Annotated in this window: 108 protein-coding genes and 2 tRNA genes (2 of these 110 running past the window's edge); 65 read left to right on the plus strand and 45 right to left on the minus strand. The window is 57.5% G+C overall.

Annotated elements, in window-relative coordinates; all coding sequences use genetic code 11:
- From KI792_10595 to KI792_10605, 3 genes are all read right to left on the minus strand, one after another.
- Positions 1-380 carry the 5' end (the start) of a glycosyltransferase family 4 protein gene (locus tag KI792_10595; GenBank protein MBV6633463.1) on the minus strand. The gene continues 931 nt to the left of window position 1, outside the view, so only the first 380 of its 1,311 coding nucleotides appear in the window; its start codon is at positions 378-380; the stop codon falls past the left edge of the window.
- A gap of 29 nt (positions 381-409) precedes the next feature.
- Positions 410-1,612 (minus strand): hypothetical protein, encoded by a 1,203-nt coding sequence (locus tag KI792_10600; protein ID MBV6633464.1) that lies wholly within the window; start codon positions 1,610-1,612, stop codon positions 410-412.
- A 197-nt stretch (positions 1,613-1,809) separates the two neighbouring features.
- Positions 1,810-2,316, minus strand: coding sequence for a hypothetical protein (locus tag KI792_10605; protein MBV6633465.1), 507 nt, complete (start codon positions 2,314-2,316; stop codon positions 1,810-1,812).
- Between the two features lie 143 nt (positions 2,317-2,459).
- Between KI792_10605 and KI792_10610 the strand changes: the two genes are divergently transcribed.
- The 3 genes from KI792_10610 (at position 2,460) to KI792_10620 (ending at position 5,350) form a co-directional block, all read left to right on the plus strand.
- Positions 2,460-3,350, plus strand: coding sequence for a hypothetical protein (locus tag KI792_10610; GenBank protein ID MBV6633466.1), 891 nt, complete (start codon positions 2,460-2,462; stop codon positions 3,348-3,350).
- A gap of 164 nt (positions 3,351-3,514) precedes the next feature.
- A complete protein-coding gene (locus KI792_10615) occupies positions 3,515-4,303 on the plus strand; it encodes a 3-hydroxybutyrate dehydrogenase (protein MBV6633467.1) in 789 nt (262 codons plus the stop codon).
- 12 nt (positions 4,304-4,315) lie between these two features.
- Positions 4,316-5,350 carry a patatin-like phospholipase family protein gene (locus KI792_10620; GenBank protein ID MBV6633468.1) on the plus strand — a complete coding sequence of 345 codons (1,035 nt, stop codon included), beginning with the start codon at positions 4,316-4,318 and terminating at the stop codon, positions 5,348-5,350.
- A gap of 12 nt (positions 5,351-5,362) precedes the next feature.
- Here the strand turns inward: KI792_10620 and KI792_10625 are convergent, their stop codons facing one another.
- A complete protein-coding gene (locus KI792_10625; GenBank protein MBV6633469.1) occupies positions 5,363-6,070 on the minus strand; it encodes an epoxyqueuosine reductase QueH in 708 nt (235 codons plus the stop codon).
- A gap of 106 nt (positions 6,071-6,176) precedes the next feature.
- Between KI792_10625 and KI792_10630 the strand changes: the two genes are divergently transcribed.
- Both KI792_10630 and KI792_10635 read left to right on the plus strand, forming a co-directional pair.
- Complete coding sequence (locus KI792_10630) at positions 6,177-7,019, plus strand: hypothetical protein (protein MBV6633470.1); 843 nt, start codon at positions 6,177-6,179, stop codon at positions 7,017-7,019.
- Positions 7,016-7,801, plus strand: coding sequence for a hypothetical protein (locus KI792_10635; protein MBV6633471.1), 786 nt, complete (start codon positions 7,016-7,018; stop codon positions 7,799-7,801). Before KI792_10630 ends, KI792_10635 begins: the two co-directional genes overlap by 4 nt.
- Here KI792_10635 and KI792_10640 read toward each other — a convergent pair.
- The 3 genes from KI792_10640 to KI792_10650 form a co-directional block, all read right to left on the minus strand.
- Positions 7,779-8,906 carry a bifunctional 2-methylcitrate synthase/citrate synthase gene (locus KI792_10640; protein MBV6633472.1) on the minus strand — a complete coding sequence of 376 codons (1,128 nt, stop codon included), beginning with the start codon at positions 8,904-8,906 and terminating at the stop codon, positions 7,779-7,781. The genes KI792_10635 and KI792_10640 overlap by 23 nt on opposite strands.
- Before the next feature lie 36 nt (positions 8,907-8,942).
- Positions 8,943-9,866 (minus strand): methylisocitrate lyase, encoded by a 924-nt coding sequence (gene prpB / locus KI792_10645; GenBank protein ID MBV6633473.1) that lies wholly within the window; start codon positions 9,864-9,866, stop codon positions 8,943-8,945.
- A gap of 31 nt (positions 9,867-9,897) precedes the next feature.
- Positions 9,898-11,409 carry an MmgE/PrpD family protein gene (locus tag KI792_10650; protein MBV6633474.1) on the minus strand — a complete coding sequence of 504 codons (1,512 nt, stop codon included), beginning with the start codon at positions 11,407-11,409 and terminating at the stop codon, positions 9,898-9,900.
- A gap of 340 nt (positions 11,410-11,749) precedes the next feature.
- Between KI792_10650 and KI792_10655 the strand changes: the two genes are divergently transcribed.
- The 7 genes from KI792_10655 (at position 11,750) to KI792_10685 (ending at position 16,526) form a co-directional block, all read left to right on the plus strand.
- Complete coding sequence (locus KI792_10655) at positions 11,750-11,950, plus strand: hypothetical protein (protein ID MBV6633475.1); 201 nt, start codon at positions 11,750-11,752, stop codon at positions 11,948-11,950.
- A complete protein-coding gene (locus KI792_10660; protein MBV6633476.1) occupies positions 11,947-12,342 on the plus strand; it encodes a type II toxin-antitoxin system RelE/ParE family toxin in 396 nt (131 codons plus the stop codon). Before KI792_10655 ends, KI792_10660 begins: the two co-directional genes overlap by 4 nt.
- A gap of 84 nt (positions 12,343-12,426) precedes the next feature.
- Positions 12,427-12,879: a hypothetical protein gene (locus KI792_10665; protein ID MBV6633477.1), complete on the plus strand. Its 453-nt coding sequence runs from the start codon at positions 12,427-12,429 to the stop codon at positions 12,877-12,879.
- Between the two features lie 358 nt (positions 12,880-13,237).
- Positions 13,238-14,254, plus strand: a complete 1,017-nt coding sequence (locus KI792_10670; protein MBV6633478.1) for an aliphatic sulfonate ABC transporter substrate-binding protein — start codon at positions 13,238-13,240, stop codon at positions 14,252-14,254.
- A 104-nt stretch (positions 14,255-14,358) separates the two neighbouring features.
- Entirely contained in the window at positions 14,359-15,207 is an 849-nt protein-coding gene (locus KI792_10675; GenBank protein ID MBV6633479.1) for an ABC transporter permease, read from the plus strand.
- Positions 15,208-15,229: 22 nt separating this feature from the next.
- A complete protein-coding gene (locus KI792_10680; GenBank protein ID MBV6633480.1) occupies positions 15,230-16,036 on the plus strand; it encodes an ABC transporter ATP-binding protein in 807 nt (268 codons plus the stop codon).
- Positions 16,008-16,526, plus strand: a complete 519-nt coding sequence (locus KI792_10685) for an OsmC family protein (protein MBV6633481.1) — start codon at positions 16,008-16,010, stop codon at positions 16,524-16,526. Before KI792_10680 ends, KI792_10685 begins: the two co-directional genes overlap by 29 nt.
- On the opposite strand, the gene KI792_10690 is transcribed toward KI792_10685, so the two are convergent.
- Positions 16,523-17,467: a branched-chain amino acid aminotransferase gene (locus KI792_10690; protein MBV6633482.1), complete on the minus strand. Its 945-nt coding sequence runs from the start codon at positions 17,465-17,467 to the stop codon at positions 16,523-16,525. The two genes, KI792_10685 and KI792_10690, sit on opposite strands and share 4 nt — an antisense overlap.
- Positions 17,468-17,543: 76 nt before the next feature.
- Here KI792_10690 and KI792_10695 point away from each other — a divergent pair, with 76 nt between their 5' ends.
- The 4 genes from KI792_10695 to KI792_10710 all read left to right on the plus strand — a co-directional run bounded on the left by KI792_10695 (position 17,544) and on the right by KI792_10710 (position 21,630).
- Positions 17,544-18,089, plus strand: coding sequence for a MarR family transcriptional regulator (locus tag KI792_10695; protein MBV6633483.1), 546 nt, complete (start codon positions 17,544-17,546; stop codon positions 18,087-18,089).
- Complete coding sequence (locus tag KI792_10700) at positions 18,082-18,846, plus strand: response regulator transcription factor (protein ID MBV6633484.1); 765 nt, start codon at positions 18,082-18,084, stop codon at positions 18,844-18,846. The genes KI792_10695 and KI792_10700 overlap by 8 nt, the downstream gene beginning before the upstream one ends.
- Positions 18,824-20,257, plus strand: a complete 1,434-nt coding sequence (locus KI792_10705) for a HAMP domain-containing protein (GenBank protein MBV6633485.1) — start codon at positions 18,824-18,826, stop codon at positions 20,255-20,257. Before KI792_10700 ends, KI792_10705 begins: the two co-directional genes overlap by 23 nt.
- 83 nt (positions 20,258-20,340) lie before the next feature.
- A complete protein-coding gene (locus tag KI792_10710; GenBank protein ID MBV6633486.1) occupies positions 20,341-21,630 on the plus strand; it encodes a site-2 protease family protein in 1,290 nt (429 codons plus the stop codon).
- Positions 21,631-21,637: 7 nt separating this feature from the next.
- Here KI792_10710 and KI792_10715 read toward each other — a convergent pair whose 3' ends face one another.
- From KI792_10715 to KI792_10730, 4 genes are all read right to left on the minus strand, one after another.
- Positions 21,638-22,327, minus strand: coding sequence for an orotate phosphoribosyltransferase (locus KI792_10715; GenBank protein MBV6633487.1), 690 nt, complete (start codon positions 22,325-22,327; stop codon positions 21,638-21,640).
- Between the two features lie 137 nt (positions 22,328-22,464).
- Positions 22,465-23,853, minus strand: coding sequence for a TRAP transporter large permease subunit (locus KI792_10720; protein ID MBV6633488.1), 1,389 nt, complete (start codon positions 23,851-23,853; stop codon positions 22,465-22,467).
- A 96-nt stretch (positions 23,854-23,949) separates the two neighbouring features.
- Positions 23,950-24,537 (minus strand): TRAP transporter small permease subunit, encoded by a 588-nt coding sequence (locus KI792_10725; GenBank protein MBV6633489.1) that lies wholly within the window; start codon positions 24,535-24,537, stop codon positions 23,950-23,952.
- Positions 24,538-24,689: 152 nt separating this feature from the next.
- Positions 24,690-25,724 (minus strand): TRAP transporter substrate-binding protein, encoded by a 1,035-nt coding sequence (locus tag KI792_10730; protein ID MBV6633490.1) that lies wholly within the window; start codon positions 25,722-25,724, stop codon positions 24,690-24,692.
- A 524-nt stretch (positions 25,725-26,248) separates the two neighbouring features.
- On the opposite strand from KI792_10730, the gene KI792_10735 reads away from it, so the two are divergent.
- A complete protein-coding gene (locus KI792_10735; GenBank protein ID MBV6633491.1) occupies positions 26,249-27,745 on the plus strand; it encodes a CoA-acylating methylmalonate-semialdehyde dehydrogenase in 1,497 nt (498 codons plus the stop codon).
- Between the two features lie 24 nt (positions 27,746-27,769).
- Here KI792_10735 and KI792_10740 read toward each other — a convergent pair whose 3' ends face one another.
- Positions 27,770-28,438, minus strand: coding sequence for a DUF1028 domain-containing protein (locus KI792_10740; GenBank protein MBV6633492.1), 669 nt, complete (start codon positions 28,436-28,438; stop codon positions 27,770-27,772).
- A 172-nt stretch (positions 28,439-28,610) separates the two neighbouring features.
- Between KI792_10740 and KI792_10745 the strand changes: the two genes are divergently transcribed.
- The 3 genes from KI792_10745 to KI792_10755 all read left to right on the plus strand — a co-directional run bounded on the left by KI792_10745 (position 28,611) and on the right by KI792_10755 (position 32,044).
- Complete coding sequence (locus KI792_10745) at positions 28,611-29,786, plus strand: iron-containing alcohol dehydrogenase (GenBank protein ID MBV6633493.1); 1,176 nt, start codon at positions 28,611-28,613, stop codon at positions 29,784-29,786.
- Complete coding sequence (locus KI792_10750) at positions 29,783-31,171, plus strand: hypothetical protein (GenBank protein MBV6633494.1); 1,389 nt, start codon at positions 29,783-29,785, stop codon at positions 31,169-31,171. The genes KI792_10745 and KI792_10750 overlap by 4 nt, the downstream gene beginning before the upstream one ends.
- A gap of 321 nt (positions 31,172-31,492) precedes the next feature.
- Complete coding sequence (locus tag KI792_10755; GenBank protein MBV6633495.1) at positions 31,493-32,044, plus strand: 2-oxo-4-hydroxy-4-carboxy-5-ureidoimidazoline decarboxylase; 552 nt, start codon at positions 31,493-31,495, stop codon at positions 32,042-32,044.
- Between the two features lie 11 nt (positions 32,045-32,055).
- Here KI792_10755 and KI792_10760 read toward each other — a convergent pair whose 3' ends face one another.
- Positions 32,056-33,405, minus strand: a complete 1,350-nt coding sequence (locus tag KI792_10760; GenBank protein MBV6633496.1) for a hypothetical protein — start codon at positions 33,403-33,405, stop codon at positions 32,056-32,058.
- Positions 33,406-33,490: 85 nt separating this feature from the next.
- Between KI792_10760 and KI792_10765 the strand changes: the two genes are divergently transcribed.
- The 3 genes from KI792_10765 to KI792_10775 all read left to right on the plus strand — a co-directional run bounded on the left by KI792_10765 (position 33,491) and on the right by KI792_10775 (position 37,026).
- Positions 33,491-35,140 (plus strand): hypothetical protein, encoded by a 1,650-nt coding sequence (locus KI792_10765; protein MBV6633497.1) that lies wholly within the window; start codon positions 33,491-33,493, stop codon positions 35,138-35,140.
- A gap of 87 nt (positions 35,141-35,227) precedes the next feature.
- A complete protein-coding gene (locus tag KI792_10770) occupies positions 35,228-36,253 on the plus strand; it encodes a hypothetical protein (protein MBV6633498.1) in 1,026 nt (341 codons plus the stop codon).
- 41 nt (positions 36,254-36,294) lie between these two features.
- A complete protein-coding gene (locus tag KI792_10775; protein MBV6633499.1) occupies positions 36,295-37,026 on the plus strand; it encodes an HAD family hydrolase in 732 nt (243 codons plus the stop codon).
- Between the two features lie 4 nt (positions 37,027-37,030).
- Here the strand turns inward: KI792_10775 and KI792_10780 are convergent, their stop codons facing one another.
- From KI792_10780 to KI792_10800, 5 genes are all read right to left on the minus strand, one after another.
- On the minus strand, positions 37,031-38,308 hold the full coding sequence (locus KI792_10780; protein ID MBV6633500.1) for a hypothetical protein: 1,278 nt from the start codon (positions 38,306-38,308) through the stop codon (positions 37,031-37,033).
- Between the two features lie 84 nt (positions 38,309-38,392).
- Entirely contained in the window at positions 38,393-39,421 is a 1,029-nt protein-coding gene (gene lepB, locus KI792_10785) for a signal peptidase I (protein MBV6633501.1), read from the minus strand.
- Between the two features lie 52 nt (positions 39,422-39,473).
- Positions 39,474-41,207 carry a hypothetical protein gene (locus KI792_10790; GenBank protein MBV6633502.1) on the minus strand — a complete coding sequence of 578 codons (1,734 nt, stop codon included), beginning with the start codon at positions 41,205-41,207 and terminating at the stop codon, positions 39,474-39,476.
- Between the two features lie 18 nt (positions 41,208-41,225).
- Positions 41,226-42,779, minus strand: coding sequence for a trypsin-like serine protease (locus KI792_10795; GenBank protein ID MBV6633503.1), 1,554 nt, complete (start codon positions 42,777-42,779; stop codon positions 41,226-41,228).
- 168 nt (positions 42,780-42,947) lie between these two features.
- Positions 42,948-44,588, minus strand: a complete 1,641-nt coding sequence (locus KI792_10800; GenBank protein ID MBV6633504.1) for an acyl-CoA synthetase — start codon at positions 44,586-44,588, stop codon at positions 42,948-42,950.
- A gap of 276 nt (positions 44,589-44,864) precedes the next feature.
- Here KI792_10800 and KI792_10805 point away from each other — a divergent pair, with 276 nt between their 5' ends.
- Complete coding sequence (locus KI792_10805; GenBank protein ID MBV6633505.1) at positions 44,865-45,533, plus strand: SH3 domain-containing protein; 669 nt, start codon at positions 44,865-44,867, stop codon at positions 45,531-45,533.
- A 16-nt stretch (positions 45,534-45,549) separates the two neighbouring features.
- Here the strand turns inward: KI792_10805 and KI792_10810 are convergent, their stop codons facing one another.
- From KI792_10810 to KI792_10820, 3 genes are all read right to left on the minus strand, one after another.
- The gene (locus KI792_10810; protein MBV6633506.1) at positions 45,550-48,759 is read right to left on the minus strand and encodes an efflux RND transporter permease subunit; all 3,210 of its coding nucleotides are present in this window, start codon (positions 48,757-48,759) and stop codon (positions 45,550-45,552) included.
- Positions 48,756-49,925 carry an efflux RND transporter periplasmic adaptor subunit gene (locus KI792_10815; GenBank protein ID MBV6633507.1) on the minus strand — a complete coding sequence of 390 codons (1,170 nt, stop codon included), beginning with the start codon at positions 49,923-49,925 and terminating at the stop codon, positions 48,756-48,758. Before KI792_10815 ends, KI792_10810 begins: the two co-directional genes overlap by 4 nt.
- Positions 49,926-50,163: 238 nt before the next feature.
- A tRNA-Leu gene (locus tag KI792_10820) sits at positions 50,164-50,248 on the minus strand.
- A 169-nt stretch (positions 50,249-50,417) separates the two neighbouring features.
- Between KI792_10820 and KI792_10825 the strand changes: the two genes are divergently transcribed.
- A complete protein-coding gene (locus tag KI792_10825; GenBank protein MBV6633508.1) occupies positions 50,418-51,239 on the plus strand; it encodes a tetratricopeptide repeat protein in 822 nt (273 codons plus the stop codon).
- Position 51,240: 1 nt separating this feature from the next.
- Here the strand turns inward: KI792_10825 and KI792_10830 are convergent, their stop codons facing one another.
- Both KI792_10830 and KI792_10835 read right to left on the minus strand, forming a co-directional pair.
- Complete coding sequence (locus tag KI792_10830; protein MBV6633509.1) at positions 51,241-52,095, minus strand: FkbM family methyltransferase; 855 nt, start codon at positions 52,093-52,095, stop codon at positions 51,241-51,243.
- A 47-nt stretch (positions 52,096-52,142) separates the two neighbouring features.
- The gene (locus KI792_10835; GenBank protein MBV6633510.1) at positions 52,143-53,948 is read right to left on the minus strand and encodes a hypothetical protein; all 1,806 of its coding nucleotides are present in this window, start codon (positions 53,946-53,948) and stop codon (positions 52,143-52,145) included.
- 196 nt (positions 53,949-54,144) lie between these two features.
- On the opposite strand from KI792_10835, the gene KI792_10840 reads away from it, so the two are divergent.
- Together KI792_10840 and KI792_10845 are read left to right on the plus strand one after the other, a co-directional pair.
- Positions 54,145-54,747: a DedA family protein gene (locus tag KI792_10840; protein ID MBV6633511.1), complete on the plus strand. Its 603-nt coding sequence runs from the start codon at positions 54,145-54,147 to the stop codon at positions 54,745-54,747.
- Positions 54,748-54,876: 129 nt separating this feature from the next.
- The gene (locus tag KI792_10845) at positions 54,877-55,434 is read left to right on the plus strand and encodes a disulfide bond formation protein B (GenBank protein ID MBV6633512.1); all 558 of its coding nucleotides are present in this window, start codon (positions 54,877-54,879) and stop codon (positions 55,432-55,434) included.
- Between the two features lie 21 nt (positions 55,435-55,455).
- Here the strand turns inward: KI792_10845 and KI792_10850 are convergent, their stop codons facing one another.
- The 4 genes from KI792_10850 to KI792_10865 form a co-directional block, all read right to left on the minus strand.
- Positions 55,456-57,072, minus strand: a complete 1,617-nt coding sequence (locus KI792_10850; GenBank protein ID MBV6633513.1) for an alpha/beta hydrolase — start codon at positions 57,070-57,072, stop codon at positions 55,456-55,458.
- Positions 57,073-57,224: 152 nt separating this feature from the next.
- On the minus strand, positions 57,225-57,788 hold the full coding sequence (locus KI792_10855) for an HNH endonuclease (GenBank protein MBV6633514.1): 564 nt from the start codon (positions 57,786-57,788) through the stop codon (positions 57,225-57,227).
- A 275-nt stretch (positions 57,789-58,063) separates the two neighbouring features.
- A complete protein-coding gene (locus tag KI792_10860; protein ID MBV6633515.1) occupies positions 58,064-58,630 on the minus strand; it encodes a pentapeptide repeat-containing protein in 567 nt (188 codons plus the stop codon).
- Positions 58,631-58,643: 13 nt separating this feature from the next.
- The gene (locus KI792_10865; protein MBV6633516.1) at positions 58,644-59,120 is read right to left on the minus strand and encodes a thioesterase family protein; all 477 of its coding nucleotides are present in this window, start codon (positions 59,118-59,120) and stop codon (positions 58,644-58,646) included.
- 485 nt (positions 59,121-59,605) lie between these two features.
- On the opposite strand from KI792_10865, the gene KI792_10870 reads away from it, so the two are divergent.
- The 3 genes from KI792_10870 to KI792_10880 all read left to right on the plus strand — a co-directional run bounded on the left by KI792_10870 (position 59,606) and on the right by KI792_10880 (position 61,599).
- The gene (locus KI792_10870) at positions 59,606-60,460 is read left to right on the plus strand and encodes a VacJ family lipoprotein (GenBank protein MBV6633517.1); all 855 of its coding nucleotides are present in this window, start codon (positions 59,606-59,608) and stop codon (positions 60,458-60,460) included.
- 173 nt (positions 60,461-60,633) lie between these two features.
- Positions 60,634-61,248, plus strand: coding sequence for an ABC transporter substrate-binding protein (locus tag KI792_10875; GenBank protein MBV6633518.1), 615 nt, complete (start codon positions 60,634-60,636; stop codon positions 61,246-61,248).
- Positions 61,249-61,251: 3 nt separating this feature from the next.
- Complete coding sequence (locus tag KI792_10880) at positions 61,252-61,599, plus strand: antibiotic biosynthesis monooxygenase (protein MBV6633519.1); 348 nt, start codon at positions 61,252-61,254, stop codon at positions 61,597-61,599.
- Positions 61,600-61,614: 15 nt separating this feature from the next.
- On the opposite strand, the gene ettA is transcribed toward KI792_10880, so the two are convergent.
- A complete protein-coding gene (ettA, locus tag KI792_10885; protein MBV6633520.1) occupies positions 61,615-63,294 on the minus strand; it encodes an energy-dependent translational throttle protein EttA in 1,680 nt (559 codons plus the stop codon).
- A 101-nt stretch (positions 63,295-63,395) separates the two neighbouring features.
- Between ettA and KI792_10890 the strand changes: the two genes are divergently transcribed.
- A complete protein-coding gene (locus KI792_10890) occupies positions 63,396-63,851 on the plus strand; it encodes a hypothetical protein (protein MBV6633521.1) in 456 nt (151 codons plus the stop codon).
- On the opposite strand, the gene KI792_10895 is transcribed toward KI792_10890, so the two are convergent.
- Positions 63,848-65,179: a 3'-5' exonuclease gene (locus KI792_10895; GenBank protein MBV6633522.1), complete on the minus strand. Its 1,332-nt coding sequence runs from the start codon at positions 65,177-65,179 to the stop codon at positions 63,848-63,850. The two genes, KI792_10890 and KI792_10895, sit on opposite strands and share 4 nt — an antisense overlap.
- Before the next feature lie 471 nt (positions 65,180-65,650).
- Between KI792_10895 and KI792_10900 the strand changes: the two genes are divergently transcribed.
- The gene (locus KI792_10900; GenBank protein ID MBV6633523.1) at positions 65,651-65,935 is read left to right on the plus strand and encodes a hypothetical protein; all 285 of its coding nucleotides are present in this window, start codon (positions 65,651-65,653) and stop codon (positions 65,933-65,935) included.
- Positions 65,936-66,003: 68 nt separating this feature from the next.
- Positions 66,004-66,936: a hypothetical protein gene (locus tag KI792_10905; protein MBV6633524.1), complete on the plus strand. Its 933-nt coding sequence runs from the start codon at positions 66,004-66,006 to the stop codon at positions 66,934-66,936.
- 6 nt (positions 66,937-66,942) lie between these two features.
- Here KI792_10905 and KI792_10910 read toward each other — a convergent pair whose 3' ends face one another.
- Both KI792_10910 and KI792_10915 read right to left on the minus strand, forming a co-directional pair.
- Positions 66,943-68,145: a hypothetical protein gene (locus tag KI792_10910; GenBank protein ID MBV6633525.1), complete on the minus strand. Its 1,203-nt coding sequence runs from the start codon at positions 68,143-68,145 to the stop codon at positions 66,943-66,945.
- Positions 68,142-69,356, minus strand: coding sequence for a hypothetical protein (locus KI792_10915; protein MBV6633526.1), 1,215 nt, complete (start codon positions 69,354-69,356; stop codon positions 68,142-68,144). Before KI792_10915 ends, KI792_10910 begins: the two co-directional genes overlap by 4 nt.
- Before the next feature lie 189 nt (positions 69,357-69,545).
- Here KI792_10915 and KI792_10920 point away from each other — a divergent pair, with 189 nt between their 5' ends.
- A complete protein-coding gene (locus tag KI792_10920; GenBank protein ID MBV6633527.1) occupies positions 69,546-70,292 on the plus strand; it encodes a class I SAM-dependent methyltransferase in 747 nt (248 codons plus the stop codon).
- Here KI792_10920 and KI792_10925 read toward each other — a convergent pair.
- On the minus strand, positions 70,289-71,653 hold the full coding sequence (locus KI792_10925) for a tryptophan 7-halogenase (protein ID MBV6633528.1): 1,365 nt from the start codon (positions 71,651-71,653) through the stop codon (positions 70,289-70,291). The two genes, KI792_10920 and KI792_10925, sit on opposite strands and share 4 nt — an antisense overlap.
- 385 nt (positions 71,654-72,038) lie before the next feature.
- On the opposite strand from KI792_10925, the gene KI792_10930 reads away from it, so the two are divergent.
- From KI792_10930 to fdhD, 12 genes are all read left to right on the plus strand, one after another.
- A complete protein-coding gene (locus KI792_10930) occupies positions 72,039-73,280 on the plus strand; it encodes a hypothetical protein (protein ID MBV6633529.1) in 1,242 nt (413 codons plus the stop codon).
- 3 nt (positions 73,281-73,283) lie between these two features.
- Entirely contained in the window at positions 73,284-74,153 is an 870-nt protein-coding gene (locus tag KI792_10935; protein MBV6633530.1) for a hypothetical protein, read from the plus strand.
- The gene (locus tag KI792_10940; protein MBV6633531.1) at positions 74,150-75,139 is read left to right on the plus strand and encodes a hypothetical protein; all 990 of its coding nucleotides are present in this window, start codon (positions 74,150-74,152) and stop codon (positions 75,137-75,139) included. The genes KI792_10935 and KI792_10940 overlap by 4 nt, the downstream gene beginning before the upstream one ends.
- A 3-nt stretch (positions 75,140-75,142) precedes the next feature.
- On the plus strand, positions 75,143-75,991 hold the full coding sequence (locus tag KI792_10945) for a hypothetical protein (GenBank protein ID MBV6633532.1): 849 nt from the start codon (positions 75,143-75,145) through the stop codon (positions 75,989-75,991).
- A gap of 92 nt (positions 75,992-76,083) precedes the next feature.
- Positions 76,084-77,004 carry a LysR family transcriptional regulator gene (locus KI792_10950; protein ID MBV6633533.1) on the plus strand — a complete coding sequence of 307 codons (921 nt, stop codon included), beginning with the start codon at positions 76,084-76,086 and terminating at the stop codon, positions 77,002-77,004.
- A gap of 91 nt (positions 77,005-77,095) precedes the next feature.
- Entirely contained in the window at positions 77,096-77,917 is an 822-nt protein-coding gene (locus KI792_10955) for a siderophore-interacting protein (protein ID MBV6633534.1), read from the plus strand.
- A gap of 123 nt (positions 77,918-78,040) precedes the next feature.
- Entirely contained in the window at positions 78,041-78,538 is a 498-nt protein-coding gene (locus KI792_10960; protein ID MBV6633535.1) for a PepSY domain-containing protein, read from the plus strand.
- The gene (locus KI792_10965; GenBank protein MBV6633536.1) at positions 78,535-79,194 is read left to right on the plus strand and encodes a response regulator transcription factor; all 660 of its coding nucleotides are present in this window, start codon (positions 78,535-78,537) and stop codon (positions 79,192-79,194) included. The genes KI792_10960 and KI792_10965 overlap by 4 nt, the downstream gene beginning before the upstream one ends.
- On the plus strand, positions 79,191-80,516 hold the full coding sequence (locus KI792_10970; protein MBV6633537.1) for a sensor histidine kinase: 1,326 nt from the start codon (positions 79,191-79,193) through the stop codon (positions 80,514-80,516). The genes KI792_10965 and KI792_10970 overlap by 4 nt, the downstream gene beginning before the upstream one ends.
- A 150-nt stretch (positions 80,517-80,666) precedes the next feature.
- On the plus strand, positions 80,667-81,656 hold the full coding sequence (locus KI792_10975) for a hypothetical protein (GenBank protein MBV6633538.1): 990 nt from the start codon (positions 80,667-80,669) through the stop codon (positions 81,654-81,656).
- A gap of 148 nt (positions 81,657-81,804) precedes the next feature.
- Complete coding sequence (locus KI792_10980) at positions 81,805-84,111, plus strand: FdhF/YdeP family oxidoreductase (protein MBV6633539.1); 2,307 nt, start codon at positions 81,805-81,807, stop codon at positions 84,109-84,111.
- A 315-nt stretch (positions 84,112-84,426) separates the two neighbouring features.
- Positions 84,427-85,209 carry a formate dehydrogenase accessory sulfurtransferase FdhD gene (fdhD, locus tag KI792_10985; protein ID MBV6633540.1) on the plus strand — a complete coding sequence of 261 codons (783 nt, stop codon included), beginning with the start codon at positions 84,427-84,429 and terminating at the stop codon, positions 85,207-85,209.
- Positions 85,210-85,288: 79 nt separating this feature from the next.
- Here fdhD and nqrF read toward each other — a convergent pair whose 3' ends face one another.
- Genes nqrF through KI792_11015 form a run of 6 tightly spaced genes read right to left on the minus strand, consistent with a single transcriptional unit; the run spans position 85,289 to position 91,173 of the window.
- Complete coding sequence (gene nqrF, locus KI792_10990) at positions 85,289-86,509, minus strand: NADH:ubiquinone reductase (Na(+)-transporting) subunit F (protein MBV6633541.1); 1,221 nt, start codon at positions 86,507-86,509, stop codon at positions 85,289-85,291.
- Between the two features lie 14 nt (positions 86,510-86,523).
- Entirely contained in the window at positions 86,524-87,132 is a 609-nt protein-coding gene (gene nqrE / locus KI792_10995) for an NADH:ubiquinone reductase (Na(+)-transporting) subunit E (GenBank protein ID MBV6633542.1), read from the minus strand.
- On the minus strand, positions 87,132-87,785 hold the full coding sequence (locus tag KI792_11000; protein MBV6633543.1) for an NADH:ubiquinone reductase (Na(+)-transporting) subunit D: 654 nt from the start codon (positions 87,783-87,785) through the stop codon (positions 87,132-87,134). The genes nqrE and KI792_11000 overlap by 1 nt, the downstream gene beginning before the upstream one ends.
- Positions 87,786-88,616, minus strand: a complete 831-nt coding sequence (locus KI792_11005; GenBank protein ID MBV6633544.1) for a Na(+)-translocating NADH-quinone reductase subunit C — start codon at positions 88,614-88,616, stop codon at positions 87,786-87,788.
- The gene (locus KI792_11010; protein MBV6633545.1) at positions 88,609-89,823 is read right to left on the minus strand and encodes an NADH:ubiquinone reductase (Na(+)-transporting) subunit B; all 1,215 of its coding nucleotides are present in this window, start codon (positions 89,821-89,823) and stop codon (positions 88,609-88,611) included. Before KI792_11010 ends, KI792_11005 begins: the two co-directional genes overlap by 8 nt.
- A 6-nt stretch (positions 89,824-89,829) precedes the next feature.
- Positions 89,830-91,173, minus strand: coding sequence for a Na(+)-translocating NADH-quinone reductase subunit A (locus tag KI792_11015; GenBank protein ID MBV6633546.1), 1,344 nt, complete (start codon positions 91,171-91,173; stop codon positions 89,830-89,832).
- A gap of 218 nt (positions 91,174-91,391) precedes the next feature.
- On the opposite strand from KI792_11015, the gene KI792_11020 reads away from it, so the two are divergent.
- Both KI792_11020 and nqrM read left to right on the plus strand, forming a co-directional pair.
- Positions 91,392-92,447, plus strand: coding sequence for an FAD:protein FMN transferase (locus KI792_11020; protein ID MBV6633547.1), 1,056 nt, complete (start codon positions 91,392-91,394; stop codon positions 92,445-92,447).
- 89 nt (positions 92,448-92,536) lie between these two features.
- On the plus strand, positions 92,537-92,758 hold the full coding sequence (gene nqrM, locus KI792_11025) for a (Na+)-NQR maturation NqrM (GenBank protein ID MBV6633548.1): 222 nt from the start codon (positions 92,537-92,539) through the stop codon (positions 92,756-92,758).
- A gap of 10 nt (positions 92,759-92,768) precedes the next feature.
- Here the strand turns inward: nqrM and KI792_11030 are convergent, their stop codons facing one another.
- The gene (locus KI792_11030) at positions 92,769-92,969 is read right to left on the minus strand and encodes a hypothetical protein (GenBank protein MBV6633549.1); all 201 of its coding nucleotides are present in this window, start codon (positions 92,967-92,969) and stop codon (positions 92,769-92,771) included.
- Between the two features lie 115 nt (positions 92,970-93,084).
- On the opposite strand from KI792_11030, the gene KI792_11035 reads away from it, so the two are divergent.
- Together KI792_11035 and KI792_11040 are read left to right on the plus strand one after the other, a co-directional pair.
- The gene (locus tag KI792_11035; GenBank protein ID MBV6633550.1) at positions 93,085-93,606 is read left to right on the plus strand and encodes a CBS domain-containing protein; all 522 of its coding nucleotides are present in this window, start codon (positions 93,085-93,087) and stop codon (positions 93,604-93,606) included.
- A gap of 133 nt (positions 93,607-93,739) precedes the next feature.
- Entirely contained in the window at positions 93,740-93,979 is a 240-nt protein-coding gene (locus KI792_11040) for an AMP nucleosidase (GenBank protein MBV6633551.1), read from the plus strand.
- Positions 93,980-93,985: 6 nt separating this feature from the next.
- Here the strand turns inward: KI792_11040 and KI792_11045 are convergent, their stop codons facing one another.
- Positions 93,986-94,366 carry a hypothetical protein gene (locus tag KI792_11045; protein MBV6633552.1) on the minus strand — a complete coding sequence of 127 codons (381 nt, stop codon included), beginning with the start codon at positions 94,364-94,366 and terminating at the stop codon, positions 93,986-93,988.
- Between the two features lie 333 nt (positions 94,367-94,699).
- Between KI792_11045 and KI792_11050 the strand changes: the two genes are divergently transcribed.
- Entirely contained in the window at positions 94,700-95,449 is a 750-nt protein-coding gene (locus tag KI792_11050; protein ID MBV6633553.1) for a 1-acyl-sn-glycerol-3-phosphate acyltransferase, read from the plus strand.
- Between the two features lie 6 nt (positions 95,450-95,455).
- Here KI792_11050 and KI792_11055 read toward each other — a convergent pair whose 3' ends face one another.
- Positions 95,456-98,248 (minus strand): bifunctional aconitate hydratase 2/2-methylisocitrate dehydratase, encoded by a 2,793-nt coding sequence (locus tag KI792_11055; GenBank protein ID MBV6633554.1) that lies wholly within the window; start codon positions 98,246-98,248, stop codon positions 95,456-95,458.
- 196 nt (positions 98,249-98,444) lie between these two features.
- Between KI792_11055 and KI792_11060 the strand changes: the two genes are divergently transcribed.
- From KI792_11060 to KI792_11075, 4 genes are all read left to right on the plus strand, one after another.
- Positions 98,445-99,041, plus strand: a complete 597-nt coding sequence (locus tag KI792_11060) for a response regulator (GenBank protein MBV6633555.1) — start codon at positions 98,445-98,447, stop codon at positions 99,039-99,041.
- Between the two features lie 8 nt (positions 99,042-99,049).
- On the plus strand, positions 99,050-99,538 hold the full coding sequence (locus KI792_11065; GenBank protein ID MBV6633556.1) for a chemotaxis protein CheX: 489 nt from the start codon (positions 99,050-99,052) through the stop codon (positions 99,536-99,538).
- Positions 99,539-99,604: 66 nt separating this feature from the next.
- A complete protein-coding gene (locus tag KI792_11070) occupies positions 99,605-100,765 on the plus strand; it encodes an FIST C-terminal domain-containing protein (protein MBV6633557.1) in 1,161 nt (386 codons plus the stop codon).
- The gene (locus KI792_11075; protein MBV6633558.1) at positions 100,740-102,458 is read left to right on the plus strand and encodes an Hpt domain-containing protein; all 1,719 of its coding nucleotides are present in this window, start codon (positions 100,740-100,742) and stop codon (positions 102,456-102,458) included. Before KI792_11070 ends, KI792_11075 begins: the two co-directional genes overlap by 26 nt.
- Positions 102,459-102,479: 21 nt before the next feature.
- Here the strand turns inward: KI792_11075 and KI792_11080 are convergent, their stop codons facing one another.
- On the minus strand, positions 102,480-104,456 hold the full coding sequence (locus KI792_11080) for a response regulator (GenBank protein MBV6633559.1): 1,977 nt from the start codon (positions 104,454-104,456) through the stop codon (positions 102,480-102,482).
- Positions 104,457-105,070: 614 nt separating this feature from the next.
- On the opposite strand from KI792_11080, the gene KI792_11085 reads away from it, so the two are divergent.
- Positions 105,071-105,949, plus strand: coding sequence for a bile acid:sodium symporter family protein (locus KI792_11085; protein ID MBV6633560.1), 879 nt, complete (start codon positions 105,071-105,073; stop codon positions 105,947-105,949).
- Here the strand turns inward: KI792_11085 and KI792_11090 are convergent.
- Both KI792_11090 and KI792_11095 read right to left on the minus strand, forming a co-directional pair.
- Positions 105,946-106,824, minus strand: coding sequence for a sulfotransferase (locus KI792_11090; GenBank protein MBV6633561.1), 879 nt, complete (start codon positions 106,822-106,824; stop codon positions 105,946-105,948). The genes KI792_11085 and KI792_11090 overlap by 4 nt on opposite strands.
- Positions 106,825-106,879: 55 nt before the next feature.
- A tRNA-Ser gene (locus KI792_11095) sits at positions 106,880-106,969 on the minus strand.
- Between the two features lie 161 nt (positions 106,970-107,130).
- On the opposite strand from KI792_11095, the gene KI792_11100 reads away from it, so the two are divergent.
- The 9 genes from KI792_11100 to pepN form a co-directional block, all read left to right on the plus strand.
- The gene (locus KI792_11100) at positions 107,131-107,682 is read left to right on the plus strand and encodes a hypothetical protein (GenBank protein MBV6633562.1); all 552 of its coding nucleotides are present in this window, start codon (positions 107,131-107,133) and stop codon (positions 107,680-107,682) included.
- Between the two features lie 315 nt (positions 107,683-107,997).
- Positions 107,998-108,309, plus strand: a complete 312-nt coding sequence (rplU, locus tag KI792_11105) for a 50S ribosomal protein L21 (GenBank protein MBV6633563.1) — start codon at positions 107,998-108,000, stop codon at positions 108,307-108,309.
- 40 nt (positions 108,310-108,349) lie between these two features.
- Positions 108,350-108,625 carry a 50S ribosomal protein L27 gene (rpmA, locus tag KI792_11110; GenBank protein ID MBV6633564.1) on the plus strand — a complete coding sequence of 92 codons (276 nt, stop codon included), beginning with the start codon at positions 108,350-108,352 and terminating at the stop codon, positions 108,623-108,625.
- Positions 108,626-108,732: 107 nt separating this feature from the next.
- Entirely contained in the window at positions 108,733-108,927 is a 195-nt protein-coding gene (locus KI792_11115; GenBank protein ID MBV6633565.1) for a DUF1737 domain-containing protein, read from the plus strand.
- Positions 108,928-108,962: 35 nt separating this feature from the next.
- Positions 108,963-110,069 carry a GTPase ObgE gene (obgE, locus tag KI792_11120; protein ID MBV6633566.1) on the plus strand — a complete coding sequence of 369 codons (1,107 nt, stop codon included), beginning with the start codon at positions 108,963-108,965 and terminating at the stop codon, positions 110,067-110,069.
- Between the two features lie 107 nt (positions 110,070-110,176).
- Positions 110,177-111,868: a hypothetical protein gene (locus KI792_11125; protein MBV6633567.1), complete on the plus strand. Its 1,692-nt coding sequence runs from the start codon at positions 110,177-110,179 to the stop codon at positions 111,866-111,868.
- A 63-nt stretch (positions 111,869-111,931) separates the two neighbouring features.
- On the plus strand, positions 111,932-113,065 hold the full coding sequence (locus KI792_11130) for a glutamate 5-kinase (protein MBV6633568.1): 1,134 nt from the start codon (positions 111,932-111,934) through the stop codon (positions 113,063-113,065).
- 8 nt (positions 113,066-113,073) lie between these two features.
- Positions 113,074-113,850 carry an HAD family phosphatase gene (locus KI792_11135; GenBank protein ID MBV6633569.1) on the plus strand — a complete coding sequence of 259 codons (777 nt, stop codon included), beginning with the start codon at positions 113,074-113,076 and terminating at the stop codon, positions 113,848-113,850.
- A 97-nt stretch (positions 113,851-113,947) separates the two neighbouring features.
- Positions 113,948-115,343, plus strand: the 5' portion of a protein-coding gene (gene pepN / locus KI792_11140) for an aminopeptidase N (protein ID MBV6633570.1). The gene runs 1,283 nt beyond the window's last position; 1,396 of the gene's 2,679 nt are visible here — the first part of the coding sequence; it begins with the start codon at positions 113,948-113,950; its stop codon lies beyond the right edge, outside the window.

Here is a 115,343-nt window from a genome sequence, read left to right on the forward strand (position 1 = left end):
TCTGCCGCCATAACCAGGGCTTGTCCAAACCGGCGAACGCGATTGGCCGTGCGATCCCGGTCGAGGTCACGCCGCCAAAGCGAGATAGCCCGTCGATAACCAGGCATACGCCGGGCCTTCAACCAGCCACGTAACACCCTGACCGGCTCCTGGTAGAGATACTCAGGTAGGTAGGTGATGGCGGCCTTGATCCGTTCGTGCACCGGGTGACGATAAGGATCAGTTGGGTGACGAAGGGAGATCAGATGTAGCGTTGCACCCGCCTTCTCCAACCCCTCAAGCTCTTGGGCAATAAAGGTTTCGGAAAGCCGCGGATAGCCTTTCAGCACGACGGCCAAGCGTAAGCCGTCTAACGGCTTAGAAGATGAGATTGGGGGCATCGGTTGGCGTAGCCGAATTCGGACCAGACTTACCGGCCAACGGCGCGGATTGGGGACATGAGTTTCTGGCCCTTATCATCATCGCCGTCAAACCAACTATCGAGGATATCGCCCATGCGGCCCAGACCGTCGAGCATACCAGGCACCGCTTGTGATGATGGGGCTGGTTGATCAGCCAGACCACGGATTGCATCCACCATGATCTGGGCATCACGCTTATTGCCATTGCCCGGCAATACGCGGGCCAGGCCAAGCTCTGCCGCGCGGTTTGCTCGGATCGTTTGCTCAAGCCTTGGCACATCGCGAGGGACAATCACCGCTGGCTTATCCAAGGACAGCACCTCACAGAAGGTGTTGTAACCACCCATGCAAACAACGCCGACGGATTGCGCCATCAGCTGCTCCATATGGGCATCAAAGCGGGCAATCGTAACCTTAGGAAGCCTAGCCACCCGACGGAGGAAGCTGTTCCAAACCCGGGTCTTAATAAACGGGCCGGTCACAATATGGGCGCGGCACGGCAGGTCACCATCATGCTCATAGGCCTTGAGGACCCAATCGATTAGCACATCGCCATCGCCGCCACCGCCGGCCGTGACCAGCACAAACGGGTCATCCATTGAGTTACGGCGCTGACGGGTGACACCGCTCGGCACCCGCCGACGCAGATAGCCAAGATAGTCAGTACGCTCGCGCAGCCGCTCACTGAGCTGGATACCCTGCATTGGGTTGTAAATCTGCTCTAGGCCATAAACCCAGAGGTCGTCGTAGTAGCGCTCAAGCGCGGCGACGGCGCCCTTGCGCAACCATTCGGCGCGCACCCGTAGGGGCTCGTCCAGAATATCGCGAACGCCTAAGACAAGGCGGGTGTCGCCGTCTTTGAGCATATTCAGGGTTGGCTCAATCTCACCCCGAAGGCCCAGCGGTTCTTTATCCACGATAAAGACATCAGGTTGGAAGAACTCAGCCGTGTGCTGAATGATCGAGGCCCGCATGGCCACCGTCTCATCAATGTTCAAATGCTCATTGAGGGAGACATACTCACCATTGCGCAGCTTGATCACACCGGGCACCCGAACGAAGTCGACACGGGTTCGGAAATCAAAGCTGCCGATAATCGGTGAGCCGGAGATGATCAGCACCGACACATCTTTGCGTCGCTCAACCAGCGCATGCGCGATCGCCCGGGTTCGGCGGAGATGGCCGAGCCCGAAGGTATCGTGGCTATACATTAAGACGCGTTTACGCGGCTTCTGGGGCGACAAGTTCTAATCACCAAAGTTGCAGGACGGCCAAAACAGAGGCTTGGCCGAAACACAGAATGTGTTGCGCCGCGCCATAGCACGTCAAGCAACTAATGGTAAGCAGATCTTGAATTCAGCAGAAACGCTGGATTTACGGCTAATTTCGTGTCGGATGGGGCGCGGTTCTAGGCCGCATCCTTGGCATTCGCTGCCTGTTCTAAGGCATCCATACCCGCCTGAAGGCGCAGCAAGCTGTCCGAAAAATCACCCAAATCAACGCCATCATCTTCACGCTGACGCTGTAATTCGATAGCAAGTGTCTCTATCTGCGCCGCTAGGAGATCTAGACCAGCGGCAACATTCGGCGTCTGGTTATCTAGATCAACGCGCACTGGCAGTGCCCCACCGCCAACATCGAGATCCGTTGCATCAAAAATCTGATCGCAGAGCTGCGCCAAAGATTGCTGACGGGTTTCTAACGCCTCAATCACGGCGTCGGCCCGGCGGACCGTGGCTACCAGGCGGCTTCCTGCTTTAGTCGCATGAGCCAGCATACGGCGCTCAAACCGGTCTAGCTTGGCGATGTAGGACACCATCTCACGAGCTGAGGCCTCCATCTGCCGCACAACCATATCGATATGCGCTGCTGTAATCGGATCCTGTCCCGTTGCTCCCGTCTGCTCTTCAGCCATGGCCCACCGCCCTTTCATCGCTATCTTGATGACAGGGCCAAACATCGGGGTCCCACCATCGTCCAAGGCAAGAATGGCGATGACTGCCTAACTTTGGCTTAATGGCTTCAGATAACCCGACATGACCGTGAATTGAGGCTGACTTGCTCAACGCACCAATCCCAGACCCGGCTTCAGCAGATAGCCCTGCATCCAGCAGGCAGGCAGACGCTGCCGATCCCCTCGAGCTTGCGGCCAACCTTTACCGGGTCACCATTAACCGGCTGGCAATTGAAGCGAGGACGGTCAACAACCCGGAATATGATGACGACGTCGGGGTCCGGTTAACAAAGAATGATTGGGACCAGGCGGCAGACAGTATCGCTGCCCATATCGACGCAGTGCTCAACAATGGTGATCAAGCCGCGATCGAGGGTGCTGGGCATCTGCTTAAGGTTGCGGATCCATACAATCGACCAGATCTCAGTGATGATAGCCGTGATCGATGGCGCCAGCTGGAATTCGCGGTTGAAGAGGCACGGTCCGGCACAGGCAAAACTAAGCCACCAGCCACGCTGCTACCATTGCTGGAGTTTTACGCTGGCCTGGTCCGAATTGATCGGACGGTCGCGCACTACTACGACGCAACGCGATACGAGAAGGCAATCAATTGGTCGATTGGTATTGGTGCGGTCCTTCTTGTCATGGCTGTGGCCACCGCTGCAGCAAACGGGTTCAAAGATTTCAACTGGGGAAAGGTGCCAAAAGAGGGGTCACTGGGCGTGCTCTGCGGCTTCGCCTTAGGGATCCTCCTAGATATTCGACGGCGTCATAAGACACGACAATTAGTTCAGGAATGGGGCGAACGGTTTGGTTGTGATCTTCGTGATCTTCGCTGGCGGCGCCTGCCGTGTTTTGTCGACCGGGTAAGGCAGGAACTAAGACGCCTCGGCGGTGATGAGTATGCGGAAATGGATGCCGATACGTTGGAAGCGGCGGTCGATAAGCTGCTGATAGAACGCGGCTACCACAGGACGCTCGCGACAAAACCCTAAGCCGTGATCACAAATTCGGCCTTTAGGCGCCATTTCAGGCAAGACAACGCAACCCGCTATTGATCCGGCCCGTCAACGCGCTTAGCTGTTGCGGTGCAACACTTCTTCCCGCGGCGCCTATCGACCATCCTCAGCTGCGCCGCCTGCCTTCCTAGGAGACACCCATGACCGATCTTTCCGGCAAGAATGCCGTCATCACCGGCTCGACCAGTGGCATCGGCCTCGGCATCGCGACCGAGCTTGCCAAGGCAGGCGCCAATGTCATGCTGAACGGCCTTGGCGATGCCGCCGAGATTGAAGCAACCCGCGCTAAGCTTGAGGCTGATACCGGGGTTAAGGTGCTGTTCGATGGCGCCAATATGCTGAAGCCCGACGAAATCGCGGGCATGGTGAAAACGGCCCAGGACCAGCTCGGCTCGGTTGATATCCTGGTGAATAATGCCGGTATTCAGCACGTCTCCCCGGTTGAGGATTTCCCAAATGAGAAGTGGGAAGCGATCATCGGCATCAACATGTCCTCCAACTTCTACGCCATTAAGGCCGCCGTACCAGGCATGAAGGAGAAGGGTTGGGGCCGCGTTATCAATTTGTCCTCCGCCCACGGCCTGACCGCCTCCCCGTTCAAGGCAGCCTATGTCGCAGCAAAGCACGGGGTTATTGGCCTGACCAAAACCATCGCGGTTGAGCTGGCACAGCATGGCATTACCGCCAATGCGATCTGCCCCGGCTATGTGCTGACCCCACTGGTTGAGGCGCAAATCCCAGACACCGCCAAGGCACGCGGGATTACCGAGGAAGAGGTCAAGCGCGACGTCCTGTTGGCGGCCCAGCCGACCAAGGAATTCACCACGGTTGAGCAGATCGGTGCGACCACCGTTTTTCTCTGCTCCAAGACTGCCTGCAACATCACCGGCCATGCCCTGACCATGGATGGCGGCTGGACCCAGTACTAGGAAACCCGGCTGATGCCAAAACGCGGCCGCAACGCCAAAACCGTCAACCTCGCCCTACAAGGTGGCGGTGCCCATGGCGCCTTCACCTGGGGTGTCTTGGACACCCTGTTGGCCGATGATCGCCTGTCTATTGAGGGGATTAGCGGTACCAGTGCGGGTGCCATGAATGCAGTTGTGATGGCCGATGGCTATCAGCGGGCCGGCGCCGATGGTGCCCGTGAGGCGCTTGAGGCGTTCTGGACCGAGGTTAGCCGACAAGCCGCCTTCAGCCCGTTACAGCGCAACCCGCTTGAGCAGCTGTTTGGCACTAGCTGGAACCTCGATAGCTCCCCTGGCTTTGTTGCCTTTGATCTATTGAGCCGGGTGGCCTCGCCCTATGATTTGAACCCGGCCAACATCAACCCGCTGCGCGACCTGCTGCGGGAGAATATCGATTTCGACCGGGTTCGTTGCTGCTCTGATTTCAACCTCTATATCACAGCCACCAATGTTCATACGGGCCGAGCCAAGGTGTTCCGCAAGCATGAATTGGGCGTCGAACAGGTGCTCGCCTCCACCTGCCTGCCACAGATGTTCCAGGCGGTAGAGATCGATGGCGTGCCCTATTGGGATGGCGGGTTTATGGGTAACCCGGCGCTCTGGCCCTTCTTCTCAGAATGTCAGAGCAACGACATCCTGATCGTTCAAATCAACCCGATTGAGCGGAAGGAAACACCGAAGACGGCGCATGACATCAATAACCGAATGAATGAGATCACCTTCAACTCCAGCCTACAGCGGGAGTTGCGCGCGATCGATTTCGTCGGACGGTTGATCGAAGATGGCCGCCTAACCGACAACCGGAAATACGAGAAAATTCTGATCCACCGGATCTATGACGAGGATGCCTTCGCCGAGCTCAATGCATCCAGCAAGCTCAACGCCGAATACGATTTCCTGAGGCACCTGTTTGAGATCGGCAAGCACAAGGCCGAGACATGGCTGGACGCCCATTACGACGATATTGGCCAGACATCGACCGTCGATATTAGAGCGATGTTTGAGTAACCTAAGGAGGGCTTAGCTAGCCTCTTCCTCATCACCGTAGAACTTCACGCCAAGCTTAATTTTCTCGCGGCCTTGGGCCATGCGGTGCTTGTTCGTATCGCGGAGGGAGTAGACACAGCCGCAATACTCTTGCTGATAGAAGTTCTCTTCCTTGGAGAGCTCAATCATCCGGTTGGCACCGCCGCCCTTGCGCCAGTTGAAAGTCCAATAGCTTAGGCCGTCATATTTGGCCGCCGCCCGTTCACCGCAATCATTGATCTGCTTCATATTCTTCCAACGGGAGATACCAAGGGAAGAGGTGAAGACATCAAAGCCATTCTCCACCGCCCAAAGGGCTGAACGCTCAAACCGCATATCAAAGCAGGCGGTGCAGCGGATGCCGCGCTCGGGCTCCCATTCCATGCCCTTAACCCGCTCAAACCAGTTGTCGGTGTCGTAATCCAGATCGACAAAGGGCACGCCGAGCTTATCGGCGAAGCGCTTATTCTCATCCTTGCGGAGCTCATACTCCTTCTTCGGATGAATGTTCGGGTTGTAGAACAGCACGGTGTAATCGATGCCGGATCGAGTGATCTCACTCATCACATCAACGGCACAAGGCGCGCAGCATGAGTGCAGCAGGATGTTTTTGGACCCACCTGGTGCTTCCAGGATTGGGCGTTCATCCGCATCGGTGCCATCCGTCTTTGGCACTTGATTGCTGTTATCGGTCTGGTCCATTACCCGGCCTCTTTCCCCATCGGGGCAAGCTCGTCGCACGTGCCTATCACCATACCGGGATAGGTGGTACGCTTGTCTCAATCAGATCAAACACTTGGCTTAGCCAATGCTCGATATCTTCGCCGATTTTGCAGCACAATTCTACGAAGCAGCCACATTATCCGGCGTGTTCGCGTGTCTTCTACTCTGTTTCAAAGTGAGATTGAACCGGATTGATGCTGTCGCCCTTGCGCTACTCGGCATTGCGGGCAATGGCCTCTATCACTTTGTCCTGCTGGATCAGTTGCCGCCTGAGGTGAACCTAAACGTGCCACGGGTGATCATGATGATCGGCGGTATGGCGGCCCTGGCACTCGTTCTCTTGGTCAGACGACCGCGCAGCTTTGATCGCATTATGATCTTAACCTCCAGTGCGGCTCTCTTCCTGGTGACCCTGGTTAATCACCTGATCCTGGTCGAGGTGATTATGGAGCAGCGCTTCACCCATCATATCGACGACCATGTTGCCGCCTTCACCGCCGAGCGAGAGTATGGCCCAGCGCTCCAGCAATACTGCGAGAAGGGCGGATTTGAGTGCATCATCCTACCCCGACGGGCCGATAACTCCCTCGCACCGCATGATCATCAAATTCCTATCGTGACGCCGGTTGAGACCAACTCACCGCACCACGTCCTTGCCGGCCGGGTGGTTGACCCGGTGAGCAACGCGCAGATCGCCTTGGTAGTTAACTACCCTGGCACCACACTGCTTGTGCGCGATGACAGCGTGGCAGCACAGCTTTTCTACGATGCCGAGTTCTGGTTCCGGATGGCTCTTCTGACCTTCATGTGCCTCTGGAGTGCGGGCATGGTCATCCTAACCCGCCATCACCGCGCGGTTAGACAAGGCGATGTAAATGCCGAAGAGCCCATCACGACCGGCCAAACCGGTGGGTTGGTCAGCCCATGATCGATCCGGCACCACTGGCCAAGTTTGCTAGCGTGCTTGAGGTGACCTTCTGCCTGTTGGTGCACCTGCTGCTATTCAGCTATGTGGTGCAGTTCTTAACCGCGCGCGGTTGGAAACTGGCGCGCCATTGGCAGGTTGCTGGGGTCTTAGTAGCCGCTATCGGCATCAGCACCGCACACCAGTTCGGCTTTGGCTTGGCCTATGGCATGTTCCCATTTTCCAATGCCCATATATTGCTGCCCTGCCTGTTGGCTCTCATCATTGTGGTGGTGGATATTGCGCGACCACAAAACATGAGTTTTGAGCGTGTGCTGTCGATTGCCGCGGTCATTGTGATCTCAATCAGCGCTGGCTTCGGCCAGTTCATGCTGAAGCAGATGCTCTATGAGAGCGAGATCAATGATCTTAGTGCCGCCCATGGCAGGGTGATGGCGGGCTTTATTGGAAAGCCAGGCGCCTTCGAAACCTACTGCGACCGCGCTGGCGTCACTTGCAGCATCAATGTCTGTGATGCTAGCGCATCGGAGCTGACAACCAGCGCTGTAAGGAACGACAGCCTGATGCTCTCAACATGCCAGGACGGCCGGTCCTATGAACTTGAGGATCAACGCTCAGTTACCGAGATTACAGCGAGATACCAAGCGCTGTTCCATGGCTGGATGACACTGATCTTATTGTGCTGGGTCAGCCTATTTGGTGTTGCCTGGCTCTTGCATCTGCGCTTTGCCTTTGCCGATCGACGGCTCACCACCTCCCCGGTTAGCGCTGATCAATCGGCGTAACCGGACGCTGCGCCACGCCATTATAGGCCGAGAGTGGGCGCACCAAGCGGTTGGCCGCCAGCTGCTCCATCACATGCGCCGCCCAACCGGTAATCCGGCTCATCACAAAGATCGGCGTGAACATGTCGATGTCGAAACCCATCAGGTAATAGGACGGGCCGGCCGGGTAATCGAGATTGGGGTGAATGCCCTTCTCCTCGATCATAATCTTGGACAGGACAGCCTCGATATCGACCCATTTGGTCTCGCCCTTATGCTCGGCCATATCGACGAAGGCTTGGTGCATGGTGGGCACCCGGCTGTCCCCGTTCTTGTAGACCCGGTGGCCAAAGCCCATGACCTTCTTCTTGGTCGCCAGCGCATCGCGCATCCAGGCCTCTGCCTTATCCGCCTCCTCAATCTCGAGCAGCATATGCATCACCGCTTCATTGGCACCGCCATGGAGCGGGCCTTTCAATGAGCCAATGGCACCGGTCACCGACGCATAAATCTCAGACAAGGAGGAGGCGATGGTGCGCGCGGTAAAGGTTGAGGCGTTAAAGCTGTGCTCAGCGTAGAGGATCATCGAGATGTCGAAGCATTTCAGCGTCGCGGCATCCGGTACCTCACCAAAGCACATATGGAAGAAGTTATCGGCAAAGGGCAGATCAGCGCGCGGTGCAATCCGGTCTAGGCCCTTACGGAACCGATAGTCGGTTGCGATAATCGTCGGGATGCGGGCCAGCAGGCGGATCGATTTCTCAAGCAGCGCATCCGGCTCATTGTTCCAGCAATCGGCATCTTCCATGCCCAGGAAACTGACACCGGTCCGCACCGTATCCATCGGGTGCGCATCCTTTGGAAACTTAGAGATGACCGTGACGAGATCATCAGAGATCTCACGCTCCGACCGTTCTTGCTTGGTGAACGCTTCCAGCTCCGCCGCGTTGGGCAGCTCACCTTTCAGCAGCAGGTAGGCCGTCTCTTCAAAGTTGGAATGCTCGCACAGATCCTGCACCGCATAGCCGCGATAGGTCAGCGAGTTCGTCTCGGCCATCACTTTGGAGATCGCGGTCTCGTCAGCCACAACACCGTCAAGGCCACGGCGGATTTCGGTATCGGTCATTAAGTGTCTCCTTAAGGCGCTTTTCGCCCCTATCTCTTATTCGGCTGCTTTGCCGCCCTGGTTATTGGCCAGGTCAAAATTGAAAATGCCGGTGTCGAACTCGTTGTAATCCTCATAATGGATCACCTCGTATAGGCGGGAGCGCGGCTGCATCATCGGCACCACATTCTCTTGCGTGCCCTCTTCCAGAATTTGGGTGAGCCCATCCTCAATCGCCTTCATAGCGAGGCGAAGGGTGGTCACTGGATAGATCACCATGTTGTAGCCGAGATTGGTCAGCTCCTCGGTCGTGTATAGGCGCGATTTGCCGAACTCGGTCATGTTGGCGAGCAGCGGCACATCAACGGCATTACGNACGGCCTCAAAGTCTCGCTCATCCCGCATGGCCTCTGGGAAGATCATATCGGCGCCCGCATCGACATAGGCTTTAATTCGGTCGATGGTCTTATCCATCCCCTCCACCGCGCGGGCATCAGTCCGGGCGATCAGCACAAAGTTCGGATCAGGCTTCGCATCCACACCGGCCTTGATCTTGCGGACCATATCGGCGGTCGGGACGACTTCCTTATTATCCAGGTGCCCGCAGCGCTTGGGCATGATCTGGTCTTCCATATGACAGCCAGCGAGGCCCAGCTGCGTCAGCTCGACTACTGTGCGCGCGACCGACATCGGCTCACCAAAGCCAGTATCGATATCGATGATCGTGGGCAGGTTGGTTGACCGCGCGATGCCGTAACCCTTCTGGGTTACTTCTGTCATTGTGGTGATGCCGAGATCAGGGAAGCCAAGTTCATTGGCCATAACCCCACCGGATATATAGACGCCGTCGAAACCGATCTGTTCGATCTGCATCGCGACCACAGGCATGATCGCACCCGGGAAGCGCAACAGCTTGCCGCTGTTCAGACCATCCCGGAATGCCTTGCGCCGCTGTTCTGGCGTTGTTTTGATGTGCAGCATTTCTAGCCTCCCTCGTTTCTTATTATTGGGCTTAGAAGATGCCCTTTTCATTCTCGGCTGGGTCTTGAACCGTGCCGGTTGGCATAACCGGGTTCAATTCCATCACCTCTTCAGGTGACAGGTTGGGTAGGCGCTGGACCAGATCAAGGAAACGTTCACTTTCCTCAGCCGTGATCAACCCATCGGTTAGGGTCTTAAACTTGCCGATATATTCAGGCCGGGTGAAGGGCCGGGCACCCAGAGGGTGAGCGTTCGCCACACCAAGCTCGTCAATGATCTTTGAGCCGTCTTCCATGGTGATCTCAACCCGGGCACCGAAGGCTTTCTCATTCGGGTCATGGCTGTGATATCGACGGGTCCACTCAGGATCTTCCGTGGTCCGGATCTTGTGCCACAGCTCAACCGTGTCGGGGCGTTGCGCCCGCTCTGGCGCATAGCTGTCGACATGGTGCCATTTGCCATCCTGCAGGGCGACGGCGAAGATATACATGATCGAGTGATCGAGGGTCTCCCGGCTGGCCTGCGGGTCCATCTTCTGCGGATCATTGGCGCCGGTGCCAATCACATAGTGAGTATGGTGCGAGGTGTGCAGCAACACATCTTTGACTTTAGAGAAGTCATCAATCTTCTCACCCATGCGGAAGGCGAGGTCGATCAGCGCCTGGCTCTGATACTCGGCTGAGTGTTCCTTGGTATAGGTGTCGAGGATCTGACGCTTGGCCTGGCCCTTACCAGGCAGCGGGATTTGGTAATGTGCATCTGGGCCATCAAGCACCCAGGCGATAACGCTGTCCTCACCCTCATAGATTGGCGATGGCGCCCCCTCACCCCGCATCACCCGATCGACAGCCTCAACGGCCAGCTTGGTGGCATGGGCCGGTGCGAAGGCCTTCCAGGTCGAAATCTCGCCCTTGCGTGACTGGCGGGTGGTGACCGTCACATGCAGCCCCTGCTGGATCGCCTGGTAGATCGTCTCGGTCGGTAGATCGAGCAGCGTGCCGATACCACCAGCACAGGCCGGACCGATATGGGCGATGTGATCGATCTTATGCTTGTGCAGGCAAATGCCCTTCACCAGCGCCACATGCAGCTCATAAGCCGTTGCGATACCACGGCACAGGGCCTCACCATCCTTGCCAACCTGCTGCGCCACCGCGAGTACACCCGGGATGTTATCGCCGGGGTGGGAGTAGTCGGCCGCCAAGAAGGTATCGTGGAAGTCCAGCTCACGGACCGCCGTACCATTGGCCCATGACGCCCATTCAGCATGAACCTTCACATCCGATGGCAGACCAAACAGGGTGGCACCACGGCCATTTCGGCTATGGGCAATCGCCTGGGCGCGGGCGGAGATGATTGGGTGGCGGTTCACTGACGCGATACCAACCGAGGCGTTATCGATGATCCTGTTGATGATCATGTCGAGCACATCATCATCCAGCGCCACTGGATCGGCAGAGACCTCAGCCATCTTCCAAGCCAGTTGATCCTCACGCGCCAGCTTCGCCTTCGACGGGAAAACGCGGACGTCATGCATGGTCAGATTGGTGCTCATTTGGTGTCTCCTAAGCCGCCCGAATGGGCTTTATCGCGGCGCCCATTTCCCAGGCGCTCATGGTGTTTGTTTCGCGTCGGGCAGGTGCGTGCCAATCGCCCTACCAACGCGACGTCAGCAATCTAAGCCAGCGCCTGCTTTTCCACAACGCACGCATCCGATCGCTTAAAGCGCCAGCATTTCTCGGCTTTTTCTTCAGCCCGGCTGGGGACAACTACCCCGGATGCGACAGGACGCCTCAGGATAATTCGGCCAGCGTGCCCTTTGGCAAAAATGCAACATAGCGTAAAATCGTAAGCAGGTTTCGTTGTCTGGGGGGGGCATAGCGATGACCGATGACATGCTGAGGCGGCTGCGCGAACAGCGGCAGCGCCTGGAGCGCGAGCGCGAAGAAATCCGCCACCGGCTCCACAACTCACTTGATGAAATTGATGCTGGCAGACTTGCCACCGGAACCGGTGTGCAGGCCATCAGGCGTGCGTTTGAACGTGGTATCAAGCAAAGCGATGGTGGACAGCCGCTTCAATGAAGCCGTTCAGCCTGTCGCGCAGCGCTGAACAGCGGTTGGGTCAGATTGCCGGCTGGACCGCTTCTAACTACGGTTACGACAAAGCGCTCGAATACCAAGATCAATTGATCGATACGTTAACCGCCCTGGATGGCGGTGAGCTTCCGGATGGGAAATCCTGCGCGCCCCTACTCGGCGCAAAGCATGCCAACCGGGATGTTCGATATCTGATGTCAGGCCAACATCACATCGTCTATGAGCGGCAACCGGATCAGATTGTGGTGCTTGACTTCATTCACCGCGCGATGGATCTAAACCGCCATCTGAGCCTGGTAGGCGAGGAACTGTCCAAGGTCGATGCCGCGCAAGAACGTGGCTCAAACCCTGACAGACGGCGCTCAAACGGATTGTAAGCAGGCGAACATTTATTTCGTCTGCGCTTTCCAGCACTGCCGGTAGTTTCTCGCGTATCGTATTCTTGATAGGGAGAGCCCGCCATGTGGGGCCAGTTTATTGGGCAGCGCCTAAGCCGGCAGCAAAAAGCCGACAACGCCGCCATCGAAGTTCTCGGTTTTATCTCAGCGCCGCAAACCAGCAGCGACGGCATCACGTCGATCGTGCATGACGACCAGCAAAAGGGTCTGGCTCGCAAATATGCTGGCCTGGCGGCCCAAGGTCTGCGATCAACGGCAATCCAGAACGATAAATCCGCGACCCGGCTACTCGGTGACCTCCGTGAGAGCCTGGACTATGTCGCAAAGGCTCGGCCACAGTTGGCCGATGAGGTGATGACCGCCACGCGCCGTCGCTTTGAAGAAGAGGCGGCAGAGGTTGTTCAACGTGTCTTCGGCGGCGACCACGCGGAGAAGATGACCCCCGATGCGGTTGCCCGTGTTACCGAAATCCACGAACGCCGGTTCGACCCATCACCGCTAGCTGCCCACGCATAACAGATTTGCCGGCAGAGTGTGATCTGGCTATCCACCTGATTTAAAAAGACTTCGCAGCGCGCTGAGAAAAAACTTTGGGCGCTGCGAAAAAATACTGTTGACGGGATGATGCGTTTTGCGTCACCGTTTCTTCAGCGCCGATTTGAGCTACAGCTTGCTGGGCGCTTAACAAATGCAGCTAAAGCGTGGGTGTGGATGTCCCGCCCCCAGGTTTTAAGCTGTGGCGGGTTTTTTTATGCCCCCACAGCTGCCCAGATAGACAACGGCAGAGATGAAGCCGAGGTGTAGATGGACAGCTAGAAGAGCGTGATTAGGCCCGCCGTCTCATGATGAAACGGATAGAGACGGAGCCACATCCATGTCCATTATTGCGAAGGCAACCAACCTTACCCGCCGTACAGCCCTAGGCCTACTCGGCGCCGCCACCCTGATCCCGGCAATCGCTGGCACCCCAGCCGCCGCATCAGACCTCAAACAAATCACCATCGACTGGGCCTACTACAATCCAGTCAGCTTGATCCTCAAAGATCAGAAGCTGTTGGAAGATGAGTTCAAGGCTGACGGTATCCGCATCCGCTGGGTACAGAGCCATGGCTCAAACAAGGCGATTGAGTTCCTGAACTCACGCAGTGCTGATTTCGCCTCAACCGCTGGGGCCGCTGCCCTGCTCGCCAAGATCAATGGCAGCCCGATCAACGCCATCTATGTCTACTCAAAGCCTGAGTGGACCGCGCTGGTCACCAATCAGGACAGCGACATTCAAACCGTTGAAGACCTGCGCGGTAAGCGCGTTGCAGTGACCCGCGGTACTGATCCCTACATCTTCCTGCTGCGCGCACTCGCCGATCATGGCCTGACTGAAGACGACATCAAGCCGGTCCTGCTGCAGCATGCCGATGGTGGTAATGCACTGAAGCGTGGCCAGGTTGATGCCTGGGCTGGGCTGGACCCAATGATGGCTGGCCAAGAGCTGAAGGACGGCGCCCGCCTGTTCTTCCGCGATCCTGACCTCAACACCTATGGCTTCCTGAACACCCGGACGGCGTTTGCGGAAGAGCACCCGGAGATCGTGAACCGCGTCTTGAGCGTCTATGAGAAGGCCCGCGCCTACGCCATCGACAACCCGGATGTGCTGCGTGACACCCTCGCCAAGGCTGCCCGCCTTGAGCCAGCGGTCGCTGAAAAGCAGCTGGAGCGGACCGATCTTAGCAACCCGTTCATTGGTGCCGTTCACGCTGAACATATCACCGCCGCCGGCATCGCCCTGCAATCCAGCGGCATCATCGCCGATGATGTGGATGTGGCCGGTAACACCAACGCGCTGATCGATACCCAATTCGTTCAGCCATTCGTTGAGAAACAAGCGTCGAACTAAGCACCCTTAGTTCAAGACGTACTACCCGGCCGCAGCGTCCTCCCTTCCCCTGCGGCCGGGTCTTTAACCCCGACACGAGAGCAAATGCTTTGAGGAACCGTGAGATGAGCTCGATCACAGCAGATACAGCGCTAAACAGCGCCAAGCCGAGTGCACGCCGGTTCCGCCCATTTCAGTTTCTGAAAGGCCGCCTGACCTGGATTGAGCCGCTGATCCTTCCACTGTTGATCGCGGGTATCTGGGAGGGGGCCGCAAAGTGGGGTTGGATTGACGCCCTACTGCTGCCGCCACCAAGCGCCGTCGCCGAAGAGATTGCCTATCTCTGGCATAACCAAGACCTCGATTTACACATTCAAGCGACCGTTTGGCGGGTCGCTGTTGGCTTTGCCGCTGGTGCCATTGTCGCGACCATTCTGGGCGCCATCACTGGCTATGCTGAGCGCGCGTTCCGGGCCATCGACCCGACCATTCAAGCGCTGCGCTCCATCCCATCCATTGCGTGGGTGCCACTGTTCATCCTGTGGTTTGGCATCTTTGAAGCACCAAAGGTTCTGTTGATCGCCGTCGGCGCCTTCTTCCCGATCTATCTCGGCCTCTCCACCGCTATTCATGGCGCTGATCGTAAGCTGGTTGAAGTTGGCCGTGTCTACCGCCTGTCAGCCGCGGCGATGATCACCCGCATCCTGCTGCCAAGCTCACTGCCCGCCTACCTAACCGGCCTTCGTAATGGCCTGGCCCTAGGCTGGATGTTTGTCGTTGCCGCCGAATTTATGGGCGCCAGCGAGGGGCTCGGGTTTCTGCTAATCGACGGTCAGATGACCGGCCGGGCCCAAACAATCATCGCCTCAATCTTCCTTTTCGCCTGCCTTGGAAAAGCCTCAGATTGGCTACTTGCCGGCCTCTCAAAGCCCCTTTTGAGCTGGCAGGATGACTTCCAATCAACGCGCGCATAACCGCTCATAAGGAACAAGAACCATGAGCCTCGTTATCTCCTCTGTGAACCGACATTTCGATCTGGATAAGGGCCGCCAGGTCCAGGCCCTCAAAGGCATCGACCTTGCTGTTGGCCAGGGTGACTTCGTTTGCCTGCTCGGCGGTAGTGGCTGCGGTAAGAGTACACTGCTGCGCCTCATCGCCGGGTTGGACCAGCCGAACAGTGGCAGCCTTACCCTGAATGGCACCCCCATCGACCAACCACGTGACGAGGTTGGCATCGTCTTCCAAGAGCCACGCCTGCTACCATGGCAACGGGTCTCCGCCAATGTGGGCTTTGGCCTTAAGGGTGTTGAGAAGGGGGCCAAGAAGGAACGCATTCAAGGGATCCTGGATGAAGTTGGCCTTGGCGATAAGGGTAAGTCGTGGCCACGCCAACTCTCCGGCGGTCAGGCACAGCGTGCCGCCATCGCGCGCGCGTTGGTTCAGGCCCCAGAACTTCTATTGCTGGATGAGCCGTTCTCCGCGGTTGATGCCCTCACCCGCGCCGATCTGCACGAGCTACTGCTCGGCCTATGGCGGGAGCATGGCTTCACCACCATCATGGTGACCCACGACATTGATGAAGCCTTGGCCCTTGCCGACCGTATCGTTGTGATGGGTGCCAATCCTGGCCGCCTGGTCGGTGAAGTGCTGGTAAGTCAGCGCCGCCCACGCAATCCAAGTGCCCCGGGGCAGCAGCAGCTGCGCCGAACCATTCTAGACATGCTGGCCCAAGGCAAAGCCCGCCAGCCCGACCCCTCAACGAGAGAGAACCAAGATGACGAACAAATCCGACGCGTTGCGTGAGCTTCAGGCACCCTTAAAAGCGCAATACCGTGAAGATCCGGATAGCGCGGTTATCACCCTGAAAGCTGATGGAGAGCTAGAGAGTGACAAGATCGTCTGTAAGGTCGATACGGGTAAAGCGCTGGTCGAAGCTGGCCTCCACCCCGCAACCGGTGGTGACGGGCTCTCCGCTTGCTCCGGTGACATGCTGTTGGAAGCCCTCGTCGCCTGCGCCGGCGTTACCCTTAAAGCGGTTGCCACGGCACTCGATATCCAGGTCCGTTCCGGCCAGGTGAAGGCCGAGGGCGACCTCGATTTCCGTGGCACCCTCGGTGTCGATCGGGAAGCTGCAGTCGGCTTCCGCGATATTCGCCTAACCTTTGAGTTGGACACAGACGCCGATGATGAGCAGGTGGCAACCCTGCTCAAACTCACCGAGCGCTATTGCGTGGTGCTTCAGACCCTGCAAGCGGGCCTGACCATCGACAGCAAGATCAAGGTCGCTGCTTAAGCGAGCTCGGCCTGCTTTGCCTGCTCGGATGATGTGTTGGCCAACACCGACACATCACCGGTCGGCGACTTGTTCACCAGTGCGGTGTAGTCGTCGATCAACAGCTGACAAACCGATCCTGGCGTGAAGGTCATCTCATCGATCTGACCAACCGGCGTGACTTCAGCGGCGGTGCCACAGATGAACACCTCTTTCGCCTGGCTAATCTCGTTCGGCATGATCGCCCGCTCAACGATGTCGATCCCACGATGCTTCGCAATATCGATCACGGTTTGGCGGGTGATGCCATCGAGGAAGCAGTCGGGCGTCGGCGTGTGCAGCTTTCCATCAGGCATCAGGAAAAAGATGTTAGCGCCGGTCGCCTCAGCCACCTGCCCACGATAGTCGAGCATTAGGGCGTCGTGAAAACCTTCACTCTCAGCGGCGTGCTTGGAGAGGGTACAAATCATATAGAGGCCCGCAGCCTTCGCATGGACTGGCGCACATTCCGGGGCCGGACGACGCCAATCGGCGGTCTTCAGCTTAATGCCTTTCATGCGGGCGGCTGGATCAAAATAGCTGGGCCATTCCCAGGCCGCGATGGCGAGGTTGATTTTGGTCTGCTGGGCCGAGATGGCCATCATCTCCGTGCCGCGCCAAGCGACAGGACGGACATAACCATCAACAATGCCGGCCTCTTCAATCACGGCCTTACAAGCGGCATCGATTTCATCGGCCGTATAAGGGATCTTCATGTCCAAGGTGGAGGCGGAATAGATCAGGCGCTCGGTATGCTCACGCAGTTTAAAGATCTCACCGCCGTAAACCCGTTCGCCTTCGAAGACGGAACTGCCATAATGGAGGGCGTGTGAGAGCACATGCAGCTTGGTATCACGCCAAGGCACCACGGTGCCGTTGATCCAGATATGACCATCACGGTCATCGAACGGAATTATTGACATGGTTTGGTGTCCATTTTGTTATTTTGTGACTCTCTATTGATTGTTTCGCGTAACATTCGCCTATAGAAATGTCAACATGACTGACATATCTCCATCTGCTGATCCGCTGTTCCTACGGGAGGAAAACCTCCGTCGTGGGATCGAAATGATGTTCTTCGCTTATCGGGACTTCACCGGCAAACCCGATGAAATCCTTAGCGAAATTGGGCTGGGCCGGGCGCATCACCGCGCGCTGTACTTCATTGGCCGCCATCCGGGCATCAATGTGTCAGAGCTGCTATCGATTCTGCGCATAACGAAACAATCCCTGTCCCGGGTGCTTAGCCAGCTGATTGACCAAGAGTTCGTTGAGCAACAGACCGGGGTGCAAGACCGCCGCCTGCGCCTGCTGCACCTGACCGATAAAGGTAAGGATTTGGAGCAGCGCCTGACCGATGTGCAAAAGCAGCGTTTCGCCGCCGCCTTCAGCGATGCCGGGGCGGAAGCGGTTGAAGGTTTCCGCAATGTCCTGCTTGGCATGATTGCCGATGAGGATCGCGCCCGTTTCGATGAGGATGATCCAGGTACACCTGAAGACCCAGCAACACCGCTGGGTTGGAACCCAAGAAGTGCCAATGGCTGACACCGCCACACCACCGCCAGTAGAACCGGATGAGGCAACCGCAGAGGCGCCGCACATCCTTGTGGTGGATGACGATAAACGCCTGCGCCGGTTGTTAAGCCGGTATCTCGGAGAGAATGGGTTCCGGGTGACCGTGGCAGAGAATGCCGAGCAAGCCCGTCGTCAGTTCGGCGGCCTACAATTCGACCTAGCCGTACTAGATGTGATGATGCCGGGCGAAGATGGCACGGACCTGACGGCCGCCATCCGGCGCGGCGACGGTATGTCTGCCGACCACCAGCACTTGCCCATTCTATTGCTCACCGCCCGGGCGGAAGCAGAGGATCGGATTAAAGGGCTAGAGGCGGGTGCCGATGATTACCTGCCCAAGCCATTTGAGCCGAAGGAACTTCTGCTTCGCATCAACTCGATCCTACGTCGTTCAGCGCCACCACCGGCGCCAGCTGAAACGGTAAGCGAGGGTCCAGTCCGGCTTGGTCGCTGGGTCTTCAACCCGGATCGTGAAGAACTGATCGGTGAGGATGAAACCGTCCGCCTAACCCAGACCGAGACCAAGCTGTTGCGCGCGTTGGCCAAGCGACCAGGCGAAATTGTCTCGCGGGAAGAACTTGGCGATGGGGCTGATATGGGCAGTAATACCCGCACTATCGATGTCCAGATCACCCGCCTACGCCGGAAGGTTGAGGTTGATCCCAAAAACCCGCGCTTCCTGATGACCGTTCGAGGGGAAGGCTATGTCCTCCGCCCTGGCGAATAGCGATAAGCCCAATAACCCTACAAAGCCTGGCGACCCAACGCCTGGGGAGTTTGGCTATTACGAGCATGCGCTAACGGTTCGGCGGCGCCCCCGATCCTGGCTGAAGAAGATCCTGCCGCGCACGCTGTTTGGGCGTGCCCTAATGATCATCGTGACACCGGTCGTCCTGGTGCAGATGATCGCAACTATCGTCTTCTATGACCGGCACTGGGACACCATCTCTGAGCGTCTCTCAAAAGCCGTTGCGGGTGAGATCGCCCTGGTCGTTGGCGAGCTTGAGCGTGATCCCTCACCGGCAAACCAACAGCGCCTGTTTGACCTGGCGGCTGATAGCACGGCCCTGCTCTTCTCCTACACCCCCAATGCCACCATTGACCCAACATCACCGCGCGAATGGTGGGACCCCTATCTCCGCCGATGGCTGAACCAATCAATTGCCGAGAAGATCCCATACAGCTTCCGGGTCGATCCTTGGTTTGCCCAGGACTGGGTTGAGATCAGCATCCAGCTTGATGATGGCGTCTTGCGGGTCATCGCACCGCTGCGCCGGTTCTTCAGTTCCACCATCTATGTCTTCATCCTTTGGATGGTTGGATCATCGGTGCTGCTGTTCTCAATCGCCATCATCTTCATGCGCAACCAGATCAGACCGATTAGGCGGCTTGCCCATGCGGCAGAGGCCTTCGGTAAAGGCCGCGAACTGCCGGAGACGTTTAAGCCTGAGGGGGCGGATGAAGTTCGCCAGGCTGGTATCGCCTTTATGGTCATGCGCGACCGGCTGATCCGCCAGATCGAACAGCGCACAACGATGCTCGCCGGTGTCTCCCATGACCTTAGGACCCCGCTAACCCGGATGAAGTTGCAGCTTGAGATGATGGGTGATGAGGAAGAGGTCGATGATCTGCGCAGTGACCTCACAGAGATGGCCACAATGCTTGAGGGGTACCTCGCCTTTGCCCGTGGTGAGGGTGGTGAGGACACCAGCAACACCGATCTCTCAACCATGGTTCAAGAGATCGCCAATGATGCCAGGCGCCAGGGCGTGGAGATGCATGAACGCGTTGACCCGGGCATCCGGCTTCCCGTCCGGCCAATGGCATTGAAGCGCGCATTAACCAATCTGGTAACCAATGCGGGCCGCTATGGCACCGCGTGCTGGCTGTCCCTGACCAGAGAACCAAAGCGGGTCATCATTGCGATTGATGACAATGGCCCCGGCATCCCCGCCGATCAGCGTGAGGATGTCTTCAAGCCGTTTATGCGCCTCGACCCATCGCGCAATGTGGAAACCGGCGGCATTGGCCTCGGGCTCACCATCGCTAGGGACATCATCCGCCGCCATGGTGGTGATATCTTGCTGGATGAGAGCGCGCGCGGCGGCCTGTCCATTACCGTGATCTTGCCCGTCTAAACGAAGCATTACCGCGGCGTTAGCCTGACAGCCTCTGCCGCTATTCACGGAACCTTCATCACCAGGTGAGCAAGCTTGGTCAGATGGAGCTTTCCGATTCCCCATATGCACGCCATACTCATGTCGCGGTGCACCAAAAGGGTGCCCAAGGCACCCGCACCCATACCGGTCATGATTGGCTGGCGGTTCTGCTGGATCGGGGGAATGCCGAGAATATGCTGGGCTATCGGATAACGATTTTCCGCCTCTACGGCTTCGACGTTCATGTCGATATTAGCTGGTTTATTCTCTCTGCCCTAATCATGTGGACCCTGGCGGTGAATTACTTCCCGTCCGCCTATGCTGGCCTGCCGCCAGAAACCTATTGGCATATGGGTATCGCCGGGCTGATCGGCCTCTGCTTCTCCATCGTCATGCATGAAATTGGGCACGCCCTCGTTGCCCATTACTTCAAAATGCGGATCGGCGATATCACGCTTTGGATCTTTGGCGGCGTCGCCGATATGGATGAAGAGCGCCAGGTTCCGAAGCATGAGTTGCTCATGGCCTTAGCTGGTCCCGCCATGTCGGTCGCCTTGGCCGGCGTCTTCTATTTCGGGTTCCATGTTGCTGGTGGATATCGTGAGCAGACGGTGATCAGTACCCTCGCCGCCTATCTCATCGTGGTTAATCTGGCCCTAGCGATCTTCAATATGATCCCGGCCTTTCCGCTCGATGGCGGTCGGGTGTTACGGGCCGCCCTTTGGCATTGGCGTAAGGACCGCTTATGGGCGACCCGAATGGCTGGCCATGCCGGGTCAGCGCTGGCATTCCTGCTGGCCGTCTGGGGGACCGCACAGGTGATGGATGGCAATCTGTTGGGCGGCCTTTGGGGCTTCCTGCTCGCCATCTTCATCACCAACGCCGCTGAGAATAGCATACGCGACGCAACGGCCCATTCGGTCTTTACCGGGCATCCGGTTAGCCGGTTTATGCGCGCCGATGTGGTGACGGTCACCCGCGACCTGTCGATTGAAGACTTCATCAACGACTACGTTTACCAGCACTATATGAAGGTGTTTCCGGTGGTTGAGAATGGGCGCCTAATCGGTCAGGTATCGGTGGACGCCATTCGCGGGACGGATAAGGGCCAATGGCCCTGGCGAACGGTGGGCGACTATATAACCGCCGTTACCCATAATACGATCATCGATCCGCAAGCCGACGCAGCGGACGCCATCGACCGCATGCGCCAGTCCGGCGCGGCAAGCCTAATGGTGATGCATGATGGCGAGTTCTTAGGCCTCGTATCCCTACGTGACCTACTGCACCTACTATCGATGAAACTGCGCCTGGAGCCTGAGTTATCGGCCCGCAGTACCGGTGGTAGCTAACGCGACGTTAGTCGGTTTTGCCGCCATGCTCAGCTGACCAGGTCACAGGCTTTTTCAAGAAGGCCTCAACGGTCTTAACCGTATTGCTGTCGAGATACTTCTCTTCCTTCGCAACCTTCAGCACATCCCACCAGGTGGTAAGTGAGTGGAGCTTAATCTCAAGCTCAGCCATGGTGTTCAGGCTGGCGTCAAAGATGCCGTAATGGAAGATAACGAAGGTGTCGTTAACCTCAGCGCCCGCTTGGCGCAGCGCATCGACGAACCGAACCTTAGAACCACCATCGGTGGTGAGGTCTTCCACAAGTAGAGTGCGAGCCCCCTCTGGCAGATCACCCTCAATCTGCGCCATCCGGCCAAAGCCCTTTGGTTCTTTGCGCACATAGCACATCGGCAGATTGAACCGCTCAGCCAGCCAAGCGGCGAACGGGATACCGGCGGTCTCACCACCAGCAATGCAATCAAAGCTCTCAACGCCCACATCGCGGATAAGCGTGGTGACGGCAAAGTCCATCAGCAGCTGACGAGCGCGCGGGAATGCGATGATCTTCCGGCAGTCGATGTAGACCGGGCTCTTCTTACCTGAGGTGAAGGTGAAGGGCTCTTCAGCGTTGAAGTGCACCGCTTCAATCTCAAGCAGCGTACGGGCGGCAACCTCGGCAATCTGCGAGCGGTCGGGCAATCCAGCGATAAGGGTCATGGTTCGAACCTTGGATCCCGTTAGGGATCAGTGTGGGGGGAGATGGCTTATCGGCGATCCAGCCGACAATGCGCGTTTTGTAGGCCCCCACACCTACAAGCGCAACTGCAATCCCCAAGCGTGAGATCAGTTCTTCACTAGCCATAAGCGACTTCAGGTAACCACAGCACCAAGTCGGGGAAGAAGAAGACCAAAGCAATCGCTGTCAGCTGCAACAGGACGAAGGGGATAATGCCCTTATAGATGTCCATGGTCGTCACTCCAGGGGGCACCACCCCCTTGAGATAGAACAGCGAGAAGCCCACCGGCGGTGTTAGGAACGATGTCTGCAAACTGACCGCAAACAAAACCACGAACCAGTACAGCTGATCCTCGCCACCAAGGCCGAGCACATCGAGGTCCAGGCCAGCCACAACCGGCGCCATGAGCGGCAGGAAGATCAAGGTGATCTCAAGCCAATCAAGGAAGAAACCGGCCAGGAATGCCAGGAACAGGATGAACACGACGATGCCGACATCTGGCAGCGGCAGGCTGGTCAGCACGTGCTCAATGAACGCATCACCGCCGAGCCAACGCATGGCCAACGCAAAGGCGCTAGCGCCGAGGAAAATGCCGAAGATGAAGGCCGTGGTCAGCATGGTCTGCCGCCCAACCTCATCAATCACCTTCCAATTTAGTTTCTTATTGGCGAAGGCGAGCACGGTCGCGCCAAAGGCACCAATACCCGACGCCTCGGTCGGTGTTGCGATACCGAAGAAGATCGAGCCAAGAACCGCCAAAATCAGAACAATCGGCGGCACAACGGCCAGCAGGGTCTCAAAGATCAGCTTGCCAGTAATCGGTGGCAGGCCGGTCGGGGCCGGCGCCAGGTTCGGCTTAATGTTCGCGGCCACCAGGATATAGGTGATGTAGAGCAGGCCCAGCATAACGCCTGGAACCAGCGCCCCCATGAAGAGGTTACCAACCGACAGTGACAGCTGGTCGGCCATGATCACCAGCATAATCGATGGCGGGATCAGAATGCCCAGCGTACCAGCCGAGGCACAGACGCCAGATGAGAACGCCTTGGAATAGTTCTGCTGCAGCATGATCGGCATGGACAGCACGGCCAGCAGAACCACCGAGGCGCCAACGATGCCGGTAGAGGCGGCAAGCAGGATACCGATGATCACCACGGCAAGTGCCAGGCCACCGCGGAACCGGCCAAAAACCTGAATGAACTTTTGCATCAGGTTCTCGGCGATGCCCGATCGCTCAAGCATCAAGCCCATGAAGATGAACATGGGCAAGGCGACGAGAACCCAGTTCTCCATCAACGACCAAACCCTGTCGACGATCGAGCCAAAGCGCGACCAATCATTCATGAAATAGGTGTCGAGGTCGTAGAACTCAGCGCCATAAACACCGATACCGGCGAAGATGAACGACAAACCACCCAGCAGCCAAGCAACTGGAAAACCGGTGAAGAGCGTCAGGATGAACGCGCTCAACATCACGATCACAATGATTTCGTACTGCTCTAGCATCCTGGGTGTTCCGGTTTGGTTGGGCTGACCTGCAGCCACGGGCGTTGTTGCGACGGCCGGGTTTGATTTAGGCCGGTGAATTTGGGTCGGTCGTGATTAACCGAACTCCCCATCATGTTCGTGGGGAATGGGGTCTTTAGGATTGGCGGGCGGGTCATTGGCATGGGGCGTTGCCGGGGTACCCGGTGTCGCGCGCCAACCAATGATATAGGCCGCAGCACGGGTCCAACGGGACAGCGCGGCCAAGATCATCAGGCCAAAGCCAATGATGATGAAACTCTTAATCGCCCAACGGTAAGGCAAGCCGTCAGGGGCAATCGAGACCTCGTTGGATTCGTAGGATGACTCAACGAAAGCAAAAGCATTCCAGAACACAAAGATCAGGAATGGTAGCAGCAGCACAAGAATACCGATCGCATCGACCCATGCTTTGGCCAGCGGCGGAAACTTCTCATAAACGATATCAATCCGGACATGCCGGTCATGAACGATGGCGTAGGAAAGCCCGATCATGAAACCAACGGCATACATGTGCCATTGGATCTCCTCCAGCATGATTGAGCCCTGGTTAAAAACGTAACGCAGGATCACCTGGAAGATGATCACACCGACGAGGATGATCCAAATCCACGAGGCGAGATGACCGATCCGGTCAATCAACCCATCGAGAAAACGCGAAACCATGGTCGTCGGCAGAACAAACCCGGCCGCGTCTGGCGCGGCCGGGCTGTTCGGTTGCGATTGACCAGTGGATTGTTCTGGCGAGACGTCAGAGGCCACTGATTTCAATCCCTTACTAGTGTTGTTGGAAGGCCAGTTATTAGGCCCCGGCGTTATTAGTTAGCGCCGAAGTCGCGAGGCAGATAGCCAAGACGCTTCCATGGGGCATGCTCAGCCTGGAAGGCACGCATGCTCTCAAGGATACGCTTGAACTGTGGGTCTTTCTCAGCTTCGCGATCCAACACAACGTCAGCGGTCTCACGCAGGGCGGCCAGAACGTCGTTTGGCAGCTGAACGGCGGTAACGCCATCGGCTTCAAACTCGGTCAGGACAGCACCTTGGAGTGCTTCAGCGCGGGACGCAGCATAGATCACGCCAGCCATGCAGGTGGTCTCGATCTGGGCTTGTTGCGTAGCCGACAGTTCTTTCCAGCTATCCATGTTCACATAAAGGAACTGGCTGGTGGATGGCTGGTGCCAACCTGGCAGGTGGTAGAACTTCGCGACCTGGCTGAAGCCAAGCTGCTTATCAACCGTTGGCAGGGAGAATTCGGTAGCGTCCAGAACGCCTTTCTCCAGGGCTTGGTACAGCTCGCCACCTGGCAGAACGGTCACGGAAGCGCCCATTTCCTGCATGATCTTACCGCCGAGGCCGGCAGCACGGAACTTCAGGCCTTTGAACTGCTCAACGCTCTCAATCGGGAAGGTGAACCAACCAGCCGCTTCTGGGCTGATGGTGCCGCAATAGATTGGGTAGACGTTGAAGGGCTCATAGAGCTCTTTCACGAGGTCGTTGCCGCCATGGAAGTACATCCAGGAAGCGTACTCAATTGGCTCAAGACCGAATGGGGTCGCACCGAACAGAGCGGAAGCGGGGATTTTGCCCTGCTCATAGCCCATCCAGGAGTAACCAGCGTCGATCTTACCTTCAGACACAGCGTCGAAGATGCCGAGTGCAGGGACCAGCTTGTTTGGCTCAAACACCTCAAAGGTGATGTCGCCGCCGGACACTTCGTTGATCCGCTCAGCAACCCAAGGAAGGGTGTCGCCAAGGGCGGTCAGGGTCGAAGCAAAAGAAATTGGAACAGCCCAGCGAACTTTCTTCGCCAGAGCTTCGGATGGTGCGACCGTAGCGGCCAGTGCACCAACCATGGCGATAGCAGCAACGCCACCGACCAGTTTACGGAGATTTTTGTGAACCATGAGCTTTCAGACCTCCCTGCTCTTTGGTCAAACAACCGGGCAACGGATGTGCCACCGGCTGACAGAACTGACCTTGATCGACATCAAATTTACGCCGATTTCAAAGTCCAGCCGCTGTTCGAATTATTGGGCTGCTGCCGTCTAAAATGCCCAGAAAGTGCTGATTCATCCGACGGCGCTAGCCATGAGAAAACAAAAACTTAAGGCAGGGTGACTATCGCAAAATTCGTTTGCATTCAAGCATTCGCCATGTTGCAGCGCAGCGTAGATTTGGGAACGTTAAAGTATCTGGTAAGCGGCGCTGAAAAACCTTATCTCAGTGGGCGCGTTTGTTTTTGAACAGCCAAGTTCTGGGCTGAGCAATATACGACAATAACTAATGACAACCCGACAGCACCTTGGGGCCGCTGCAATCTATTGCTGCCCTTGTTAATCGGGGACAAACCATAGTCTTCAAGGGAGGTTTTCATACCATGAGCCGCACTGTCAGCCATTGGATCAATGGTCAGGTCGCCGCTGGCGCCTCCGGTCGCCAAGCCGATATCTTCAACCCCGCAATTGGTGAACCAGTCGCCAAGGTGGACCTCGCCTCAACCGCCGAGGTTGATAAGGCCGTCGCCAATGCCGCCGAGGCATATAAAGAGTGGCGTGAGGTAACGCCGCTACGCCGCGCCCGGGTGATGTTCAAGTTCAAGGAACTGATCGAGGCCAACCATCGCGAACTGGCCGAGATGATCACCACTGAGCATGGCAAAACCGTTTCAGATGCCATGGGTGAAGTGGTGCGTGGCCTTGAGGTTGTTGAGTATGCTTGCGGTATTCCGCAGCTTCTCAAAGGTGAGTACACCGAGCAGGTGGGTAGTGGCGTTGATGCCTGGACCACCCGCGAGCCTCTGGGCGTCGTTGCGGGGATCACCCCGTTCAACTTCCCCGCAATGGTCCCGATGTGGATGTTCCCGATGGCAATCGCCTGCGGCAACACCTTCATCCTTAAGCCATCTGAGCGCGACCCAACTATCAGCATCCGCCTTGGCGAGTTGCTGAAGGAAGCAGGCCTGCCAGATGGTGTGTTCAACGTGGTCCAGGGCGATAAAGAAGCCGTGGATGCCCTACTCCATCATCCCGATGTTGAGGCGATCAGCTTTGTCGGCTCCACGCCAATTGCTGAGTACATCTACACAACCGGCACCTCGACCGGGAAACGGGTTCAGGCGCTTGGCGGCGCTAAGAACCACATGGTGGTGATGCCAGATGCGGATATTGAGCAAGCCACCGACGCCCTAATCGGCGCTGGTTATGGCTCGGCTGGTGAACGCTGCATGGCGATTTCAGTGGCTGTGGCCGTTGGTGAGGCTGGCGATAAGCTGGTTGAGCAACTCACCCCACGGGTTCGTGGCCTTAAAATCGGCCCCGGCATGGATGAAGAAGTTGAGATGGGCCCGCTGGTCACGCGCCAGCACCGCGATAAGGTCATGGGCTACGTCAATAAGGGTGTCGAGGAAGGCGCCGACCTGGTCGTCGATGGCCGCGACTTCTCAATGCAGGGTTACGAGAATGGCCACTTCATCGGTGGCTGCCTGTTCGACAATGTCACCCCGGACATGACGATCTATAAGGAAGAAATCTTCGGCCCCGTCCTGTCGGTCGTCCGCGCCAATGACTTCGAAGAAGCGTTGAAGCTGGTTAATGAACACGAATACGGCAATGGCACGGCCATCTTCACCCGGGACGGTGATGCCGCCCGCGAATACAGCCGTCGCTGTAATATCGGGATGGTCGGTGTGAATGTGCCGATCCCGGTGCCAATGGCGTTCCACAGCTTTGGTGGTTGGAAGAAATCCCTGTTCGGTGATCATCACATGCATGGGCCTGAGGGCGTGCGCTTCTACACCCGTCAGAAGGCCATCACCTCACGTTGGCCAACCGGCATCCGCTCAGGTGCTGAGTTCGTTATCCCAACGATGAAATAATTGGGCAGTAAGTAACTTTAAGACCTAGCGGCCCGCATCGGTCAGACCCGGTGAGGGCCGCCAAGGCATTGGCCGTGGCTTGGCCCGATACTCGGTCAGAATTTCCGTTAGGGTCGCGACGGGCCGCTCATCCAGATCGACCCGAAAATCGATTGGGCACTCATCAATATCCGGATAGTCAGGCGACCAAACCTGCAAGCAGGCGGACATGCGCCCCCGCTTATCCCCACCCATGGCATCACCGGCCATCAACGCACTCAGTAGCCGATCAGCCAAGGGCCCAGTGGTGGTATTAAACCGCTCCACCATGGCAGGCAGCACCTGGTCATTAGCCAACATATTGCCGATCGCCAGGCAATCGCCATCAGCCAAGTGATCCGCCAGCGGCGTACAGTGATCACCGGTCCATCCAAACAGCTGCCCCTTAAAGGTGGCATAGGCATATTGCCGGTTGGCCGGGGCAAAATTCTCAATGCTATTGGCAAGGTGCCCTGGATGGTCTGGGCCTTTTGAACCGGCAAGCTCGTCCAACATTGTCTCCGCCATCAGCAGATGGGCGAAATGCTGGGTGGCCACCACCCCAACGCCGGGGCGGAACCTTGGCACAATGCCGCCAATCGCGGGCCAGCAGCTCGCACTGCTGAGGCCGACGGCGCCGGTTTGGTTGTCATACGCCAGAAGCGAAAACGTCATAACGGCCTAATCCTACCATGCCTCAGGCATTTCAGCACAAAGAGGACAGATGTTCGACGTGATGGACTATGCAAGCAACGCGCCAGCGCTTACCTTGCCCCGGTTGAAGAATAGCGGCGCCATGACCGAACCAGACCGCTAGTCACCATCACAAATTGGGGGAAACCAGCCCATGTCCGTCACAATCCTGGGCCCACAGCAGCTGCTGATCGGCGCTGATGCACTGACTGAGATCACCGATGTGATGCGCCGCCTTGGCGTGTCCAAACCGCTGATCGTCACCGACCCCTTCTTGGCGGATAACTTATTGATGCGGCGCCTAACGACCCCGCTCCAGAAGGCGAGTATTGAGTTCGCCATCTTCCATGAAACCGTGCCTGACCCAACCACTGATGTGGTTTATGCCGGTGTTGATCTAATGCTGGCAGGCGAGTTTGACTGCCTGATCGGTTTTGGTGGCGGCAGCCCAATGGACACCGCGAAGGCCATGACCATCATCCATGCCGCCCGCGAAGCCGGTGAGAGCGGTATTATGCGCGATTGGAAGGTCCCAAACAGCGCCGATATGGAGGCACTGCCGGTCATCTGCATTCCAACCACCGCCGGTACTGGGTCGGAGGCGACGAAGTTCACGGTCATTACCGATACGGCGACCGATGAGAAGATGCTGATCATGGGAATGGCCGCCCTGCCCACCGCCGCCATCGTCGACTACACCCTCACCTTCGATAAGCCGATGCGCCTGACGGCCGACACCGGCGTCGACACCCTAACCCACGCAATTGAGGCCTATGTCAGCAAGAAGGCCAGCGCCTATACCGACATGCTGGCGTTACGCGCCATGCGCCTGGTTGCCGATCACCTGCGCGATGCCTGCTTTAAGCCGAAGGATAAAGAGGGGCGTGAAGGCATGATGCTGGCCGCCAACTTGGCTGGCATGGCGTTCTCCAACTCCTCAGTGGCATTGGTCCATGGGATGAGCCGCCCAATCGGCGCCCATTTCCATGTGCCGCATGGCCTATCAAACGCCATGCTATTGCCTGCGGTGACAGAGTATTCGTTGAATGCGGCCCTGCCCCGTTATGCCGATTGTGCACGGGTCATGGGTTGGGCAAATGAGGATGATGCCGACCAGCTGGCGGGATCCAAACTCCTCGACGGCTTGCGCCAGCTTAATGCTGATCTCGAGGTACCAACGCCCGAAGCCTACGGCATTGATGATGAGCGCTGGAACAGCCTGCTAGACACCATGGCGGAACAAGCCCTGGCCAGCGGCAGCCCGAACAATAACCCACGCGTACCCGCCGCTTGGGAGATCGTGGACCTTTACAAGCAAGTCTACGCTTGAGCGCGACCAGCGATACCGAGACCGGCATAACCAACGAGCAATTGGCGCAACGCCTGTTTCTGGCGTTATGCCTGCTTGAGGTATTGATCATCCTACTACGGCTGAGCCCTAGTACAGGTGAGTTCGCCTCAGCGGCGCTACGCCCGATTGGTGGCGCAGGGCTGCTAATCCTAACCGCTTTAGCGATGCCGATGGCCGGGCGTTCTGCCCTGCTTGTCGGTACGCTGGCCGCTGGGTTCTGTCTCGCGATTTTGCTTACCGGCGGGGCCGGCGTTGAGAGCCTGATCGACGGGTTAGCAAGGGCCTTACTGTTCGCTGGTTTTCTACCCGCGCTCTATCTCTTGCGGGCAACCGCTGATCGGCAATCGCGGGTTCGCCTAAGCCGCCGACGATTGGCGGCCCTCCCCGCGGGTAGGCGCGCCGATGGCATCACACTCGGCAGTCATGGATTTGGGGCGGTGCTAAACACCGGCAGCTTTCCCATTATGTCGGCCGTTGTGCCCGCCGATGCTGATCTTCAAGAACGGCGGCGGTTTGGCCTTGCCGCCCTGCGCGGGATGAACCTGGCGCCACTATGGTCACCCTTCTTTGTCGCCATGGCGCTCGCCAGCAGTTATCTGCCCGATACCGCGCTGATACAGATTGCGCCGGTGGGTCTGGTGATCGCCGCCCTTTCACTAACCGTTAGCATCACCCTGTTTGGGCGGGTGAAAGGGTTTCATTGGGGATGGCTGGATGGCCTTAAGGCCCTGGTACCGGTTGCCGGATTGCTCGCCAGCCTCGGCGCTGCCGTTGTGGCGACATCCACCTTAACCCCACTCTCCACCTTAGAGGTCATTGTCTTGGCCGTGCCGCCCCTTTGCATGGCCCTGATGATGGGCCGTACTGGTGGGGCAAGGCTTGTACTGACCCAAACCTATAAACGGATGGGGTCTGGTTTCGATGATCTGATTATTGTCGTTGCCGCCATGACCTTGGCTGCGATGGCGGCCGAGCTGACCTTCGCTGGCGACATCATTCGGGACCATATCGGAAGCCAGCCAGTACCATTGGCCATACTGGGCCTGATCCTGCTTTGCGCGCTACCGTCATTACTGGGGCTACACCCAATGATCCCAACGGCGGTGATGCTTGCGGCTATGACGGCGGAGGGACCGTCCATCGGCCTAGCGCCGTTGAACGATCTGGTGCTGATGGGTGCTGCCCTCACTGCATGGTCGGCTGGCACCATGTGCTCCGTCTCATCATTGAGTGTGGCGGTCTGCGCAGGCCTGTTCCGGGTGCCCGCATGGCGCTTAATGGCCAGCCCCAACCTTGCTTTCGCCGGACTTGTCATCCTGATTGCGACTGCGGTCCTATCTGCCGTGCAATTTCTGCTTAGCTAGTTTCCTTGCGGCCTACGAATCAGCCCACTATTTTCGCGACTTAGCAAAATGTTGAGGCCACCGATGATGGAACCCGACTCGCTGAGATGCGTGGCGGGCATGTCGCGACCTAAGCGCTAAGCATTTGATTGGCAATGGATACTCAAAACACCATTTACCCACAAAAAGAAATCTTAACCGCCGATCTTGCTTGTATGAAACCGGCTTGATTGGTGAAGTTCCAGTTCACGTAAAGTGCGGCGCGTTAACCGGCCCGTCACTTGCAAGAGTACAGAATATCGGCAGGACATCACCCGCCGCTTGATGAGAGAGACGATCAACATGCCCCATCCCATGGTGGCCAAAATCTCAATCGCCGCGCTGAACGCGATGCCCAAGGACGACTTTGTGGCCGCGCTTCGCCCGATTTTTGATGAGATCGACGATCCGTGGATCGCTGAGCGGGCATGGACCGCCGCGCCTTTCCGTGATGTGGCATCACTTCACCAGGCTATGGTGGATGCCGTCGACCGTGCGTGTACGCAAGATCAGATGGAACTGCTGGCCCGCCAAGATGATCTGGAGAACCGTAAGAACGGCCTCTATTTCCGGCGCTTCTCACCAGAGCAACAGGCTGATGTGCGTGACGCCAGCCAGGTTTATGAAGAGACCTTTGGCTATCCATTCCTTTGCGCGTGTCACAATGTCTGCGCCAATGAGATTCACGGCAAACTCACCAATCGCCTAAAGAACCCGCCGAAGCTTGAGCGGATCACAGCGTTGAGTGAGCTGGCCAAGATCGCCAAGGACCGCCTTCAGGCCATGGTGGTGGACACACCGCCACTGGCAGCAAATGCCCCAGCCGCCGGTGCTGCGGCAGTAGCGGGCGCCTAGCCAACACAGTTCTAACCATCACCTTGATTTGCCAGATCGAACGCAACAGCGCCGATCAACCTCGCTGCATGCCCTAGATCTGGCTTAGCCAAAGATCGATTTCGATCAATGCCAAGATAGCTTCGGTTGGGCAGCATGATCGCGGCCGCTGGTATCTCCGCTGCCGCCAACACCCCTACAGTGGAAGAACGGCCGCAGGTCACATCGGTCCATCGAAGGCTAGCGTGCTTCGCCTCACGCCGAAGCTGATCTGAGAGTTTCTCATCAAGCGGTTGGTACCCGCGAAGTTGCTTGATGTCACAACCAACAGTAACGCGCCAATCGCCCTCAACAGAGAGGTTCATGACCAATTCCTGCGCGGCCTCAAGCAACGCCTTCAACCGATCCTCATTCCCCATATAGACAGACCAATCGATGGCGATCCGTGCCGGCACCGAGCCCGGTAAGAACGGGTCGATATTCAGCTTGGCAACCGCTGAGCGGATCTGTGGCTGATCATCGGTCGACCATTCATTAACCAACCCCTCAAGTGCCGCGACGAGCTGCATGCCGCCGATTAGGGGATCGCGCCGATGCTCCCGATCCGTTGCCCCAACCGGGCTGGACCGGCCAGCAAGCCGCAGCTTCAACACCCCATGGGCATCGACACCGTCAACAATGCCCAAGGTCATATCGCTATCGGCAAGGCTGGGCCCGGCATCGAACATCGGCTCAAGATACTGGGCAATCGGGTTTAGCCGGGATCGCGGTAGGGCGGATGAGAAAGTCTCAAACATCCGCTCCAACGTGTCATCAAGCCGGATGCCACGCTCATCGACCAAGGCCCTGCAGGCCTCAAGTGACAGCATGCCCACCTTCACCTGTGCCCCCATGAGGGCCGGTGGGAAACGGTCGCCCTGGACATTGCTCCAAGCGATAGTCTCGATTGAGCGCTGAAGCTCCAGGCCACTATCTTGAATGGCCTCAAGTACCTCTAGGCCGATTAGCACGCCGGTTAGACCGTCAAAGGGATGCCCCTCGGTAACCGTGTCGATATGGCCGCCGATAACCACCGGTGGCGCTTCCCGGTCCTGGCCAGGTAACCGGATTGAGAGATTGGCAATCTCATCAAGGTAGACCTCGAAGTCCCTATCCTCTGCCCAGTTCACCAGCAAGGACCGGCTGGCCAGATCCTCAACAGAGAAGGCGGCACGGTCTACCGTATCATTCGCCAGGGCACCGATCTGGGCCATGCGCTGATGCCGGGCGTAAAGGCGCCCCTCATCAATCGCCCGTCTGAGCTTTTGTTGTTGATCAAGCTCGACCATCGCCCCGATTGACCCCTCAAAACATCCCGCAAGCGCTTGCGGTGAAACAAGCATGGTCACTTTCTAATACGGGCCGTAGCGTATCATGGCTGCCATGCGAACAGCGAATATCAAAAACACCAACAACGCTCCCGGCATTATGTCCTCACCCAATCTGGCCCCCCTCCCCGATTTTGATCCCTTAACCAGCAGTGGCTTTGACCTTCGAACCGCGTATCAAGGCAGCAGCCTGGCCGGTTTTAGCAATGCGCTGGATGAGTTGCGGGAGGCTGCGGACCGCCTACGACAGGACGACGATAAATCGCGCCTAGGTCAGGATTTGGAGATGTCGGTGGTTGAGGCCGCCCGGACAGTTCAGCAGCATATGCTGGGCCAGCTTCGCCACCCTGAGCCAACAAACCAATTTAAAGCCATCCGCGCAGATGGCGCCGAGGCTGATAAAGCGCTGCAGAATTTAATGGCTGAAGCGGCGAAATACGCCAAGCGCAGCCAGCAGATACTGGTGCTGCCCTCCAATGGTCCACTGGCAGATACGGCCCATCTGGATGACCTCATTAACGCCGTCGATAAGCTGCGTGAAGTATCACCCAGCCTAGCCAAGGCAGGCCTTAAAGAAGACCAGGACCCGGTGACTGGCTTGTTGGCTGATCCGGACCCGGCGGCGATGCAGCGCTTTGCCCAAGATACCGCGGTCACACTTAGCCTGATCGATGATCAGATTGTGGGACCAAAGGCAGTCAGTGATGACTTCCAGAAGCATCTGACCATTGATCGTCAAATCCGTCCGCGGCTTCAACAGACAATGACCGCCTTAAGCGAAACCGCCCCACTCGCGGAAATAGGTCAGCAGGCCAAGCTCATCAGCAGCCCAACCGAGCGCCTTACCTATGTTCAGGACGCGCTGCGCCTGATGCAGAGCTCAGATACTGAGCCGACCATTGAGGGCGCCGTACCGGCGGAAGGTGGCGCATTAATCCTGCCCGGCACCGCAAATGGCGATGCAGCAAGCGCGGCGGGCCTGATCATCAGCGATGACATCATGGCTGAACTGGACGCGGTTACGACATTTGAGAACCGTCGTCAGGATCCCCAGATTGGCAAGGCGGTCATCGCCTTCGGTGAGGCCCATGCCGGGCTCAAGCAACAGTTTGAGGCCCTATTCACCGATGGTGAAACAGCCGATGGCCAGCTAGCACTAGAGACCACGGCCGATGGCGACACCAAACTCGACCTGACCGACCGTGCGAAACTCGGCCGGGCCATCGCGGTGCGGGAGCGGATTGATGCCCTCTATGCCAAGCAACCAGTCCAGGCACCTGAAACCACCGCCGTCATCCTGGCCACTACCCCACAAGCCGAATTGGACCTTATCCAAAACAGTCTTAGCGATACGCTCGGCGATGGCTATCGCGGATCGCGAGACTGGCAGGACCCAACGGCCCGGCTAGCGCTGGATATCGAGATCGCTGCCGCCAGCCTGGCCGATCAGGAAGCGGAGATTGAGAAGCTGGTCGGTCGACCCGACCTGGCCGACAGCCTGGACGGCCTGCAGCATGCCGGGCTAGATGAAGACAGCCTGAGCCGACTGCACCAGAAAAATGCCGTGGAGGCCCTGATCGATCGCTTCCCTAATACTGCGGCCAGGATTGAGGCCGCCCTTGGGATGAGCCTTCAGCGGCCAGACTTCGCCGCCATGGGCGTTGAGCTGCCAACCGCATCCAGCGATGCAGAGCTAGAGGGCCCAGATCAAGGCCAAGGACTGATCCTACCGCCGGGTTACAAGCGTTGATTGCAACAGAGCTTTAACACTGGCTTTCAACGCGTTCGGCGATAATCAGGGCATCCAAAAATCTGATTATCCACGACTGAGATGGATTTGAGAGAGCCAACAGTTGCTGGGACGGCCAATGCCGCTAACCAGCCCGATCTACGGATGGTAGTTGCCCTGCCGCGTAGTGGCTCGACCATGACCATGTGCCTGCTGGCTGAGCATCAGATGATTGGCGTCACCAGCCGTCTGACCCTGATGGGCAATATGCAGCCCCGAACTGGCGCGCGCGGCGACTACCGCCCCTTCGAACCCGATTACAGCATCTATGACGGCCCGCTGGCTGATCCGGCCCACCCGATCTATGCGAAGGCGCAAGAGAAGGGGTACCGGGTCATCGTCTCCAAAGAGGAGACGGGCAACGATCTGGCAACCGGGACACCTGATCTAAACGAGGTTAACTACCCCGTTCTACCAAATGATGACGCCATCAGAACGGCCCGCCCGGTGTTCCTGGTTCGCGAGCCAAAGGCAGCGTTTGACAGCTGGCTTGCTAAGGGCTGGGACGACATCGACGCATTCATCACCGCTTACAAAAACATCGCCGATAGCTATGATCGCGCGAAGTCAGTTGTGCCTGGCACCCGGATCATCAGCTATGACGCCATGGTGGAGAATGAGCGCAACCAGGAGATGATCCTGCGCGGCGTCACGAGCCATTGGGGCCTGCCCTTCGACCCGGCGATGATGAGCTACGACAATAAGGAGTTTGGCCAAAACTTCCTTTACCGCAGCACACGAGAGCAGGACATCTACACTAAAGAGAACCCGAAGGGTCTGTTCTCCTCCGTCATGGCGCATTCAGGTGTTCAGCACACCGATGGGGTTGCAACCACACGGGTGAAGCATGGCCTAATAACGACAGACCAGGTGGAGCGGCTAGACCGTGAATTGGGCGATATCTTTGCCCGACTAGATACCGAATGCCGCCTCCAGGCCTTCAGAACGCAGATGATCCTGAAGGGACGACCTGTCCGGTTTGATCATGAGCTTGATAACGCGGCCAATGACGACAACTACGGCAAGAAGGCACCGGAGCAGAGATTTACTGCACCGGTTGCCGCGCTAGGCTAGGTTCACTGCGCCGCGACTGCCTCGCTAACATAAGCATCACCATGCCAACCACAATTCCGCTGCCAACCCCGCTCAATGACCTGACGCCGGGCGATCTTAGCGCGATCAGTTTCGATCTGGACGACACGCTGCACGACTTCCGTGGTGCCTCAAAGGCGGGCATGGATGCGGTCTATGACTACATCAGTGAGATTTATGGGGTCCCCCAGCCAAGGCTTGAGAAGGCCTATGGAGAAATCCTGGCCGAGGCGCAGTCCCATCATTTTGTCACCGACAAGCCTGCAAAGAAGTACCGGGAAGCCAGGTTTGAGAAGCTGCTGGATGCCTTCTCAATCATTGGCGTTCGAGACCTCGATCATTGCCTGACGCTATATCAATTCAGCTTGGATCAAGCGACGCGACCGCTTGACGGTGCCGGTGAGGCCCTTAAAGCAGCAAAGGACCAAGATCTGATGGTTCTGGTCATCAGTGAGGGGCCGCATGATGCCCAAACCCACGCATTAGAGCAGCTTGGTTTCTCAGGCTTGGTCGATCACCTGATCACCAGCAGTAAGACCGGGAAGAGCAAAAGCGACGGCCTGTACCAAGCAACAGCAAAGCGCCTGCGGTTAGAGCCAGCAAACATTCTGCATGTTGGTGACAATCCGGATCGGGATACAAAAGCCGCTGAACAAGCGGGCTGGAAAGCCCTTACGGTTCACGCTGCGGAAGAGAAGGCAGGCCCCCGAATTAACAGCCTGACTGAGTTAGCAGCTTGGTTGAGCCAAGCCTGAGCCGTTAGCGGTTTGGACGACGTCGGTGCGGGGCCGATGGCTGATCGCCGCCATGCACAACCTCAAGCGCAGCTTTCTCAACGCCGGCTGATACATCACCAATCCGGGCCATGCTGTTGTCGAAGGGTTGGAACACCCGCCCCACCAGATCATTGAAGCAGCCATCGATATTCGGGGTGTGATCACCAGTTAGGCCGGGAGAGCCCAACAGGCTCGACCCCAGGGCCGTGGTGTCGCGCACCGCTTTGGCGTCCAATGTTTGACCCTCAATGGTGATCGAGGCCCAGGTGATATTGCCGAGGGCTGCATCAGTGGCGACGACAAAGCTATGCCGCTGCCCCTTCTGGCGGCTGATCTTGTATTTCACCATCTCCTCGTCTGGCCGGAAGCCAGCAATAGCGCGATGCTCTTGAAGGTCGATTAGCCGCTTCAACTCACGGATCTCATTGCGGCGCCTAGTTCGGTCCGCCTGACGGGATTGGCTGGCTACCTCTTCTTGATAGGCCTCCAACTGGCCCTCAGCGCTCAAACGCTCCCGAAGTGGCCGACCGCGCAGTTTATCGATTTGATCTTCAACCGCATGCCAAGCCTTGCGTAACCAGCGATGGGCTGCATTACGGGGTTCGCCCCCTTTAATCTCCGCTCGCTTCTCTTTGAACTCACGGTTCTTGCGCTTTGAGTCTGTCTTGGCCTCTTCCGTGCGGCGCTGGCGCTGGCACTCCACCAGATCCAAAACCTCCTGCAGCTCAAACTCTTTCAGCCAACGTCGATCCGGCGTGATGCCGACCCGGACACCGCCATAGGGCACCTGAAAGAACCCACCAGACTTATTGTAGTGGTAGCGCTTGTTCCGCCGGTTGGCGGTGCGGGGGTCCGTGATGACGTTGCCGTCATAATCCTTATTGGTGAGCGCCTTGCCCGGGGCAGGTTTATGCCACCAGGTGCCATCAGCCATCTGGCGATACCAATGATAATCATTGCCCGGTGACACAGCGAGAAACACCAGATAGTGGCCCGCCTTCTGCTTTGGGTCATTGCCGATTGGTGTGAAGTTATCGGTAGCCGCCTTCTTGGTGATTTCCTTAACCGATATCTCACGCAGATAGTTGAATTGGCGGTCGCCGGGCTGCGGGCCATAGGTATCGACATGACCCTCAGGATCGTCGGCGGCGAACGCAAAGCAATTCGTCGTCTTATCGACGTCCGGCCGCGCCCAAATCGTTGGGTCGAACGGCGGCATCTCCTCAGAGAGAGGCTGCGGAATTACGTTGCGGTTGGCCATGGTGCCAGAGATAGCACAACTGAATGAAACTAGGGTTGTCGTGTTTCAATAGCTGCAGACACAACCACGCATCAAGAGCGGGCTCTATTCTGCGGTTTCTGCGTCCGGAATGGTCACCGTCTGGCTGTAGACCGGAACCATGGTCAGCTCCCGACGCGGGGAGTACAGAATGCCGACCACGCGATGGGTGATGTTCTTAATTGGTAGCAACCCGTGAAACTGGGCCCGGCTATCAAGCGAGTTATCCCGGTAATCGCCCATCACATAGACATTGTCACCGACGATGCGGAGGTTGTCTTCGTTATGGTAATTGCCGGTTAGCGAACCGGTATGCACCGTTTCAACGGTCCGTTCCTCCGGATCGAGGCCGGTCGGCCAGGTCTCCACCGCACGCTTAAAGGTTAGGCGCAAGCCGGGCCGCGGCTCCCAAATATACGGGTCGGTATCAACCCGCTCCACCGGTTCACCATTCACGATCAGCTGGCCATCATCGATGGTTAGGTAATCACCGGAGACTGCCACGATCCGTTTGATCCAACGCTCACCCGGCTGTTGCGGATGCCAATAGACCACGATGTCCCCACGCCGTGGCTCATAGTTATTGAGCTCACCACCCGTCGCCAAGACGAGGTCGGAACTCCAAAGTGTTGGGAACATGGAACTTGATTCCACACCGACCACGGCGGGACCATCAACAGACGCCGCAACGCGTTGACCAGCACCAATCGCGATAATGACAGCCAGATAAATCCAATATCGCTGATAGCGGGCAAGATGGATTGGTCGTGGCTGCCGGGCGGCGACAAAACCGGCCACGGCCATCCCGATAAGCCCCTGGCCAATAAAGATGGCGAAGTAAGCAAAGAACCCGGCAAAGCTGGCCGTCCATCCGGCAACAAGCCAGATAGCCAACAGTACTTGGATCGCAATGAATGGCAGGGTCAGCCTTGGGGTGCCGGTGTATAGGAAGGCAGATATCGGGGATAGCAGCGCCAAAAAGACAGCGATCCAGGCCCGGCGAGGTGGTGGAAGGCTTGGGTCTTCGACGGCAACCTCATCCTCATCGATGGCGGTTGCCCCCATATCATCAACACGAATTGCGCTATCCCCCATAGCCGACCTGTACCTTCAACACTCTAAAGCCCAGCGAGAGATATGACGTGATTCAACCGGCCTGCAAGCGCAGGCGATCAATCACCTCATCAAGATCACCAGGCATGGGCGATGAGCCCAAGCTATGCCCGCGATCAGCATCGAGGCGGGTTTGATTGAAAAGACTACCGATCGATGGCGGCACAGCAGGCAGAACAACAGCAGCCTGAAGCGCCAGGGCGATCAGCTCTAGCGCCCGTCGTCCATAACGCTGATCCATATCGGATACGGAATCCAAAACAGGCGCCAGGCGCTCCAAATGGAGGCCAAGAACCGGATGGGCGTCGGCGATACCCTTCAGGTAACTCATTAAGGCGCTACCAAGGCTGCGGTCCTGGCGCAGCAAGGCCAACGCATCATCGCAGAGTTGGCCGCTAACACTGTCATTCACACCCTCTAGCCCCAGCCCACCATCGACCAAAGCAACAAAGGCGGCGGCACCATCAAAATCCAGGGCACGATCATGGTCTGAGCGGGCGTGGAAGCCAACCACATCCATTGCTTCGGTTACGGCCATTGGAACCCGGCGCATCAACCAATACTTCGCAGCAAGGGCGCCTAGATACTGCAGCTGCGGATGCGCTGGTGGTGTGTCCAACCAACCCGCCAATTGCATTGCCATGCGCATCGCCGCCTCTACCTCAAGGCAGAGATCAGCGATCGTTTGCTTAACCGATAGGTCTGACAGCTGGCTTTTACCGCCCTTAGTCCGATGGGCCGAAACGTGGAGCAATTGGGTCAGAAGCTGCCGCTGAATGGCCGCCAGCACCACCACCTGGTCCGTCATCAACCGCTGATGCATTGGGTGAATGACAGCGAAGCCCTGGCCCTCTTCCCCGATTAGGGTCGCGAAGGCGCCATGAAACTCTAACGAGGCAACCGCTTCCGGTGCGTCCGTGAAGGCGGGCGTCAGACTTTGGATCTGAATGCGATTACGACTGCCATCTGGCCGTTGTTTTGGCACCAAGAAACAGCTGGGGCCTAGCGGGCTTTTCGCGAGCACGATCAGGGCATCAGCCTGGGGTACTACCGCCCACCATTTGTGTCCGGTCAATTCAAACGCCGCACCACCGCCCGCACCACGACCCGATATTGGCTGGGCAATGGTCGCAAAACCGAGCTCACCGCCAGCAGTGGCGCTAACGGCATGTTTCTCGGCAATTGCCAGGCCTAGTGATGCGCCATGGTCACCTGACCCTTGCGCCGATTTACCCAGCTCACCAACAGCAGCCAGTGATGGAAAACATGCCTTCTGAACGGCCTGGCCAGCTTGCTCCAGAACACTAAAGCCAGCATGGGTAACTGAGATTGGCGCAATAACCGACGGCGCCACTTGGCCCAGGGTGTAGAGCATAGCCGCACGGGCGGCGTGCACCCCATCGCGGTTATCAACTGCGGTTAGGCTGTGAAGTCCGTATTGGCGCGCCGTGGCTGTTAGCTGGCGCCAAGCATCAGATTGGTGGATGCCATCAATCCGGTACCCGGATCGGTCAAACTTCTGAAGCCTTGGGGATTCTCGGCGCTCTGCCCAGTCAACACCCTCAGCAGCCATGATCGCGCCTACGGCCTTGGCCCTAGGTTCAATCCAGCGCCCGCCCGCCTGTCGCAATACGTCCACCAGCAACCGGTCGGCCGTGAACAGATTGCCCACGTCCATGACAGGCACAGGGTTGCGCACGTCGTCTTGCGGCAAGGCAAGAAGGCCATCAATCGGCGAAACAGCCTTAGCTTGATCAGAAGACGACATAACGGATGCTAATAGGCCTCAAAGAGACTCTGAGAACCAGGCGACACCGATCAGCTGATAGTCGGGAATATTGGCCTCAACAAACTCACGCTCAGACTCTGAGCTGGTGAAGAAATGGACACCGGTCTTCGGCTCGTAAAAGCGGTAAACCGGATCCATTCCCGGGCCTTGGAAGTTGCTGACCCGGAACTGTGGTCCCTCACTAATCAGGGTCGGCACATTCTCAGAGATAAAGGCGCGCTCTTCGTCGGTCGTCGTGTACAGGTAAGAGCCGTTGAACGGGTTGTAGTATCGGAACACCTCAACTGAAGCTGGGAAGAACGGATCGCTCGTCTCAAACACCGGCGCCAGATAGATGATGTTCGGATCACTGGCGACGAAGTTGTCTCGCTCCGCCTCGCTTGAGGTGTAGATGTGAACGCCTGTCTGCTGGTTGTACAGGCGGTAAACAAACTCATCATCCGGCAGATCTGACGGCGGGTTCTCAGTCGGCCCAGAGAGCGGCGGCTCAATCGGCACGCCTGGCAATGGCAGCGGGAACAAATTCACCGGCGGTGTCGGCGTCGGGTCTGGCGTTGGATCCGGATCCGGTGTTGGGTCCGGGGTTGGATCTGGATCTGGGTCTGGGGTTGGGTCTGGGGTTGGGTCTGGGGTTGGATCTGGGGTTGGATCTGGATCCGGGTCGGGCCCAAAGATATTCCCGACGATCCCATCAATCCAATCTTGGAAGAATGAAACCCGCGTATCGAAAGAGAACTCACCAAATGAAGAGTTCAGCTGACCATCAACATCAGGTGAATTCGGACCAGTAAAGGTCGAACCACCGGAAACAATACCGGCCACCTGTCCGTTGATGAATGTCGGTCCGCCACTATCACCCTGGGTTGAATTAACCTCTTGTTCGCCCAGGCCCAGATTAGCCAAACCAAGAGAGCCAAAGGCATCGTTCTCTGCGTTACCGTTATCGAAATCATAGAACAGCAGAGAACCGTCGGGCGTCGGATCGCCAAAGATATCGTTGAAAGCGTTACCATTCGGTAAGGTCGCGCCATCAATCAGCTCATAGGTGTTGAAACCCGTCCGCTTTGTAAGGCCGCTACCAGGATCTTGAGTGACAGAAACCTGGCCACCATTACCGGTGCCAGCAACGCCATAGCCGACAAGCTGGAAGGTTGAATTGACCTCGCTTGTGCCGCGGTAGAGCTCAACCCCAGCATTTGGCGCAGTCTCTGCCAGGCGTAGCAATGCGATATCATTGGCAGAGCTGTAACCAGTTAGCGGGTCAGGATTGTAGTCTGGGTGAATAATTACCTCAGTAACACCGATCCCAATGCGTCCTTCGGGGAGATCGATCGCGACCGACATCTGAACCGGGTCTTCACCAAAAATCACGTGAGCGGCGGTCAGAACCCAGTTGCCATCGCCCAGGATCACGCCTGAACCACGCGAGAACTGGTTGAAGACGCCAACCACAGAGTCAAAGCCCGTTCCAGGCTGGACCACATAGGTTGGATCAAACGGATCGTTAGATGGAACCGAGACGCGCGCCTGCGCATCATTCAAACTGGACATGGCCTTCCCCTAGACCTGGATTACCCGCACCGGCTAGCCATGCCGGTGATGATTGAGCTCTGCTCAGCTCAATAACCTAACGCACAGTAGCATAAGTGCGGGTTTGAGCGGAGCCATCACGCACTTAACTGTGAACAGGTGCGGCGTTCCGGCCATACCTGAAATGGCTCAATTCAGCTCTTTAGCGCGTTCGCGCAGCACATATTTCTGCACTTTACCGGTCGATGTCTTGGGCAACTCGCCGAAAACCACCTTCTTAGGCGCCTTGAAATGGGCCATGTTCTCACGGCAATGGGCGATTAGGCTGGCCTCATCCAGAGAGCTATCGGGCTTAAGCGTGACAAAGGCACAGGGCGTCTCGCCCCATTTATCATCTGGTCGTGCCACCACGGCGGCCTCCATCACCGATGGATGATCATAAAGCACCCCCTCAACCTCGATAGTTGAGATGTTTTCACCGCCGGAAATGATGATGTCCTTTGACCGATCCTTAATCTCGACATAGCCATCGGGGTGGCAAACGGCCAGGTCGCCAGTATGGAACCAGCCACCCTCAAAGGATTTTTGGGTCGTCTCCGGATTTTTCAGGTAGCCCTTCATCACGATGTTCCCGCGCATCATGATCTCGCCCATTGTCTGGCCATCGGCGGGAACCGGCTCCATCGTCTCAGGGTCCAGCACGGCTAGGCCCTCAAGGACGGGGTACGCCACACCCTGCCGGGATTTGATCGTGGCCTGGGTCTCGATACTCTCCCCATCCCATTCAGGCTTCCAAGCACAGACGGTCGCTGGTCCATAAACCTCGGTCAGGCCATAGACATGGGTGACCTCAATCCCAAGCTCGGCCATCTCTCGTAAAGTGGCGGCTGGTGGGGCAGAAGCCGCGGTCATCATCTTCACGGATTGTGAAAACTCACGGCGTTGATCCGCCGTTGCATTAACGATCATCGACATAATGATCGGCGCGCCGCAGAGATGGGTCACACCATGATCAGCAATGGCATCATAAATGGCCCCAGCCTCGATCCGGCGCAGACACACATGGGTCCCCGCCATCATGGTAATGCCCCATGGGAAGCACCAGCCATTGCAGTGAAACATTGGCAGGGTCCAGAGATAGACGGGAAAATGCGGCATCGGCCAGGTCAGTGAGTTGCCAATCGCATTCAGATAGGCCCCGCGATGATGATAAACGACGCCTTTCGGATCGCCGGTCGTGCCAGAGGTGTAGTTGAGCGCAATTGCCTGCCACTCATCATCTGGCATCGACCATTCGGCGTTCGGATCACCGGTTTCGAGGAAAGCCTCATAGGTCGTCGAGCCAACTCGCTTGGCGTTTGGCAGGGACGGATCATCGATATCAATGACCAGAATTGGCCGCCCGATTAAGTCCAGAACTTCTTCTGCTAGTTCGGCAAACTCTGGGTCGACAATCAGTGCCTTAGCCTCACCGTGGTTCAAGATAAAGGCAATCGCATTGGCATCTAACCGGACATTGAGGGCATTGATTACAGCACCCGCCATGGGGACACCGTGGGTCGCTTCAAACGCGGCCAGGATGTTTGGGGCCAATACGGACACCGTATCCCCAGCACCAATGCCAGCAAGGTTTAGGGCGGAAGCAAGCTGACGACACCGGGAATAGGTCTCAGCCCAGGTGAAACGGCGATCACCATCAATCACTGATATCCGGTCCGGATGGATGGCAGCCGTCCTTGGCAAGAAGGACAAGGGCGATAACGGCTGATAGTTCGCTGCGTTGGCTGACAGATGGGCGGCGCTGTAGTGGCTGTCGGTTGGGTGGTGCATTGATGAATCGCCGATCAGTTTTTTTGTGATTGGCGGCAGCTTAGTGGTCAACGGCACCGGCGGTCAAAGCTATCAAGCTAACGTTTAGAAGCCCTTACCCCTTGTATTCCAAGGCATGCAGAAATCTCTAAGCTGAGATTTGTTACGATAGGGTTTCATATCCTTGATACGTGTTATATGTATTAACCGTGATTTTGGCACTTGTGGGGTAGTGCTTAATCGCAAAGACATTGCAGATTGGCAGTGAAGCAAGCTGGCTATGGGGGCCAGAGCGTTATGTCAAACAAGGCCGCTAGATATGTCGCGCGAGACGATGTCGTCTCTGAACGCGACCATATTGCGTATGGCAGCATGATCCGTGCGATCCTGCTGGACGACGCCACGGCTGTTGCGCAGCTTGCTTATGAAGTTGGCGACGTAAACCAACTCGATGATACCGGACGCTCCGTCCTCCATATCGCGGTTATGCACCGACGCGACCGTGTGCTCGCCCCACTGCTGTCGGCTGGTGCAGATGCCAGTATCGTCAATGAATACGGCCTAACCCCACTTGGCCTGGCCCTACAGGATGGTGCTGAGACCATTACCCGGATCCTTAGCCAGGCAGAAACCGAGGCCGAGGCGAAACCCAAAACCGTCTCTGATCCCGCTGGCGATCTGGTGCCCATTGCCGTCAGTAATGACAAATCACAAGAGCCGGTCGGCAAGCTGCTATCAATGAGCATCCGCATTAGACCAGAGAAGCGTTACGCCAACCTGCGGTCTAGACCGGACGAGACCGCACGGATCGTAGCAACGGCAGTGCCGGCCACCCAGATGACCGTCATCGGCGTTTCCACCACCTGGGTTGAGGTCGAACTTGAGGCGGGCGCACGAGGCTGGGCCCACCGCACCTGGCTGGACCTACCGATCCCCGAGGATGAGCCGCTCACCGCCGATGTGTGATCAGCATAAAGCTTCCCTACTCCGCCGCTGGAACCTCAGCGCGTCCGTCATCCTGACCATCTGATCCAGCCACCTTGGGCCCTGGCTTATCGAAACCCAGTGACGTCAGGGTCTTGCGGATCAAGACATAGAAGACCGGCGTGAAGACGAGACCAAACACGGTGACGCCAATCATGCCGAAGAAGACGGCCGTGCCCAGCGCCTGACGCATCTCAGCCCCAGCCCCTGAGGCAATCAGTAGAGGCACCACGCCAAGGATAAAGGCGAAGGACGTCATCATGATCGGGCGTAGCCGGGTTCGGCAGCTCTCAATCGCGGCCTCAACGATCCCCTTCCCGTTTGCCTCTTCCTGCTTGGCGAATTCCACGATCAGGATGGCATTCTTACAGGCCAGGGCTATCAAGACTATAAAGCCAATCTGGGTAAGGATGTTGTTGTCCAAGCCAAGCAACTGCACACCCGCCAGGGCGGAGAGCAGGCACATCGGCACGATCAAGACAATCGCCAGCGGCAGTGACCAACTCTCATACTGCGCAGCCAACACCAGGAAGGCGAAGAGCACACTAAGCGCGAAGATGATCAGCGGGTTGGTATCGATATTCACCTCTTGATAGGCGAGATCGGTCCAGGCGTAGCTGATGCCTGGCGGCAGGATCTGATCAGCCAGTTCGCCCATCCGTTTAATCGCATCACCAGAGCTGACGCCCGGTGCAGCATTACCCTGCAACTCCGCTGCCTGATAGATGTTGTAGCGTGGCACCCGCTCTGGTCCCGCCTCATACCGGAACTCAATCAACGAGCCGAGGGGCACCATGGCGCCGGTAGTCGAACGCGTCTCAAGGCGGCGGATATCTTCCTCAACCAAACGGAATGGCGCATCGCCCTGGGCGCGAACCTGGAAGGTACGGCCAAACAGGTTGAAGTCATTCACAAAGACGGAGCCGATATAAACCTCCAGCGCGTTGAACACGTTGGAGACCGGCACGTTCAGTTTCTCCGCTCGCACGCGATCCACATCGATGAATATCTGCGGTGCGTTCGCCTGGAATGGTGAGAAGACAGCAACAGAAGAGCTGTCCTGCCAGGCGGCAACCATCAGGTCCTGGGTTGCCTGGTTCAGGACATCAAGCCCACGTCCCCGACGATCCTGGATCATCATCTTCCAGCCACCGGCATTACCAATGCCCCGCACCGGCGGTGGCGGCACAACAAAAACATTGGCATCCAGCACCGACTGAACCTTCTGATTGGTTTCAGCCAAGATGCGATTGGCCGTTAACCCCTTTGGCATCCGCTCAGAAAAAGGCGCGAAGGCAGAGAAGACGGCAGCGGCATTTGAGGCATTGGTGAAGGTGGCGCCGTTAAAACCAGCGAAGGTAGCGGTGTGAACAATCCCATCGGTCTCGAGCATCAGCTGCTCAACCCGCCTCGTCACCTCATCCGTTCTGGCTAGGGAAGCACCAGCGGGCAGTTGAACCACCGTGATGATGTAGCCCTGATCCTGTTGCGGGATGAAGCCGGTCGGCACGCGCTGGAAGTTCCAGGCCGTCAGCGCGATCAAAACGGTGTAGAGGACCAGCATGACGGCCCGCCCCTCAATCACCTTCGCGACCAGCCACGCATAGCCGTTGCTGAGCTTATCAAAGCCCTTATCAAAGGCCCTCGCCGCTTTTTGCAGCAGGCTTAACTTCTTCGCCTCCTCATCACTGCAATGATGCTCCTTCTTCCGCAGCAGGATCGCGCAGAGGGCCGGGCTAAGGGTCAGTGAATTGATCGAGGAGATAACCGTTGCCGTCGCAATGGTCAGGCCGAATTGCTTAAAGAACTGGCCGGTAATGCCCGATAGGAAGGTGGAAGGGACAAAGACGGCAACCAGCACCAGCGTGGTTGCAATTAGCGCGGTTGCCACCTCGGTCATGGTCACATGGGTTGCGGTTCGTGGATCCTTACCCTCGGCGATATTCCGTTCCACATTCTCAACCACCACAATGGCATCATCGACCACGATCCCAACCGCCAGCACCAGACCAAACAGGGTTAAGTTGTTGATCGAGTAGCCAAAGGCCTGCATGACCGCCAGCGTGCCGATCAGGGACACCGGAATGGCGGCAATCGGCACAATCGCCGCGCGCCAAGAATGCAGGAAGATGAGCATCACAATGGTGACCAGGGCCACCGCCTCGGCAATGGTGCGGAGAAGTTCGGCGATCGACTCTTCAATGAACTGGGTCGGGTTATAGATCACGTCATAGCCGACACCTTGCGGGAACCCTTCAGAGAGTTCCTCCATTGTTGTCAGCACCTGATCGGCGGTATCCAAGGCGTTCGATCCTGGGCGTTGAAAGATCGCCAGGGCAACGGCTGGTGAGCCAGATTTGTAGGAGTTGTTGACGTAGGATTCCGCCCCCAACTCAACCCGGGCCACATCTTTGACCCGCACCAGCTGACCATCATCGCCGGTCTTCACAACAATCTCTTCGAACGCCTTAACGCTATCGAGGCGACCGCGCAGCTGTAGCTGTGTTTGGAAGGCTGGTGGGTTGGCAACCGGCGGCTGTCCAAGGGCACCGCCCGCCACCTGTACGTTCTGCTCACGCAAGGCGGCGACCACATCACCCGTGGTCAGCGACAGCTCCCCCATGCGCTGCGGGTCCAGCCAGACGCGCATTGAGTAGTCGCGAGCACCAAACATGCGCACCTCGCCGACCCCATCAATCCGGGACAGGACATCGCGCACCTGAAGCAGGGCGTAGTTGGAGATATAGAGCTGATCCCGGCTGTTATCCGGGCTCTCCATATGCACCACCATCATCAGATCGGGGGAGCTCTTACGGGTCGTCACACCCAGCGCGCGCACCTCTTCAGGCAGGCGCGGCTCAGCCGTCGCGACGCGGTTCTGAACCAGAACCTGCGCATCCTCCAGATTGGTGCCGAGGGCAAAGGTGACTGTGATGCTCAACTCACCAGAGCTGGTGGATTGGCTGAGCATATAGATCATGTCCTCAACGCCATTAATCTCCTGCTCAAGCGGAGCGGCCACCGTATCGGCGATGGTCTGGGCATTCGCCCCCGGATAGGAGGCGGAGACCACAATCGTCGGTGGGGCAATCTCTGGATACTGGGTCATCGGCAGCGCGTTGAACGCGATCATCCCCACCACAATGGTGATGATGGAGAGGACCGCAGCAAAGACGGGCCGATCAACGAAGAAATGGGAGAAGTTCACGGCCGGCTCTCCGCAAAGACGTCGCGGATTTCACCGGGCTCCGGCGTGACTGGAGCGCCAGGGCGGACACGCTGCAGGCCGTTGATCACAATCCGCTCACCCGGCCTCAACCCTTCTTCGATAACCCGGAACCCCTCAATCAGCGGGCCAGTTATCACCGGCCGGGCTTCAGCCACATCACCCTCACCGATTACATAGACAAATCGGGTTGTCTGGTCGGTGCCAACGACGTCATCGGGGACCAGGATCGCCTCAAACTCATCGGTGGCCGGCACCCGAACCTTGGCGAACAGGCCCGGGATGAAGGTACCGTTGGGGTTATCCAAAACAGCGCGGAGGGTGACCGTGCTGGTCTCAAAATCAAAGCGTGGCTCAACGAAATCGACTTCACCCTGATTGATAAACTCAGTCTCATCAGCCAGCGCTAAGGTTACGCGGGTCCGTTCGGCATCGCCCTGATTGGCGGCCACCCGGGCAAAACGAAGGTAATCCGCCTCGTTCACATCAAAGAAGAAATAAATCGGATCTACCGAGGAAATGGTGGTCAGGAGGGTGGCATTGGCCGTCCCACCGCTGATCAGGTTCCCGACAGTGACCTGTTCCCGGCTAATTCGCCCAGACACTGGCGCGCGGATCTCGGTGAACTCAAGGTTCAGCTGCGCCTGGCGCAGCGCTGCTTGTGAGGCCTGAATACGAGCACGGGAAGCCTGTTCAGTCTGCACTCGCTCATCAAACACACTCTCAGAGATGTTACGGTTGGCAACCAGCTGCTCAGCCCGCTCACGTTCACGGATGGCTAGGCGTAGGGCCGTTCGCTCCTGGCTCAAATCCGCCTCAGCGCGATCAACGTCGAGCTGGAATGGCCGTTGATCAATAACGAAAAGCAGGTCGCCCGCCTGAACCACATCGCCAGGCTGGAAATTGATGCTGTCGAGATAGCCGCTAACCCGGGCGCGTAACTCAACAAACTCCACCGCTTCAAACCGACCCGTGTATTCCGCTTCCTCAATCACATCGCGGACGAGAGGCTCGGCAACCGTGACGGTAGGCGGTGGTGGTGCCCCACCGGCTTGCTGTTGGGCCTGATCCTCACACGCCGTCAGGGCGACAAGGGGCAGTGCCAAAAACAACGCGGCACGGATGGGTGACGGCCAGATCGAAAACATAGCGTGGGATCTCTTTCAGCGATGTGGGTTGCCAGCAGAGATACCCCGATACGCAGTAGCGAGAACCGGTTATCAGCAAAAACTTATGCTTGGCCGCAAAATATGAAAACTTCGATGGTGTTTTCAGCCACTTAGCAGCCGAGACCGGGACCACCCGAAGAGGTGTCCGACAGGCGGGGAAGCTGCAAGCACTCCAGATTTAAGCGGGAATTGGGCTGATCGGGCGCGAATAAGGGAATGGTGCCCCTGGCCTGACTCGAACAGGCACGTCCGAAGACAATAGATTTTGAATCTACCGCGTCTACCAATTCCGCCACAGGGGCGCACCAAGCCGCGATCAGCAGCGGCATCTTAGGCATTGGCAACACTGGGTCAATCAGAACCTTAAGACAAAGCTGTTGGCAGTTCTGGTTGGCTGTGGCGATTGCTTTGGCTACAAGGGTAATCGTGATCGCCACGGCCTAATCTCACACACAGACAAGATTCATCGCCATGAACCGCCAGGAACGCCGGCGCCAGGAAAAGCTGCGCCAAAAGACCCTGTCTGACCAGGACCTCAAGAACCCGCAAATCATGCTTGAGAAGGGCTTCGCCCACCAGCAAGCGGAAGAGTATGAGGTTGCGACTGAGCTCTACACCCAGGTGCTGGCCATTGATGCTGAGAATGCCGATGCCCATCACATGCTGGGCGCCATTGCCTATGCCCAGGGCCAGCATGAGGTTGCGTTTGAGCGGATCTCTGAGGCACTCAAGATCGATGAGCAGAATGCCGGTTACTGGACCAATCTTGGCAACGCGTTGAAAGAGCTAGACCGGATCGAAGATGCGGTGAAGGCCTATGAGAATGCGCTGGCGGTGAACCCTGAATTCACCGTGGCGGCGTTCAACCTCGGCAACCTCTACCGTGAGACTGACGAGCTGGATAAGGCGATCTTCGCCTACCAGCGCGCGCTAGAAGTTGACGGCGATTACGCTGAGGCATGGCTCAACATCGGTACGGCCTATCAGGCTAAGGGCGATAATGAAGGGGCAGAAACCGCCTATTCCCGCACCGTTGCCCTCGACCCCGAATATCCAGATGCCCACAACAATCTGGGCAATCTGCTGATCGACCTGGGGCGCCATGATGAGGCGGAAGCGGCCATTGATAAGGCCCTGGCCTTGGCACCAGAGTTCCCCGATGCCTTCTTCAACAAGGGCAAGCTAGCCGAAGCTAAAGGCGACAGCGAAGCCGCGAAGATTTCCTATACCAAGGCGGTTGAGCTAGATGCCGATTTCGATGACGCCAAAGAGGCGTTAGCGAAGCTAGGCTAGGCTACTCGGTGGAGCGCTTAAGCGCTGCCTGACGCCAATCATCCAGACCAATCACCCGCTCCATATTGGGGAAGGTGGCCTTAGCTGCTTTTGGCAAGGCGAGGATGTTTGTGTCCGGCATCTGGCCCGGGAAGTGGTTTGTATCGGCCTGGGCAAAGTTCGATGCCTGGAACATATCGGCGAAATGCCACCAGGCCTCATAATCCTCGGCTTCCAAAAACTCGAGCAATTCTCGAATGGGCTCGTAATTGCCGGGGTAAGAGATAAACAGCACCGGCCCCAGCGTGCGGATCAGGTTCACGGCACCTTGCAGCACCGCGAGCTCACCACCGCTGACATCAACTTTGATTAGGCGGCAGCGCTGCAACCCCAGCTGATCGAGCGTGATCACCTGAACTGGCTCACCCTGGTCCGCATCTTCAGGCAGCGTGCCGAAATCCTGCTTCTTCAGGGGGTTCATTAACGGCACGTTTTTGACCCCGGCTTCCGCCCCAACTGCCAACCGGTGATCAAAGACGTTCACCAGGCGGTTTAGGCCGACATTCATCACCAGGGTTTGGTGGTTAAGGCGGGCAGGCTCAAACGCTTGAACGATGCCGCCGCCACGGATCAGTTTACGCGCTAGGGGAATGGTGTAGGCGCCGAGCCCGGCACCAACATCGATGACCAAATCATCCGGCTCCACCAACTCGAGCAACAGTGAAACCTGCGGATCGAACAACTCCCCATATCGGCCGAGGGATACTGCCTGCCGCATATCGGTCAGATAGTAGCCAAAGACGCCTCGACGGCACTGCCTAACCTCAAGGAAGTCCGCCTGGAAGATTGGTTTTTGATCTGTGGCTTTGAAAGACATTCAGCGATCGATGGCTTCTAGCTAGTGGTTTCTAGAATGAAGTGCGGCTACTCAACCCGGATATCGGCGGGGGTCGCACCATTGCAGTAATTCCGCCAGGCGGCAATGTAGGCATCTTCAAGCTGGTGCGTGCGGGCATGCGTATCGAACAATGCCATCGAATGGCGCCGCGCGATTAGGTCATCACGTAGCGCCTGTCTCGCGGCCCCATCATCAATTAGGCCTGTCGCCATATTCAGGAACTCATCTGCATCCTGTGCCACCAATTGGCCAAGCCCTGCGGCGCTAAGCAAGCTTTGTGAGACGCGAGACGCAAAGTGGTTCCCCTGCATGGCTAGAACCGGCAGGCCAGCCCATAGGCAATCACCAGTGGTCGTGTGACCACCATAGGGACGGGTGTCGAGCGCCAGGTCTGCTGCCTGCAGCCGGGTCAAATGCCCATCCCGATCCATGCTGGGCGAGAAGATTAACCGTCCCTCATCGATGCCTGCCTGCACCGCCGCCGCGATCATATTGTCTTTGGCAGCCTGGCTAGCACCAAACATCCAGAGCACCGTCTTCTCACGGGCAGCCAGAATGCGAAGCCACACTTCAAAGACCGGCTGTGTGACCTTGTAGATTGTGTTCGCAACCGCCAATACCAGGCCGTCTTCCGGCAGCCCAAATGCCTTCCGTTCCGGCGTTTCACCAGGCAGTGGCTGGGCGCCGTCATTCATCTGGTACGTATCGGGTAGATAGATCAGGTTCAGGGGGTACTGGCCGCGCGCAGCCTCTGGAACCAGGATCGGATCAACCACCTGATAGTTAATCCATGGGGCCACCATGGGCGCCGCATATCCCAGATAATGGATCTGAACCGGTGCCGGGCGGAGGGCCATGATGTCCTGCCGGTTGAACTCGGTCCAACCCTTCATATCAATCAGCACCTGAATGCCGTCATCACGGATCTGCGCGGCAGCCTCAGCGGAAGAGGCCTGGCTTAAATCGAAAAACCTATCAGCATCCCGCTCTGGGTCTTGCCGATACCGGCTGTCATCCATTGGCGGTAAGGCGTAGGCGGTTACATGCACACGGTCCCGATCATGGGCACCGAACATACCGCGAGCCAATTGCCCGCCAGCCTGCTTACGGAAGTTTGCGGACAGATAGCCGATCCGAAGCGGCCCCTCACCCGCCGCTTTGGCCTTAGGCCAGTCGGTAAATGGTGGCGAGGTCAGTCCCCGTGCAAGCTGCTCGGCGCGCGCCTGCGATAGGGTCGCCAAGAGAGCGTCATCCTCAGTATCCGCCGGGTTGGCTAACCCTTCCAGTAGGGTCAGGCTTTGGCCCTGTTGCCAGCGTTCTGCCATGGCGGTGCGAAGCTGTGCCAACCCAGCCCAATCACAGATGCGCCGGGCCAGGTTCAGCCGGGCCAGCATGATCTCAGGGTTATCAGGCTGAAGCTCAGAAGCGGCGCGGTAGAAGCCATCTGCAGCCGCGTAGTCACCCTGCTGGGCGGCCACAAAACCCCGCCAATAGATGGCATAGGCAAAATCTGGGGCCTGACGCACCGCCTCGGCAAACGCGCTCGCTGCCAAATCTAATTGCCCGGCACCATAGGCCGCAATGCCGTGGTTCAACCGGTAAATTGGCTGCGCTTGATCCAGGGCTATTGCCTGATCAAAAGCCATCATCGCCGCGTCAAAGTTACGAAGCCGAGTTTGCGCCCGACCAAGCTCATGTAATACCGCCGCCCGCTGATTCCCATCCAGGTTGCCACCATCGGCCAACAGCTCAGCGGCAAGCTCGATTGCCTTAATGGCGTCACCGCCGGCAATCAGCTTCTGTAGCGTTAGGTGATGTGGATCTGCGGCCATGGCTTCCGAGATGCAACGATATTGGGTGCTTTTGATCAGCACGGTGATCTGGTCACGGGGCTTGGGCGACTTCGCCCTTGCACAAACACCGCAGGCCGGGCAAGACGCGGTAACCCGATGATGAGCAGAAGGTAGCGGCTGCAAAGCCAGGCAACCAGATCAACCCGCATACCAGTCTGAGGAAGACACTCGATAGGTGCTAGCAACCCTCACCAACCCAATCCGTCGGCTCTATAATTGGAGCCTTGAGGTGGCAGCCCACCGGCATGCCCGTTGGTATCTGGCGGCCGTCTCCTTTGCCGATAGCTCGTTCTTCCCGATCCCGCCGGATGTGATGCTGATCCCGATGGCGCTGGCCGATCGTGCACGTGCCTTCGGTCATGCCGCGATCTGTACCCTCGCCTCAGTCTTAGGTGCCGTTGCGGGTTATGCCATCGGCGCCCTGCTGTTTGAACTGGTGGCCCGCCCAATCCTGGCGCTTTACGGCTATGAAGCCGTGTTTGAGAACTTTGGCGATTACTACCGCGAGTATGGTGCCTGGATTGTCATGGCGGCCGGCTTCACGCCGCTGCCGTTTAAGGTGGTGACCATTGCCTCTGGCACCGTCTACATGAACCTAGCCGTGTTTATCTTGGCAGCCGCCCTATCGCGGGGCGCTCGGTTCTTCTTGGTTGCCGGGTTGCTTTATTGGATTGGCCCACCGATCCGGAATTTCATCGACAAACACCTGCCCTGGCTGTCTCTGCTCGGCTTGGCCTTGCTGATTGGCGGGTTTATGGCGCTTGCCCTGTTGATTTGAATCCCACCTGGTGTCACCCTATTTTTCTAGAGACGTGGTGATGCTGATGCTGAGCCGCATCGAAGTGTTTAGCGGCTAAAGACAGCGCCTAAGACCATGGTGGGAAGCCACAATTTATCATCCGGTGCCATGGGCACCGCCGAGTTTAATGCGATTGCCGGGCCGGAAGCGTTCCGGGCAGGCCCACGCATTACCGGACGGATGGCCGGCGTTGGCGCCTTGATTATTGCCCTGTTCATGCTGGGCTTCGCCCTCATCAGCCAATACGCCTTTGGCCTTCAACCCTGTGAACTCTGCGTTGTTCAGCGCTGGCCTTGGGTTGCCGTGCTGGTGCTGGCCATTGGTGCCATCGCCACCGCCCATCATAAATTTGCCCAGGCTATGCTCTTGCTAACCATCGGCCTCGCCCTGTTCGCCAATACGGCGATTGCTGGCTTTCATGTCGGCGTGGAACAGGGCTGGTGGGCTGGCCTAGCAAGTTGTTCGCCCGCCTTACCAACCGGCGGCTCCATTGAGGAATTGCGCGCGCATTTACTGGCGGCCCCAACCGTGTCATGCGGTGACGTCACCTGGAGCCTGCTCGGCATCTCAATGGCTGGTTACAATATGCTGATCTCTTTTGGCCTGGGTGCGCTGATGGCAATCAAGGCCTGGCAAGTTCAAGGCGAGCCTGTCGATCAGCATTAAGCGTCGATAATCACTTAAGCATTACTCAACATCGGTATCGCGGACGCTTTTCTGGCGGCGGGTCGGCACGCGCCGGAACTGGTCGCGAATGCTCTTGTTGCCCGTGCCACCGGATGTACCGCCGTCACCCACAACCCTTGCAGCACCCGCCTCCCCACCACTGTCACCGCGTGGAACCGGCACCTTGGGTTGTTCGCTAGCTTTCGCCATTCGTGCGATGGCGGCGGCCTGGCGGCGGGCCTCATCGGCATTCGGGATCGGCATACCGGTTGCCTGATCAACATCACCCGAGGGTTTTGCCGCTATGGCTGGCGTGCTGGCAGCTGCGTCTTTCTGCTGGGCCTCAGCACGAGCCGCGCGGCGTTGTGCCCGTTCAGCCCGGCGTTCGGCAAGGGCACTGCGACGATCCTCGGTGGCATCAGCTGGTGCGCCCTCATTGCTAACCGCTGCACGTACGGCAGAACCGGCAGCGCGTACGGCATTGTCCACGCTTCGCCGTGCGCGCCGCCCTGCGCGGGCCCCGCGACGACGGCTTGAGCGCCTCGCATTCTCGTCTTCTTCGGCCGCTTGCTTAGCCGCCTCTTGTTCAGCGATCGCTGCAGCTTCAGCTGCCTTGCGGGCGGCCTCTGTACCAGCAATCGCCCGCAGCTTCGCAGCACGGGCAATCTGTTGCTTCGTTGGTTTAGGTGGAAGCCCCTGGGCCTCACGTTCGGCCGCCTCCGCCGCCTCACGCTCGGCCATCACCAATGGAATCTCACGGCGCAGCCATTCGGTCGCCCGGGGCCACAGCAAATCCTCACTCGCCGAGTTAAAGAAGCCATCATGGCCGATCTCTTCAACACCAGCGCGGAAGGGGGTTAGCGGGATATGAACAGACCGTGCATTTGGATAGCAATCCAGCAGGCCTTCCGCCGCGATTGCGCTGGTCCACTCATCATCACTGAAGCTATAGGCGGTAATCGGCGCCGTTAACGCCTCAAACCCAGGCGTTTTCTCAACGCCATAGGCGCCATCCTCATCCCGCGCCCATTTGGCGATGCGCAGGGCGGCTGCAGCTGGCAAATCCGTGCTGTTGGCCAGCGATCCGCGTGGCAGATAGCCAAAAGTTCGGATGAGCATCGGCAACTTCACACCGTAGCGCCAGTTGCGCCGCATCCGATCCGTTTTTGGCCAGAACAGGTGGTGGTCTAGCCCCGATGCGATGAACAGGTACTCATTCGCCTGATCCGGCTCTTCGGTCAGGCCGACAAGCTGACCACCAAGACCATGGGCGATGACAAAGACCGGCAGTTTGGCGATGTATTGCTGTGCCCAATCAAGGGCCCCAGCCGCATCCAGCTTACCCCATTGGGTGATACTGGCTTCAGCCTCCCTGATCTCACTGGTCAGCGAGCCGCCGATACCGCGGTAGTCATAGGTTAGAACCGCAGCCCCACGGCCAGCCAGATGCTCGGCAAACGGCTCATAAAAGCTGCGCTTAACCCCAGCCTCTGAATTGATAATCACCAGGCATAAGGGCGCGGTCAGGCCAGTTGCCGCCGTTGGCTCATAAAGCGTTGCGGCCAGCGGCAAGCCATCCTTGGCGGTAATCCGCAAGTCCTTGGACAAGAAGTAGGATATCGCGTCTTTGCTGCTCACGCCCGGGGACCAATCAAAGGTGGCAGCCCACCAGTGGGGCTGCATGGAAGTCGCTGAAGACTAGAAGCAAGTTCCGGTCCAACGCCGTATAGGCGAAAGGTAACGGTGACGGTGCCGATTGCAAAGCTTAAGCAAGTTTAACGAAGGGTTCGTTAAATCTCGTCGAGCTCAGAATCCCAATAGAGAAAGTCGCGCCAGCTCTCATGGAGGAAGTTGGGCGGGTAGGACCGGCCATTTTCCTGAAGCTGATAACTGCTCGGCTGAACTGGCTCATTCAACGGCTCCATCCCGCAGACCTTAGGCATTTTATTGCCCTTAGCGAGGTTACAGCGGCCGCAGGAAGTCACCACGTTTTCCCAGCTAGTCTTCCCGCCCTTAGAGCGCGGAATGACGTGGTCAAAGGTCAGCTCTTGGGTCGGAAACTTACCGCCGCAATACTGGCAGATGAACCGGTCGCGCAGGAATACGTTGAAGCGGGTAAAGGCCGGGCGGCGATCGGTTGAGACATAGTCTTTGAGCGAGATAACGCTCGGCAACTGCATCTCAAATGTTGGGGATCGAACAACCGTTTCATACCGGCTGATAATATTAACGCGGTCCAGGAACACCGCCTTGACCGCGTCTTGCCATGACCACAATGACAGTGGGAAGTAACTTAACGGCCTGAAATCGGCGTTAAGGACCAGGGCAGGGCTACCATCAGGCGGTGATACCATCGAGTGGGCATGCACGGTCAATCACTCCCAACTTCTACGCGAAAGACCGTCATACCTCTTTAATATGCCGTAACTTACGCCTCGAAAGAGTTGATGATTAGGTAAGCGATATCGGCCTGGCTGACAACGTAAGGCGCTGCAATCAGGGCATTTTGTCATATGCCCGTCATAAGAACCGGCCAGAACGCGGATTTTCGGCACCAATTTGTGACGTTTGGCCATCCCAGCGAGGGCCAATCCAGCCGCTATTAACAAAAACAGCCCGAATCAGACGATCACCGGCAGGCACCGATAGAACCAGGTGAACAGACCCGCTGACCATCAATCCAAGTAGCGCCAGAAAGGTCAGCATCTCGGAAAATCGCGTCACCAACCTCAGCGCCCGTTAGGTCGGCGTTGGTTAGAATCGCGTCAACAAACCTGGCACCGCGTAGGTCGGCATTGCTGAAGTCACTGCCATTCAGATTGGCCCGGGTAAAGTCAGCGGATTGAAGGCGCGCGTCGCGAAAATCTGCCTGTACAACCTCAGCGCTAATAAACTTGCCGCGATAGATATCAGCCTCGGCAAAGTTGGTTTCACTGACATTGGCACGCTGGAACGTCACATCGCGAAGCTTGGCGCCCTCAAGGTTCAAACCGCGAAGGTCTTGCCCATCAAAATAGCAACGGCGCCAGTTAACGCCGGGTGCCGCCACATCGGTGCAGGCGGCAAGGCTATGCGAGACGGGAACCAGGCTCGTGCTTAGGCCCAAACCCAGCGCGAATGCATTCAAGGCGAAACCAGCGACTAAAGCCCCAGCCTGCAATCGTTGCGTAACAGCCTTATTCAGTCCCCAAAACATCATCCAAACCCATTCAACTCGACTTCACCATCGCCATGGATCGGCCAACGCGCTTAGCCAACGGATCGTCGGCAGCAAGCATTGGTTCGGCGGCGAGATAGCTTAGCAGGGCCTCAGGCATGGGCGCCGAACGCCTGGTCTGCATGTTCACATGAACGAACAGCATTTCAGCGCTGGCGGCCTGATAGCCCTCAGCGTCATTGGTCATCACCATTAAGAGATGGAGACGCTTCCCATCATAGTCCACCAATGATGTGCCGATTTTAAACGGGGCGCCGCCCCGCATCTCCCGATCATAGATAAGGTGCTGTTCAACAGCGAAAAGCGAGTGCTGGTCCTCTTTGACGTAACGCTCACCGACACCCAGGTGATCGAAAACCTGATCTGTCGCCTGATCGAACGCCATGAGGTAGTAAGCCACGTTCAAATGGCCGTTGTAGTCCAGCCACTCGTCTAGAATGAGGCCCCGATGGTCCGGCAGTGTCGACATTGGTGCTAAACAGTCTTTTGTTTGGGTGGACAGGGTGACTAAACCACCGACCAGAACTGGCACAGCATGATCGGATAACGGACGGTTGAAAAGAGCCCCTGAACCAGGCTGCGAAACAGCAGCTTGTGACTAAAACATCACCAAATGGTGCCAATTGGCAACACCCCTCCCGTGCTGCAAAATTCCGCCTCGAAACCGCCATAGCCGCAGCCCCGGTGAGGTGTTAACCATGGGGCTATATGGAAGGCGTGCCCGCGATTAAATCTACCGACAGGCGGCTCTCGCGATCTCTGGCTGAGATGGCAAATAAAGCCAATCCAAATGTCGTTCGCTGACGTACAGTGATGCGAAATTAGGTTGGCGTAAATCCAAGTCGGTGTATTCAATAGCGCTGGGGCGGCAACCTAGAACAAGCATCAAACCCGATAGTGGGATTGATGGTTAAGGTAGTGAAGACCCCCATGCGTTCTGCGTCTGACATTTCAATGTTTTCGAAACTAGGCCTCCAGCTTCGGCAATTTGCCCTGTTGGGCGTTGTTGTTGCCAGCCTTTCCGCCTGCGCCAGCACTGGCAGCGGCGTTGCAGAGGATGGGGTTTACGACCCAATTGAACCGTTCAACCGCGGTGTTTTCGAATTCAACGATGCGGTTGATGAGGTTGCGCTAGAGCCAGCGGCACAGCTCTATCGCGATACCCTGCCACGTGAAATCCGCGTCGGTATCTCGAATGTCCTTCGCAACCTTCGCACCCCAGTGATCTTTGGTAACCAGGTCCTGCAAGGCGACCTTGAAGGCGCCGGCAACGCGCTGGTTCGTTTTGTTACCAACACCCTGGCTGGTCTTGGCGGTCTTTTGGACCCAGCTGGCGAGAATGGTTACGAGTATGAATATGAAGATTTCGGCCAAACCCTAGCAGTTTGGGGCGTTGGTGAGGGCCCGTATCTGGTGCTACCACTGCTTGGCCCATCCAACGTTCGTGACACGGTTGGCTTCATCGTTGACAGCCTAGCCGACCCGATCAGCATCATCGCCGACAACCAGCATGTGGGCGCCGAGTACACAATCGCGTCCAGCGGTGCCTTCGCCATCTCTGAGCGGGCGAAGGCTTTGGCCGCTATCCGCGAGATCAAGGACAGCTCGGTCGATTACTACGCCACCTTGCGGAACCTCTATCAGCAGCGCCGCGATGGCCTGATTGCCGATGGTGCACCCGATATCGACATTCCAAACTTCGATGACATCTCAGACATCGATGATGAGCCGATTGACCCTGCAGAGCAGGCTGCCGCTCTGCCGCCATCCATCATGGGCGGTGCACGGCTTGCTGAGCAGGTCGAGTAAAGCTCAGGCTGGCGGTCGTGCATTGCTCGCTTGCCCCGGCCACACCAACTTTATAGGTATGCAGTCAAAGACGGTACTCACCTAAGCTATGGTGATCCCGAAGAGTGTTTGCCGGGCGCTCGCTGAACGGACACTGACCAGCGGTCGCACATAGATCCAGGAAGATAACTGCCATGAACCGCCGCCAATTTATTGCAGCGCTTACGCTATCAACCGGATTGGTTTCCGTTCTGCCGTCACTTGCCACCGCGCAAAGCAATGAGGCTGCAGAGGCTTTTATCAAGCAGACGGGTGATGAGGTCATCGCCGCCCTAAAGGATGGCTCTGCCAAGGGCGCAAACGCCTCCGGTTGGTTCAGCGATATGCTTGGCCGTACCATGGATATCGAGACCATGGGACGCTTCACCCTGGGCCGCTTTTGGCGTTCAGCCAGCCCAGCCCAACGTAGTGAGTTCCTAGACGCCTTCCGCGACAACCTCGTGGCCGTCTATAGCCGCCGCTTGCAGGAGTATTCCGGCGAAGACTTCCAGATCATCAGCAGCCGCCCACAAAGCAAAGACACGCTGGTCACCACCCGCATCACCTCACCCACCGGTCAGGCAATCGATGCTGATTGGCGCGTGCGCGACCAAGGTGATGGCTCTTACCGCGTGATCGATTTCGTGGTTGGCAATGTCAGCCTGCTAGCCAGCCAGCGCTCTGAATACGCCTCGGTGATCCAACGCAATGGCGGGTCAATCGATGCGCTGATCCAAGCCATCCGCGCCAAAACGGCTGAGGCTGGCTAGGCCATGACAGGCATCACCGACCACCCCGGCGTGGTCCTGGTGAACCCTTTCACCATATTTGACGGCAAGGAAGATGCCTTCCTAGCACTCTGGGATCAGACTGAACCGCTATTCCGGGAGCATCCGGGTTATGGCCGCGCCCGCTTGTTGCGCGCAATTCCCGGTCAGGTCGCCAATCAGAAGGCGCCGTTCACCCATGTGAATATCGCTGAATGGCGAAGTGCCGCCGATTATGAGGAAGCATTACGCCACCCCGACCTTCGCAAGATCGGGGGGCAATATCTCAAGATATCGACGTTTAATCCGGCCCTCTATGAGGTTATCCGGGACATTGCGGCGGATCGCGACTAGCGAAGCTAACTAAGCTTATCGCTCAAGCGGCTTATACTTAAGCCGGGTTGGCGTGTCGGCATCATCGCCGAGGCGACGACGACGATCAGCTTCGTAATCCTCATAGTTCCCTTCAAACCAAACCACCTGGCTGTCGCCCTCATAGGCGAGGATGTGGGTGGCAATACGGTCGAGGAAGAAGCGATCGTGGCTGATGATTACCGCACAACCTGGGAAGCGGGTCAGCGCATCCTCAAGCGCGGACAGGGTCTCGGTGTCCAGATCGTTGGTTGGCTCATCGAGCAGCAGAACATTCGCACCGCTTTTCAGCATCTTCGCCAAGTGAACGCGGTTGCGCTCACCACCGGATAGGACCTCCACCTTCTTCTGCTGGTCACCGCCCTTGAACCCGAAGGTGCCTACATAGGCACGGGACTGCATGGATTTCTTACCCAGTTGGATTTCGTCATGACCGCCTGAGATTTCCTCCCAGACATTCTTCTTGCCATCCAGGCTGTCGCGGCTCTGATCCACATAACCGAGATGCACGGTGTCACCGACTTTGATCTCGCCGCTATCTGGCGTTTCCTGACCGGTGATCATCTTAAACAGGGTGGTTTTACCCGCACCGTTGGGCCCGATAATGCCGACGATACCACCGCGTGGCAGGTTGAAGCTCAGATCCTCAATTAGCATGTGGTTGCCGAAGCCCTTACGGATGTTCTTCGCTTCAATCACATTATCGCCGAGGCGATCTGGCGTGGGGATCAGGATCTGGGCGGTGCCCGGCGCCTGATCATTTGAGGCGTTCATCAACTCCTCATAGGCATTGATACGGGCCTTGGATTTCGCCTGACGGGCCTTTGGCGACTTGCGGATCCACTCAAGCTCAGTGGAGAGGGTGCGCTGACGTGCGGCCTCTTCCCGGGCCTCTTGGGCCAAACGCTTTTGCTTCTTCTCAAGATAGGCGGAGTAGTTGCCCTCATAAGGAATACCGCGACCACGATCGAGCTCAAGAATCCAGCCGGTGACATTGTCGAGGAAGTAACGATCGTGGGTGACCATCACGACGCAGCCTTCATATTCCTGCAGGGTCCGCTCAAGCCAGGCGACGGTTTCGGCATCCAGGTGGTTGGTCGGCTCATCAAGCAGAAGCATGTCAGGCTTAGACAGCAGCAGCTTACAAAGCGCCACGCGGCGACGCTCACCACCAGAGAGTTTGTCGATGGACCAATCGCCGGGCGGGCAGCGAAGCGCGTCCATGGCAATCTCGGCCTTGCGCTCAAGATCCCAAGCATCGGCGGCATCGATCTGCTCTTGCAGCTCGGCCTGACGCTCGATCAGGGCGTTCATCTCATCATCATCGGTGACCTCGCCGAACTTCATGGAGACGTCGTTGAACTCTTTAACCAGCTCAACCAGCTCACCCATGCCATCCAGCACGTTCTCCTGAACGGTCTTCTTCTCGTCGAGCTCAGGTTCCTGGGACAGGTAGCCGACCTTGGCGCCGTCAGCGGCCCAGGCCTCACCATTGAACTCTTTATCGATGCCAGCCATCAGGCGCATCAGGGTCGACTTACCAGCACCGTTCGGGCCCAGCACGCCGATCTTTGCATCGGGGAGGAAGTTGAGATTGATGTTCTCAAGAACCTTCTTGCCACCAGGATACGCCTTGGTGACGCCGGACATGTGATAGACGTATTGATAAGAGGCCATGATTTTCCTGCCCAAGATTACGGTGCGGAATTCGTCTTAACTGGGATAAGGCGCCAAGGAAGCGCGGCGCCGCCGATTAGCTACGCGAAAGGTCCATAGGGATGCAACAACCGAAATGCCGATTTGGCCTGCATTTGGGCATTGTTTCCGCCTTATTCATGGCGATGGTGACACCCGCCCACGCAGCCCCGGCACAAGCGCATGAGGAATGCGCCGTAACCGGCGTTGTTCAAGACGTCAGCGTTAGAACCGTCGAGAGGGATAAAGAGTGGGCGAAATCCTGGGGCATCGCTGGCAGCATCGACTATGTCGATGTGACGATGGCGGTCAGCGAGAGCGTTGAGCAAGGGGCCGGGGGCATCAATAACTGCGCTGATAAGCTGGGCGACCATACCTTCCAGCTCCGCGAAGGTTCCGCCTGGTACTTCCGCCTTAGAAACGATGGCAAATGCCTAAAGGCGATGAGCCAGGTTAGCGGTGATGAGTTCGGCATTGGCGACTACCTCTATGATATCGAGGTTCTGGAAGACGATGCCTGCGGCACCGTCGGCAACTAACCCCTGAGGGAGGTTAGAAGAACTGACCAGCTTTTAACGTCCCGTGCCTTCAGATCCTCAACCAAGTGTCCGTAAAGCTTGGCCGTGACCAGGGCATCCCCCAGCGCACTGTGCCGACCAAACACATCGATCTGATAGTCCGCTGCCGCATCATCCAGGGCAGGCACACCAGCACCGCCATGAACCAGTTGGTGGAGGGCGGCCGTATCCAGCGATGGCGGCCGTGTCCAGCTAAGCCCAGCCAGGCGTAACTCCCGCTCAATGATCGCGATGTCGAAACCAATATGGTGGCCGACCAAGATCGTGTTCTCAAAACGTGGCGCCAATAGCGGCCAGATATCAGCAAAGACCGGCGCATCCACCACCAACGCATCGGTGATGCCGTGGACGCTGGCCGCCAGTGATGGGATCGGCTGTCCCGGGTTCACCACCAGATCAATGGCTGATTGGGGATAGGGCTCAGTGCCGTGCAGGCGGATGGCGCCGACCGACACCATGCGGTCGCTAGCTGTGTTTAGTCCCGTCGTCTCACAATCGAGGACCAGGATTGGTAGCTCACCAAGCGGCGTGTCATCGGTAACCGCGACAGCAACTGGGGTTGCATCATGCAGATGCATATCGTGCTCGACGGCGCCTGCCCCCCCCTGTGGCTCCGCATCGGCAGGGCCGGGTAGCACCAGGATATAGCCCCCATCGGTCAGGGCGGTTGCCCGCATATTGGCAACGCTGCCGTCGCTGATGCCGACATCGCAGGCCACCGTACTGCCGGTATCCTTGGCCGCCTTCTCTAACAACGGCATTAGGCTCGCCTGCTGTAACAGGACGAACACCGACGCGCCAAGATGCAGACGCTCATCACCAAAACGGGCTAGGGCGGAATGATTGAACAGGCTGACCACACCGGTTGCGGTCACAACCAACAATGCATCATCCAGCGTCGCCAGGATGGCGTTCAGCCGTTCCTCAACCGCCGTGCGGGCGGCATGTCCCTTGGCACCCAAATCACCAACGGCGTCAGCTAGGCGGATCAATTCATCGGTCTGCCCTGGTTTTGCCGACCAGCTGGGCGGCATCTTGCGCAGGCCAGAGGCCGCGACCATCACATCGCCACGCAAACGCTCAATATCGTTGAACAGGCTGTTGGTCAGAACCAGGGCGGCCGCCAGCAACAGCAAGGCCGCCATGGTGAAGGCACCACCGGCAAGCCAGACCCAGCCCGGCGGGTCGTAACGCATAAGAATGGTGCCGACGATCACCACGCCCAGAACGACACTAAGTCCAATTCCAGCGATCAGCCCCCGAAAGGCGCGACGTTGATTGGCGGGCATGGGTTAGAAACCATTGGCTATCGACAGCATTCGGCTGCCTGACACAACCCAATGAGTATGTCGCGATCTGCCCATTAGAAAAGCCGCAAATGCAGTGATGACATTGATCAGCGGGCCCCGCTTAAGAAAGGCGCCATGTGGATCGTTTTCATAAACTGCGAAATCCACGGCCAAAATCACCGCCCAAAACCGGCGAAATTGGATGAGATAGTCAATACGCGACACCATCAACCAGACTGTCTACTTTTCAGAAATAATTAGCAAAATCAAAGCGCTAATTAACCCGTGACATAAAAGTGAAACAGTTTTCTCTTCGCACTTTCTAGGCGGCCCTTATCCTAGCGTCATGGCAGCCCTGCGTTTTCGGTATGTGGATAACGAGGCCGCAGGGGAAACCGCCATCTCAACACGATGTCTGAAGACAAAACTGACTTTTAGGTTGCTATGGGATTGCCCCAGCAAAAATCGACAATGGCGAACCACTCATCCGTTCCAGTGGTCGACGCCGTGATGAATGCCGAAGATGAATTGGCACTGATCACGGCTGAGCTTGAGCTGACCCACCTGACCTCCGTCAGCTACCGGCGCCGCGACGGCAGCCTAATCGGCCACCAGGCCGATGGCGGCACCCGCGACCTCGGTCGTCTCGCCAAGCCAATGGTTGGCCGCCTTCAGGCACAGACCACCGTTCTGCTGGTTGTTCAGCAGGGTCAGCAGCTCAAAGAGCGCGTGCTGCCCCTGACCCGAATGCCCTGACACACCCAAGACAAAGACAACAAGAACCGCCGCCCAAGGCGCGATCAAACCGCTAGGTACTCGCTATGATGAAACATTCTGACCTGCCAAAGCTTCCTGAGGCATTCGCCCGCTTCCTAGGCCGTGGCGGCCTCACTGGCGCCCCAACCGATGGCAGCAAAGAAGCGCCAAAGCGCCGCCCATTCGGCAACGCCATCCGCGCCCTTGGCTTGGTTGGTGTCGCAGCACTCGCGCTGACCATTCCTGGCACGACCAACAACGGCGCTGCCGCAGCGCATACCGCCGGCCCGAACGCCGCCGCCGTTCAGGAAGAGAAATCACGCCTGCAGCAGCATCTCGACCGAGGTGTTGAGATGACCTGGTTCCATTCCTCCGTCCGGCCGATGTCGACGGTTATGTATTTCGACCGCAATCGCCTAACCATGTCGGTTGAGCGTCATGGCGGCATTGATACGCCACCAGAGGCGGAAGGTGTGTTGCCGTTCAGCGCATTCATGCAGATCAAGAGCATGCAAATCCGGATGGAGATCAACAACACCGTCCGGACCGCAACCGGCATGCTGGAACAACTGCCCGACTGGGACGGTCCAGATGCCAACCCGCATTACGACACGTTGCGAGAGTTGGTCGGCAAGTTCAAAGGCCAAATCCCAAGTGAGCCACGCCCCATCAAGGATGTGGTTAAGGATGCGGAGTTCCTGCTCAACCAGGCGATGATCTTGGCCGAGTTCAATGATGTTGATTTCGATGGCCCGGCGACCCAGGTCCAAATGACCAAGATCAAGGAAACCCAGATCGATGCCTTGATCATGGATATGGCGATCAATGCCCGCGCCCGCCTTGAGCAACAAGACGCCCAAGAGAGCCTGGAGTTCCTGCGCCAGCTTCGTCCGCCAGAGCAGCCTAAAAAGGACCCGAATGAAGGGATGCTGGTGAACAATGACGGCGAAGTCATGATGCCGAGCATGCGCTTACAGCGCGTGGATATGCGCCCAATCTAACCGGGCCTACCCACCCCCGCCGGGGATTGGTATCCAAACCAGCTGAAGCCATGGGTGGTTCACCCAAATCATCCAGTTGTGATTACCAAACTGGGCGATATAGACCTGCGCAATCACACCAAACCAGGCGGCCAGCACACCGGCGCCCAGAATGATCCGCTGAACCCTGCCACTGAAGCGAACCAGCATGCGCCACCACCAACGGGTCGGCGCCGGTATTGGTTCTGGCTTAATACTCAGGGTATTCAGGATCCGCCGCTCCTCAGGCCGCAACTCCTCGATAGAAAAGACACCCCTTGCCAAACCATCCATCAAGCTGGCGGCATAGAACCGGGCGGCCAACTGCTTCAGGACTATCCCGACCAACAACAGATAGATTAGGGCTGCCCAGGCAAACTGCCGGGCAAACTCGGCCAGCTGCTCGGGCGTAAACTCATCAAAGCCTGCAACGCTGTCGGGAAAGAAAAACGGCGCAAAACGTAGGGCGCTATATCCGGCGCCAGCGGCCACCGCGATCAATGCAATCACAACGGTAAGCCAAGGGCGCTGCGTCATCAGCCGCCAGTTTAGGTGCCAGTCATAACAGCTGCGCCAGCCGGCCACCGATTGCCGCCCGATGGAAAAGCTGAAATAGGCGGCCATAGGCACAAACCAGGCAATACCGATCAGGGCAACGGTGGGCCCAACCCAGGCCTGCTCATATCCCTTATTGAATGAGTTCTCCCAACCACCCCACCAGGAGAACAGCATCAGTATCTGTCCCGGGAGTAAGAGGACCCACGCATTGAAGGTGGCGCCTAAACCAGCGGCAAGGTTCTGCCGCAGGGCGCCCGTTAGTTTCCGAAACCACTTGGCGATACCGCTGCCAAGCTCGGACCGTGGGCGCTCATCAATCAACCAGCTGGGTGGTCGCCCGGCCCGCCAGCCCGGCACCATATCCATCACCGCCTTGGCCTGATCGGCAGCAGGCAATGGCGACAAACCAGCCCAGAGCCAGATCGCACGGTGCCTCGCCCAGCGCAGTAACCAACCGGCGATCAACAGACTGCCGAGCGGGTGCAGGCAAAGCAGCGCGCCAACAACCATGCGCACAATGAATTCGATAAGCCGCCGCATAAACCCAGGCGCACGCAACCTGGCATCTGGCTTACGCACCGTCGACCGATCGACCGGCAGATCATCGCCTGATATCACCGCATCCGTTGTCAAAACGCGGCCTCCAGCACCCGGCCTTCAGACAAGTTGGTCTGGAAACCCATCAACTGGCCCACCGTGTTGGCGACATCAATCTGCTGAACCGGCGTATCGACAATCTGACCGGCGCGAATGCCTGGCCCCACCAACAGCCCCCAGATTTCGAACGAACTCTTGCTCTTGAAGTGGTGCTGATAGGGAACCGACATGAGGTCATTACTGTCCCGACCACAATCCGGAACGATGACCAAGACCGTATTGGCCCGATACTCCGGATCGGCATTGATTGCGGTTACCAGTTCCTCCAGCCCCTGATCGATCACCGTAATGCCGCGGGTATAGTGGCTGGAGTTACCCCAGTGGACGTAATCGGGATCCTGATAGTTGATCATCATCAGCTTCGGTCGCAGCTGCCGCATGGCGCGGATGGCAAGCTCAGTCAAAAGCCGGTCGCCACGCGGGTTTTTGAACCCATCCTCCCCGTAATGCTTGCGCCATTCTGACCAGAATTGGTTGAGGCGCTCGGTGCCGATCTGTTCGTTGACGCCGCGATAATCGAAGCTCTCCATCTCCTCGAGCTCTTTGGCAATCACCTCCCGCTCCTCAACCGGTAAATCACCGGCCAGCTTCTGCCGGGCGAGCCAGCGCTTATAGCGGTAGAGGCTAACCGTCTCGGCCCGATAATCGAGGCCGTACTGGAAGTGCTTACTGAAGGTGTAGAACTCTTCCTGCTTGCGGTCCTCACCGTTGATGATCAGCGCCTCATCCGGCTGGATCGCGAAAGTGCCACGCAGATACTCAAACAAGGTTGGGACCTGGGATTCATAGCGAAGACCGAATGAGCGACCCTCGATATCCTTATATTCCTCATACTTACCGGTGAGGATGTAGAGCGTACCCTCCCCATGGCTGGGGACCGCACCCTCCTCCTCCGCCATTGTCATGTTGGTGAATAGGGTACCGGCGGGTGCCAGGACATGACGCAGATAAGGGGCGTAGGTGTGATCTGGGTCGATCGTCTCTCGCCGCCTGACCCCACCACCGAAGCGAACGATGATCACATTGGGCCCGGCATAGGGTGCGAGGATTGCTGGGCTGTTCTGTGCGAAGACTTGGCCAGCGGGCGCATAAGCAGCGCCAAGAGCGGCGGCCCCCATGCCCAAAAAGCGCCTGCGATATAACTCTGAAGGGGCGTCAGGTGGTGACTCTGGCGGTGTTTTGTCCATGGTGCGCCCCGCTTTGTTTTATCGTTAGAACAAAAGCTTAGCGGATCAACACAACCATCGCCAACCCACCATCAGCAACACACGGTTGGATCATGCCTCTCCCTGCGCGCCCCGCGACTTCCCAAGGCGTTGCGCGAGGAGCAGGCTCTTAACCGGGGGATGGGCGTTGCAACCGATTGGTGCAGTGTGATGACGTTTAAAGACCATTTCTCAACCCAGGCCGCCACCTATGCTGCGGCCAGGCCTCGCTACCCCGACGGGCTGTTCGCCTATCTGGCTGATGCCTCGCCAGCACGGGATGCCGTGCTTGATGTCGCCACCGGCAATGGGCAGGCCGCACTCTCCCTTGCCAAGCACTTCCGACAAGTGACCGGCATCGACGGCTCCCAAAACCAGATCGACAACGCGACACCGGCTGAGAACGTGCATTATGAATGCGCAAAGGCTGACGCCCTGCCGCTGCCGGATGAGAGTGTTGATCTAGTCACCGTCGCCCAGGCGCTGCATTGGTTCCCACTAGAGGAGTTCTACGCCGAGGCACGACGTGTGTTGCGGCCGAAAGGGCTGATCGCGGCTATCACCTACAACACGCCGAGGTTCGACAGCCCGGATATCAATGATGCGGTCGATATCCTTTATGAGGATATTCTGGGCCCTTACTGGCCACCGGAGCGGCGACACGTTGAAGCTGGCTACACCGATCTGCCCTTCCCCTTTGACCCGATCACAGTGCCGGACTTTGAGATGACCACCCAGTGGTCCTTGGAGATGCTGACCGAGTATGTAAACAGCTGGTCAGCCACCAACATCTATAAGCGTGAAACCGGGATCGACCCGGTTCCAGATGCCATGCCAAAGATTAAGGAAGTGTGGGGATCACCGGATCGCATCAGGCTGGTTCGGTTCCCGTTAAGCGTGATTGCTGGCCGCGCCTAATCGGCGAACTCTCGATCCTTGAGCTTCAGCAGACGGTCAACAACATCCGTCTCCTTATGCCCGGTCATAAGCATGTGAACATTCTCAAGGTTCGCGACCCAGCGGAAGCTTTGAATATCGCTGTTAATCGGGCGGTCAAAGATTTCGCGGATCTCTGTCGCCGCCTTCATCCACTCTTTCGGGCAATGCTCGTCTTCTGGGCGATACCAGAGCGAAATCACATGCTGCAGCGCCTTCACCTCAGCGCGGTAATGCTCATGGATCTCGTTATAAGAGCCCTGGGCATCATCACGTTCACCGGCCAGAACCTGGGCAACCGTTCGACCAGCCAAGCCACCGAACGAGACACACAGCGTGACACCCTGTGACAGCAGCGGGTCGAGGAAACGGGCGGCATCGCCAACCGCAATCCAATTAGCACCGGAGGTCACCGTACTCTCATAAGAGTAGTCAGGGTGCCGGTAATGGTGGTCCGGGTCCTGCGGATTGCCGAGGTAGTCGACCACATTAGCCTGATCAAATTTGAACAGCTTCGCTTCAGGCATGTCGTTCAAGCGCTTGAAGAAGCCACCTTCCCATTCATCAGACACAATCCCGACCGAGATCAGGTCGTCCTTCAGCCTGGCAATCCAGGCCCAGCCACGGCCGAATGAGATGATGTTCGATCCTTCTTTATAGAAGCCGAGCTTCTCCGCCTCCTCGTACTCAATCTTACTGAAGTAGGTGTAGCGGGAAGACATGGCCCGAATGCTAAGCGGGACACGTTTGCCAATCTTCTTAGGAATGATCGCGGCCTGGCCACTGGCATCAACCACCTGCGCTGGGCGGATCTTTTCCTCGGTGCCATCGGGATGCTCTAGGGACGCGCCCATGACCATGGTGTGCTCACCCTGGCTAGCGATCCGCAGATCCTTAACCTTCGCTGGAATGAACTTGGCACCACGCTTGATAGCGATATCGAGAAGGGTTCGGTCAAACTCATGGCGCGGCACCATCATGGTGTACCAATCACCATCTTCGGCGACCAACTCCTCGGGATAGTCACCGCGATCCACATCGGCAACCCACGGATCTGAGTTGTGAACCCGCCAGGGGGAACGATCTTTGCCATGAACAAAGGTGAAGCCAAATTTGCGGCCCCAGCCATGACGCTCTTGGGCTGCCTTGATCTCTGGAACCAGATCAAAGCGGTCGAGCTCCATCATGGTATTGGTCAGTAGAATTTCGCCGATACGATGTCGTTCACCCGGATCTTTATCGACAATCACAACCCGCAGCTCCGGGTTCTCTTTAAGCGCCCCAATCGCGGCCATACAGCCGGCAGGCCCAGCACCAATCACCAGAACATCGACAGAATTCATCAGGTCTTGCCCCCAAAAACATCGAACCCCACGGCAATGTCTGATCGCCTAAAGCGTTCAAAATCAAAACCGTATAGGTCAGCAAAATACTGCAATTCAGTAATCTGTGCCATCGCGGACCAAGCTCAACCCCGCGCCAAATGTCGCTCTTGCCTGCCAACAACGCGATCCGGGCGTGACCTACGGCAAATTGACCGGCGTCTCCCGCTGCGCGCCAAAACAGTTAAATATATGGATTTATTGCGAAATTCTGACAGACTAGGTTGGACAAACACCCTTTAGGATAGCGATTGTGCGGATCAGTATCGGCACAGAGTTGCCCAATTGGTGGATATGCTCAAAAATACGCTATCTCGATGGGAAGCAGGGATTTTGATGGATTGGGATGCTTGATCGGGCAGTAAATACAGGGCCAACAGGCAGCAACGGACCGCCGGGGGTCAATGGTTCGTCTGAGCTGTTGGACACCCTGATCATCAATCTGGATTATGTTGGCAGCTGCGCCGGCAGCTGTCCCGTCTGCGCGTTGAGTGCCATTGAGCGCAAGCGGCAGCAGGCCTTCCTAAACCTTGATCAGATCGAACACGCGCTGGATGAGGCAGCGGCCCAAGGTGCCACCCAGGCCGAAAACCTGGTTCTCGGCATTGGCCGGGGAAATGTGCTCGACCTTGGCCCAGACACTGCTGACCGCCTGAATGAAATCGCCCATGCAGCGAGCGATCGGTTCCAGTTCAATCATGGCCTGGCGGAGATTGCGACCTCTGTGATGGGCCGCCTCTCAGACCAGATTGAGAGCGCCACCCGTATTCATGAACAGATGACCAGCGCCAGCCACGGTATTGATCCACGCTTTGTCGTGGTTGCCAACGCGGCCAACACCTCGGCGAAGTATTGGGAACATCTCTGTTCATTTATCGACCATATGAGTGGGCTGCGCGGGCACGGTGATGGGTCAGGCAATATCTTGCTGATCAACTTATCGCTTGGCGATCTGCCGCCAGTTGAACAGTTGCTCGAGTTCGTCGGCCACTACCGCTTTCCGGTCAATGTCACCTGGGCCCCACCAATTGATCCCGTGGGCAATGAGCCCGCACGCTATGAGGCGTTAGAGGAATGGTTGTTGAAATGGTACGCCGCCTCAGTCAGCAACGGGATGGATAGCAGCCTGGTTCAGCGAACTAAGGAGGCCATGTTTAGCAACAGCCTCGATATGGGTGACCTAAGGGCGCAAATTGATGGCCATGGCAATATGCTGCTGGTCGTCGATAACACCGGTGACCTGCATTACGGCTTCTCCTCCGTCAGTGCCGATATGGACCCCGTGCGATTTGCCAGCGGCGCCAGCCAAGGTGTTCAGCAACCGGCAAATGGCGAGAACCAGCGCATGGTGAAAACCCCAGCGCATGAGCTGGCAAAGCTGGTGCGCTGGCGGACCTGCCGGGCCTGCCCATATCTTGCCGCCTGTGTTGTGTCCGGTGGCTATAAGTCTGGCCTTCTGACAATTGACCGGTTGCTAGAGAATGAGGCACCGGTGACAGCGGATGTTTGCCCATCCGGCCTGCGCAGTGTTTTCCGGCATCATGATGAGCATGTGCTTGGCGATCATGATCAGGACATGTCGGGCTAAGCTATGACCGCTGGGTTTGAGGCTGCTGTCTCCGTCTGTCGATCACGTGCGCATTGGCATAAGCAGGGTGATCTCGGCATCCATGAAATCGAACACCTGAACCTGCAACTCCATCACGAGCGGGTTGGCGCCTTCTCGACCCTGCAGGCGGTTCAGATCGGAGAGTACCGGGCGGAGATGGATTGGGCTGGCAGAATTATTCGCCAACCCACCGGGCATAGTGATCCGCTGTTCTTAATTGAGGCTGACGGAAAGCCGGGCATTGAGGTCAGCCTGTACGACCTAGACCTGACCCAAGCAACCACCGCGGGGCTTGAACTGGTCATGTTAAACGATGACCACCAACCCTGCCCGCTCACCGCTGAAACCGATGCGCCGGATGCGGCGCTGATCACCGACATTGATTGGCAATGGCCAACGCCCAAACTCACCGTAACCGCGCCTAGCGGTGGTGAGATTATCTGGCAGCGTGTCTATAGCGGCGAGTTCGAAGAAGAGCGCCAGATGCTGCCCAAGGGTACGTCTGAGTTCGATATCCCTCCAAGCTTCTCTGACTATTACGGGATCAGCGTCAGCGATGACGCGATCTTTGGCGCCTCGGAGCATAAGCACATTCTGGTCGGTGAGCTGGGCGTCCACCCAACCCGCCCGATGATGGACCTGAAATCCGGTGACATCAGGCCACCAAAGCTTGCCGAACCGGATCGCTACAAATCCCTGATCTTGCGCGATGCTGATGGGGCGCTGACCGATGATACGCTGACCGCCCTGTTAAAGGACTGGCATTGTATTGAGGTTGTTGGTGCGGGTGAGAAGCCTAACTGGCTTAATGAACATGCAGATCATGAACGGGTGAAATGGACACCCCGATGACCGCCAGATCCGTCCCTCTGAAATCCAGTTTTTGGGCACCAATGCCGCTGCGCAGCCTTGTTGGGCTTAGCGCCTACCAGCGGCAGGCGACCGGCCTATGGGGCATTTGCTGCCGGACCTTTGGCCTAACCATTGGGACCTTGCCGACCTTCTCAATCCGCAATGGCATCTCACCCTCCCAGGCCTATCGGGTGTTCGACACGATCGTGCTGGGCCGGAACCCCGTGCTTAACTCCCTCGCCGCCCTATCGCTCGCCCGGCGGGGACAGAAAGCGTTGATTATTACGGAACGGGCAATCGATCACTGGCCGTATCAGCTGCTTGGCACCAAGCCGATGCAATCACTGACTACCCAGGTCGCAAGGCTGGATATGAGCGAGAGCGATGCCAAGGCATTAAGCTCAAGCCTGCCAACCGCCGTGCCGCTATCCGCACTGAACGCTGAGCTTACCTCTGAAAGTGATGGGCGGGAGTTCTTTACCGCTATCGGCCAGGCCTTGCGAAACCTCCATGATCATGACGGGTTTGTCGCGAACCTGCCCCGCGGCTACACGATAAAATCAGGCGGCCGCCACAGCCTGGAAGATGGCGAGGCCTATACCCTTTTCTATCTACGCAAACAGGCAAAGGGTGACCTGCCACCGTTTGAGGATACCGACCCGCCAGCACCTTTGCTGACGGAATTTGGCAGCGCGGTGGAACGAGTGTTGAGCCCGCTGAAGTTCCGCCCGTTTCGCAGACCAACAGATTACGAACGAAGCCCGAGAACCGTTCTCGCCAAACGCTTGGTTCTAACCAGCAATATCGATGCCTTTGGCACACCGACCGAGCGTCCCGATGGCTTTGCCCTCAACTATGATGAGGCGGATGGGATCACAGCCCTCGGCAGTGCACGGGGCAAGGTCGCCGAGGGTAAGACCGTCATTAGCTGGGCGATTGAGGATGTTATTGCCGCCGCCAATCTGGGGCGTGAGTTGGACGACTAGAAGATGAGTGAAACAACCATCAATGCACCGGAAACAGAGCAACGGCTGAAGCGTTACATTGAGGCGCTGATCGCTGGTGACCGTGAGGCGGCTGCCGCGGAAATCTCCCCGAGTTTTGAGCGTCATCAGGGGCGAAATGCTGCACGCCATTTAGAGCATGAGCTGCAGCAATTTGAACCTCGGGTTGAACGCTACAAACTGAAAGAAGGGGTGACCATCACCATCACCGAACACGGCCAATCGAGTGGATTGCTGCACTACTATGTCCGCAACATGCACAACCAGTTCATCTTTGAGGAAACCACACGAGTTGATGATGACGGCCTAATTCTTGGTGACGGGTATAGCTGGGAACTGATCCCCAAACTGCGCTTCGAACGGCATGGTGAGGGCCGCAACATTCGGCGCGGGCTATGCATCGGCTTCAACGGCAAGGTGCCTGAGAAGGTGCTGATTATGGATAAGCGGATCAGTGCCGGTAGCACCCTGACCAATAAGCATGATGAGGGCTCCTACCATTACTGGTTCCAGCTTGAGGATGATGTGGGAGAGTCGGTCAATCTGCTGACCTTGGTGAAGGGTGAAGATGATCGCGCAGCTGAGCGTCGAACCATGCATTTCAGGGGGAACGACCACCCCTTCTTTATCGACAATCTGTTCCCAACGATTGAGGGTAGTCGGGTAACCCTGCCCGACTACCCCTTCGTGTTTTGGAGCCTGCACGTCACGCTGGCGGATGGCTCAACCCAGGGTAAGTACAGCCCAGCCTCTGGCCCACATGAGTATGACCAACCGGTTGCGTCCGCCGTGCTTTTAGATGCTGTCGATAATGAATGGCATTGCGACGCCTAAGCGCTGATTAGTGGCGAGGGTGGCAAATGATCGATCGGCCAGATACCATCAGCCGATCTTTTCATTTTCCGGCAATTTGATAAGCCTACCCTATGGCGCATATCACCCTGAAACAGCTGCACTATTTCGAGGCTTTGGCCCGCCATAAGCATTTTGGTCGTGCGGCGGCTGATTGCTCAATCTCCCAACCCGCCCTGTCGATGCAGGTCAAGGAACTGGAGGAATCCCTGGGCGCCAATCTGATTGAGCGAATGGCCCGAGAAATTCGCCTAACCCCGTTGGGCGAGGAGGTGGTAGAGCGAGCCCGCGACGTCCTACGCGCCGTGTCCGAGATTGGTGATCTGGGCAAATCCTGGCGCGATAGCCTGCGCATGGGTGTGATCGCGACCATTGCCCCCTATCTCCTGCCGCGATTGGCCGAGGCCCTATCCCAAAACTACCCGGATATTGAGCTCACCATGCGGGAAGCCCAGACGCATAAGCTGATCGAAGAGATCATGCAGGGGCGCCTGGATGCGGCCATTCTGGCGCTCCCAATCTCAGAGCCACAGCTGGAAGNGCTGGAGCTGTTTGATGAGCCCTTTGTCTTGGTTCGGCCCCTAACCGATCATGGTCGCCCCGTACCAAACAGCGAGCGGCTGAAAGAAATGCGTATGCTGCTGCTTGAGGAAGGGCACTGTTTCCGGGACCAGGCCCTGGCGTTCTGTAACATGCAATCGGCAACGCCGCGTGAGGTGCTCGATGCCTCATCACTTGCAACCCTGGTCCAGATGGTCAGCGCCGGGTTTGGCATCACCCTGATCCCGGAAATGGCGGTGCCGGTTGAAACCCGGTCAGCGGCCGTTGCCATCGACCGCTTCCCCGAGCCCGAGCCAACGCGCAAGATCGGCATGGTCTGGCGGAAAACCAGCCCGCTTGCCGATGAGCTGACCGAGGTTGCCCAAGTTGTGGCCAAGGCGGCCCAGGCGATGCAGACCCGGTCACGCACCCCTGCTTGCGCCGCTGGTTTTTAGCACCACATCAACTCGCGAAGCGGCGAATTCTTCGCTACAGTCCGCCCATCACGCCAACAGGCAACCACCACCCTAGATGCTGAGCCAACCCATGGGTCTAAACAGTAAGCCACGCGTCCCCGTGCCCGCGGATTTGAAACGGATCAACTGCATTCTGACGGTGACCAAGACCGAACAGATCACGCCGAACATGATCCGGGTTAGCTTGACCGGGCCAGAACTGACCGAGGTGCCCCTGGGCTGTGATGGTTCCCATTGTAAGTTGCAGCTGCCAGCGCCGGGCCAAAGCCGGGAAGCGTTCGAGGCTCAACTTACCGATGGCCCTAAGCCACCACGGCGCACCTTTACCGTTCGCCATGTTCGCCATAACCCGCATGAGATCGATATCGATTTCGTTGATCATGGCGATAGCGGCCCGGCCTCTGCCTGGGCCAACAATGCTGAGCCAGGTAGTTTCCTGCACTTCTCCGGCCCCGGTAAAATCAAGGTCACCGAGTATTACGCCGATTGGTATCTGGTGGCCGCCGATATGGCCGCCCTGCCCCTTGCCTCAGCGGTGTTGGAAGCCATGCCGATTGATGCGAAAGGCCTAGCCCTGCTGGAGATCACCGATGAGAGTGATAAGCAGCCGATTGATGCCCCACCCGGGGTTGAGGTGCGGTGGCTGATGCACCCAAACCCGAACCAGCGCTCAACCGCGCAGGAAGACATCATGCGCGGCCTCGACTGGCCAACCGGCACGATCCAGACCTGCATAGCGGGGGAGAGCGGTACGATCCGCAGCATCCGTGACTATCTGCACAATGACCGCCAGATGCCCAAAGAAGACACCTACATCTCAGGGTATTGGAAGATTGGCCTGGTTGAGGATGAGCATCAGGCCATGCGCAAGGCGGGCGGCCCAGCCGGTTAAAGCAGTAAAAACCAGCTGTTCAGGTGGCGTTCAGGATAACCCTGCAACGATAGAGCGTGGGTGTCGGGGCATGCCCGTTATCCATTCGACCCATCGATAGGCATCTGGCAAGCTGCGGCAACCATGAAGAACAAGCGACCACGCTTCCCGCGCCCGCTCGCCCTCCCTCTGTTTGCCCTGCTGGTTGGCAGTGCATTCCTGGCGCCAACGCCAGGCCAAAGCAGCGATGACGGCGCATCATTTTCCGAGATGCTGGAAACAGCACGCCAACGCGTGCCTGATAGCCGCCTGCTGGATGCCGATATCCTCGCCGATGACAACCCGCCGGTGGTTGAGTTCTTATTCATGTCACCCGATGGCAAGGTGACCTCAATCCGTATGAATGCCGATACAGCTGAAATTCTCGATGTCTTTGGCAATGCGCCACCAGCCGCCGAACCAACCGTTGCGGCACCAACCCCAACAAACCGCAACCGCTTCCTTCGTGACCCGCTGGGCGTGAATAGCTTTGGTGAGGGCACCAATGGCGGCCCGGGCGGAGGCCCAGGCGCCGGTGGTGGACCAGGCGGCGGACCCGGTGGTGGCGGCGGCGGCGGCGGTGGCGGCGGAGGAGGCCGATGAGAATTCTAGTCGTTGAAGACGAAGAGGCCCTGGCCAACCAGCTGAGCACAGCGCTCGGCGAGGCTGGTTTTACGGTTGATATTGCCGCCGATGGTGAAGAAGGCGCCCATCTGGGCGAGAGTGAGAACTACCACGCCATCGTGCTCGATCTCGGCCTACCAAAGCTGGACGGCGTCTCAGTGCTGAAGCGCTGGCGCTCTGCAGATAACAAAATCCCTGTGCTAATCCTCACGGCCCGCGGCTCTTGGCAGGACCGGGTTGAAGGACTTAACGCGGGCGGTGACGACTACGTTGCCAAGCCCTTCCAGATGGAGGAGGTGGTCGCCCGCCTGCGAGCCCTTATCCGCCGGTCTAGCGGCCTCGCTGGAACAGAGCTAACCGCCGGCGCTGTGGTCTTGAACACGGTTAATGCAACCGTGACCCTGAATGGCCAGGCGGTCACCCTTACCTCACATGAATACAAGCTGTTGATGACCCTAATGATCCGCCCCGACCATGTGCATGGGAAGGCGGATTTGGCCGAGCAGCTGTATGGCCTCTATGAGGATCGGGACAGCAACACGATTGAGGTGTTCGTTGGTCGCCTCAGGCGGAAACTGGGCACCGGCATTATCGAGACGGTCCGTGGCCTGGGTTATCGCATCGGCACGGCATGAAGCGCTTATCACTCACGGCACGGGTCCTTATTGGATCATTCCTATGGATATCCATTGCCCTCGCAAGCAGCGGCTTTGGCATCCTTAAGGTATTTGAGGACTCCGCCTTCCGGCAGTTTGATGAACGGCTGGAGGCAGAGCTCGATCTGCTAATCGTCGCCATCACACGAAGCCCGGAAGCGCCGGGCCAACGGATGACCTCACCCGCCTTTGCCCGGGTCTATTCCGGTCTCTACTGGCAAGCAGTGCAGCAGCCAGATGCGTTATTCCGCTCACGCTCTCTATTTGATCAGGAACTAACGCTTACCCCACCAGAAGCCGGTATCGGGCGGGATGAGATTGCCGGGCCAGACGGCCAGCAGCTGCGGCTGCTATCCAGAACACTGCAAACGCCGGATGGCGCAAGCTGGCAGCTGGGCGTGGCCGCCGACCTTGCAACCCTGCGTGAAGAACTGGCGCTGTTCCAGCGCAGCCTTCTGGTCTCAGCGAGTTGGATCACGATCCTGGTTCTGGCGGCAGCGGCGATTGCCAACCGCGCGGCCCTATCCCCGCTTCGCTCCCTCCGCTCGGCTGTTCAGCAGCGTAAAACCGTTGAGACGGGCACCATTGATGGTGAGTTCCCGACCGAGATTGAGCCGCTGGTCACTGATTTGAACACCATGCTTCAGCGCAATACTCGCCTTAGGGAACGCGGCCGACTACAGGCCGCCAATCTGGCCCATGCGCTCAAAACCCCGGCCACAATCCTGAAGAATGAACTGGATACAGCCAAGGCTGGTGGAGAGATCAATTTGACCGTCGCAGCCGAGGCGGTTGAACGCGTCGCAAGCGCTGCTGACCAACACCTTCGCAATGTGGTCGCCGGGCAAGAGGCGATGGCCGCCGGATCCGTCATTGATGTGGTGGCAACAGCCAACGAAGTTTTACGTGCGCTTGAGCGGCTGTTCCCAGAAATCGCCTTCTCCGTTGAGGCGCCGGATCAGTTACCGCTCGCCATGCTGCGCGCGGATCAGATGGAGATCTTAGGCAACCTCGTGGAGAATGCCGCCCGGTTCGCCAATAGCCGGGTTGTGGTCTCCCTAAGCCAAGAGGCTGACGAGGCCATCATCGCGGTTGAAGATGATGGGCCCGGCATCCCGGAAGGTGATCGTGACCGGGCGCTGCAAGCTGGCGTCCGCCTGGATCAGAAAACCAGCGGCTCTGGGTTGGGCCTCGGCATCGTTGAGGCGGTCGTCGATCGGTATGAGGGGCAGGTATCGCTTTCAGGTTCGGCACTTGGCGGCCTGAAGGCGGAAGCACGCCTGCCGACAACAAATAAATAATTTCAAATACTTAAAACAATTTCAGAACCTGAACCCAAGCTGAACGAGGGATTCAGATTGGGTTCAGCACACCTCCCGTAAGCTTCTTCCATCAGCACCAAACAAAAGAGGGATCAGCCCTCACCGGCGAGATTAGGAAGGAGCCAGATCATGACCACGCTACCAACCAAAACCGATGCACTATCCCTCGCTGGTGATCTGGCACACCCGATTGATGATCCATCCGTCGACTTCTTTGAGACGGTTGCCGCCCTCGACAACGCTGCTGATATCGCAATTGACCCAACGACCTGCATGACCGCCTGGGAGGTGGGGGAGCCAACTCCACCTACCAACCGCCCAAGTCTTGATTTCGGCATCGCCCTACTAACTGACACGCCCAACGACCCCCAAACTGCCCAAGTGCGTTCCCCATCCACTTGGCATCCGTTGGGCTTTCCCCCGGCCCCAACCCCAGTCGCCCCCATCGGGCCGGGGGAACCCCCATTCCAAAACGACAATGCCGAGCTCGAGCCTATTGAAACGACTACCCTCCCCACCTCGTTTGAGACCGTGCTGATGCGTGAACATAATCGCTGGGTTGAGGTTCTGGAGCGTGAGAACCCGCATTGGAGTGACAAACAACTCTTCGACGCCGCAGCTGTACGGGTCGAGGTGGAAATCCAGGCCATTACCTTCAACGAATTGCTCCCCCTACTCTTAGGCGTTGAGGGCATGGCAATGGGCGCCACCGGCAATGCCGAGCTGACCACCGCCAAGGCAGTTCGTTTCATAACAGCCGCCATCAAGTTCATGGCCGACCCCGGCCTGCCAGCGCCGGTCGACATGCCACTCCACGATCAGGATGATTTGGAAGAACTGGTGGCCAATTTGGTGATGAGTGCCATGGCCGACGGCCTCTATGGTGGTGAGTACGCAACCACCATCGTCGACCAATTCCCCCGCCTCTTCGCCGGTGACGTGACGGTGAGCCATGAAAACGGCCTAAGCGAAGGTGAGCTGGCGGCACTCTGGAACACGCAACTGGCAGAACTGATTGCCGTTAACACCGATATTGATCGGGTGGATGATGATGTGATGCTGTTCATCGAGGAGCCGCTGGATGAACACTGGCGCACTCAAACGACCATTAATGCCTAATCTGGCTTAGTGCCCCCTAAGCCCTGCAATGGCGCCGCTGTGGCGCCATTTGCTTGTTTGGCCATAAGCCAAGCACCTATCCCAGCCAATCATCGACAAGAGGGGCCGTGCCTGGGTAACGTGCTGGCAGCAAAACGCCGGACACAGCATGACCAATACGACAGACAAACCCACAGCAGAAGGCGACCAGAAGGCCGCCGGTGGCTGGGGTGCGTTAAAGAGTGTTGGTCGGCAATTGATGGGCAGCGGCCAGCCGGTCAACAACGCGCGCGCCCTCTTAAAAACCAATCAGCCCGATGGCTTTGACTGCCCCGGCTGTGCCTGGGGCGATCCGGAGCATGGCTCCTCCTTCGAGTTCTGTGAGAACGGCGTTAAGGCCGTCGCCTGGGAGGCCACCAAGGCCCGCGTGACGGCAGAGTTTTTTGCGCAGCATAAAGTGAGCGAGCTACAGCAATGGTCAGACTACGACCTTGAGCATCAGGGCCGGTTGACCCAACCAGTTCGCTACAATGCCGAGACCGATCATTTTGAGCCCGCCACCTGGGACACCGCTTTTACTGAGATTGCAGCAGCACTAAACGCGCTTCAGAACCCAAACCAGGCGGAGTTCTACACCTCTGGCCGGACAAGCAATGAGGCCGCCTTTCTCTACCAACTCTTCGTTCGGCTGTTCGGCACCAACAACTTCCCCGACTGCTCAAACATGTGCCATGAGGCAAGCGGCGTTGCCCTGACCGAGGCGATTGGCACCGGCAAGGGCACGGTGCGGCTGGAGGATTTTGAGCAGGCGGACGCGATCTTTGTCGTCGGCCAGAACCCGGGCACCAACCACCCACGCATGCTGACCGACCTGCGCGCCGCCGTGGAACGCGGTGCCCATGTGGTGGTGTTCAACCCGCTGAAAGAACGTGGCCTCAAGCGCTTTGCCGATCCGCAGAACAAGGTCGAGATGCTGCAGGCCGGGCATAAGCCTACCTCAACCGAGTATTTCTGCCCCCGCCTAGGTGGCGACATGGCAGCATTCCGGGGCATGGCGAAAGTGGTGTTAGCGGAGGATGATGCCGCGCGCGAGGCTGGCAAGCCCCCCATCCTCGACCATGACTTCATCGCCGAGCATTGTCATGATTTTGAGGCCTACCGCGCCCTGGTTGAGGCGACCGACTGGAACATGATTGAGGTGCAATCGGGTCTAAGCCAGGCGGAGATTGAGCAGGCGGCCAATATCTACATGACCTCTGACCGGGTGATCACCACCTGGGCCATGGGCATCACCCAACATCGGCATGCCGTGGCAACGATTAAAGAGATTGCCAGCTTCATGATGCTGCGCGGCAATCTGGGGCGGGACGGCGCCGGGCTGTGCCCCGTGCGTGGCCACTCCAATGTCCAAGGTGATCGCACCGTTGGGATCAATGAGCGCGCACCGAAAGCTCTGTTGGATGCGCTGGAGAAGGAGCTGGGCGTTGAGCTGCCGCGCGAGCCTGGGCACAACGTGCTGCACGCGATTGGGGCAATCCTCGATGGCTCAGCTAAGGCTTTCTTCGCCATGGGTGGTAACTTCGCGCGTGCGGTGCCGGACAGTAAGGTCATCGCCCAGGCCTTGCGCAAACTCGACCTCACCGTTCATGTGGGCACCAAGCTGAACCACGGCCATCTGATGGTTGGTAAGCAGGCCTATATCCTGCCCTGCCTTGGCCGCACGGAGATTGATCGGAACAGCAAAGGCGAGCGCCAGATTGTCACCGTGGAAGATTCCATGAGCATGGTGCACGGCTCCGGCGGCATTAACCTGCCCGCCTCTAAAGAACTGAAGTCCGAGGTCAGCATTGTCGCCGGTCTGGCCAAGGCGACGGTCGGCAGCAAGGTTGTGGATTGGGATGCGCTGGCGGAAAGCAACGACCTTATCCGGGATATGATTGCCCGGGTCTTGCCCATCTTCGGGGATTTCAACCGTACGGTGCGACAGCCCCGCGGCTTCCACCTGCGCAATCCGGCCTCGCACCGGGAATGGAATACCGATACGGGCCGCGCCAACTTTAACACCGCCGCGCTGCCAAGCCAGACCGATTGGCAGCAGGCACAGGATAGCGAGCAGCCGACCTTCGTCCTCCAAACCGTCCGGTCCCATGATCAGTACAACACCACCGTCTATGGCATGGATGACCGCTATCGCGGCGTGTTCGGCAAGCGGCAGGTGATCTTCATCCACCCAAAGGATCTGACCAAGCTCGGCATGGAAGCGGAGCAAGAGGTGGACGTCATCGGCTGTTATGAGGATGGGGTTGAGCGGATCGCAGAGGGTTTCCAGCTAATCCCCTACGATACGCCGCGCGGCTGTGTTGCTGGGTATTTCCCGGAGCTGAATGTCCTGGTCCCGCATCAGAGCTTTGGGGAGAAGAGTTTCACCCCTACATCAAAGTCGATCCTCGTCCGCTTCCGCGCCCATGGGGCCTAACCGGTGAGTGAGCAAGAACAACTAGCGCCATTGGTTGAGCGCCTTTTGGCCGCTCATCCAGACATGCTGACACCCATTGGTGCGGGCCTCCTGGCCACCGCACATTTGGGCCTCAACAGCGATAGCCGAAGCTTCGCCAAGGATATGGATGTGGCCCATGCCCTGGTGATCCGGGAATGCACCTTGCTCGCTGAGGATCACGAGCTTCTTGTACTGGAAGACCGCGAGGAACCATCAGGTCGCCTTTTCTTCACCCTAGCGGATAAGGCGCTAGCCTTGCTGCTACCCCCAACCATCGATGTTGAGGCGGTTGCGATGCCGGGTGCCAAACCAGTGTCTCACACCCTGGTCGCCGAGGTGCCGGTCGCCATGGTGTTTGATGGCACTAGCGCTGCCGTCATGATGGCTTCCCCCACCGATATCGAGGATTTCGCCATCGGCTTTGCCCGGACGGAGGGCTTCATCAATAACCTCAGTGAGGTTGAGAGCTTTGAGGTCGTTACCCAGCAAACCAGTAAGGGGATGACCGCGATTGAGGCGAGGTTTTGGCTAGCACCGGAACGCAGCGAAGCAGTTGCCGCCCGTCGCCGCTCCATGGCCGGGCCCATCGGTTGTGGCCTTTGCGGGATTGAGAGCATTGAGGAAACAACCCGCCAGGTACCAACCCTGCCGCCGGGCGAACTACCCATGACCTATGATGAAATCAATCAGGCGACGGAGCAGCTGCGCGCCCATCAGCCGCTACATGATCAGGCTCGTGCGGTCCATGGCGCCGGGTTCCTACAACCGGGCAAGGGCATTATCGCAGCGCGCGAAGATGTGGGCCGCCACAACGCACTCGACAAACTCTTAGGTGCCCTGATCCGCCAAGGGATTAACCCGGCCAGCGGCGCCATCGTCATGACCTCCCGCCTATCGGTTGAGCTGGTGCAGAAAGCCGCCATCGCAGGCTGCCCCGCCATCATCGCCGTCTCAGCCCCCACCGCCTATGCGGTCGAGGTGGCGAACAAGGCCAACATAACCCTAGCCGCCCTAAGCCGCGGCGACGGGTTCACCATGTTTACGCATGGTGAGCGATTGGGGCATCTAAACACCTAAGCCCAAAACGAATAACGCGACCGGCGGTTGGGCACGGTCGCGTTACGTCTAATTAGCTTGTCAGCCTCTTTGCTTGAGCCTAGCCACCAAAGTCATCGAGCATGATGTCTTCGCGGTCGACGCCTAGGTCCACCAGCATGTCGATCACCGACTTGTTCATGATTGGCGGGCCGCAGAGGTAGTACTCGCAATCCTCTGGCGCTGGGTGCTCCTTCAAATACTGCTCAAACAGGACATTGTGGATGAAGCCGGTATGGCCCTTCCAATCATCCTCAGGCAGCGCGTCTGACAGGGCGACGTTCCATTTGAAGTTCTTGTTCTCTTCATCGATCGTGTCGAAATCCTCGACATAGAACATCTCGCGCTTAGAGCGCGCGCCGTACCAGAAGGTGACCTTACGGTCGGTATGGATGCGGCGGAACTGATCGAAGATGTGGCTACGCATTGGCGCCATGCCAGCACCACCGCCCACGAAGACCATTTCCTTCTTGGTCTCACGGGCGAAGAACTCACCAAACGGACCAGAGATGGTGACCTTATCGCCTGGCTTCAGGCTGAAGATGTAAGAGGACATCTGGCCAGGCGCGATGCCATCGCTGCCCGGTGGCGGGGTCGCAATCCGGACGTTGAGCATGATGACGCCCTTTTCCTCCGGATAGTTAGCCATGGAGTAAGCACGCTCAATCGGCTCATCCACCTTTGATTCATACCGCCACAGATTGAACTTATCCCAATCTTCTCGGTACTCCTCAGCAACGTCGAAATCCTTATAGGCAACGGTGTGGGATGGGGCCTCAATCTGGATATAACCACCAGCGCGGAAGGCAACATCCTCACCCTCAGGAAGCTTGAGCTTCAACTCTTTAATGAAGGTTGCCACGTTATCGTTGGAGACAACCTCACATTCCCATTTCTTAACGCCGAAGACTTCTTCCGGGACCTCCACTTCCATGTCCTGCTTCACCGTCACCTGACAGGATAGGCGGTCACCGCAGGAGGCCTCACGCTTGGTAATATGGCTTTCCTCGGTCGGCAGGATGGAGCCGCCACCGGAGTGGATCTTCACCCGGCATTGGGCGCAGGTACCACCACCGCCGCAGGCTGATGGTACGAACAGGCTTTGGCCGGCCAAGGTCTGCAACAACTTGCCGCCAGCGGGAACGGAGATGGTCTTCTCACCATTGATGGTGATGTTCACATTGCCGGTTGAGACCAGGCGTGAGCGGGCGGCCAGAATGACCGTGACCAGCGCCAGAACAACGGCAGTGAAGAGCAAAATACCGAGGCTGAAGGTTTCCATATCTGTGATCCCTCCTAGAGCTTAACGCCGCTGAAAGACATGAAGGCGAGCGCCATCAGACCAGCGGTGATGAAGGTAATGCCAAGGCCCTGTAGGCCATCCGGAATGTCAGAATATTTAAGCTTCTCCCGGACCCCGGCCATGGCGGCAATCGCCAGCGCCCACCCGAAACCCGAGGACGCGCCATAGGTGACGGATTCAACGAAGTTGTAATCCCGTTCAACCATGAATAGGGAGCCACCAAGGATGGCGCAGTTCACGGTGATCAGCGGGAGGAACACACCCAGCGCGTTGTAGAGCGGCGGGAAATACTTATCGAGCACCATCTCCAGGATCTGCACCATCGCGGCGATCACCCCGATATAGGAGATCAGGCCGAGGAAGGAGAGATCAACCTCCGGGAAGCCAGCCCAGGACAGCGCGCCGGGGGCGAGGAAATAGGTGAATATCAGGTTGTTGGTCGGCACGGTGATCGCCTGCACGATGATCACTGAAATGCCAAGGCCGATGGCGGTCGAAATCTTCTTCGACACGGCCAAGAACGTGCACATGCCCAGGAAGAAGGACAGCGCCAGGTTCTCAACGAAGATCGCCTTAACCGCGAGGGACAGCAGGTCTTCCATCAATGGGCCTCAACCGTTTGGATTTTGTACTCGCGCTCTTCGACCTGCTTTGGCTTCCAGGTACGGAATGCCCAGATGATCAGGCCAATGATGAAGAAGGCGGAAGGCGGCAGCAGCAGCATGCCGTTTGGCACGTACCAGCCGCCATTGTTCACGGTCTCAAGCACGGTGACACCGAACAGGGTGCCAGCACCGAACAGTTCCCGCACGAAGCCGACCATCATCAGGATGAGGCCGTAGCCAAGGCCGTTACCCACCCCATCAATGAAGGAGGCAACCGGCGGGTTTTTCATTGCGAAGGCTTCGGCCCGGCCCATGACAATACAGTTGGTAATGATCAGGCCCACGAAGACCGAGAGGGTCTTTGAAATCTCGAAGGCGAAGGCCTTAAGCAGCTGATCGACCACGATGACGAGCGAGGCAATCACAACCATCTGCACGATGATGCGGATTGAGTTCGGAATGTGGTTCCGGATCATCGAGATGAACATCGATGAGAAACCGCAGACAAAGATCACCGCGAGCGACATAACCAGTGACACCTGCAGTGAGGTGGTCACCGCCAGCGCTGAGCAGATGCCCAGAACCTGAAGGGTGATTGGGTTATTGTCGACCAACGGGTCGGTCAGCATCTGTTTGCGTGTTTGAGGCATTTAGATGCTCCCTGCTTTCAGCTTCGCCAAGAAGGGCTCATAGCCCTGCTCACCCATCCAAAACCGCACCATGTTATCGACGCCATTTGAGGTCAGGGTCGAACCTGACAGGGCATCCACATGGTAGTCCGCACCGGCTGGAGGCACAGTCTTCGCGACCGTAATCTGCAGCTCACCGGCATCATCCTTCAGCCGCTTACCGCGCCACAGCGCCTTCCAGCGGGGGTTATCTACCTCACCACCTAGGCCTGGTGTCTCGGCATGCTGGTAGAACTGCAGGCCGAAGATATCGTTGCCATTCGCCTCAAGCGCGATGAAGCCATAGAGCGTGGACCAAAGGCCGTAACCATGGATCGGCAGCACAACCTTGCTGAGGTCACCCGCATCATCACGCAGCAGATAGACCGTCACGAACTTTGATTGACGGCCAATTGAGGCCGGGTCATCGGTTAGGGCGATAGAGGTGGCCGGATCATCAGCGGCAGCCAAATCATCGAAATTGGTCGGATCGAACTGATCGGTGAATTCACCGGTCTCAAGCTCAAGCACCTTTGGCTCAAACGCAGCAAAGGCGTCCTGCACATCGATATCGGGGCTGTAAGTACCGGCAACCTGGAGGATGTTGACCTGTTTATCGCGGGCCGCGTTCTCCTGCTGCATCGGGCGGAGGGCAACGGCCACGGCAGAGACCGCCATGGAGGCGATCAGGCACAGGGTCAGTGCAACCGCAAAGGTCTTCGGCACGGAATCTGGTGGCAATGCTAGGAAACGGCCAATGGGCCCTTTTGGCTTCTCAGAATTGCCCTCGGGGTTTTGATTATCGTCAGGCATTGGCCGCCCCCGCGAAGCGCTTCATCCGGCGCTTGATGTTGGCTTGCACCACGAAGTGATCAATCAGTGGCGCGAAGACATTGCCGAATAGGATGGCCAGCATCATCCCCTCAGGGAAGGCCGGGTTAATCACCCGGATCATCACCACCATCACCCCGATCAGCGCCCCATAGATATAGCGGCCCAGATTGGTGTGGGAGCCAGAGACCGGCTCGGTGACCATAAACACGAGACCGAAGGCGTAACCACCAACGACCAGGTGCCAATACCAGGGCATGGCGAACATTGGGTTCGTCTCAGACCCGATCATATTGAGCAGGGTTGAGAAGGCGATCATGCCGCCCAGGCAGCCGGCCACCATGCGCCAGTTCGCAATCCGCGTGGCTAGCAAGAAGGCGAGGCCGATAAAGGCCGCAAGTGTCGATGTTTCACCGATGCTGCCCTGAACAAAGCCAAGGAAGCTATCCATCCAGGTAACCCCGCGGGCCACGATCTCTTGATAGCCATCAGAGGCTGCAACCGCCAAAGCGGTGGCACCAGAGAAGCCATCAACCGGGGTCCAAATGGTGTCGCCAGACATTTGCGCCGGATAGGCGAAATACAGGAAGGCACGACCAGTTAGCGCAGGGTTCAGGAAGTTCTTACCGGTACCGCCAAACACCTCTTTACCGATCACCACACCGAACATAATGCCCAGCGCCACCTGCCAAAGCGGTGGGTCCGGCGGCATGATGAGCGCATAGAGCATGGAGGTAACGAGGAAGCCTTCATTCACCTCGTGGCGGCGGATCGTGGCGAACACAACCTCACAGATACCCCCCGCAACCAGGGTCGTTATGTAGACCGGCAGGAAGTAGAGGAGGCCGTGGAAAAAGTTGGCGAAGATATTGGTTGGGTCAAAGCCAATGCCGAGCATCTGGATGATGTCGGCGCGCCAGCCCGAGGCACCAAGATCGGCAATCGCCGTATTGGTTTGCAGGCCGATATTATAGCAGCCAAGCAAGATGCACGGGATCGTCGCCAGCACCACATAGCTCATGATCCGCTTCATATCGACGTATGAGCGGGCATGCGGTGCCGCGGTGGTCACGGTCTTGGGCGTGTAGAGGAAGCTCTCCACCATCTCATAGACGGGGAAGTAGCGTTCCCACTTACCGCCCTTAAGAAAATGCGGTTCGATACCGTCGAAGAAGTTACGAAGGCCCATCGGTGCCTATCCCTCTTTCTCGATCTTGGTCAGGCAGTCGCGTAGCGCCATGCCATATTCGTATTTGGCCGGGCAGGCGAAAGCCACCAAGCCCAGATCCTCTTCATCCAGCTCCAACGCGCCGAGCGCTTGCGCTGTGTCCGTGTCCATAACCAGCAAGGCCCGGAGTAGTTGGGTTGGCAGGTAATCCTGCGGCATCAGCTGCTCAAACGTGCCGGTAGGCACCATCGCGCGGCGCCCACCATTCAGGTTCGAGGTCAGCGGAAATAGCTTTTTCGACAGGGCAGAGCCAAGCACTGGCTGGAATGCATACTTACTGGGCATGGGAAGGATCCAGCCCAGGGTGTTCTGCTTCTTATCTTCCTCAATCACCGTCACCTGGCGCGCGTAACGGCCGAGATAGGCGCTAACCCCCTCACCTGCACGACCGCTAAGGATCGAGCCTGAGATGAGGCGGACGGAAACAGAGTTATCAATCTGACCGGCGGTCAGCTCATCCATTGAGGCGCCGGCCAGCGTGCGGATTAGCCGTGGCTCATGGCAGAGTGGGCCACCCAGCGCGATCACGCGCTCAGCGTCCAGATTGCCGGTTTCAAGCAGACGACCGATTGCGATCACATCCTGGTACCAAATCGACCAGACGATGCGTTCAACCGATGGCGGCTCGAGGAAGTGCATATGGGTGCCGGGCAGGCCCGCCGGATGTGGTCCGGAAAAAGTGGCTGCCTGAACGCCATCGATGTCAGCGCCTGGGATCTCCGCGCCGCTCTCATGGCAAAGATAGGTGGTACCGTCGGTCAGCTTGGTGATGGCGGCAAGGCCCTTGGCGAAAGAGTCGGCTGCCTCACCAATGACGAGAGCGGGGTTGGGGGCCAGCGGCTCGGTGTCCATAGCGGTCACGTAAATCGCAACCGGGCGGGTTGTTGGCTCAGGTACCTTTGAATAGGGGCGGGTTCGGAACGCACCCCAAAGGCCAGCGGCACACAGGCGCTCGGTTAGACCCTCAGCGGTGTTGGCGTCACCAACCTTGGAGAAGTAGACCGGCTCTTTCGCGATCTCATCAACCTCAATCTCGATGCTGATCAGCGCGCGCCGGGCACCACGGTTGATGCCTTGGACACGGCCAGCAATCGGCGCGGTGATGACCGCATCCGGATTATCTTTATGGGCAAACAGCGGCGTGCCGGCGGCGACAACCTCGCCTTCCTCAACGAACACGCGTGGTTTGAGGTCGATATAATCCTCACCCAATACGGCCACGGTGCGAACGGCGGGGCCGTCCTGGATGGCCTGGGCAGGCGAGCCCTGAACTGGCAGGTTCAGACCCTTTCGGAGCTGATAGTGCTGCAAGCGAATTAATCCCGAATCTCAGTTACATAAGTCCCAGCGTTTTGCCGCCAGGACGACCGCCAATGGTTTGTCCACCAACAGTCGGATTTGAATATCATACTGATATGCCAGCTTCATCTTATTTGCTATCCCATGCGGCAAGGAATCACGTTGGTGGGCATCAACTGGTGCGCCATGATCCCGCAGTGCCGAAAAACAACCTCAAAAAGCCGCCCAAAATGGCCCGAACCCGAACAATCTGGCTGGCCTGCCTTCTGCTGCTGGTAACTGCCTGCGGTGAGCAACAGCAGGTGTTCCGCCTAACCGGGGAGACGATGGGCACGACCTATAACATCGTCGCCGTCGATAGGGCCGGGCATATCGAGCTGAAGGACCTGCAAACGGCGGTGGGCAATACCCTGGCCCGGGTCAATCAGCAGATGTCGAACTGGGATCCAAGCTCAGAAATCTCACGCTTCAATCAAACGCGCAGCACGGACCCCACCCCAATCTCCAGCGAGCTTTACGCAGTCATGTCGGCGGCAAACGAGGTTCATCGCGATAGCATGGGCCAGTTCGATGTGACCCTGGGGCCGTTGATTGAACTCTGGGGCTTCGGCGCAAGGACACCGGAGACGCCGGTGCCAAGCGATGCCGAGATTGCGGCCACCCTGGCGCAGGTTGGACAGGAAACGGTGTTGGAACTAACCGATCAGCCCCCGGCCTTGCGCAAAGCCCGCCCTGATGCATCGGTCTATTTGGCCGCTATCGCCAAGGGGTATGGCGTTGATCAACTGGCGCTGACCTTGGCCAGCTTTGGCCTAACCGACTACATGGTTGAAATCGGTGGGGATTTGGTTGCGGCAGGGCAGAACCCGGATGGGGAAGCCTGGCGCATCGGGATTGAGCGACCGGTCATCGCCCCGCGATCAGTTCAAGAGATTGTCACGGTCAGCGGGCTCGGCATGGCCACGTCTGGCGATTACCGGAACTATTTCGAGCAAGACGGCACCCGTTACACCCATATTATCGATGCCGAGACGGGGCGCCCGATCACCCATCGCACCGCCTCGGTAACCGTTCTGGCGGAAAGCGCCATGCTGGCTGATGCCTGGGCCACCGCGTTGTTGGTTCTGGGCCAAGAACGTGGGTTGGCGCTGTCAGAGCAGCATAATCTGGCCGCCCTCTTTATTGCGCGGGCGGAGCCCCCAAATGATAGTGAGGCAGATGAGACCGGGCCGCACTTTAAGGCGACGGCGAATTCTTACTTTGAAGCACTTCAGGCAACCAATTAGGCTAGCGCGTACGTTCGGATGGATTTATTTGCCTTTATCGCTCAACTTACTGTGCGGCTGACTAAAGCGCTGACCGAGATCACATGGAAATAACCACCTTCATACTCGCCTTTTGCCTGCTTCTGCTGGTCGTCACCGGCATGGCAATCGGGGCAATTTTGATGGGCAAAACCATCCAGGGCAGCTGTGGTGGCCTAAATGCGGTTGCTGGTGCCGATAAATGCCTGGTGTGTAAAAAGCCGATTGATCCGGATAGCCCACTTCGCGAGCGCCTGAACTGCCCGCGCGCAAAACAACGCGCAGAAGCCTAATTTTCTTAGGCTAGCCGGCTTCTAACGGCACGAAACCCAGCACCAAAAGACAGAACGCGGCAACCGACCCGAATAGCCAAGCCTGCCAGGCGGGCCCCTCTGCTTTCCACACCGCGCGATAGCGATATCCAGCCACAACGGCGATGACAAACAGCACCGTGGCGGTGGTCGGTGTCAGAACTATCCCAAGATCGCCCACAAAGGCCCTCATTCACTAAGTTGTGGGGAATTTCCCCGATCATCGCTAATGGTCTAAACTAATCACAAAAATAGAGCGCGCCCCCAAAACAACCAATGGCGCTCACACATAAAGGGAGTGACCAACAATGCCCTATTCTTATCAAGGCCCCACCCGCGACGATAAGCAGAGTGATCGCACCTATAGCCAGTCAACTGAGGCCAACCTCTCAACCGACACGGCCACCGTCGCCAATCTGATTAGCCGTAAGGGCAATCAGGTCTTCTCAATCCGTCCTGAAGACACCCTCAGCACGGCCGTTGAGGTCCTGCGGGACCGCCGCGTCGGCGCCCTGCTTGTTACCGATATGAAGGGTGCGCTAGTCGGAATCCTGTCTGAACGGGATATCGTCCGCAAACTAGCCGATGAACCGGGCCAAACCCTGCCCCACCGGGTGGATGAGGTGATGACCAGCAAGGTTGAGACCTGCGCCCCGACCGATACACTTGTCTCCGTCCTCCGCCGCATGACCGATGGCCGTTTCCGCCACATGCCGGTGATGGAGAATGACGGCCTGGTCGGCATGGTCACCATCGGCGATGTGGTCCATTTCCGACTAGCAGAAGTTGAGCATGAAGCGCTGCAGTTAAAGCAGCTGATTGTCGGCTAAACCGCTTTATGGTCCGGCCAGCATCGTAGTGTTTGAAAAGCTGGCCGTGCCCCTCTAATAGCTTCGGATATTAGCGATTGCCCTCAAGCCCAAATGGCTTGAAACCCATCCACGCGCCCGGAGCTCAAACGACATGTCGATCGAATTCAACAGCATCACCGAAGAAGACGGCCCAGACACCATCACGATCCTGGCTGAGGGCTTTACCGAAGCGGCGATGGAATATCACCGCCGTGAGATGGGCGCTAAGGGCTACAGCCTCGGCGGCCCGATCAAGCCGCAGACCTTCTTCATCACGGATGGGATGGGCGAGCCGACCCCGCTGCTCGAAGGTAAGCAATACTTCGCTGCCACCTTCACGCGGAAGAAGTAGCGCCAGCTACCAGCTGAAGATGTCGCCAATGTTTTCGATAATGGCGACCAGCAGCAACACGCCCAATATCACCAGGGTCATCCACCATAGAAACTGGAAGATGATGGCCGCTGAACCCAGCGTCGCGCCATAGGCGGAAAAGCGCCAATTCTCGCGCATGATCCCAGAGATTAGTGAGAGCACCAGCGCGCCAATGCCGAGCACGGGCGCCACAATGGCGAGGTAATCCCAGACCGATGCGGGCTCTGGCTCCACCTCCGGCTGCGGTAGCCCCATTAGGCTGCGCCAGGCTGAGCTTTTGATCTCCCCCGCAATCTCGCCAATCTGGGTTGCCGCATATGGCTTAGGCTCGAAGGTGGGGCCAACGATCTGGGCGAAAACCATCATGAGAGCTATAGCGCCCAGTAACACCCCCCAGAACCCAACTTTTCTCAGTATTTTTGGGCCTTCGGACGGCAGCGCATCAAGTGTTGGTTCCATCGATCTCTGGCTCCCGCGCATGGTTTCGGCACGCTTCTAGCCTGGTTGGACGAGCCAGACTGCCGATTGCTTGGGCCAGATTATACCCACCTGCCCATCTCCCCGCACAAGGCCTTAGCCCAGTTACAGGGAAGAACCAGCGAAAAGGGGGATTTCGCGGCAATGCGCTCCTGACAAGCGTAACGCTTGGATATCCGCTAGATATGCAAGCACTGGCAGGCGCATCTCAGGGGATAATGGGTGGCAGATCAAACAACAACGGTGGCTGGGACAGAACCACGCCCACGATACAGCGCACGCACGGCCCTCTTTGATGCGGTCTTTATCGTCTTCAATCTGAGCTATGCACTGTTCGCCTCAACCCGCTGTGTCTTGTTTGATGGCCGGTATTTACAGCGCGACCTACTGCGCTACAGCCAGCGCATTTCCTGGATGCTTGAGAAGATTTTGGGCATCACGGTTGAGGTGACGGGCGCTGAGAATATCCCGGATGATCGCCCGGTCATCATGGGTTCCAGGCACATGTCCTGGCTCGATCCGATCTTAAGCCTGCAATATGCACGCGGGGTTCGCGGGCTGGCCAAAAAAGAACTGTTCACCATCCCCTTTATCGGGTCGGTGTTCCGGCAAATGAAGAACATCAAGGTCGACCGTGAAGCGCAAAAGACTGAGATCGGCATTCACGAGATCGCTGAACAGGTGAACAGCAGCACCCGCCCACTGATGATCTATCCGGAGGGCACGCGCTGCCGCCAAGGTGAGGTGCGCCGCCTGAAGTCAGGCATCTTCCGTATTCATGAGGCGTCTGGCGTCGACGTGCTGCCAATCCGCACCAACTCAGGCGCCCATTGGCGTGGTCCGGGCCATGGCTCACGGCCCGGCGTGATCCGTATCGAGGTCCTGCCACCACTGCCACGCACTGACGACAAAGACGCCTTTATGGAGGCACTCAGCACCACGATCACGAATGATCGCTTTGATGCTGAGTAACTGCGATTAGTAGTGGACCGACTGGGTCGTCTCTGGCGCCTGAAGCGGCGGTGAGAACTTGGTCAGGTTGATACCCTCAACTGCTGCCTTGTACTCATCCACGCTCGGCGTACGGCCGAGCACGGCGGACAGCACCACGACTGGAGTTGAGGCCAGGAGCGACTCACCCTTTTTATCAGCGGAGTCTTCAACGACGCGGCCCTTGAACAGGCGGGTTGAGGTGGCGAGGACGGTATCGCCTTTCGCGGCCTTTTCCTGGTTACCCATGCAGAGGTTACAGCCGGGCCGCTCGAGATACATGATGTTCTCATACTCGGTGCGGGCGTCGTTCTTTGGGTTCTCATCGCTGAACTCAAAGCCGGAATATTTCTGCAGAACGCCCCAGTCGCCCTCTTCCTTCAACTCTTCGATAATGTTGTAGGTGGGTGCTGCGACAACCAACGGAGCCTTGAACTCAACCTTCTCACCTTCTGTTTCCAGATTGCGGAGCATCTGGGCGACGATTTTCAGATCGCCCTTATGCACCATGCAGGAACCGACGAAGCCAAGGTCCACCACCTTATCGCCACCGTAATAGGAGACCGGGCGGATGGTGTCGTGGGTATAGCGCTTGGAGACATCGACGTTGTTCACGTCTGGGTCGGCGATCATCGGCTCATCGATGATGTCCAGATCGACCGTGAACTCAGCGTAGTATTTGGCATTGGCATCGGGTGCTAGCGCTGGCTTCTCACCAGAACGGATCTCAGCAATCCGCTTATCCGCACGCTCGATCAGACCACCCAGGGTGCCAGCGGCATTCTCCATGCCCTTATCGATCATGATCTGGATGCGGCTCTTCGCGATCTCCAGGGACTCAATCAGCGTCTCATCTTGCGAGATACAGATGGCGGCCTTCGCCTTCATCTCCGCCGTCCAATCGGTGAAGGTGAAGGCCTGGTCCGCCAGCAGCGTGCCGATATGGACTTCAATCACCCGACCTTGGAAGACATTGTCACCGAACTCCTGCAGCATCTGCGCCTGGGTGGCGTGAACCACATCGCGGAAATCGACATGATCTTTCAGCGTGCCTTTAAAGGTAACCTTGACTGATTCCGGGATCGGCATCGTTGCCTCGCCGGTTGCAAGGGCCAGGGCGACGGTACCGGAATCCGCACCAAAGGCCACGCCCTTGGACATGCGGGTGTGGCTGTCGCCGCCAATGATGACCGCCCAATCATCCACGGTGATGTCGTTCAACACCTTGTGGATCACGTCGGTCATAGAGTGATAGACGCCCTTCGGATCGCGGGCGGTGATCAGGCCGAACTTGTTCATGAAGCTCATCAGCTTCGGAATATTCGCCTGCGCCTTCAAATCCCAAACCGAGGCGGTATGGCAACCGGACTGGTAAGCCCCATCAACGGTGGGGGAGATCACGGTGGCGGCCATCGCCTCAAGCTCTTGCGAGGTCATGAGGCCGGTCGTGTCTTGCGAACCAACGATGTTCACCTTCACCCGGGCATCAGAACCAGCGTGAAGCGTTGTACCCTTTGGCACGCCAACAGCATTGGCATTGAAGATTTTCTCAACCGCCGTGAGGCCCTGACCCTCATGGGTGATTTCCTTCGATGGGGCGAAGACCTGCGGTGCTTCAATGCCCAGGGTTTCGGCCGCTAGGTTCTGTAGCTTCTTACCAAACACGATGGCGTAGGAGCCGCCGGCACGCATGAACTCAGTCTTCTGCGGGGTGAAGGAGGCGGCGATATCAACCAGCTCTTCCTTGCCCTCTTCATCATAGAGCTTCTTGGTCTTGGTATTGATGGTCAGGACCGTGCCGGTCTCAACCGAATAGACCTGTTCCAGCACCGGGTCGCCATTGTTGTTGATGATCGGCTTGCCATCGGCATCGCGCTTCTTAACCCAGTTTTTAAGGTCAACCCCGATGCCACCGGTCACCCCAACCGTGGTTAGGAAGATTGGTGAGATACCATTGGTACCGCCGACAACCGGCGCGATGTTCACAAACGGCACATAGGGGCTTGCCTGTTTACCGGTCCAAAGCGCCACATTGTTCACACCGGACATGCGGGATGACCCAACGCCCATGGTGCCTTTCTCAGCAACCAGCATGACCCGCTTATCCGGATGCTGTTGTTGCAGGGCTTGGATTTCCTTCTGCGCCTCTTCTGAGATCAAGCAACGGCCATGCAGCTCACGATCAGAGCGCGAGTGTGCCTGGTTACCCGGGGACAGCAGATCGGTAGAGACATCACCCTCAGCGGCCACATAGGTGACAACCTTCACCTCTTCCTCAACCGCTGGCAGCTTGGTGAAGAACTCAGCCTGCGCATAGCTGTTAAGGATATCGGTGGCGATCGCATTGCCATCGGCATGGGCCTTGGCCAGGCGATCGGTATCGGCCTCATACAGGAAGACCTGGGTCTTAAGGACTTCGGCAGCTTGCTTCGCGGTGGCGTCATCGTCGCCGAGCGCCAGATCAAGCAGCACCTCAACTGATGGGCCGCCCTTCATATGGGATAGCAGCTCATAGGCGAACTCGACGCTGATCTCTTCGACCACGCCCTTGCCCAGAATAATGTCCTTGAGGAAGGTCGCCTTAACACCGGCGGCACTCGTGGTGCCCGGCAGCGTGTTGTAGATGAAGAAGTTCAGGCTATCGGCGCGGTGCGGATGATCCTTATCGACAATCTGGGTGATTATCTCAGCGAGGAGCGCGCCCTCTTCAATCGGCTTTGGCGCGAGGCCGTCTGCTTTGCGCTTCTCAATCTCTTCCAGATAGTCTGAATAAAGGCTCATATTGCTGTCCGTAAGCTAGGGCTGAAACAGCGGCGAGGTGTGCGCCGCAATGCGATTGTGCGGCACAATATTTTATCAAATTATTGCTGGCAAGATCGTCAACGGTCGCAGTCGCTTATCCGCTGATTAAGGCACAGAGTTTTAGGCCAAACAGGCGCGGGTTGCCGTCGATGTATTTGCCCCGGCGCTTAACCAATTGTGCGCCCGACCAACGCCCGACAGCCCCTGCGTCAAAAATTCCGGGGTATCAAAAATCAAATACACTAACTTTTTATTTACCTTTGCTGTTTTTTGCGTATTCAATGCCGGCTACAGGCAGGACCAACTACGCACCGATCATCCATATATGAGCGCACCTCAACTCTCTGCGGTCAGCACCCTCGATAACCTGAGTTTTCTGGTTATCGATGATCATATGCTGATGCGAAAGCTAGTGACCCAGCAACTCCAAGGGGCTGGATATCAGCAGGTTCAAGAAGCCAAAACCGGCACCGAAGGGCTCGAGAAAATCGATGAAGCCCTCGCCGGCAATAAGCTGTTCGACGTCATCTTTATCGATTGGGGCATGCCAGAAATGGATGGCCTCACCTTCCTCAAAGAATGCCGCCAGCGGCCGGAGCTGAATAAAACCGCGCTGGTTATGCTGACCGGCGAGAGTGAACGCAAAAGTGTAATGGAGGCTATCGGCGCCGGCGCAACGGCCTATATTGTTAAGCCCGTATCCGCTGAAGAGCTGACCGAGAAGGTCGAGAAGATCAAAGATTGGCTCAAGAAAAAGCGTAACCTGGCGTAGGGCTGACAATGACCACGACACAAACAGAATTCATGAAAGAAGTGTCAGACGTCATTGTTGAGAACGTCTGCCTTACCGTTAAAACCCTGTTCGAAGTCGACCTCAGATCGGAAGAGATCTTTGGGATCGATAAAGTCTGCGAGGCGGACTTCATCTGCTCTGTCGCGCTAAGCAATGGCGATGACACCGCCGTGGTTCGCTTTGGCTTCGACTACGTGCTGATGGAGCGCCTGGTGGCCAAGGTGTTCAGCGAGGAAGTGGCGGCCGACAAAACCGTCCTTCAGGACGCCGGGTCTGAAGTTGCAAACATTGTATCCGGGCGGGTTAAGGAGTTCCTCAACAGCCAAGGCCACAACTTGAAAGCGGATATCCCGAACACGGTTGAAGGCCCGGTCACCTGCCACGACAAGAACACCAATATCGACATCATCTTCTATGACGCCGAGGACCATTTGGCGGTCGATGTGAACTTGGGCTCAATGGCATCAACGTCGTAATCGTGAGGACCAGAAAACGCGTTGGGGAAAGCGCGTTGGCCGCACGTTCTATTGGGGATAGGGGCAATGAAAACAGTATCGTTTCAAGCCAAGGCTGACAGCCTCGGCAATTCTCTCTCAGCGCTGAATGGCAGCAAGCCAGACCTGGCCATCGTGTTTGGCCACCGTGCCCTGCTTGAGGATGCAAGCAATCTCAAAACCCTGCATGAGGCGATGCCAACCGCCAATCTGGTTGGCTGCTCAACCTCCGGTGAAATCTATGATGACCGGACGGCGGAAAACACCCTAACCGTTATGGCAATGCAGTTTGAGGCGACGCCAACCAAGGTTGCCACGGCGGCGATATCCGGAACTAGCGACAGCTCGAAAGCCGCGGGCCAATCACTTGGTGAAGCGTTGAAATCAGATGACCTAAACTCGATCATGGTCCTCTCGCCGGGCCTAAATGTGAATGGTAGCGCGCTTGTCGCTGGCATCCGCGAAGCCTGCGGGGAGAAGGCGACGGTCTTTGGCGGCCTGGCCGGTGATGGAACAGACTTCCAAAAAACCGTGACCGTGTTGAACGATAAGTCGTTTGAGGATCAGGTTGTCGCCATTGGCTTCTACGGCACCAATCTTCAGGTTGGCACCGGCTCCCGCGGTGGTTGGCAAGGCTTTGGCCCGATCCGGAAGGTGACCAAGGCCGATGCGAATGTCCTTTATGAGCTGGATGGCAAGCCGGCCCTCGAACTCTACAAACAGTATCTGGGGGACCGGGCGGATGATCTGCCCGCAAGTGGCCTACTCTACCCCTTTGCTATCCTCTCAGAGGATCAGGCCGAGACCGGGCTAATCCGAACCATTCTTGACGTGAGTGAGGAAGAGGGCAGCCTGACCCTGGCCGGTGATCTACCCACCAATAGCCTGGTTCGCCTCATGCATGCGGATAACGACGCCCTTATCGATGGCGCTGAGGCGGCGGCGAATGATGCCAGCGTAGACGATACCGACAGCAACAGTGCCGCTATCTGTGTCAGCTGTGTTGGCCGTCGGATTGTGATGGGCAATCAGGTGGATGATGAGGTTGAGAGCGTGCGCGATATCTTGGGGTCGCAAATTCCGATTGTCGGATACTACTCCTATGGCGAAATATGCCCGTTCCAAGAGAGCGGCTTCTCTGAGCTGCACAATCAAACAATGACAGTAACGGTGCTACGAGAAGATGCCGGAGCAAGTACGGCCGCGTAAGGTTCAACGCCAGTTAAAGCGCAAACTCGGAGCCGATAACGCCGAAGATTTAATCAGTGATCTGGCGCAGCAAATCGCTGCCGGCAAACCCGTTGCTGATCACCCGGCGACCCCGCTACTCGGCAATTTCAGCAACTTCGTTAGCGATGTGGTTGAGACCTACAGCCACCACGACGAAACCGTTAAGCTGCATATCCGTAATGCGAATATCAGCTCGGATGAGTTGAACGAGGCGAATGAAAAACTCGCTTATCTGAACCATTCCCTCTCAACGATCATGGAGAGCCTTGGTGAGGGGCTGCTGTTCTTCGACAATCTTGGCATCTGCTCTGATGTCTACTCTGCCACCTGCGTTAGCATGTTCGGGCAGAGCCCAGCACACCGACATATCTGTGAGGTTCTAGGCCTCGATGATTCCGAACGCAGCACGGTTGAGAACCTGCTCGACGTTGTGTTCACCGATACAACCGCCATGTCGTTTGATGACCTGATGGATTTGATGCCGTCAGAGTATTCGGAGCAAGGGCGGAATGTGACGCTAAGCTATCGCCCCGTTCGGGATTCCCAGGATGCCATGCGGGCCATCGTGATGGTGGCGATCGATCGCACCGACGAACTCAATGCGATGGAGAAGATCATTGAGAAGGAGCAGGAGGCGAGCAAGATCATTCGGATCAGCCAGAACCGTAACTCCTTTATCCGGCTAGTGAACAATCTACGCATCCTGTTTGACCGGTTGGATGCCGTCTTGGTTGATGACGTCACCGCCAATGAGTTCAAGCGGGACATTCATACTTTTAAGGGCTTGGCCGGATCGTTCTACCTCACCCAGCTAAGCGACTTCCTGCATGATTTGGAAACACGGTTGCGGGGTAAGTCTCATGATGAAATTGCCTCGATCTGCCAATCGAGCCAACCAAAGCTATTAAGCCATTTGGACCACATCGCCTCAGCCGCTGGCGATTGGCTGGGCGCAAATTTTGAGAAGCTGGGCAGCATTCGCACCATCCCAACAGAACGGCTAGTTGGTTTTGAAACCAAGCTGATGGAAGCGATTGAACAGGGGATAAGTGCTACAGACATTCACCAGCTGTATCTGGAGCAAATCTCCTCCGTCCACATTCTAGAAAGCCTCGCCGTCTTTGAGCTTCAGATGCAAGAGCTGGCGGATCGCATTGGCAAGCAACTCCAGCCGTTGGTGTTCGAGGGCGAGAACATCTCACTCGTCCCAGAGGTTTATCAGGAGGTGATCGATGCGCTGGTCCATGTGGGCCGCAACATTGTCGATCACGGCATCGAACCACCGGACCTGCGGCGTGAGTTGAACAAATCAGATGGCGGCCAGGTTGTGGTCTCTGTGAACCAAACAACGCAGGATGCGGCAAACTGGATCAAGATCGAGATCAAAGACGATGGCGCCGGCATCAATATCGACGCCCTCCGACAACGTCTGGTTGAGAAGGCGATCATCAGCGCGGACGAGAATGTAGATGACCACGCCCTCATCCAACACGTCTTCCATGACGAGGTCAGCACCACCCACACGGTGACCCAAACCTCAGGCCGTGGTGTCGGGATGAGTGCGATCAGGGGTGCCGTTGAAGATCTAGGTGGCACGGTTGAGATGTTCTCAACCAAGGAGCAAGGTTGCACCCTGGTGATCAACATGCCCTATATCTGGGCGAAGACCTAGTTGGCGGTTCTGGCGCTGTGATCAGGCCATTTCCTTGACCGAGAAGCGAATACGACTGGCTAGCTCATCAATCGCCGTCAGCAGTGTTGAACGGCTCGCCGGTTTCATCAGGGTGATGGTGTTACGGCTGCTCTGCTTGTTCAACGCCGTCTGGTTCTCAGAGTATCCAGACAGGATGATGGCCGGCACATCGCCCATCAGATCCCGTGCCTTGATCAGCAGATCGGGCCCTTGGATTGAACCAGGCATCATCACATCGGTGACAATGAAATCGATCTTCTCCTGATCACCCTTGATGATTTCAAAGGCCTCATCACCATCGGCGGCCTCAATGACCGTGTGGCCCGCAGATTTGATCAGCAGCTTGATCCCTTTACGGACCAAATCCTGATCCTCAACCAACAGGACGTTTAAAGCCTTGGCCGCCGCAACCGTCTTGAGCGGCAGCGTCAGAACATCATCGGGTGCCACTTCAACGCTGAACGTCGGCAGCAGGATGTCGAACCGAGTTCCTTCATTGAGTTTTGAGCTGACCTTAATCGACCCATTGGATTGCCTGACAAAGCCGTCAACAACAGCAAGCCCTAGCCCGGTGCCCTCCCCCTCCTCCTTTGTCGTAACAAAGGGATCAAAGATCCGGTCGATGACCTCTGGATCAATGCCAGAGCCGGTATCCTCAACGATGATATTCACATAGAGGCCGGGGGTAAGATTATCCGCCAGCACCCGAGAATGATCATCGCCCAGGGTCACGTGATCCGTGGTGACGGACAGGGTGCCACCATCAACCATCGCGTGACTTGCATTCACAAACAGGTTCAGCAGCGCGCTGTAAAACAACCCCTGGTCAATCTCTACATGGGGTTTGTCTGAGCAAAGCGCTGACTTGATATCAATATTGGCGGGCAGCGTTCGCGTCGCCACCGAGATCACATCGTCGATGAATACGTTCACATCGATTGAAACCGGGTTCAGCTCAGACTTACGGGCAAAACTAAGCAAACGCACAGTCAGGTCCTTTCCGCGATAGGTCGCGGTCATCATGTTCTTAAGCAGCGTCTCCTGACTTTGGTCGTCCTCAGGCACGTCAATCAACTCAACACCCGCCAGGATGACGGACAGGATATTGTTGAAGTCGTGGGCGATGCCACTGGCCAGCCTGGTCAGTGCGGCTTGCTTGCTCGCCTCCTGCAGGATCCGCTCATTCTCTTGTAGCTTAAGCTCGGCCTCCACCTCCGTGGTGATGTCGAGTGCCAGGGAGTTCCAAACCGTCTCACCCATTGGGCCGCGGGTGACCTGGCCAAAACCATCCAGCCATTTGATACGGCCATCTGGAAACAACAACCGCCAACGGTGCCGCCAGTCCGAGAGATTGCTTCTGGACTTAGCCACTGATGCCTGCATGCTTGGGAGGTCGTCAGGATGCACCAGGTCCCAAAGCTTTTTTGGGTCGCGGCGGGCATCTTCGGCACTTACTTCCCAAAGATCCTGACAACCCGGTGAAAGATACTCAACGGCATAGGTTTCGTCCGGGAATTCGGCGTAACGGAAGATCGCGCCCGGTACGTTCTTGGCAATATCCTCAAGCGATTTACGCGTGTATTCGAGGCACTTCTCAGTGCAGTCAGCACGCAAACCAGTGGTCAACAGATCTAGGTGGTTTGCTGCGACCCGCGCCACCTCCTGTACCGCGGCCAAGTCATCCGCTGACCAATGACGGGCGACCTGATCAATGGCACAGACGGATCCGACGGTGACCCCACCAACCACCAAGGGCGCCCCCAGATAGGCGCCAACGCCAAATGCTTCAATCGCCTGGTGGCAGCGATAGTGAACATGACTGGCCGCATCACTGATGATCAAACTGCAGCCCTGATCCACCACATCACGACAGATGGATAGTTCCAGCGGTGACCAGGTATCATCAAACCCCTCAAGCCCGATGGCACTCTTGCCGATGAAGGTCTGGGTGTTCTCCCCCTCATTAACGATGGTCACCAGAAAGATAGGGACGTTTAGCGATAAAGCTGATTTCCGAGCCAACCGGTCTAAGGACAGGCTTTTCAAATACTCAAGGAGATCATTTAAATCAACATCATATGATGTGTTTTCAGAGGGTTCTGATAAAGAATACTTCATTCTTTTTATTACCTTATCATCTTTGAAAATTTGGGGACTTGAAGCGTCAGTACGGTGGCGGGTTTGGCTTATTGCGAACATCGTGCCTAGCAATTCAAGTCTTGGTTATCAATAAAGGCGAGGGTGTGGACCAAAGCAGCCCTCGGAAGCCAAAGATGGCAAAAGTTCATTAATATCCAGTCTGTTAACAAAAAACTAACAAGTGATTAACAGTTAGAAGCAATCGCAAGAAACGAAAATGACGCCGCAAAAAAATCAATAAACACAAAAATATTCATTCGATTGTATGCAAAAATTTACAATAATAACCAGTTCAGAATGCACTAATATTTTTCGCAAATGGGATGTTTACTGAACCATTACGCTTTAAATTAGGATTTGTTTAATTAAGAAAAATACTAAGTGACGGGTTAACGACAAGATGCGATCTGTCATCTGACACTTAGCGATACCTGAAAAATTCGGAGATCCCGATGGGATTGGTGGTTGATATCTTCCTGCCTCTAGCGCTTGCCTTCATCATGTTCGCGCTGGGCATTGGGCTGACGGTTGAGGATTTCACCTGGATTGCACGCCAGCCGAGAGACTTTCTAATCGGCGCCGCCTCCCAGATGATCTTACTGCCCCTCGTGGCGTTCACACTGGTGACGATCTGGCCCATGGATCCCAAACTGGCCCTGGGTCTCGTCATTATCGCCGCCGCACCGGGTGGCGTGACCTCAAATATCCTGACGTCGTTCGCGCGGGGTGATGTGGCGCTCTCGATCTCACTAACGGCGGTGACCAGCCTGCTGACGGTGATCACCATCCCGTTGATCGTCACGGCGGCCTATACCTACCTGATCGGTGATACGGCCGATCAGGACATCTCCGTCACGAAGACTGCGCTCAGCGTGTTTGCCATCGCGACACTGCCCGTCCTGATTGGCCTTGCCGTTCGACGCTACGCAACCGGTTTTGCCTTGCGGTTTGAGCCGATCGCCCGTCGCCTCTCCACCGTGCTGTTCCTAATCGTCCTGGCGGGCGCCATCTATGGGGAGCGGAATAACATCGCTGAATACTTCGCCCAGGCTGGGTTAATTACCCTCACCCTGAACATCATCATGATGGCGCTGGCCTTCGGGCTGGCCGTTCTGTTCGCCACCGGACCAACCCAGCGTATCGCGATCTCGCTGGAATGCGGCCTACAGAACGGCACCCTCGCTATCGCTGTCACCACGCTGCTTTTCGGCGGTGGGCTGGTGACAGTGCCAGCGGCGACCTACAGCCTGATCATGTTCGGTACCGGCCTGGCTTTCGTCGCGATCTTGCGCCGGGTTGCCAATAAAGCCGCCGAAACTGAAGCGGGTTAACGACCAACCTCGTAGCCATAGGCGGTCATCAGATCGCCGGCACGATCCACCACAATATCGACCACCTGCTGATCAGCCTCATCGGCCCAGCCCCCAACCTCACCGCGGCGGTAATGTGAGGTTTGCTCCACCTCACCGATATCCCGCCCCTTGGACAATACCTTGAATGCTGATTGGTCGACCGCAACGCGAATATCGGCAAGGTCCGTTGAGACATCTAAGAAGCTGAACAGGCGCGCCGCCTGATCGTCGATATTTGCATGCAGATCCTCATACCGAACACGGATAGTCCGACCAGGGTCGGCATCTCGTTCAACCATCTGATTGCGCTTAACCCACTCATCGGCATAGACGGCCGCATACTCGGTCAATGTCATGGAGGCAGGCAGCTTTGATCGGAAGCGGTACCAGGCGGAAAACACGCCATCGCGACAATCGCGGACCACATGAACATATTTGAAGCCGGGAAACAGCTGCCGCAAAAGCGGTAGATGGTTGGTGTTCTCCGGCGTTTTCTCACCAAGCAGGGAGATATGGGCGAGATCTGTGTCAGCAGTGGCATCGAGCGCGATCTCATAGAAGGCACTGCGCAGCACGCGCTGTTTGGCGACATCGGAAATCTCGCCATGGGATGGCGCCCAGACCGCGGACGCCTCATCCCTCGTGTTCGTATACCGATCCAAGACACCGATGAGTGCTGGCGCCAGGCGACTGACAAATTGCGTCTCACCCATACCCAGTATTTGGGGATGGGCATTCAGCAACTGCTGAACCCAGGTGGTTCCAGACCGCGGCATCCCACCGATAAACACCAGTGGCAGGGCCTGCAGCGCCGTTAGCCGATCTTGAACTGAACCGTTCATGTCTTCAGACATAATCTTATCGATGCCAGGCCTTGGCTGAACTCTGCATTAAGGCCCCAAGCAATCTTGGCGGAGAGGGAGGGATTCGAACCCTCGGTACGCTTGCGCGCACAACGGTTTTCGAGACCGCCCCGTTCGACCGCTCCGGCACCTCTCCTACCTATCGGGGAGCGCTGGGATACAACGGTAGCGTGACCGCAATCAAGCCTTAAGCCGTCCATTGGCCACTATACAGCCAGGTTAATCCTCGACCGGTCATCGGGAAGTCTATAGCGTGCCGCCGCGTCTTGGCTTTACCCACCCATAGGAACCGAACCCGTGATCAAGCCAATCTTTAAAGCTTTCACCATTGCTGCCGTTGCAGCGCTTGCCCTAACCAGCCTTCCTCTCACCGCCAAAGCTGACTCTGTCGTTAAAGAGATGGTCGGCTTCCGTGATGTTGAGGTGAAACTCGGTGAAGCAGCCGATGACTGCTACCTCGATGGCCAGGAAGAGGCGTTTAAGGCGGCCCTGATCGAAAAGCTTAAAGGTGCGGGCCTGCCGCAAACCGATAAGTCATTCGTGACCGTCGCCATGTCGGTTACCAACACCAGCTTCGGCCTGTTGGATGCTGAATGCGCCGTGCACGTCCTACTGTCCTTCCAGACCTTCGTGCCGCAAGACAAGTTCATCGGCCTGCCGGAAGCACAGGAAGCGGCCCTTATCCGCCTTGGTGGCCTGCCAACCAACCTGTACACCCTGGCCGGTATGGCCGTGACGACCAATGACCAGCCATCGGGCGGCGGCGCTAGCTCCAGCCCGTCAAAGATGGTCCTACAGATCGTCGATAGCGCGCTCGATAAGTTCGAGGCTGAGCGCCAATCCCCATAAACGGGATGAATACAATGCGTTGGGCCGTGTTTTGATGCGGCCCAATGCATGTTCTGCAAGCAAGCTACGCGTTGACAGAAAGGCCTACCAACGGTATCACCTGCCGCACTCAGGCGGGTTTTCCCGGCGGAGGTCTGTTTGCTGTCTGCATGCATGACCCCGAAAAACGGCTGAAACCCTGGCCTGGAGGCATATTATTTGGCTTGCAGTTTTTTCGAAGCCGCTCATATGACGGCGGCTATCGCTGCGCTTTTGGGAAAGTTTCCTGATGGAAGTTCCTGGCGGGCAGCAGCGATTTGATGGAGTAGTATGGACATGTTTGCGGTTATCAAAACCGGCGGTAAGCAATACCGCGTGAAGAGCGGCGACGTGATTAAGGTCGAGAAGCTCGAAGGTGAAGCTGGCTCAAAAGTGAACCTCGATCAGGTTCTGATGGTTGGCGAAGGCGACAAAACCAAAGTCGGCGCACCGCTGGTTAAAGGCGCGAAAGTGACGGCCGAAATCCTCGGCCAGGATCGCGGCCCGAAGATCATCGTCTTCAAGAAAAAGCGGCGCCAAAACTATCGTCGTAAAAAAGGTCACCGCCAGGACATCACCGTCCTGCGCATCACGGATATCGCTGGCTAATCGCTTAAGCGAACAGACGTTCAAGTAAGGGTTAAGGACAATGGCACATAAAAAAGCAGGCGGTTCATCCCGTAACGGTCGCGATAGCGCCGGTCGCCGCCTTGGTGTGAAGAAGTTTGGTGGCGAAGCCGTTCTGGCTGGCAACATTCTGGTTCGCCAGCGTGGCACCAAATTCTATCCAGCAAACAATGTTGGCATGGGCAAAGACCACACCCTGTTCGCTCTGGAAGATGGTGAGGTTAAGTTCCACAAGATCCGCGGCGGTAAGAGCGCCGTGTCTGTGGTCGCCAACGCCCCAGCTGAAGCTGCTGAATAAGCCAGCCTCTAAGCTGTTAAACAGTTTCGATGAGCCCGTGGGCCGGTGGCGGCCCCGGGCTTTTCGTTTTATGGTCTGGGCACATCAAACCGTAAAGGGGTGCTCCAATGGCCAGACTACGCTACCGGCTAATCACCGGCCCTGATGACGATAAGTTCTGTGAACGGGTCTCTGCCGCCCTCAATGATGGCTATATCCTGTATGGCCAACCGCAGATTGCCTTTGATGACGGCCAGACGGTTTGCGCCCAGGCGGTGATGTTGCCCGACCATGTGGTCGATCAAGAATTGGATGAGGAGTAAGCGACCGACACTGGTCGGTACCGCTGCCCAAAACGATGAAGTTTCTCGACGAAGCGAAAATCTTTTTAAAATCTGGCGATGGCGGCCATGGCGCCGTCGCGTTTCGGCGTGAGAAATATATCCCCAAAGGCGGCCCCGCCGGCGGTGATGGCGGCCGTGGTGGTCATGTCATCTTTGAAGCTGTTGATGATTTGAACACCCTTATCGACTTCCGCTACCAGCAGCATTTCAAGGCTGAGCGTGGCGAGAGCGGCATGGGCAAAAACCGCAGCGGTAGGCATGGCGCTAGCAAGATCATTAAGGTCCCCGTGGGCACCCAGATCCTTGACGAAGATAAGGAAACCCTGCTCGCCGATTTGATTGAGGATGGTGAGACCATCCAGCTGCTGACCGGCGGGGATGGTGGCTTTGGTAACAGCCACTACAAATCCTCAACCAACCAAGCGCCGCGCTATGCCCAGAAGGGCTTTCCGGGTGAAGAGCGTTGGGTTTGGTTGCGCCTTAAGCTGATTGCAGATGCCGGGCTGGTTGGCCTGCCGAACGCCGGTAAATCAACCTTCCTCGCCGCCGTTTCGGCCGCAAAGCCGAAGATTGCCGATTACCCCTTCACCACCCTTGCCCCAAATCTCGGGGTGATCGCGGTTGAGGATGGCAGCTTCGTCCTAGCTGACATTCCGGGCCTGATCGAGGGCGCCTCTGAGGGCAGAGGCCTGGGTGACCGCTTCCTTGGTCATGTGGAGCGCACAAACGTCTTACTGCACCTGATCGATGGCACGCAGGAAGATGTGGTCGATGCGTATAAGACCGTGCGCGGCGAGCTTGATGCCTATGGCGACATGCTGGCCGATAAGCAGGAGCTGGTGGTCCTGAACAAGATTGATGCCCTGGATGAGGAAACCATTCAGGAGCGTAAAGCGGCGCTGGAAGAAGCCAGCGGCGGTGATGTCTTTACCATTTCAGGTGCCGCCCAGATTGGGATCAAACCCGTTATCTACGCCCTATGGCAGTCCATTCAGTCCGGTCGGCAATCAGCCCGTGCCTTGCCAGAGGATCAGGAAACGGGCCCTTGGGTTACTGACCCCGATGAGATTTCAGAGGATGAGCCAGCCGAATTGGACAGCTCAGAGGCGTTGCGGGATTAGAACGCCGTAGCGCTGGTTCCAGATACTGCTCGCTTGATCATTCCCAAGCGGGGTGGGAACCACCAATAATAAGAACAGTAACGTCTAAACTAGAGACGATCGCCCCCATGGATTTTGCACGTTTCCTCCTCGGCATCGCCGTTTTGGTCTTCCTCGGCTATTTCGGCTATCAGGGCGCCGTCAGCTATATGGCTGTCGAGCGCAGTGAAGAAGCCCTCGCCGCCACGGTGCAGGATCTTGAGCGGGTGCCTGACCTCAGCGCCCAACTCCTCCGTTATGACGAGGGTTATGGGGCTGTCGCCGATGTCTACGCATCGCGCGATTACTTCTATCGGCTGATTTTGGGCAATGAGCCACCCGCCGATGCGCTGGTACTGGATCAAAACCGCGATCAGGCAATTCAAGACTGCCTCGGCCGCGCTAAAGAGGATTGCCTCTACCCGCTGACCATTGCGGCTGGTGAAGCCGCCCGCGACCCCTTCCTGCGCGATGCGCATCTGGCTGCCTTGGCCCGCTATTTCCTCGAGAATGGGGAACTTGGCCAGGTTGAAGCGTTAGCACCATCAATCACCGCGCCGCATATCCGGGCCGGGGTCTATGAAGATCTAGGCCGCCGCCTGTTCGATCTTGGACAACGCGATATCGCCCTGACCATGGCCGCACGCGCCATTGCCTCCGTTGAGGAAGCAGAGGATAGCCTGCTGCGCGCGGTTGCGACGGCGGAGCTTGCCTCCATGCTGATTGAACTGGAAGAACCAGGTCGGGCCATCACTGTCCTACGCCAGACCCCAGCGATGGTCTTGGCTGATAGCGATGCCACTGCACCACTTGATCAGGTCCTAAGCCTCCTCCGTATTGCCGCGACCGCGTCTCTGGTTGGCGATACTGTCACCATCCAATCCGCAACCGGCGCCATCCGTCAGATCGATAGCGTTGATAGCGGTCCGGTTCCACGGGCGCGGGTTGAGGCATTGCTGATCAGTGAACTTGCCCGCATGCAGGGTGCTGAAGCGGCACAAGCTGCCTATGACAACCTCGAACGCGATATCGACCGCGCCCTGGCCTACATGCTTTGGGCCCATAATCTGGCGGTTGCCGGTGAAGTGATTGAAGCTGACCGCCTACTTCAAGAAGGCATCAGCATGAGCCAAGAGTTGGGTGTCATCCTCCCAGCCGAGTTGCTGGTTGAGGTGGTCGGCGCCCAGGCTGCGCTGGGCTATTTCCCAGCGGCACAGGTGACATTGAGCAATATCGACATCCCAACCCTGGCTGATGAGGCGCGCTATCTTTTGGCCCGCAACTACTACCTTATTGGCCGGGATGAAGAGGCGGCCGCCTTGCGTCTTGAGGTTTTCACCGATCAGCTTGGCAGCGATCTAGATGCCCTGGCCGGCCAGCCGCCAGAAACCCGTGAGGCACACTTTGCGAGTGTTGATATGTCTCGCCGCGTCCTGCGTTTCTTCCGACGCGGTTGGATCAGCCAATTGCAGAGTTTTGAAGACGCGCTCGCTGCTCGCGATACCTTCGATGGTATGGCGCCCTTGGCAGTGGTTCGCGATCAGCTGGCAAGCATGGACCCGGCCACCATAAGCCGTGACCAGGCTGAGCCACTGCTGGATATCAGCCTGTCCATTCGTGAGAACCTGTCCCCACTGCCGGTCGATACGATGCTGGCCCAAGCCTGTCGCGGCCAAGGCGATCAGTGTCGGGTCGACATCGGTTATCTGCAGGGATATGCGTTCCGGACCTTTACCCTGCCAGCGTTAGATCGCCTCGACCTTGCAGTTGCTGGCCAGTAGGTCTAGGCACTGCTGAACGAGTTACGCGTTCACCAACGCCCCGAAGCCCTGAGTACGAAACCAATGCATCGCCTCGATGCCGCTAAGCGGCTTGTGGTCAAGATCGGCTCCGCCCTGCTGGTTGATCCAGAGAGTGGCGAGCTGCGCGCCGAATGGCTGCATAGCCTAGCTGCCGATATCGCAGCGGCGCGCGCTGCCAAACGAGATGTGATCATCGTCTCATCCGGTGCGGTTGCCCTTGGCCGTCGATTGCTTGGCCTACCATCCGGACGGCTGAAACTTGAGGAGAAGCAGGCCGCCGCAGCGGCTGGTCAGGTCCTCCTAGCTCACCATTATCAGGCCAGCCTCGCCAAACATGACGTCGCTGCTGCACAACTTCTGCTGACCCCTGACGACACCGAGGATCGCCGACGGCATCTGAACGCCCGGGCCACCCTCTCAACCCTTCTGCAATTGGGTGCGGTGCCAGTGATCAACGAGAACGATACCGTGGCCACCTCCGAACTCCGCTTCGGCGACAATGACCGGTTGGCAGCCAGGGTCGCACAGATGTGCGGGGCCGATACCCTAGTGCTGTTGAGCGATGTCGCCGGGCTTTATGAGCAGAGCCCCCACAAGGACCCCAACGCCGCCAAAGTCACCCATATTGACAAGATCACCCGAGAGATCGATGGCATGGCCGGTGCTGCCCTCCCCGGCGACAGTAGCGGCGGTATGGTGACCAAGATTGCTGCCGCCAAGATCGCCACAGCGGCCGGGTGCCATGTGCTACTCGGCGATGGTAAACGCCTAAACCCGCTACAGCAGTTTATGACCGCCACTGCGGAGGTTGATGGCTATAGCTGGTTTGAAGCGACCGCCGAGCCGTCCACCGCCCGCAAGCGTTGGATCGCAGGCCATGTCACCGTAGGTGGGGCTGTCCATCTCGACGCTGGGGCTGTGCGCGCCCTCCGTGATGGGCGCAGCCTGCTACCCGCCGGTGTGGCGCGGGTTGAGGGGCCCTTTGAGCGGGGCGATGTTGTGCGCGTGCTTGATCCCGATGGGGTTGAGCTTGGTCGTGGCCTAATTGCCTATAGCGATGGCGATGCCGCGCGGATCGCTGGACACCAAAGCCGCGAGATCGAAGACATTCTGGGCTTTGCCGGGCGGGAAGAGCTGATCCACCGCGACGACCTCGTGCTGGCGACCAACACATAGGATTTTCGATGCCAATCAAAGCCATCCTTTGGGACTGCGACGGCACCTTGGTCGATAGCGAGCCCCTACACAAACAATGCATCAGGGCTGTCGCCAATCAGTTTGGCGCCAACATCACCGGCGAAGACGTGGACCGCTTCCTGGGCCGCACCACCCAAGCGATCTGGGACTACCTCCATTCCGAACAGGGCCTGACACTGACCTACGACGAATGGTGCGAAGAGGTGCATCGATATTACGAGGCCCATGTGCATGAGGTGGTGAAGCCACGACCGGGGGTCGAGAGCCAAATCCTGCTCTTCGCCGCCATGGGGCTTCGCCAGGCGATTGTCTCGAACAGCACACGGCGGATGGTTGATGCCAGCAGCCTGGTTATCGGGCCGCGCAACTTACTCGAATTCTCAATCAGCGTGGATGATGTCTCAAAGCCGAAGCCGGACCCCGAGCCATATTTCCGTGCAGCCTTGCGCATGATGTTGCCACCCAATCAATGCCTGGTGATGGAAGATAGCCCCACCGGCGCCCGGGCGGGTAAGGCGGCCGGTATGCAGGTCATGGCCTGGCCCCAGGTCGATGACCTGATCTATGACGAGGTGGATTACATCACGGATGATCTCACCACCCCTGATTGGGTACGTATCTTACGGCGACGCCGGAAGCCCAAGCCGTTGATCGCGCGATCACTCGCCGCCGGTATTCCCAACACACCGCCAGAAGATGGTGATGATGGCCCGGACCCCAAAGAAGGGGAAGAGCACCCCACAGCAGCGCCAAAGGAGGAGTGAGCCGACGCTCACTTTTACGCTAGCGCCCTATGGGCTATGCCGCAAAACGCGGCTATGGTGACGCCTCGACATCCATTCGCCTCGAGGGATCTGGTTTATGGCCGCCGAACGCCTTGCCACCACACCCGCACCACCACAGCCGATTTATCTGAAGGACTACGCGCCGCCGGCCTTCATCATTGAGCGGGTCGATCTCGACTTTAAGCTCTATGACGACCATGCGCTGATCACCAATAAGATGGTGCTGAAGCGGAACCCAATGGCCGCCGATCAGCCCAACACGCTGCGACTGGATGGTGAGGAGCTTGACCTCCTATGGGTTAAGCGCGATGGGGAGCTTCTGGACCCTGAGGATTACAAGCTGAGTGATAGCGCGCTGCGGCTTGAGAACGTGGCCGATCAGATCACCCTAGAAATCCTGACCCGCACCAAGCCCCAGGACAACACCAGGCTTGAAGGCCTGTACCAGTCCTCTGGCAATTTCTGCACCCAATGCGAGGCCGAGGGCTTTCGGCGGATTACCTATTTCCTCGACCGCCCGGATGTTCTGACCCGTTTCACAACTCGGATTGAAGCGGACCGTGACACCTGTCCGGTCCTACTAGGCAACGGCAATCTGATTGAAGAGGGCAGCGCCGATGCCGCCCGGCATTACGCCATTTGGGATGATCCGCACCCGAAGCCCAGCTATCTGTTTGCCCTGGTTGCCGGGAACTTGGTTGAGATTTCGGATCGGTTTACGACCCAGTCTGGTCGGGATATCCGCCTTGGTATCTATGTCGAGCCAGGCAATGAGGATAAGACCGCCCACGCTATGGAAGCGCTGAAAAACTCCATGCGCTGGGATGAAGAAGCCTATGGCCGTGAATACGATTTGGACGTGTTCAACATCGTGGCGGTTGGCGACTTCAACATGGGGGCCATGGAGAATAAGGGCCTGAACATCTTCAACACGAAGTACGTGCTAGCCAGCGCTGAGACCGCCACCGATGCGGATTATGAGGGCGTGGAAAGCGTTATCGCCCATGAGTACTTCCACAATTGGAGCGGCAACCGCGTCACCTGTCGGGATTGGTTTCAGCTCACCCTGAAGGAAGGCTTCACCGTCTTCCGTGATCAGCAATTCTCCGCTGATCAAGGCGACCCGGCCGTAAAGCGGATCAGCGATGTGCAGGGCCTCCGCGCGGCACAGTTCCCAGAGGATGCGGGCCCCCTCGCCCATCCGATCCAGCCCGCCAGCTATATTGAGATAAACAACTTCTACACCGCCACGGTGTATGAGAAGGGTGCGGAGGTCATCCGTATGCTGCACACCCTGGTTGGGCCAGCAGCCTTCCGCAAGGGTACCGATCTGTACTTCGAGCGGCATGATGGCCAGGCGGTGACCTGCGAAGATTTCATCGCGGCCATTGAGGATGCGAGCGAGACCGACCTCACCCAGTTCCGCCGCTGGTACCACCAGGCTGGCACACCAGAGGTAAAGGCGCGCGGCG

This window comes from Alphaproteobacteria bacterium SS10 (assembly GCA_019192455.1).
Taxonomy (GTDB): domain Bacteria; phylum Pseudomonadota; class Alphaproteobacteria; order TMED2; family TMED2; genus TMED2.

Bases quoted from the DNA above. Each gene is read 5' to 3' on its own strand.
- KI792_10600 (MBV6633464.1), bottom strand. From the start codon at position 1,612: ATGTATAGCCACGATACCTTCGGGCTCGGCCATCTCCGCCGAACCCGG.
- KI792_10605 (MBV6633465.1), bottom strand. From the start codon at position 2,316: ATGGCTGAAGAGCAGACGGGAGCAACGGGACAGGATCCGATTACAGCA.
- KI792_10615 (MBV6633467.1), top strand. From the start codon at position 3,515: ATGACCGATCTTTCCGGCAAGAATGCCGTCATCACCGGCTCGACCAGT.
- KI792_10620 (MBV6633468.1), top strand. From the start codon at position 4,316: ATGCCAAAACGCGGCCGCAACGCCAAAACCGTCAACCTCGCCCTACAA.
- KI792_10625 (MBV6633469.1), bottom strand. From the start codon at position 6,070: ATGGACCAGACCGATAACAGCAATCAAGTGCCAAAGACGGATGGCACC.
- KI792_10630 (MBV6633470.1), top strand. From the start codon at position 6,177: ATGCTCGATATCTTCGCCGATTTTGCAGCACAATTCTACGAAGCAGCC.
- KI792_10635 (MBV6633471.1), top strand. From the start codon at position 7,016: ATGATCGATCCGGCACCACTGGCCAAGTTTGCTAGCGTGCTTGAGGTG.
- KI792_10640 (MBV6633472.1), bottom strand. From the start codon at position 8,906: ATGACCGATACCGAAATCCGCCGTGGCCTTGACGGTGTTGTGGCTGAC.
- KI792_10655 (MBV6633475.1), top strand. From the start codon at position 11,750: ATGACCGATGACATGCTGAGGCGGCTGCGCGAACAGCGGCAGCGCCTG.
- KI792_10660 (MBV6633476.1), top strand. From the start codon at position 11,947: ATGAAGCCGTTCAGCCTGTCGCGCAGCGCTGAACAGCGGTTGGGTCAG.
- KI792_10665 (MBV6633477.1), top strand. From the start codon at position 12,427: ATGTGGGGCCAGTTTATTGGGCAGCGCCTAAGCCGGCAGCAAAAAGCC.
- KI792_10670 (MBV6633478.1), top strand. From the start codon at position 13,238: ATGTCCATTATTGCGAAGGCAACCAACCTTACCCGCCGTACAGCCCTA.
- KI792_10675 (MBV6633479.1), top strand. From the start codon at position 14,359: ATGAGCTCGATCACAGCAGATACAGCGCTAAACAGCGCCAAGCCGAGT.
- KI792_10680 (MBV6633480.1), top strand. From the start codon at position 15,230: ATGAGCCTCGTTATCTCCTCTGTGAACCGACATTTCGATCTGGATAAG.
- KI792_10685 (MBV6633481.1), top strand. From the start codon at position 16,008: ATGACGAACAAATCCGACGCGTTGCGTGAGCTTCAGGCACCCTTAAAA.
- KI792_10690 (MBV6633482.1), bottom strand. From the start codon at position 17,467: ATGTCAATAATTCCGTTCGATGACCGTGATGGTCATATCTGGATCAAC.
- KI792_10695 (MBV6633483.1), top strand. From the start codon at position 17,544: ATGACTGACATATCTCCATCTGCTGATCCGCTGTTCCTACGGGAGGAA.
- KI792_10700 (MBV6633484.1), top strand. From the start codon at position 18,082: ATGGCTGACACCGCCACACCACCGCCAGTAGAACCGGATGAGGCAACC.
- KI792_10705 (MBV6633485.1), top strand. From the start codon at position 18,824: ATGTCCTCCGCCCTGGCGAATAGCGATAAGCCCAATAACCCTACAAAG.
- KI792_10710 (MBV6633486.1), top strand. From the start codon at position 20,341: ATGGAGCTTTCCGATTCCCCATATGCACGCCATACTCATGTCGCGGTG.
- KI792_10715 (MBV6633487.1), bottom strand. From the start codon at position 22,327: ATGACCCTTATCGCTGGATTGCCCGACCGCTCGCAGATTGCCGAGGTT.
- KI792_10720 (MBV6633488.1), bottom strand. From the start codon at position 23,853: ATGCTAGAGCAGTACGAAATCATTGTGATCGTGATGTTGAGCGCGTTC.
- KI792_10725 (MBV6633489.1), bottom strand. From the start codon at position 24,537: ATGGTTTCGCGTTTTCTCGATGGGTTGATTGACCGGATCGGTCATCTC.
- KI792_10730 (MBV6633490.1), bottom strand. From the start codon at position 25,724: ATGGTTGGTGCACTGGCCGCTACGGTCGCACCATCCGAAGCTCTGGCG.
- KI792_10735 (MBV6633491.1), top strand. From the start codon at position 26,249: ATGAGCCGCACTGTCAGCCATTGGATCAATGGTCAGGTCGCCGCTGGC.
- KI792_10740 (MBV6633492.1), bottom strand. From the start codon at position 28,438: ATGACGTTTTCGCTTCTGGCGTATGACAACCAAACCGGCGCCGTCGGC.
- KI792_10745 (MBV6633493.1), top strand. From the start codon at position 28,611: ATGTCCGTCACAATCCTGGGCCCACAGCAGCTGCTGATCGGCGCTGAT.
- KI792_10755 (MBV6633495.1), top strand. From the start codon at position 31,493: ATGCCCCATCCCATGGTGGCCAAAATCTCAATCGCCGCGCTGAACGCG.
- KI792_10760 (MBV6633496.1), bottom strand. From the start codon at position 33,405: ATGCTTGTTTCACCGCAAGCGCTTGCGGGATGTTTTGAGGGGTCAATC.
- KI792_10765 (MBV6633497.1), top strand. From the start codon at position 33,491: ATGTCCTCACCCAATCTGGCCCCCCTCCCCGATTTTGATCCCTTAACC.
- KI792_10775 (MBV6633499.1), top strand. From the start codon at position 36,295: ATGCCAACCACAATTCCGCTGCCAACCCCGCTCAATGACCTGACGCCG.
- KI792_10780 (MBV6633500.1), bottom strand. From the start codon at position 38,308: ATGGCCAACCGCAACGTAATTCCGCAGCCTCTCTCTGAGGAGATGCCG.
- lepB (MBV6633501.1), bottom strand. From the start codon at position 39,421: ATGGGGGATAGCGCAATTCGTGTTGATGATATGGGGGCAACCGCCATC.
- KI792_10790 (MBV6633502.1), bottom strand. From the start codon at position 41,207: ATGTCGTCTTCTGATCAAGCTAAGGCTGTTTCGCCGATTGATGGCCTT.
- KI792_10795 (MBV6633503.1), bottom strand. From the start codon at position 42,779: ATGTCCAGTTTGAATGATGCGCAGGCGCGCGTCTCGGTTCCATCTAAC.
- KI792_10800 (MBV6633504.1), bottom strand. From the start codon at position 44,588: ATGCACCACCCAACCGACAGCCACTACAGCGCCGCCCATCTGTCAGCC.
- KI792_10805 (MBV6633505.1), top strand. From the start codon at position 44,865: ATGTCAAACAAGGCCGCTAGATATGTCGCGCGAGACGATGTCGTCTCT.
- KI792_10815 (MBV6633507.1), bottom strand. From the start codon at position 49,925: ATGTTTTCGATCTGGCCGTCACCCATCCGTGCCGCGTTGTTTTTGGCA.
- KI792_10825 (MBV6633508.1), top strand. From the start codon at position 50,418: ATGAACCGCCAGGAACGCCGGCGCCAGGAAAAGCTGCGCCAAAAGACC.
- KI792_10830 (MBV6633509.1), bottom strand. From the start codon at position 52,095: ATGTCTTTCAAAGCCACAGATCAAAAACCAATCTTCCAGGCGGACTTC.
- KI792_10835 (MBV6633510.1), bottom strand. From the start codon at position 53,948: ATGGCCGCAGATCCACATCACCTAACGCTACAGAAGCTGATTGCCGGC.
- KI792_10845 (MBV6633512.1), top strand. From the start codon at position 54,877: ATGGGCACCGCCGAGTTTAATGCGATTGCCGGGCCGGAAGCGTTCCGG.
- KI792_10855 (MBV6633514.1), bottom strand. From the start codon at position 57,788: ATGGTATCACCGCCTGATGGTAGCCCTGCCCTGGTCCTTAACGCCGAT.
- KI792_10860 (MBV6633515.1), bottom strand. From the start codon at position 58,630: ATGTTTTGGGGACTGAATAAGGCTGTTACGCAACGATTGCAGGCTGGG.
- KI792_10865 (MBV6633516.1), bottom strand. From the start codon at position 59,120: ATGTCGACACTGCCGGACCATCGGGGCCTCATTCTAGACGAGTGGCTG.
- KI792_10870 (MBV6633517.1), top strand. From the start codon at position 59,606: ATGTTTTCGAAACTAGGCCTCCAGCTTCGGCAATTTGCCCTGTTGGGC.
- KI792_10875 (MBV6633518.1), top strand. From the start codon at position 60,634: ATGAACCGCCGCCAATTTATTGCAGCGCTTACGCTATCAACCGGATTG.
- KI792_10880 (MBV6633519.1), top strand. From the start codon at position 61,252: ATGACAGGCATCACCGACCACCCCGGCGTGGTCCTGGTGAACCCTTTC.
- ettA (MBV6633520.1), bottom strand. From the start codon at position 63,294: ATGGCCTCTTATCAATACGTCTATCACATGTCCGGCGTCACCAAGGCG.
- KI792_10890 (MBV6633521.1), top strand. From the start codon at position 63,396: ATGCAACAACCGAAATGCCGATTTGGCCTGCATTTGGGCATTGTTTCC.
- KI792_10895 (MBV6633522.1), bottom strand. From the start codon at position 65,179: ATGCCCGCCAATCAACGTCGCGCCTTTCGGGGGCTGATCGCTGGAATT.
- KI792_10900 (MBV6633523.1), top strand. From the start codon at position 65,651: ATGGCGAACCACTCATCCGTTCCAGTGGTCGACGCCGTGATGAATGCC.
- KI792_10905 (MBV6633524.1), top strand. From the start codon at position 66,004: ATGAAACATTCTGACCTGCCAAAGCTTCCTGAGGCATTCGCCCGCTTC.
- KI792_10915 (MBV6633526.1), bottom strand. From the start codon at position 69,356: ATGGACAAAACACCGCCAGAGTCACCACCTGACGCCCCTTCAGAGTTA.
- KI792_10920 (MBV6633527.1), top strand. From the start codon at position 69,546: ATGACGTTTAAAGACCATTTCTCAACCCAGGCCGCCACCTATGCTGCG.
- KI792_10925 (MBV6633528.1), bottom strand. From the start codon at position 71,653: ATGAATTCTGTCGATGTTCTGGTGATTGGTGCTGGGCCTGCCGGCTGT.
- KI792_10930 (MBV6633529.1), top strand. From the start codon at position 72,039: ATGCTTGATCGGGCAGTAAATACAGGGCCAACAGGCAGCAACGGACCG.
- KI792_10935 (MBV6633530.1), top strand. From the start codon at position 73,284: ATGACCGCTGGGTTTGAGGCTGCTGTCTCCGTCTGTCGATCACGTGCG.
- KI792_10940 (MBV6633531.1), top strand. From the start codon at position 74,150: ATGACCGCCAGATCCGTCCCTCTGAAATCCAGTTTTTGGGCACCAATG.
- KI792_10945 (MBV6633532.1), top strand. From the start codon at position 75,143: ATGAGTGAAACAACCATCAATGCACCGGAAACAGAGCAACGGCTGAAG.
- KI792_10955 (MBV6633534.1), top strand. From the start codon at position 77,096: ATGGGTCTAAACAGTAAGCCACGCGTCCCCGTGCCCGCGGATTTGAAA.
- KI792_10960 (MBV6633535.1), top strand. From the start codon at position 78,041: ATGAAGAACAAGCGACCACGCTTCCCGCGCCCGCTCGCCCTCCCTCTG.
- KI792_10965 (MBV6633536.1), top strand. From the start codon at position 78,535: ATGAGAATTCTAGTCGTTGAAGACGAAGAGGCCCTGGCCAACCAGCTG.
- KI792_10970 (MBV6633537.1), top strand. From the start codon at position 79,191: ATGAAGCGCTTATCACTCACGGCACGGGTCCTTATTGGATCATTCCTA.
- KI792_10975 (MBV6633538.1), top strand. From the start codon at position 80,667: ATGACCACGCTACCAACCAAAACCGATGCACTATCCCTCGCTGGTGAT.
- KI792_10980 (MBV6633539.1), top strand. From the start codon at position 81,805: ATGACCAATACGACAGACAAACCCACAGCAGAAGGCGACCAGAAGGCC.
- fdhD (MBV6633540.1), top strand. From the start codon at position 84,427: ATGCCGGGTGCCAAACCAGTGTCTCACACCCTGGTCGCCGAGGTGCCG.
- nqrF (MBV6633541.1), bottom strand. From the start codon at position 86,509: ATGGAAACCTTCAGCCTCGGTATTTTGCTCTTCACTGCCGTTGTTCTG.
- nqrE (MBV6633542.1), bottom strand. From the start codon at position 87,132: ATGGAAGACCTGCTGTCCCTCGCGGTTAAGGCGATCTTCGTTGAGAAC.
- KI792_11000 (MBV6633543.1), bottom strand. From the start codon at position 87,785: ATGCCTCAAACACGCAAACAGATGCTGACCGACCCGTTGGTCGACAAT.
- KI792_11005 (MBV6633544.1), bottom strand. From the start codon at position 88,616: ATGCCTGACGATAATCAAAACCCCGAGGGCAATTCTGAGAAGCCAAAA.
- KI792_11010 (MBV6633545.1), bottom strand. From the start codon at position 89,823: ATGGGCCTTCGTAACTTCTTCGACGGTATCGAACCGCATTTTCTTAAG.
- KI792_11020 (MBV6633547.1), top strand. From the start codon at position 91,392: ATGGCCCGAACCCGAACAATCTGGCTGGCCTGCCTTCTGCTGCTGGTA.
- KI792_11030 (MBV6633549.1), bottom strand. From the start codon at position 92,969: ATGAGGGCCTTTGTGGGCGATCTTGGGATAGTTCTGACACCGACCACC.
- KI792_11035 (MBV6633550.1), top strand. From the start codon at position 93,085: ATGCCCTATTCTTATCAAGGCCCCACCCGCGACGATAAGCAGAGTGAT.
- KI792_11040 (MBV6633551.1), top strand. From the start codon at position 93,740: ATGTCGATCGAATTCAACAGCATCACCGAAGAAGACGGCCCAGACACC.
- KI792_11045 (MBV6633552.1), bottom strand. From the start codon at position 94,366: ATGATGGTTTTCGCCCAGATCGTTGGCCCCACCTTCGAGCCTAAGCCA.
- KI792_11055 (MBV6633554.1), bottom strand. From the start codon at position 98,248: ATGAGCCTTTATTCAGACTATCTGGAAGAGATTGAGAAGCGCAAAGCA.
- KI792_11065 (MBV6633556.1), top strand. From the start codon at position 99,050: ATGACCACGACACAAACAGAATTCATGAAAGAAGTGTCAGACGTCATT.
- KI792_11070 (MBV6633557.1), top strand. From the start codon at position 99,605: ATGAAAACAGTATCGTTTCAAGCCAAGGCTGACAGCCTCGGCAATTCT.
- KI792_11075 (MBV6633558.1), top strand. From the start codon at position 100,740: ATGCCGGAGCAAGTACGGCCGCGTAAGGTTCAACGCCAGTTAAAGCGC.
- KI792_11085 (MBV6633560.1), top strand. From the start codon at position 105,071: ATGGGATTGGTGGTTGATATCTTCCTGCCTCTAGCGCTTGCCTTCATC.
- KI792_11090 (MBV6633561.1), bottom strand. From the start codon at position 106,824: ATGTCTGAAGACATGAACGGTTCAGTTCAAGATCGGCTAACGGCGCTG.
- rplU (MBV6633563.1), top strand. From the start codon at position 107,998: ATGTTTGCGGTTATCAAAACCGGCGGTAAGCAATACCGCGTGAAGAGC.
- rpmA (MBV6633564.1), top strand. From the start codon at position 108,350: ATGGCACATAAAAAAGCAGGCGGTTCATCCCGTAACGGTCGCGATAGC.
- KI792_11115 (MBV6633565.1), top strand. From the start codon at position 108,733: ATGGCCAGACTACGCTACCGGCTAATCACCGGCCCTGATGACGATAAG.
- obgE (MBV6633566.1), top strand. From the start codon at position 108,963: ATGAAGTTTCTCGACGAAGCGAAAATCTTTTTAAAATCTGGCGATGGC.
- KI792_11125 (MBV6633567.1), top strand. From the start codon at position 110,177: ATGGATTTTGCACGTTTCCTCCTCGGCATCGCCGTTTTGGTCTTCCTC.
- KI792_11130 (MBV6633568.1), top strand. From the start codon at position 111,932: ATGCATCGCCTCGATGCCGCTAAGCGGCTTGTGGTCAAGATCGGCTCC.
- KI792_11135 (MBV6633569.1), top strand. From the start codon at position 113,074: ATGCCAATCAAAGCCATCCTTTGGGACTGCGACGGCACCTTGGTCGAT.